The sequence below is a fragment of the Bacillus sp. L75 genome, from assembly GCF_003676355.1.
GTDB lineage: Bacteria > Bacillota > Bacilli > Bacillales > Bacillaceae > Bacillus > Bacillus velezensis.
Map to the genome: position 1 here is coordinate 229,285 of NZ_ML064901.1, position 115,343 is coordinate 344,627.

112 protein-coding genes, 1 tRNA gene and 1 pseudogene (1 of these 114 running past the window's edge) are annotated in these 115,343 nt (G+C 46.1%); 91 read left to right on the plus strand and 23 right to left on the minus strand.

Features of this window, described 5'->3' with window-relative positions; all coding sequences use genetic code 11:
• Positions 1-150: 150 nt before the first annotated feature.
• Positions 151-978 carry an ABC transporter permease gene (locus D5S11_RS01230; RefSeq protein WP_003151365.1) on the plus strand — a complete coding sequence of 276 codons (828 nt, stop codon included), beginning with the start codon at positions 151-153 and terminating at the stop codon, positions 976-978.
• 20 nt (positions 979-998) lie between these two features.
• Positions 999-2,543, plus strand: a complete 1,545-nt coding sequence (tagH, locus tag D5S11_RS01235; RefSeq protein WP_108725272.1) for a teichoic acids export ABC transporter ATP-binding subunit TagH — start codon at positions 999-1,001, stop codon at positions 2,541-2,543.
• Between the two features lie 39 nt (positions 2,544-2,582).
• On the opposite strand, the gene galU is transcribed toward tagH, so the two are convergent.
• Positions 2,583-3,467 (minus strand): UTP--glucose-1-phosphate uridylyltransferase GalU, encoded by an 885-nt coding sequence (gene galU / locus D5S11_RS01240; protein ID WP_020956427.1) that lies wholly within the window; start codon positions 3,465-3,467, stop codon positions 2,583-2,585.
• A 228-nt stretch (positions 3,468-3,695) separates the two neighbouring features.
• Between galU and wecB the strand changes: the two genes are divergently transcribed.
• Complete coding sequence (gene wecB / locus D5S11_RS01245) at positions 3,696-4,835, plus strand: non-hydrolyzing UDP-N-acetylglucosamine 2-epimerase (protein WP_007407497.1); 1,140 nt, start codon at positions 3,696-3,698, stop codon at positions 4,833-4,835.
• A gap of 31 nt (positions 4,836-4,866) precedes the next feature.
• Here the strand turns inward: wecB and tagU are convergent, their stop codons facing one another.
• Positions 4,867-5,784 (minus strand): polyisoprenyl-teichoic acid--peptidoglycan teichoic acid transferase TagU, encoded by a 918-nt coding sequence (tagU, locus tag D5S11_RS01250; RefSeq protein ID WP_003151369.1) that lies wholly within the window; start codon positions 5,782-5,784, stop codon positions 4,867-4,869.
• A gap of 180 nt (positions 5,785-5,964) precedes the next feature.
• Here tagU and D5S11_RS01255 point away from each other — a divergent pair, with 180 nt between their 5' ends.
• The 12 genes from D5S11_RS01255 (at position 5,965) to D5S11_RS01310 (ending at position 20,284) form a co-directional block, all read left to right on the plus strand.
• On the plus strand, positions 5,965-6,282 hold the full coding sequence (locus D5S11_RS01255; RefSeq protein WP_007407496.1) for a hypothetical protein: 318 nt from the start codon (positions 5,965-5,967) through the stop codon (positions 6,280-6,282).
• A gap of 32 nt (positions 6,283-6,314) precedes the next feature.
• Positions 6,315-8,435, plus strand: coding sequence for a SpoIID/LytB domain-containing protein (locus D5S11_RS01260; RefSeq protein WP_047936256.1), 2,121 nt, complete (start codon positions 6,315-6,317; stop codon positions 8,433-8,435).
• Between the two features lie 21 nt (positions 8,436-8,456).
• Positions 8,457-9,947: an N-acetylmuramoyl-L-alanine amidase gene (locus tag D5S11_RS01265; protein WP_012118582.1), complete on the plus strand. Its 1,491-nt coding sequence runs from the start codon at positions 8,457-8,459 to the stop codon at positions 9,945-9,947.
• A gap of 216 nt (positions 9,948-10,163) precedes the next feature.
• A complete protein-coding gene (locus tag D5S11_RS01270) occupies positions 10,164-10,823 on the plus strand; it encodes an exopolysaccharide biosynthesis polyprenyl glycosylphosphotransferase (RefSeq protein ID WP_003151373.1) in 660 nt (219 codons plus the stop codon).
• A 36-nt stretch (positions 10,824-10,859) separates the two neighbouring features.
• A complete protein-coding gene (gene tuaB / locus D5S11_RS01275; protein WP_032867093.1) occupies positions 10,860-12,308 on the plus strand; it encodes a teichuronic acid biosynthesis protein TuaB in 1,449 nt (482 codons plus the stop codon).
• Positions 12,305-13,501: a teichuronic acid biosynthesis protein TuaC gene (gene tuaC / locus D5S11_RS01280; protein ID WP_108725273.1), complete on the plus strand. Its 1,197-nt coding sequence runs from the start codon at positions 12,305-12,307 to the stop codon at positions 13,499-13,501. Before tuaB ends, tuaC begins: the two co-directional genes overlap by 4 nt.
• Positions 13,502-13,505: 4 nt before the next feature.
• Complete coding sequence (gene tuaD / locus D5S11_RS01285) at positions 13,506-14,846, plus strand: UDP-glucose 6-dehydrogenase TuaD (protein ID WP_108725274.1); 1,341 nt, start codon at positions 13,506-13,508, stop codon at positions 14,844-14,846.
• A 66-nt stretch (positions 14,847-14,912) separates the two neighbouring features.
• Positions 14,913-16,400: a teichuronic acid biosynthesis protein TuaE gene (tuaE, locus tag D5S11_RS01290; RefSeq protein WP_108725275.1), complete on the plus strand. Its 1,488-nt coding sequence runs from the start codon at positions 14,913-14,915 to the stop codon at positions 16,398-16,400.
• Positions 16,397-17,077: a teichuronic acid biosynthesis protein TuaF gene (gene tuaF, locus D5S11_RS01295; RefSeq protein ID WP_007407488.1), complete on the plus strand. Its 681-nt coding sequence runs from the start codon at positions 16,397-16,399 to the stop codon at positions 17,075-17,077. The genes tuaE and tuaF overlap by 4 nt, the downstream gene beginning before the upstream one ends.
• 23 nt (positions 17,078-17,100) lie before the next feature.
• Positions 17,101-17,859: a teichuronic acid biosynthesis protein TuaG gene (gene tuaG / locus D5S11_RS01300; RefSeq protein ID WP_003151380.1), complete on the plus strand. Its 759-nt coding sequence runs from the start codon at positions 17,101-17,103 to the stop codon at positions 17,857-17,859.
• A 19-nt stretch (positions 17,860-17,878) separates the two neighbouring features.
• Entirely contained in the window at positions 17,879-19,075 is a 1,197-nt protein-coding gene (gene tuaH, locus D5S11_RS01305) for a teichuronic acid biosynthesis protein TuaH (RefSeq protein ID WP_042635532.1), read from the plus strand.
• Between the two features lie 132 nt (positions 19,076-19,207).
• Complete coding sequence (locus D5S11_RS01310; RefSeq protein ID WP_003151382.1) at positions 19,208-20,284, plus strand: glycosyltransferase family 4 protein; 1,077 nt, start codon at positions 19,208-19,210, stop codon at positions 20,282-20,284.
• Positions 20,285-20,382: 98 nt separating this feature from the next.
• On the opposite strand, the gene D5S11_RS01315 is transcribed toward D5S11_RS01310, so the two are convergent.
• Both D5S11_RS01315 and D5S11_RS01320 read right to left on the minus strand, forming a co-directional pair.
• Positions 20,383-21,603: an LCP family protein gene (locus tag D5S11_RS01315; RefSeq protein ID WP_007407486.1), complete on the minus strand. Its 1,221-nt coding sequence runs from the start codon at positions 21,601-21,603 to the stop codon at positions 20,383-20,385.
• Between the two features lie 4 nt (positions 21,604-21,607).
• The gene (locus D5S11_RS01320; RefSeq protein WP_007614107.1) at positions 21,608-22,255 is read right to left on the minus strand and encodes a YigZ family protein; all 648 of its coding nucleotides are present in this window, start codon (positions 22,253-22,255) and stop codon (positions 21,608-21,610) included.
• Between the two features lie 222 nt (positions 22,256-22,477).
• Between D5S11_RS01320 and degS the strand changes: the two genes are divergently transcribed.
• The 26 genes from degS to ftsX all read left to right on the plus strand — a co-directional run bounded on the left by degS (position 22,478) and on the right by ftsX (position 44,877).
• Positions 22,478-23,641: a two-component sensor histidine kinase DegS gene (degS, locus tag D5S11_RS01325; RefSeq protein WP_007407484.1), complete on the plus strand. Its 1,164-nt coding sequence runs from the start codon at positions 22,478-22,480 to the stop codon at positions 23,639-23,641.
• Between the two features lie 76 nt (positions 23,642-23,717).
• Positions 23,718-24,407, plus strand: coding sequence for a two-component system response regulator DegU (degU, locus tag D5S11_RS01330; RefSeq protein ID WP_003219701.1), 690 nt, complete (start codon positions 23,718-23,720; stop codon positions 24,405-24,407).
• A gap of 97 nt (positions 24,408-24,504) precedes the next feature.
• A complete protein-coding gene (locus D5S11_RS01335) occupies positions 24,505-25,353 on the plus strand; it encodes a DegV family protein (RefSeq protein ID WP_007407483.1) in 849 nt (282 codons plus the stop codon).
• Between the two features lie 108 nt (positions 25,354-25,461).
• A complete protein-coding gene (locus tag D5S11_RS01340; protein ID WP_108725276.1) occupies positions 25,462-26,847 on the plus strand; it encodes an ATP-dependent helicase ComFA in 1,386 nt (461 codons plus the stop codon).
• Positions 26,848-26,904: 57 nt separating this feature from the next.
• On the plus strand, positions 26,905-27,189 hold the full coding sequence (gene comFB / locus D5S11_RS01345; RefSeq protein WP_007407481.1) for a late competence protein ComFB: 285 nt from the start codon (positions 26,905-26,907) through the stop codon (positions 27,187-27,189).
• A gap of 5 nt (positions 27,190-27,194) precedes the next feature.
• Positions 27,195-27,884 (plus strand): phosphoribosyltransferase family protein, encoded by a 690-nt coding sequence (locus D5S11_RS01350; RefSeq protein ID WP_198161198.1) that lies wholly within the window; start codon positions 27,195-27,197, stop codon positions 27,882-27,884.
• Positions 27,885-27,957: 73 nt separating this feature from the next.
• Entirely contained in the window at positions 27,958-28,377 is a 420-nt protein-coding gene (locus tag D5S11_RS01355) for a TIGR03826 family flagellar region protein (RefSeq protein WP_025285352.1), read from the plus strand.
• A 69-nt stretch (positions 28,378-28,446) separates the two neighbouring features.
• Positions 28,447-28,713, plus strand: coding sequence for a flagellar biosynthesis anti-sigma factor FlgM (gene flgM / locus D5S11_RS01360; RefSeq protein ID WP_003151393.1), 267 nt, complete (start codon positions 28,447-28,449; stop codon positions 28,711-28,713).
• Positions 28,714-28,727: 14 nt separating this feature from the next.
• Positions 28,728-29,210, plus strand: coding sequence for a flagellar protein FlgN (locus D5S11_RS01365; RefSeq protein ID WP_003151394.1), 483 nt, complete (start codon positions 28,728-28,730; stop codon positions 29,208-29,210).
• 15 nt (positions 29,211-29,225) lie between these two features.
• Positions 29,226-30,743 carry a flagellar hook-associated protein FlgK gene (flgK, locus tag D5S11_RS01370; RefSeq protein WP_039063717.1) on the plus strand — a complete coding sequence of 506 codons (1,518 nt, stop codon included), beginning with the start codon at positions 29,226-29,228 and terminating at the stop codon, positions 30,741-30,743.
• Positions 30,744-30,754: 11 nt separating this feature from the next.
• Positions 30,755-31,672, plus strand: coding sequence for a flagellar hook-associated protein FlgL (gene flgL, locus D5S11_RS01375; RefSeq protein WP_007407477.1), 918 nt, complete (start codon positions 30,755-30,757; stop codon positions 31,670-31,672).
• Positions 31,673-31,763: 91 nt separating this feature from the next.
• Positions 31,764-32,333, plus strand: coding sequence for a DUF6470 family protein (locus D5S11_RS01380; protein ID WP_007407476.1), 570 nt, complete (start codon positions 31,764-31,766; stop codon positions 32,331-32,333).
• Positions 32,334-32,362: 29 nt separating this feature from the next.
• A complete protein-coding gene (gene fliW, locus D5S11_RS01385; RefSeq protein ID WP_007407475.1) occupies positions 32,363-32,794 on the plus strand; it encodes a flagellar assembly protein FliW in 432 nt (143 codons plus the stop codon).
• The gene (gene csrA / locus D5S11_RS01390; RefSeq protein WP_003151402.1) at positions 32,788-33,012 is read left to right on the plus strand and encodes a carbon storage regulator CsrA; all 225 of its coding nucleotides are present in this window, start codon (positions 32,788-32,790) and stop codon (positions 33,010-33,012) included. The genes fliW and csrA overlap by 7 nt, the downstream gene beginning before the upstream one ends.
• A 143-nt stretch (positions 33,013-33,155) precedes the next feature.
• Entirely contained in the window at positions 33,156-34,142 is a 987-nt protein-coding gene (locus D5S11_RS01395; protein ID WP_015387631.1) for a flagellin N-terminal helical domain-containing protein, read from the plus strand.
• Positions 34,143-34,392: 250 nt separating this feature from the next.
• Positions 34,393-35,913 (plus strand): flagellar hook-associated protein 2, encoded by a 1,521-nt coding sequence (locus D5S11_RS01400; protein WP_007407473.1) that lies wholly within the window; start codon positions 34,393-34,395, stop codon positions 35,911-35,913.
• A 19-nt stretch (positions 35,914-35,932) separates the two neighbouring features.
• Complete coding sequence (gene fliS / locus D5S11_RS01405; protein WP_003151407.1) at positions 35,933-36,334, plus strand: flagellar export chaperone FliS; 402 nt, start codon at positions 35,933-35,935, stop codon at positions 36,332-36,334.
• Positions 36,334-36,678 (plus strand): flagella biosynthesis regulatory protein FliT, encoded by a 345-nt coding sequence (fliT, locus tag D5S11_RS01410; protein ID WP_007407472.1) that lies wholly within the window; start codon positions 36,334-36,336, stop codon positions 36,676-36,678. Before fliS ends, fliT begins: the two co-directional genes overlap by 1 nt.
• A 9-nt stretch (positions 36,679-36,687) precedes the next feature.
• On the plus strand, positions 36,688-37,065 hold the full coding sequence (locus tag D5S11_RS01415) for a DUF8042 domain-containing protein (protein ID WP_003151412.1): 378 nt from the start codon (positions 36,688-36,690) through the stop codon (positions 37,063-37,065).
• A gap of 194 nt (positions 37,066-37,259) precedes the next feature.
• Positions 37,260-37,826 carry a ribosome hibernation-promoting factor, HPF/YfiA family gene (hpf, locus tag D5S11_RS01420; protein WP_003151413.1) on the plus strand — a complete coding sequence of 189 codons (567 nt, stop codon included), beginning with the start codon at positions 37,260-37,262 and terminating at the stop codon, positions 37,824-37,826.
• A 166-nt stretch (positions 37,827-37,992) separates the two neighbouring features.
• Positions 37,993-40,518, plus strand: a complete 2,526-nt coding sequence (gene secA / locus D5S11_RS01425; protein WP_020956414.1) for a preprotein translocase subunit SecA — start codon at positions 37,993-37,995, stop codon at positions 40,516-40,518.
• Positions 40,519-40,592: 74 nt separating this feature from the next.
• Positions 40,593-41,694 (plus strand): peptide chain release factor 2 gene (prfB, locus tag D5S11_RS01430; RefSeq protein ID WP_096034905.1). Its coding sequence is split into 2 segments (ribosomal slippage): positions 40,593-40,664 and positions 40,666-41,694, totalling 1,101 coding nucleotides; the frame shifts between segments, so codons are not numbered across the junction.
• A 169-nt stretch (positions 41,695-41,863) separates the two neighbouring features.
• Positions 41,864-42,712, plus strand: a complete 849-nt coding sequence (locus D5S11_RS01435) for a YitT family protein (RefSeq protein ID WP_012118565.1) — start codon at positions 41,864-41,866, stop codon at positions 42,710-42,712.
• A 35-nt stretch (positions 42,713-42,747) separates the two neighbouring features.
• Positions 42,748-43,089 carry a cytochrome c551 gene (gene cccB / locus D5S11_RS01440; RefSeq protein ID WP_007614074.1) on the plus strand — a complete coding sequence of 114 codons (342 nt, stop codon included), beginning with the start codon at positions 42,748-42,750 and terminating at the stop codon, positions 43,087-43,089.
• A gap of 218 nt (positions 43,090-43,307) precedes the next feature.
• Positions 43,308-43,994, plus strand: coding sequence for a cell division ATP-binding protein FtsE (ftsE, locus tag D5S11_RS01445; RefSeq protein ID WP_007407465.1), 687 nt, complete (start codon positions 43,308-43,310; stop codon positions 43,992-43,994).
• The gene (ftsX, locus tag D5S11_RS01450) at positions 43,987-44,877 is read left to right on the plus strand and encodes a permease-like cell division protein FtsX (protein WP_007407464.1); all 891 of its coding nucleotides are present in this window, start codon (positions 43,987-43,989) and stop codon (positions 44,875-44,877) included. The genes ftsE and ftsX overlap by 8 nt, the downstream gene beginning before the upstream one ends.
• 46 nt (positions 44,878-44,923) lie before the next feature.
• Here the strand turns inward: ftsX and D5S11_RS01455 are convergent, their stop codons facing one another.
• Positions 44,924-46,330, minus strand: coding sequence for a right-handed parallel beta-helix repeat-containing protein (locus D5S11_RS01455; RefSeq protein WP_047936248.1), 1,407 nt, complete (start codon positions 46,328-46,330; stop codon positions 44,924-44,926).
• 209 nt (positions 46,331-46,539) lie between these two features.
• Here D5S11_RS01455 and ctpB point away from each other — a divergent pair, with 209 nt between their 5' ends.
• The 5 genes from ctpB to D5S11_RS01480 all read left to right on the plus strand — a co-directional run bounded on the left by ctpB (position 46,540) and on the right by D5S11_RS01480 (position 52,023).
• Entirely contained in the window at positions 46,540-47,898 is a 1,359-nt protein-coding gene (ctpB, locus tag D5S11_RS01460; protein WP_407707236.1) for a carboxy-terminal processing protease CtpB, read from the plus strand.
• 372 nt (positions 47,899-48,270) lie between these two features.
• Positions 48,271-48,624, plus strand: coding sequence for a swarming motility protein SwrAA (gene swrA / locus D5S11_RS01465; protein ID WP_012118562.1), 354 nt, complete (start codon positions 48,271-48,273; stop codon positions 48,622-48,624).
• Between the two features lie 74 nt (positions 48,625-48,698).
• The gene (gene minJ / locus D5S11_RS01470; RefSeq protein WP_007407459.1) at positions 48,699-49,889 is read left to right on the plus strand and encodes a cell division topological determinant MinJ; all 1,191 of its coding nucleotides are present in this window, start codon (positions 48,699-48,701) and stop codon (positions 49,887-49,889) included.
• Between the two features lie 278 nt (positions 49,890-50,167).
• Complete coding sequence (locus D5S11_RS01475) at positions 50,168-51,235, plus strand: DUF3810 domain-containing protein (RefSeq protein WP_047936435.1); 1,068 nt, start codon at positions 50,168-50,170, stop codon at positions 51,233-51,235.
• A gap of 50 nt (positions 51,236-51,285) precedes the next feature.
• Positions 51,286-52,023 carry a thioesterase II family protein gene (locus tag D5S11_RS01480; RefSeq protein WP_108725278.1) on the plus strand — a complete coding sequence of 246 codons (738 nt, stop codon included), beginning with the start codon at positions 51,286-51,288 and terminating at the stop codon, positions 52,021-52,023.
• A gap of 638 nt (positions 52,024-52,661) precedes the next feature.
• Here the strand turns inward: D5S11_RS01480 and D5S11_RS01485 are convergent.
• From D5S11_RS01485 to D5S11_RS01495, 3 genes are all read right to left on the minus strand, one after another.
• Complete coding sequence (locus D5S11_RS01485) at positions 52,662-53,999, minus strand: MFS transporter (RefSeq protein WP_052827906.1); 1,338 nt, start codon at positions 53,997-53,999, stop codon at positions 52,662-52,664.
• Complete coding sequence (locus D5S11_RS01490; RefSeq protein ID WP_015240677.1) at positions 53,972-54,595, minus strand: TetR/AcrR family transcriptional regulator; 624 nt, start codon at positions 54,593-54,595, stop codon at positions 53,972-53,974. The genes D5S11_RS01485 and D5S11_RS01490 overlap by 28 nt, the downstream gene beginning before the upstream one ends.
• A 71-nt stretch (positions 54,596-54,666) precedes the next feature.
• The gene (locus D5S11_RS01495; protein ID WP_108725279.1) at positions 54,667-57,168 is read right to left on the minus strand and encodes a PEP/pyruvate-binding domain-containing protein; all 2,502 of its coding nucleotides are present in this window, start codon (positions 57,166-57,168) and stop codon (positions 54,667-54,669) included.
• Positions 57,169-57,469: 301 nt separating this feature from the next.
• Between D5S11_RS01495 and D5S11_RS01500 the strand changes: the two genes are divergently transcribed.
• The 3 genes from D5S11_RS01500 to uvrA all read left to right on the plus strand — a co-directional run bounded on the left by D5S11_RS01500 (position 57,470) and on the right by uvrA (position 62,748).
• A complete protein-coding gene (locus D5S11_RS01500; RefSeq protein ID WP_003151438.1) occupies positions 57,470-57,706 on the plus strand; it encodes a CsbA family protein in 237 nt (78 codons plus the stop codon).
• A gap of 175 nt (positions 57,707-57,881) precedes the next feature.
• Positions 57,882-59,867 (plus strand): excinuclease ABC subunit UvrB, encoded by a 1,986-nt coding sequence (gene uvrB / locus D5S11_RS01505; protein WP_003151439.1) that lies wholly within the window; start codon positions 57,882-57,884, stop codon positions 59,865-59,867.
• 7 nt (positions 59,868-59,874) lie between these two features.
• Complete coding sequence (uvrA, locus tag D5S11_RS01510; RefSeq protein WP_108725280.1) at positions 59,875-62,748, plus strand: excinuclease ABC subunit UvrA; 2,874 nt, start codon at positions 59,875-59,877, stop codon at positions 62,746-62,748.
• A 25-nt stretch (positions 62,749-62,773) separates the two neighbouring features.
• Here uvrA and D5S11_RS01515 read toward each other — a convergent pair whose 3' ends face one another.
• Positions 62,774-63,034, minus strand: a complete 261-nt coding sequence (locus D5S11_RS01515) for a hypothetical protein (RefSeq protein ID WP_032867067.1) — start codon at positions 63,032-63,034, stop codon at positions 62,774-62,776.
• A 197-nt stretch (positions 63,035-63,231) separates the two neighbouring features.
• On the opposite strand from D5S11_RS01515, the gene D5S11_RS01520 reads away from it, so the two are divergent.
• From D5S11_RS01520 to D5S11_RS01545, 6 genes are all read left to right on the plus strand, one after another.
• Positions 63,232-63,558: a hypothetical protein gene (locus D5S11_RS01520; protein ID WP_003151444.1), complete on the plus strand. Its 327-nt coding sequence runs from the start codon at positions 63,232-63,234 to the stop codon at positions 63,556-63,558.
• Between the two features lie 24 nt (positions 63,559-63,582).
• Positions 63,583-64,680, plus strand: a complete 1,098-nt coding sequence (locus D5S11_RS01525) for a DUF4097 family beta strand repeat-containing protein (protein ID WP_007614045.1) — start codon at positions 63,583-63,585, stop codon at positions 64,678-64,680.
• A gap of 4 nt (positions 64,681-64,684) precedes the next feature.
• Entirely contained in the window at positions 64,685-64,879 is a 195-nt protein-coding gene (locus D5S11_RS01530) for a PspC domain-containing protein (RefSeq protein ID WP_007407447.1), read from the plus strand.
• Positions 64,880-65,239, plus strand: coding sequence for a phage holin family protein (locus D5S11_RS01535; RefSeq protein WP_007407446.1), 360 nt, complete (start codon positions 64,880-64,882; stop codon positions 65,237-65,239).
• Positions 65,240-65,332: 93 nt separating this feature from the next.
• Positions 65,333-69,202 carry a metallophosphoesterase gene (locus tag D5S11_RS01540; RefSeq protein ID WP_108725281.1) on the plus strand — a complete coding sequence of 1,290 codons (3,870 nt, stop codon included), beginning with the start codon at positions 65,333-65,335 and terminating at the stop codon, positions 69,200-69,202.
• Between the two features lie 167 nt (positions 69,203-69,369).
• Entirely contained in the window at positions 69,370-69,945 is a 576-nt protein-coding gene (locus tag D5S11_RS01545) for a TetR/AcrR family transcriptional regulator (protein ID WP_007614041.1), read from the plus strand.
• Positions 69,946-70,089: 144 nt separating this feature from the next.
• Here D5S11_RS01545 and D5S11_RS01550 read toward each other — a convergent pair whose 3' ends face one another.
• The 3 genes from D5S11_RS01550 to nagA are packed head-to-tail and all read right to left on the minus strand — an operon-like array spanning position 70,090 to position 72,747.
• Positions 70,090-70,821: a GntR family transcriptional regulator gene (locus D5S11_RS01550; RefSeq protein ID WP_039063706.1), complete on the minus strand. Its 732-nt coding sequence runs from the start codon at positions 70,819-70,821 to the stop codon at positions 70,090-70,092.
• 13 nt (positions 70,822-70,834) lie between these two features.
• On the minus strand, positions 70,835-71,560 hold the full coding sequence (gene nagB / locus D5S11_RS01555) for a glucosamine-6-phosphate deaminase (protein WP_108725282.1): 726 nt from the start codon (positions 71,558-71,560) through the stop codon (positions 70,835-70,837).
• Positions 71,557-72,747, minus strand: a complete 1,191-nt coding sequence (gene nagA, locus D5S11_RS01560) for an N-acetylglucosamine-6-phosphate deacetylase (protein ID WP_108725283.1) — start codon at positions 72,745-72,747, stop codon at positions 71,557-71,559. The genes nagB and nagA overlap by 4 nt, the downstream gene beginning before the upstream one ends.
• A 169-nt stretch (positions 72,748-72,916) precedes the next feature.
• On the opposite strand from nagA, the gene hprK reads away from it, so the two are divergent.
• The 4 genes from hprK to D5S11_RS01580 are packed head-to-tail and all read left to right on the plus strand — an operon-like array spanning position 72,917 to position 75,877.
• Complete coding sequence (hprK, locus tag D5S11_RS01565) at positions 72,917-73,849, plus strand: HPr(Ser) kinase/phosphatase (protein ID WP_108725284.1); 933 nt, start codon at positions 72,917-72,919, stop codon at positions 73,847-73,849.
• Between the two features lie 14 nt (positions 73,850-73,863).
• A complete protein-coding gene (gene lgt, locus D5S11_RS01570) occupies positions 73,864-74,679 on the plus strand; it encodes a prolipoprotein diacylglyceryl transferase (RefSeq protein ID WP_007407440.1) in 816 nt (271 codons plus the stop codon).
• A 25-nt stretch (positions 74,680-74,704) separates the two neighbouring features.
• Positions 74,705-75,355, plus strand: coding sequence for a pyrophosphatase PpaX (gene ppaX / locus D5S11_RS01575; RefSeq protein WP_007407439.1), 651 nt, complete (start codon positions 74,705-74,707; stop codon positions 75,353-75,355).
• 3 nt (positions 75,356-75,358) lie between these two features.
• A complete protein-coding gene (locus tag D5S11_RS01580; RefSeq protein WP_007407438.1) occupies positions 75,359-75,877 on the plus strand; it encodes an acyltransferase in 519 nt (172 codons plus the stop codon).
• A gap of 16 nt (positions 75,878-75,893) precedes the next feature.
• Here the strand turns inward: D5S11_RS01580 and D5S11_RS01585 are convergent, their stop codons facing one another.
• Entirely contained in the window at positions 75,894-76,619 is a 726-nt protein-coding gene (locus D5S11_RS01585) for a C39 family peptidase (protein WP_108725285.1), read from the minus strand.
• Positions 76,620-76,856: 237 nt separating this feature from the next.
• On the opposite strand from D5S11_RS01585, the gene D5S11_RS01590 reads away from it, so the two are divergent.
• The 20 genes from D5S11_RS01590 to D5S11_RS01685 all read left to right on the plus strand — a co-directional run bounded on the left by D5S11_RS01590 (position 76,857) and on the right by D5S11_RS01685 (position 96,355).
• Entirely contained in the window at positions 76,857-78,029 is a 1,173-nt protein-coding gene (locus tag D5S11_RS01590) for an ATP phosphoribosyltransferase regulatory subunit (protein ID WP_108725286.1), read from the plus strand.
• Complete coding sequence (hisG, locus tag D5S11_RS01595) at positions 78,022-78,663, plus strand: ATP phosphoribosyltransferase (protein WP_007407435.1); 642 nt, start codon at positions 78,022-78,024, stop codon at positions 78,661-78,663. Before D5S11_RS01590 ends, hisG begins: the two co-directional genes overlap by 8 nt.
• Complete coding sequence (gene hisD, locus D5S11_RS01600) at positions 78,660-79,973, plus strand: histidinol dehydrogenase (RefSeq protein ID WP_042635517.1); 1,314 nt, start codon at positions 78,660-78,662, stop codon at positions 79,971-79,973. The genes hisG and hisD overlap by 4 nt, the downstream gene beginning before the upstream one ends.
• A complete protein-coding gene (gene hisB, locus D5S11_RS01605) occupies positions 79,939-80,523 on the plus strand; it encodes an imidazoleglycerol-phosphate dehydratase HisB (RefSeq protein WP_015240671.1) in 585 nt (194 codons plus the stop codon). The genes hisD and hisB overlap by 35 nt, the downstream gene beginning before the upstream one ends.
• A complete protein-coding gene (gene hisH / locus D5S11_RS01610) occupies positions 80,524-81,162 on the plus strand; it encodes an imidazole glycerol phosphate synthase subunit HisH (protein WP_007407432.1) in 639 nt (212 codons plus the stop codon).
• A complete protein-coding gene (hisA, locus tag D5S11_RS01615; protein ID WP_032869587.1) occupies positions 81,159-81,896 on the plus strand; it encodes a 1-(5-phosphoribosyl)-5-[(5-phosphoribosylamino)methylideneamino]imidazole-4-carboxamide isomerase in 738 nt (245 codons plus the stop codon). Before hisH ends, hisA begins: the two co-directional genes overlap by 4 nt.
• Positions 81,893-82,651 (plus strand): imidazole glycerol phosphate synthase subunit HisF, encoded by a 759-nt coding sequence (hisF, locus tag D5S11_RS01620; protein ID WP_042635516.1) that lies wholly within the window; start codon positions 81,893-81,895, stop codon positions 82,649-82,651. The genes hisA and hisF overlap by 4 nt, the downstream gene beginning before the upstream one ends.
• On the plus strand, positions 82,648-83,268 hold the full coding sequence (gene hisIE / locus D5S11_RS01625) for a bifunctional phosphoribosyl-AMP cyclohydrolase/phosphoribosyl-ATP diphosphatase HisIE (protein ID WP_007407429.1): 621 nt from the start codon (positions 82,648-82,650) through the stop codon (positions 83,266-83,268). Before hisF ends, hisIE begins: the two co-directional genes overlap by 4 nt.
• A gap of 211 nt (positions 83,269-83,479) precedes the next feature.
• The gene (locus D5S11_RS01630; RefSeq protein ID WP_012118541.1) at positions 83,480-85,249 is read left to right on the plus strand and encodes an ABC transporter ATP-binding protein; all 1,770 of its coding nucleotides are present in this window, start codon (positions 83,480-83,482) and stop codon (positions 85,247-85,249) included.
• A gap of 201 nt (positions 85,250-85,450) precedes the next feature.
• Positions 85,451-86,128, plus strand: a complete 678-nt coding sequence (locus D5S11_RS01635) for a response regulator transcription factor (protein WP_012118540.1) — start codon at positions 85,451-85,453, stop codon at positions 86,126-86,128.
• Positions 86,125-87,186: a sensor histidine kinase gene (locus tag D5S11_RS01640; RefSeq protein WP_007614006.1), complete on the plus strand. Its 1,062-nt coding sequence runs from the start codon at positions 86,125-86,127 to the stop codon at positions 87,184-87,186. The genes D5S11_RS01635 and D5S11_RS01640 overlap by 4 nt, the downstream gene beginning before the upstream one ends.
• Before the next feature lie 115 nt (positions 87,187-87,301).
• Positions 87,302-88,756 (plus strand): tetratricopeptide repeat protein, encoded by a 1,455-nt coding sequence (locus tag D5S11_RS01645; RefSeq protein WP_108725287.1) that lies wholly within the window; start codon positions 87,302-87,304, stop codon positions 88,754-88,756.
• Positions 88,757-89,152: 396 nt separating this feature from the next.
• Positions 89,153-90,565: a peptidoglycan DL-endopeptidase CwlO gene (gene cwlO / locus D5S11_RS01650; RefSeq protein WP_108725288.1), complete on the plus strand. Its 1,413-nt coding sequence runs from the start codon at positions 89,153-89,155 to the stop codon at positions 90,563-90,565.
• 206 nt (positions 90,566-90,771) lie between these two features.
• Complete coding sequence (gene trxB / locus D5S11_RS01655; RefSeq protein WP_007407423.1) at positions 90,772-91,722, plus strand: thioredoxin-disulfide reductase; 951 nt, start codon at positions 90,772-90,774, stop codon at positions 91,720-91,722.
• A gap of 273 nt (positions 91,723-91,995) precedes the next feature.
• Entirely contained in the window at positions 91,996-92,463 is a 468-nt protein-coding gene (locus tag D5S11_RS01660) for an 8-oxo-dGTP diphosphatase (protein ID WP_003151491.1), read from the plus strand.
• Positions 92,464-92,488: 25 nt separating this feature from the next.
• Entirely contained in the window at positions 92,489-93,376 is an 888-nt protein-coding gene (gene rapZ / locus D5S11_RS01665; protein ID WP_012118535.1) for an RNase adapter RapZ, read from the plus strand.
• A complete protein-coding gene (locus D5S11_RS01670) occupies positions 93,373-94,326 on the plus strand; it encodes a gluconeogenesis factor YvcK family protein (protein WP_007407422.1) in 954 nt (317 codons plus the stop codon). The genes rapZ and D5S11_RS01670 overlap by 4 nt, the downstream gene beginning before the upstream one ends.
• 26 nt (positions 94,327-94,352) lie before the next feature.
• Entirely contained in the window at positions 94,353-95,303 is a 951-nt protein-coding gene (whiA, locus tag D5S11_RS01675; protein WP_007407421.1) for a DNA-binding protein WhiA, read from the plus strand.
• Between the two features lie 23 nt (positions 95,304-95,326).
• Entirely contained in the window at positions 95,327-95,584 is a 258-nt protein-coding gene (locus D5S11_RS01680) for an HPr family phosphocarrier protein (RefSeq protein WP_003151495.1), read from the plus strand.
• Between the two features lie 24 nt (positions 95,585-95,608).
• A complete protein-coding gene (locus tag D5S11_RS01685) occupies positions 95,609-96,355 on the plus strand; it encodes an arylamine N-acetyltransferase family protein (protein WP_007407420.1) in 747 nt (248 codons plus the stop codon).
• Between the two features lie 61 nt (positions 96,356-96,416).
• Here D5S11_RS01685 and D5S11_RS01690 read toward each other — a convergent pair whose 3' ends face one another.
• Positions 96,417-96,806, minus strand: coding sequence for a ribonuclease (locus D5S11_RS01690; RefSeq protein ID WP_223204413.1), 390 nt, complete (start codon positions 96,804-96,806; stop codon positions 96,417-96,419).
• 204 nt (positions 96,807-97,010) lie between these two features.
• Positions 97,011-97,976, minus strand: a complete 966-nt coding sequence (locus D5S11_RS01695; protein ID WP_038464305.1) for a 2-hydroxyacid dehydrogenase — start codon at positions 97,974-97,976, stop codon at positions 97,011-97,013.
• Positions 97,977-98,376: 400 nt separating this feature from the next.
• Between D5S11_RS01695 and D5S11_RS01705 the strand changes: the two genes are divergently transcribed.
• Together D5S11_RS01705 and D5S11_RS01710 are read left to right on the plus strand one after the other, a co-directional pair.
• Positions 98,377-98,958 (plus strand): beta-class carbonic anhydrase, encoded by a 582-nt coding sequence (locus D5S11_RS01705; protein WP_003151503.1) that lies wholly within the window; start codon positions 98,377-98,379, stop codon positions 98,956-98,958.
• 2 nt (positions 98,959-98,960) lie between these two features.
• Complete coding sequence (locus D5S11_RS01710) at positions 98,961-100,550, plus strand: SulP family inorganic anion transporter (RefSeq protein WP_025285335.1); 1,590 nt, start codon at positions 98,961-98,963, stop codon at positions 100,548-100,550.
• A 44-nt stretch (positions 100,551-100,594) separates the two neighbouring features.
• Here the strand turns inward: D5S11_RS01710 and D5S11_RS01715 are convergent, their stop codons facing one another.
• Entirely contained in the window at positions 100,595-100,915 is a 321-nt protein-coding gene (locus D5S11_RS01715; protein ID WP_003151506.1) for a MazG nucleotide pyrophosphohydrolase domain-containing protein, read from the minus strand.
• A 115-nt stretch (positions 100,916-101,030) separates the two neighbouring features.
• On the opposite strand from D5S11_RS01715, the gene D5S11_RS01720 reads away from it, so the two are divergent.
• A complete protein-coding gene (locus D5S11_RS01720) occupies positions 101,031-101,606 on the plus strand; it encodes an LOG family protein (RefSeq protein WP_007407415.1) in 576 nt (191 codons plus the stop codon).
• 243 nt (positions 101,607-101,849) lie between these two features.
• Here D5S11_RS01720 and D5S11_RS01725 read toward each other — a convergent pair whose 3' ends face one another.
• Together D5S11_RS01725 and D5S11_RS01730 are read right to left on the minus strand one after the other, a co-directional pair.
• Complete coding sequence (locus D5S11_RS01725; RefSeq protein ID WP_047936235.1) at positions 101,850-103,226, minus strand: MFS transporter; 1,377 nt, start codon at positions 103,224-103,226, stop codon at positions 101,850-101,852.
• A 43-nt stretch (positions 103,227-103,269) separates the two neighbouring features.
• The gene (locus tag D5S11_RS01730; protein ID WP_032869597.1) at positions 103,270-104,400 is read right to left on the minus strand and encodes a 2-methylaconitate cis-trans isomerase PrpF family protein; all 1,131 of its coding nucleotides are present in this window, start codon (positions 104,398-104,400) and stop codon (positions 103,270-103,272) included.
• A gap of 173 nt (positions 104,401-104,573) precedes the next feature.
• Between D5S11_RS01730 and D5S11_RS01735 the strand changes: the two genes are divergently transcribed.
• Positions 104,574-105,434, plus strand: a complete 861-nt coding sequence (locus D5S11_RS01735; protein WP_043020617.1) for a LysR family transcriptional regulator — start codon at positions 104,574-104,576, stop codon at positions 105,432-105,434.
• Between the two features lie 43 nt (positions 105,435-105,477).
• On the opposite strand, the gene clpP is transcribed toward D5S11_RS01735, so the two are convergent.
• Together clpP and D5S11_RS01745 are read right to left on the minus strand one after the other, a co-directional pair.
• Positions 105,478-106,074 carry an ATP-dependent Clp endopeptidase proteolytic subunit ClpP gene (gene clpP / locus D5S11_RS01740; RefSeq protein ID WP_003151513.1) on the minus strand — a complete coding sequence of 199 codons (597 nt, stop codon included), beginning with the start codon at positions 106,072-106,074 and terminating at the stop codon, positions 105,478-105,480.
• 247 nt (positions 106,075-106,321) lie between these two features.
• Entirely contained in the window at positions 106,322-107,296 is a 975-nt protein-coding gene (locus tag D5S11_RS01745) for a LacI family DNA-binding transcriptional regulator (protein ID WP_012118527.1), read from the minus strand.
• Positions 107,297-107,686: 390 nt separating this feature from the next.
• On the opposite strand from D5S11_RS01745, the gene D5S11_RS01750 reads away from it, so the two are divergent.
• From D5S11_RS01750 to D5S11_RS01760, 3 genes are all read left to right on the plus strand, one after another.
• Positions 107,687-108,919, plus strand: a complete 1,233-nt coding sequence (locus D5S11_RS01750; protein WP_108724716.1) for an MFS transporter — start codon at positions 107,687-107,689, stop codon at positions 108,917-108,919.
• 14 nt (positions 108,920-108,933) lie between these two features.
• The gene (locus tag D5S11_RS01755) at positions 108,934-110,403 is read left to right on the plus strand and encodes a glycoside hydrolase family 32 protein (RefSeq protein ID WP_108724717.1); all 1,470 of its coding nucleotides are present in this window, start codon (positions 108,934-108,936) and stop codon (positions 110,401-110,403) included.
• A gap of 215 nt (positions 110,404-110,618) precedes the next feature.
• Positions 110,619-110,694: transfer RNA gene (locus D5S11_RS01760), tRNA-Arg, on the plus strand.
• A gap of 58 nt (positions 110,695-110,752) precedes the next feature.
• Here D5S11_RS01760 and D5S11_RS01765 read toward each other — a convergent pair.
• The gene (locus D5S11_RS01765; RefSeq protein ID WP_007407407.1) at positions 110,753-111,064 is read right to left on the minus strand and encodes a hypothetical protein; all 312 of its coding nucleotides are present in this window, start codon (positions 111,062-111,064) and stop codon (positions 110,753-110,755) included.
• A 16-nt stretch (positions 111,065-111,080) separates the two neighbouring features.
• Complete coding sequence (locus tag D5S11_RS01770) at positions 111,081-112,511, minus strand: lipase (RefSeq protein ID WP_164833838.1); 1,431 nt, start codon at positions 112,509-112,511, stop codon at positions 111,081-111,083.
• 56 nt (positions 112,512-112,567) lie between these two features.
• On the opposite strand from D5S11_RS01770, the gene D5S11_RS01775 reads away from it, so the two are divergent.
• From D5S11_RS01775 to D5S11_RS01790, 4 genes and pseudogenes are all read left to right on the plus strand, one after another.
• Complete coding sequence (locus D5S11_RS01775; RefSeq protein ID WP_108724718.1) at positions 112,568-112,882, plus strand: DUF1433 domain-containing protein; 315 nt, start codon at positions 112,568-112,570, stop codon at positions 112,880-112,882.
• A gap of 130 nt (positions 112,883-113,012) precedes the next feature.
• Positions 113,013-113,293, plus strand: a pseudogene (locus D5S11_RS01780) (DUF1433 domain-containing protein).
• 254 nt (positions 113,294-113,547) lie between these two features.
• The gene (locus D5S11_RS01785) at positions 113,548-113,706 is read left to right on the plus strand and encodes a DUF3237 family protein (protein ID WP_007407401.1); all 159 of its coding nucleotides are present in this window, start codon (positions 113,548-113,550) and stop codon (positions 113,704-113,706) included.
• 21 nt (positions 113,707-113,727) lie between these two features.
• Entirely contained in the window at positions 113,728-114,216 is a 489-nt protein-coding gene (locus D5S11_RS01790; RefSeq protein WP_007407400.1) for a phenolic acid decarboxylase, read from the plus strand.
• A 41-nt stretch (positions 114,217-114,257) separates the two neighbouring features.
• On the opposite strand, the gene paiA is transcribed toward D5S11_RS01790, so the two are convergent.
• On the minus strand, positions 114,258-114,776 hold the full coding sequence (gene paiA, locus D5S11_RS01795; RefSeq protein ID WP_108724719.1) for a spermidine/spermine N(1)-acetyltransferase: 519 nt from the start codon (positions 114,774-114,776) through the stop codon (positions 114,258-114,260).
• Between the two features lie 134 nt (positions 114,777-114,910).
• Here paiA and D5S11_RS01800 point away from each other — a divergent pair, with 134 nt between their 5' ends.
• A protein-coding gene (locus D5S11_RS01800; RefSeq protein ID WP_020956380.1) for a YczE/YyaS/YitT family protein crosses the window boundary here: on the plus strand, positions 114,911-115,343 show its 5' portion. It continues 197 nt past the right edge of the window; only the first 433 of its 630 coding nucleotides appear in the window; the start codon lies at positions 114,911-114,913; the stop codon falls past the right edge of the window.

The window sequence follows — 115,343 nt, forward strand, 5'->3', positions numbered from 1 at the left end:
TATGCTTTTTTGCTTAAGTGACGGCATGTTGCGCTCATGGGACTCAGGCTTGTTATGAAGTGAAAAATACATCGTAATCTGTTACAATTATGAGCGGTGCTTTTGTAAGTCAAAGCTATTACCTAAAACTTACGACTAAGGAAGATTAGAATGAATGCATTGGTAAAAATTCTGAAAGAGCAATTCAACTCATTTCCGCTGATTATGCGGCTTGCAGTGTACGAAACGAAATCAAAGTATCAAGTGAACTATTTGGGTATATTGTGGCAGTTTCTCAACCCTATGATTCAAATGCTGGCTTACTGGTTCGTATTTGGTCTCGGGATTCGCGGCGGACATGATATGGTGCTTGGAAATGGAGACAGCGTACCGTTCATCGTCTGGATGCTGGCCGGCTTAATTCCTTGGTTCTTTATCAGTCCGACGATACTGGATGCATCTAACAGCGTTTTTAAACGGATAAATTTAGTGTCGAAAATGAACTTTCCGATCAGTTCACTGCCTTCTGTAGTGATAGCATCGAATTTATTCAGTTACTTTGTGATGATGGCGATTTATATTATTGTGCTGCTGAGCAACGGACTGTTTCCGACGCTTCACTGGCTGCAATATATTTATTACTTGTTTTGCATGATCAGTTTTATGTTTGCTTTCGGCCTGTTTAATTCAACCATCAGCGTTTTAATCAGGGACTATCAGTTTTTGCTTCAAGCCGTCACAAGGCTGCTCTTTTTTCTTCTGCCGATTTTCTGGGACATTGCGGAGAAATTCGGAAACAGACCTGAAGTTTTGACCATCTTGAAGTTAAACCCTCTTTTCTATATTATCGAGGGCTTTAGAGACAGCTTTATGGAAGGGCAGTGGTTTTTCCACGATGTGAAATACACGCTGTATTTCTGGTTCGTCACACTGCTGTTATTAACAGTCGGTTCACTTCTTCATATGAAATTCAGAGATAAGTTTGTTGACTTTCTTTAATATAGTAAGGAGATTATACGATGAAACTAAAAGTTTCGTTCAGAAATGTTTCAAAACAGTATTTTCTATATAAAAAACAGTCTGACAAAATTAAAGGACTGTTTTTCCCAAACAGAAATCAAAAAGGTTTTTTCGCTGTCCGAAATGTTTCTTTTGACGTCTATGAAGGGGAAACGATCGGATTCGTAGGAATCAACGGTTCGGGAAAATCAACGATGTCCAATCTGCTTGCAAAGATCATTCCGCCGACAAGCGGTGAGATTGATATGAACGGGCAGCCGTCTTTAATCGCGATTTCTGCCGGATTAAACAATCAATTAAGCGGTAAAGACAACATTCGTTTAAAATGCTTGATGATGGGTCTCAACAATCGGCAGATAGACGAGCTTTATGAAAAAATCGTTGAATTCGCGGATATCGGCGACTTTATAGATCAGCCTGTTAAAAGCTATTCAAGCGGTATGAAATCCCGTCTCGGTTTTGCCATATCGGCGCATATGGACCCTGACATCCTTATTATTGATGAGGCGCTCTCAGTAGGGGACCAGACTTTCTATCAGAAATGTGTGGACCGCATTACGGAATTTAAAGAACGCGGCAAAACGATCTTTTTCGTCAGTCATTCCATCGGACAGATTGAGAAAATGTGTGATCGGGTGGCTTGGATGCATTACGGCGAAATGCGCATGTTCGACGAAACGAAAGCCGTTGTGAAAGAATATAAAGCTTTTGTGGATTGGTTCAACAAGCTTTCAAAGAAAGAAAAGAAGAAATATCAAAACGAGCAGATTGAAGGCAGAACGCGGGCAGCCGAGGAACAGAAAATCAGTCAGGCGCAGCAAAAGAAAGCGAAGCCTAAATTCATTGCCAATACGATACAGATTACGCTGCTTGCATTGCTGGCTGTCGGCGCGGGTGCTTCGATGTTTTCAGACAAGCCACTGCGTGCGATTACATCTTTCGGTCACGTCAAACAGAGCGATGCCGGCCTTTATGAGTCTGTGAATAAACCTGCTTTGGTAAAAGCTGAAAAGGCGGACCTTTATACTGAAAAAGATATAAAAGGAAAAGCCTCCGCAAGTGTAAATTTCGGCACGAAGGTGCAGGTAGAAGCCGAAAATAACCAGGCGGCCAAAGTGAAATTAAACGATAAAGAGTACTTTATGAAAAAGACTGATCTGTATAAAGTGAACGCTTTAAAAAAGACGGATGTTCAGCTTAATGATTTCAGCGGCAGTTTATCAAGCCAAACAGCAGAAGAGTTTCTCTCATATCTCAATAAAAGCCGGGACGATGTGCAGAGTAAACTGAAAAATCCAGCTGCCGGACAAACGGCTGACGGACGGAACGTATTAAAAACATCCGATGCAAAAACGGATGTAGTGATTGACAAGGATACAGTCTCCGAAGTGATTTTTCATTTATCGCGTCCCGCAGACATCTCAGCTTTAAGTGAAAAAGGCGGCAGCAAAATCAATCAGAATTTGCTCATGCTTAAAAACCAGGAATATACTTTTTCGGTGAACAATGCTGATAAAACACTGACCGTAACGTCTAAAAAGTAAAGATCACATAAAAAAAGCTGCCGGATTCGGCAGCTTTTTCTATTCGTCAGCTTCTTCTTTTTCAAGAAGATCCTTCATGAACGGAATTAATTTATGGCGGATATCCTGATCCTGTAAGGCAAATTCAAGCGTCGTCTCGATAAATCCGAGTTTTTCACCGACATCGTAACGTTTTCCTTCGAAATCATAAGCGAAGACACGCTGAATGTCATTGAGCTTTTGGATGGCGTCCGTTAATTGAATTTCTCCTCCTGCACCGACTTCCTGCTGTTCCAGGTACATGAAAATTTCAGGAGTGAAAACGTATCTTCCTAAAATAGCCAAGTTGGAAGGAGCTGTGCCCGGTTCAGGCTTCTCTACAAAATTTTTGACCTGGTAACGGCGGCCTTCATTTGTTAACGGATCGATAATTCCGTAGCGGTGTGTGTCGTTTTCAGGAACTTGCTGAACACCGATGATTGAAGACAATGTTTTTTCGTATTCATCCATCAGCTGACGAAGTCCCGGTTTTTCAGCCTGGACAATATCATCGCCGAGAAGAACGGCGAAAGGTTCATCGCCGATGAAGTTGCGTGCGCACCAAACGGCATGACCGAGTCCTTTTGGCTCTTTTTGGCGAATATAGTGGATATCCGCAATATTTGACGATTTTTTCACTTTTTGAAGCAGTTCGATTTTCCCTTTTTCTTCTAAATTGCGTTCCAGTTCAGGGGCATTGTCGAAATGGTCTTCTATTGCTCTTTTTCCTTTTCCGGTTACGATAATAATATCTTCGATGCCGGATTCGACAGCTTCTTCGATAATATACTGAATTGTCGGCTTATCAACGATTGGAAGCATTTCTTTAGGCATTGCTTTTGTGGCCGGCAAAAAACGAGTGCCTAAACCTGCTGCCGGAATAATGGCTTTGCGTACTTTCTTCACTGAATAACACCATCCTTGTTTCTGCAAAATCTTTTTTTCAGAACTATAACCTAGTCTTTTTCCACTTTACCACAATTGATTAAAATTCACACCTTTTAATCCGCTTTCAAAGAGTCTTGTAACGGTTTTTGCTTTGTTTGCCATTAAGCTTTACAATATCTAAGAAACGGCATAAATATGTTAACATGAAGGGATATCCGACATATAAAACGAGGTGCAGACAAACCGTTGAAAAAACTAAAAGTAATGACCGTATTCGGTACAAGACCTGAAGCAATTAAAATGGCTCCGCTCGTATTAGAGCTTGAAAAATATCAGGAAATTGATTCGCTGGTGACTGTAACCGCACAGCACAGACAGATGCTGGATCAAGTGCTTGAAGCATTCAGCATTACGCCTGATTTTGATTTGAATATTATGAAAGAGCGTCAAACGCTTTCAGAAATTACATCTCATGCTTTGCTGAAACTGGACAAGCTGTTCCAAGAAGTAAAACCAGATATCGTTTTGGTCCACGGAGATACGACGACAACGTTCGCCGGAAGCCTTGCCGCCTTTTATCATCAAATCGCCGTCGGCCATGTGGAAGCCGGTCTGCGTACGCATAATAAATACTCTCCTTTCCCTGAGGAAATCAATCGGCAGATGACGGGCGTGATGGCTGATGTGAATTTTGCGCCGACAAGCCAGGCCGAGCAGAATCTGCTTTCTGAAAATAAAAAGCCGGATTCTATATTTGTCACGGGAAATACAGCGATAGACGCGCTTCAAACGACAGTGCGGGAAGATTATTTTCATCCGATTTTTGACAAGCTGGAAGGAAGCAGGATGATTCTTTTAACAGCGCACAGACGTGAAAATTTAGGCAGGCCGATGGAACAGATGTTTAAGGCCGTCAGAAGAGTCGTTGAAGAGTTTGAGGACGTACAAGTCGTTTATCCCGTTCATTTGAATCCCGCAGTTCGTGAGGCCGCAGAAGCCCATTTCGCTGATTCGGACAGGGTGCACTTAATAGAACCTCTGGAGGTCGTGGATTTCCATAACTTCGCTGCGAAAGCAAGTTTCATTTTGACCGACTCAGGCGGGGTTCAGGAGGAAGCGCCTTCTCTCGGAAAGCCGGTCTTGGTGCTTAGGGACACAACCGAGCGCCCCGAAGGAGTGAAAGCCGGGACATTAAAGCTGGCGGGTACAGATGAAGAAACGGTGTATCAGCTGACAAAACAGCTCTTAACCGATCAGGCTGAATATGAACGGATGTCAAAGGCGTCAAACCCTTATGGTGACGGATCGGCTTCAAAACGGATTGTGGAAGAACTGCTTTATCGGTACGGCTATAGAAAAACCCGTCCGCAGCCTTTTACAGAATAAAAAAACTCTGCATCATATGCAGAGTTTTTTATTATTTCAGGCTTTCTTTTAATTCTTTTTTGACTGAAGCGAGGCTTGCTTCATCTAATTTGTAATAATAGATATTGTTGATTCTCGTTCCCGTTCCCTTCAGTTCATGCTGAGTGACTTTGCTGCGGGCGTTTTTATAGTCAGTCATAACCGTCCACATATCATCGAATGACATGTTTGTTTTCATATTGTTTTCAATGACCTTAAACATATCTCCGAATTTCGTGACAGACGAGATGTTTGCCCCTTTAGAAATAATCCCTTCAATCACTTGGCGCTGGCGCTGCTGCCTGCCGAAATCCCCCCGGGGATCTTCTTTTCTCATACGCGTGTAGGCAAGTGCTTCTTCGCCGTTCAGGCTGATGTTCCCCGTTCCGAAAGAGTGCCCGTCGTAGTTGAAGGCAAACGTGCTGTTCACCGTAATCCCGCCGAGTGTATCCACGGTATCTTTGAAGCTCTCCATGTTTACTTTCACAAAATAATCTACCGGCACGTCAAGCAGGTCCTCGACGGTATCCGCGGCCATCTGCGTTCCGCCGAAAGCATAGGAGTGGTTGATTTTATCCATCGTACCTTTGCCGGAGATTTTCGTATACGTATCACGCGGAATGCTGACCATTTCTGTTGTATTCGTTTTAGGATTGACGGTCATATAAATCATCGTATCCGCGCGCCCTTTGTCATTTTTCCGCTCATCGACGCCCATGATTAAAACAGAAATCGGATCCTTCTTTCCGAGATCTATATCCGTGTCACGTTTGTCCGATTTTTTCAAGTCTTCCTGAATGCTTGCCACCGTTGAAGCCGCTTTGTGCCACAAGTAGTAGACGTAGCCTCCTGATGATAAAACTAACAGCCCGATGATTGTTACGATTGTCAGAAGAACTTTTTTCTTCTTTCTTTTTCGTTCAGCTCTCATTTGTCATCACCTTTTCTATTAACTTTCCTGATACAATTTACTAATCTTTATAAACCCAGTCATATTTTTACTTATAACCATGTAATAGACGAAATTCTTAAAAAAAGGTTACAAAAAGACCTTAAAATTACCTTAAAAAAAAGTTAGTATAAGACGATACATAAAGATGAGGTGAAAAAAATGAAAAAAACTATTGCAGCTTCGTTCTTAATACTGCTTTTTTCTGTTGTATTGGCAGCGTGCGGAACGGCGGATCAATCAAAGAAGGGAAGCGGTTCTTCGGAGAACCAGGCTCAAAAAGAAACGGCATATTATGTCGGTATGGCGGATACGCACACAATTGAAGTAAAAGTGGATGATCAGCCCGTCAGCTTTGAATTTTCTGATGACTTCTCTGATGTTCTGAATAAATTCAGCGAAAATGACAAAGTCAGCATTACGTATTTCACAAATGATAAAGGCCAAAAAGAGATCAAGGAAATCGAGAAAGCAAAATAATACACCATGATCAGCAAAAGGCGGGATAAAAATTGAAGAAAACAATATGGGCTGTCTGTTTTTCTGTGATATTCAGCCTGGCTTTATTACCGGAAAGCACTTTTGCGTCCAGTTCTGATATCTCAGTAAAACTGACGAATTATATTGGTAATAAATCGACTCTGAATATCGAACCTTCAGGAACTTATAAACTGACGGGAAGCGATGTCTCCTCCGTTGCCAGATTGGGAGGCGCGTCCAAATATGATACGGCTAACGCTGCGACATCCAAGTATTGGAAAAACCCATCCAACGTAGTCGTCGTTAATACGGATGCTTATTTTGCGGACACGCTTTCCGTCATTCCTTTAGCGAATAAACTGAAAGCGCCTGTTCTGCTGACTGAAGCGAAAAAACTGAGCAGCAGCACAGAAGCGCAAATCAAGAAATTCAGTCCGGATAATATTTTAATCATCGGCGGGACGAACAGTATTTCGTCAGCCGCGGAAAAGACATTGAAGAAATACGGCCGTACGAAACGGATCAGCGGAAAAAACAGATATGATCTGTCCAAAAATATTGCGGCCGAAATGGGCAGCTATGACCAGGCGGTCGTAGTAACGGGGGATGTATATACGGATGCGCTGGCAATCGCGCCTTATGCTGCGCAAAACGGCTATCCGATTCTCCTGACGAAAAAAGACTCCCTTCCGAGCTACAATCTGCCTAAAAAAGTGATCATCATGGGAGGCACTTCAAGCGTCAGCAAAGATGTGGAGAATCAAATTAAAAAGAAGGCCTCGGTCACCAAAAGAATTACCGGATCAAACAGATATCAAATATCAGCAAACGCAGTCACTTCGCTCGGCATGGATGCAAGCAAAACGGTGGCTGCCAACGGGACTAAATTAGCGGACATCGTTGTCGGATCAAATATTGCCGCCGCAAATCACATGCCGCTTGTATACATCAAAAAAAGCGAAACACCCGCCGACGAGGCCAGCCTTTTTAAAACGAAAGGCACCTATTCTTATACATTAATAGGCAGCGCAAATTCAATTGCCGATTCAGTTAAGGCTGCTTACGCAAAAGAGTTTTATCTCGTAAACGGAAAGACATACCGTATTGAAACGTCCGGCGGCAAATTAGGCGTTGCAGGCATTAACAGCGGAAAAACGTCTTTCAAGGCGGTTCCTGAAAAATATTCAACAGCAAACACAATCAGCATTGACGGGAAGCCATATCTGGGGAATATGAGTTTCACTGCGGAATCCGGCAAATATGTAAGACCTGTTAATGAAAACATTCCTTTTGAGGATTATCTGAAAGGTGTCCTGCCGAATGAAATGCCGGGAAGCTGGCCGACAGAAGCGCTGAAAGCCCAGGCTGTTGCTGCCCGCACCTACTCTATCGGCAAGATGGGACAAACAGTCGCGGATACAACGGCCTTTCAGGTTTACGGGGGATACAGCTGGTATCCAAACGCCACCGCAGCCGTTAACGGAACAAAAGGGAAAGTGCTCACTTATTCCGGCAGATTGATAGATGCCACTTACTCATCAAGCAATGGCGGTTACATGGAATCCGGCGATGAAGTGTGGGGATCGAAAGTGCCGTATTTAGTAGCCAAAAAGGATACAAAAGATCCGGAAATCAGCTGGTCTTTAACATTGCAGAAGCAGCAGCTGCCAGCGGGTCTGGATATGAAAAACCCCGCATCCTGGTGGTCTAAAACAAACGAAGCAAATGCCGCGCAGCTCAACGGAATAAAAAATTGGCTGATGAAAAATAAAGAAACCAATGCAAGTTCCATAAAAATTGCAAGCATCTCTGATCTCTCGCTCACCGGAAAAACAAAAGGCCAGCGCGCGGAAGACGCCGCGGTGAAGGTCACGTACCATGTGAATGACAAGTCGAAGGGCTATGTCATGAACAAGACTGCATCTGTTGAGGTGAAAGCGTCTGAACTCAGGACGATGATCGGAGCTTCATCTTTTAAAAGCACATACGCCAGTGCGTCCGGTAATTCTTCGCAAATCACGATATCAGGAAAGGGGTACGGTCACGGCGTAGGAATGAGTCAATACGGAGCAAAAGAAAGAGCGGAGGCCGGAGAGCCGTATACTTCTATTCTTGCGTTCTATTATCCTAATACAGCACTTACAAACTACTAAACTTCTGTGGAGGAGATCGGATTGAAATTCATCATAAAATGTCTCCCCGTCTTTATTCTCGGGGTCATTCTATTTGTCCCTTCCGCTTTGGCTGACAACACGGTTAAAAGGATCGGCGGAAGCACCCGGTATGATACGGCTGTACTGGCGGCAAAACAATCATGGGGTGAAGCGAAAACGGTCATTATCACCGGCGGAACTTCATATGCCGATGCAATTGCCGCTGCGCCGCTTTCATATCAAAAAAATGCGCCGCTGCTGTTTACAAATAAAGATCAGCTGTCTGCCGGCACAAAAAAGGGATTAATTGATTTAAAAACGAAAAATGTGATTATCGTAGGCGGCACACCTGCCGTTTCGAAAAATACTGAAAATCAAATTGCTAAATTAGGCATCAGTGTCAAACGATTATCAGGGAGCACGAGATATGCCACAGCCGCAAAAGTGGCGGGTGAAATGACAAGATCTTCTACAGCCCTTGTGGTCAACGGGTTTGTTGATGCAGATGGAATGGCTGCGATTTCTTATGCGTCCGCTAAAAAATATCCGATTTTATTCACTAATGATTCGACATTAAATGGTTCTACGTCCAATGCGATCAAAAGCTTGGGGATTAAAAACACGATTGTCATCGGCGGGACAAGCAGCATCAGCAGCTCACTTTACAATAAACTGCCGAACCCTTCAAGAATCAGCGGCAAAAACCGCTATAACCTGTCTGTGAATCTTGCAAAAAAGACAGGCTTAAGCACAGGCTATACGTTTGTTACCAATGGCTTTAAAGAGGCGGATACCATCGTCGGAGGCGTGCTGAGCGCCAAACAGGGAAGAGTTCACCTGCTGACGAATGGAGACAGTCTGTCAAAAGACGTCCGGACGTATATCGGAAGTAAAAACATCACCAGCTTCACTGTCATAGGAAGTGCTTCATCTTTAAGCAACAATGCCGCGTCGCAGCTTAAAAATCCGGTTGTCGGCAAAACGGTCTTTATTGATCCGGGGCATGGCTATCAGGATTCAGGTGCAACCGGAAACGGCTTGCTTGAGAAAAATGTAAACCTTGATATCGCTACGCGTCTTAACAATCAATTATACGGCGCGGGCGCGCTTACTGTAATGTCGAGGAAGGGCGACACCTTTGACTCGCTTGAGGAGAGAGTGAACAAAGGGGCGAAGGCGAACGCCGATATTTTCATCAGCGTCCATGCGAACGCAAATGATAACAGCAGTGCAAACGGTACGGAGACGTATTATGATAAAACGTACCAATCCGCAAACAGTCTGAGGCTTGCCCAAAATATTCAGCCGAGAATGGTTTCTGCTCTCGGCACGCGTGACCGCAGTGTGAAAACTGCCGGATTTTACGTCATTAAGTATTCTAAAATGCCGAGTGTCTTGTTAGAAACCGGTTTTGTCACAAGCCCGATTGATGCCAATATTTTAAAACAATCAACGAAAAAGGACAGACTCGCGGCGGGGATCACCCAAGGCGTTTCCTCCTATTTCCGATAATTTTTTCATGGAAACAGACCGGTTCATACCGGTCTGTTTTTTTATTTTTCATTATGCTTTGTCTCAAATATGGATATGAATAGATTTACAATAAAAAAACAATAATCGAAACATTCTAATAAACATTAACGCTTCCTTTACTTCCAATTAACATCCATCTGCTAAACTCACGGCATAGGTCATCAAACATCCCAACAAATCGTGAGGTGTGTGTCAGTGGGAGCAGAGAAAAGCATGAATGTAAATAATAACTATGCAGTGCGGCAGGGGACTTCCGCTGCCGTTACGGAAAGAACGGCCCGTTATTTGGCTTTTAAGCGATTCATGGACATTGTGTTTGCGCTTGCGGGGCTCTTGGCGGCGCTCCCGGTGATGGGCCTGTTCTCCATACTGATTCGTTTGGAGTCGCCCGGCCCGGCTTTTTATAAGCAGGAGCGGGTAGGCAAAGACGGGAAGCCGTTTTATTTGTATAAGCTCCGCTCTATGAAAATAGATGCTGAAAAATCGGGGGCGGTCTGGGCGCTGAAAAAGGATCCCCGCGTGACAAAGGTCGGCGCTTTTATCAGAAGGACCCGTATTGATGAGCTGCCGCAGCTGGTAAATGTGCTTCGGGGAGAAATGAGCCTGATCGGCCCGCGTCCCGAGCGTCCCGTGTTTACGGAACAGTTTCAGGCTGAGATTCCGGGGTTTACGGAGCGGCTGGCCGTTAAGCCGGGATTAAGCGGCTGGGCGCAGGTCAACGGGGGATATGACATGACACCGAGGGAAAAACTGATGTTTGACTTATATTATATCCGCAACCTGACCTTTTCATTGGAACTGAAGATTATGCTCAAAACGTGCAAAGTGATCTGGACCGGTGACGGGGCGCGATAAAAATTCTGGTCAGCAGACAAAAAAGTAGGGAAAACGATGCCTAGTATTACAAATCAAATCTTGAGCGGCGCCAAATGGACAAGTATTTCGACAGCGTGTATTACGGTCATTCAAATCGTCCAATTCGCCCTGCTCGGGCGGGTCATGTCACTGGCTGAATTCGGCCTTGTCGGCATGATCACAACGGTAGTGGTGTTTGCCCAAATTGCGCTGGATATGGGTTTTGGCGCCGCGCTCATTCAAAAAGATCATGTGACTGATAAACAGATGTCTTCCTTGTACTGGCTGAATATCATAACGGGGCTTGCGCTGTTTGCGCTGCTGTTTTTCAGCAGTCCGCTCATCGCCGATTTTTATCGGCGGGAGGAGCTTGTCTATTTAATCCGCGTGCTGGCCGTTATGTTTTTAATCGCGCCGATCGGTCAGCAATACCAGTATATGCTGCAAAAAGCGCTGGCATTTAACACGTTAAGCAAGATTGAAATCTTTTCAAATGTGCTGTCCTTCGTGTATTTGGCGGCCGCGGTTTTTTATACGGACCCGATTCTCGCCTATGTGATTTCTCAGGTGCTGCTGCAATCGTCGAAAGGGATTCTGTACTGGATGGCCTGCAGAAAAACATGGAGACCGGCGTTGGTTTTTGATCTGAAAGGAATGAAAGGTTTCTTTTCTTTCGGGGCCTTTCAGCTGTCTTCCCGGCTTGTGAACCGGCTCGGAGCGAATATTGATATGATTCTGATCGGCAGTTTTATCGGCGCTGAGGCGCTCGGCATTTACAATCTGGCCTACCAGATTGTCACGCTTCCGGTATTAAAAATTAATCCGATCATTACGAGAGTTGCGTTTCCCGTCTTTGCGAAAAACAAGCATGAAAACAGCGTTATCAGAGAAGGATTTCTCAATATGACCAAAATACTCGCGCTGATATCCTTTCCACTTTTGCTCGGTTTGGTTTCAGTGTCGGATGCATTCGTGGCTTCGGTATTCGGAGAAAAATGGCTGGCGGCTGTCCCGGTTTTAAACGTTCTCGCCATCGTCGGGATATTAAGGGTTCTGATGAATCCGAACGGATCTGTGCTGCTCGCAAAAGGGCGGGCCGATCTGGCGTTTTATTGGGACGCCGGGGTGATGCTGCTGTATGGTGCATCTTTGTACGCCGCCGTGCTGTCCGGAAATCTCTTGACGGTAGCCTGGACGTACGCTTTCATCAGCATCCTGAATTTCCTGATCGGGCGCTGGCTGTTGGCATATGTCATTAAGCTGCGGCTGTCGGCTTACTTCAAAGCCGTGGCCAAACCGTTTGTGCTTACGGCGGCAATGGGTGTCATCGCCTTTACAGCCAGCTTCGGCACGGAGCGGATCAGCCTTGATGTCAAGCTGCGGCTGGCGATCTCCGTAGCCTGCGGCGCGTTGTGTTATTTATTCCTGTTAGGAAAAGCTTATCCGCATATGAAAAGTAAATTAAGAAAAGGACGTTTGCTATGAAGGTATTGTGGATGACAAGTGTCTATCCGAGCAGTGAGAAGCCGGGAGAAGGCGTTTTTCATGAGACGCAGGCCCAAGAACTGAGAAGGCTTGGCGCGGAGATGACCGTCATTTGTCCGCGGCCGAAACTCGCCGCGCCATTCCGGGTGCTGAAAAAGACGTATCGGCAAAAGGATATCAGGCCGGCGCATGAATGGCGGAAAGGCGTGTCCGTCCACCGGCCGTTTTATCAGGCGGTTCCCGGGCAGCTGAAATGGGCGCAGCCGCATAAAAGAATGGCGGAATCCATTCTTTCCGAAATTAAAAATCATGGCCTGAAGCCCGATCTGATTCACGCGCATTTCGCCATGCCGTCAGGCGGAGCGGCCGCCATTGTGTCAAAGGCTTTAGGCATTCCGTATGTGCTGACCTTGCATGGCAGTGATGTCAATGTCTATCCGCATTACAGCAAAAGCGCTCATCGCGCATTTACATTTGCGGTGCGGGAAGCAGCCGATATTTACGCTGTGAGCGGCAGTCTGCGGGAACAAATGAAAAAGCTTATCGAAGCGGAGTGCACCGTGCTTCCGATCGGCATCACGCTTGACGCCTTCCGAAAAAGGAACGAGACGAAAGAAGCCGTCAGAAAACGGCTCGGCCTTCCTCCGGATAAAAAACTGATCGTGTTCATCGGCAGGCTTGTCAAAGAGAAAGGTGTTTTCGACTTATCAAAAGCCGCTCAGTCATTGGATGAAAGATATGAAGCCGTCTTTGTCGGTGACGGTCCCGCCGCATCTTCATTGCGTGAAGCCGCTCATATCGTCACGGGGCAAGTGCCGAACGACAAGGTACAGGACTATCTGCTGGCTTCGGATGTAATGGCGCTGCCGTCCTACAGCGAAGGCATGCCGACTGTGGTCATTGAGGCGCTCGCTCTGAAGGTGCCGGTGATCTGCACCGATGTCGGAGGATTGGCTTCTTTATTCGGGAAACACCGGGGGTTGCTGATCAAGCCGGGTTCACCTGAGACGCTTGCAGAATCGATTCTGCAATATGACGAAGGAGAGGCTTGGACGCCGCAAACAGCCGAGGAACTTTATCAAACCGTCCGCACGTATTTTGACGCAAGCCAAAACGCGAAAACGCTGAAAGAGAAATACCGATCCGTAATGAACCGGGCCGGGCAAGAGGAGAACCTTTCGAAAGAGGGATGAAGCTGTGAAAAAAATCGCTGTATTAGGAACAGGGTATGTAGGTCTTGTATCTGGAACTTGTTTTGCGGAAATCGGCCATCATGTGACTTGCTGTGACATCAATGAAGCGAAAATCAGAAGCTTGCAAAACGGAGTCATCCCGATATATGAACCGGGGCTTGAGGAATTAGCCGAAAAAAATGTCAGTGCCGGGCGCTTATCCTTTACGGCCGGCACTGAGCCGGCAGTGAAAGCCGCTGATATCATCTATATCGCCGTCGGTACGCCGATGTCAAAGACGGGTGAAGCCGATTTGACCTACATTAAGGCAGCGGCGCAAACAATCGGAGAACAGCTGAACGGATACAAAATCATTGTCACCAAAAGCACTGTTCCGGTCGGGACAGGAAAGCTCGTTTACCAAATCGTCAGCGAAGCGTCAAAGGGAAAATATCCGTTTGATGTCGCGTCAAATCCTGAATTCCTCCGCGAAGGTTCGGCGGTGCGGGATACGATGCAGATGGAGCGGGCGGTCATCGGCGCCACAAGCGAACATGCCGCTTCGGTCATTGAAGAGCTTCATAAGCCGTTCCGTACGAAGATCGTAAAGACCAATCTTGAAAGCGCGGAAATGATTAAGTATGCCGCAAATGCTTTTTTAGCCGCCAAAATATCTTTTATTAACGATATCGCCAATATTTGCGAACGTGTCGGGGCGGACATTTCCCACGTGTCAGAAGGCGTCGGTCTTGACAGCCGGATCGGGAATAAATTTCTCCAGGCGGGCATCGGATTCGGCGGATCCTGCTTTCCGAAGGATACAACGGCTTTATTGCATATCGCAAACGCCGCCGGCTATCCGTTTCAAATGATGGAAGCCGTCATTGAAACCAATCAGAAGCAGCGGGTCCGTATTACGGAAAAATTGAACCGCGCCATCGGTCCCTTAAAAGGGAAAACCGCGGCCGTACTGGGGCTGGCCTTTAAACCGCACACAAATGACGTCCGCTCCGCCCCGGCTCTTGATATCATCACAAGTCTTAAAGAGCAGGGCGCTCACGTGAAAGCGTATGATCCGATCGCGATTCCCGAAGCGTCAGCGATATTAGGAGACGGCGGCATTGAATATCACACAGAGCTGTACAGTGCCATCAAAAACGCGGACGCATGCCTGATTACAACAGATTGGCCGGAAGTCAAGGAGATGGATCTTCAGAGAGTGAAGCAGCTGCTCAAACAGCCGGTCATCATTGACGGCAGAAATATGTTTCCGTTGGAATATATGAGGGTTTCAGGATTCACTTATCATTCCGTCGGACGTCCGGCGGTTCATGCCGATCGGCAAATAAAAGAACTGGCAAGATAGAAAAAGATTGTCTTCAGGCTCTCGGCAGCCCGGCTCGGCTGCCGGTTTTGGAAAGGGGTTTGCCATGTGAGTATCAAACGTTCAGCGGCACATGTTCTTGTGCTGCTTGCCGCTCTCATTACAGGAGGATTCATCATGCTGGAGGCGGTCAGGGCGGATGCCGGCTTCGGAAAAATCACCGTGCTGCTGTTTGCCGCCATGATCGGCTTTGCCGGACTTGCTTTGCTATCCGCCTTTACAACAAACGGTCAGATGTTTATGGGGCTCATTTATATACTGATCGCGTGTACATTTTTAAACCAGGCCTTCTTTACGGTCCATCTCGGATTTTTCAGCTTATTTATATACCGGCTGTTATTAATCGGAGCGGGCGCCCTTCACGTCGCCGGCATCCTGACAAACCGCCATCATATTGACAGATGGAATCGGGTGAATGTAAAAGGGGTTCTGATGTTTTTCGCCTTATGGTTTACATACGGTCTCCTATCGTTATTGTGGGCAAAATCCGTGACGTACGGGATTAAATATTTAGCTTTAATGGGAATGGGCATGTTTTTGATTTATCTTATTGTCATGTTCATTCAGCGCTTTGATCAGCTGATGGTTTTTTACGGCATATGGCTTGTGATGACCATTTTTGTGATGGCGATCGGCTTTTACAACCATTTTACACACCACCATCTGCCGAGCTCCACGCTTTATAACGGCCCGCAGTACAAACAGCATTATCCGACGTCCGTTTTCTTTAATCAAAATGATTTCGCAACGTTTTTGTGCATCAGTTTCTTTCTGTATGCGGCGGCGGTGAAAAATATGAAAAACGGCTATGTGAAGGCCGTCAGCCTGCTCTTTGCAATCTGCGCTTTGTATTTAATCATTTTGACCGGTTCGCGCGCGAGTCTGCTGGGCATATGCGCGGGAGCGGCTGTATACGTCTTCATCCTGCTGCCTTCCCTGTTGAAAAAGCTCGCGCTGTACGCAGCGGGAGCGGGTGCGGCGCTGTTTGCGGTTTTATTTGCGGGCCGTATCACCAACGCCGTCTTGAATCTGTTTTCAGCTCCGCAGGCGATGCCGGGACAGCAACCGCTTCCTTCCAACCTCGCGAGGGCGAATCTTTTAAAAAACGCCTTTCACTATGTGATTGATTCCTGGGGGTTCGGAGTGGGTGCCGGAAACGTCTCTTACTATTTAAAAGCGGAGCCTGTTTATGATACGGGCGGCGTAGTTGAGGTGCACAACTGGCTCGTCGAGATTATGGCGAACTTCGGCGTTCTTACGATGCTCGGTTACCTGACAGTCTATTTGTTCCTTTTTTGGACACTTTATAAATGTCATGAAAGAAAATCGGAAAATCAGTCAAGACTGATCACAGAAGGACTTATCACGGCGATGGCCGGTTTTTTGGTAAGCAGCATCAGCCCAAGCTCCGTATCAAATTTATTTTTCCACTGGGTATTTCTCTCGCTCGTGATCGCGGCGGTCAATATATTGAGGCGTTTACAAAAGGAGCCTGCCGTCACGGCGTACTATGAAAAACAGGGAGATGCGAGATGAAGGATATGTTGACAAGAATAACCCGGCGTATCAAAAAGAATATCATTTGGATCATTGCGCTGCCCGTTGTGTTAGGGGCAGCGGGATATGTATTGCCGTCAAAAATCAGCGGGGGCAGCAGTTTTACATCAGAAGCCGCGATCGCCGCGGGAAATTATGATCATCCGCTTTATAACAATACAAAAGAAATCCCGCTCCTTTTGACGAGCGATGCCTTTTTAAAGCAGGCTTTGCCTGATAAAACAGACGAAGAAAGAGCGGCCGTGAAAAGTAAACTGACTGTCGAAACACAATCAGATTCATTGATCACGGTCAGCTACAGCGGCCAAAACAAACAGGAGACCGAATCGGTGTTTCAAGCCGTCATAAAAACTTTTCTGAAGAATGATCAGGACCTGTTTGAAAAACGGGCAAAAGTAGTGCGGCAGAGTATTGCTGCGCTTGAAGGAGAAACCGTCAGCGCGGACGCCAAAGTGGATAAGGAACGATTTTTATACGAATTGAAAAATACGCAGCTGAACCTGAAAGCGGCCGGCATCATCAATTCAGAGCCGATGAATGAAACGGCGGGACAAGGCATGCCGCCGAAAAAGAAAGCGGTTCTGGGCGTTTTAATCGGCATTGCAGTTGCATTTATGTTCATTGTCATTCCTGAGTTTTTTAGAGAGTCCTTGTAAAAATCTGCGATGGAGATGTGACCATGACTAACTGGAAACCTTTCGTATCTGTCATTACACCGTCTTATAATGCAAGTGAATATATCGAAGACACGATTCAGTCCGTTTTACATCAAAGCCACCCGCATTGGGAAATGATTATCGCGGATGATTGTTCAACGGACGGAACGAGAGATATTTTACGGCAATATGAACAAAAGGATGAGCGGATCCGCGTCGTTTATTTAGATAAAAACGGGGGAGCCGCGGCTGCCAGAAATACAGCCCTTAAACATGCCAAGGGCCGTTATGTCGCATTTCTGGACAGCGATGACAGATGGAAAAAGGAAAAGCTTCAAAAACAGCTTGCGTTTATGGCAGAGCGGTCCTGCGCTTTTTCATTTACGGGCTACAGCGTCATGGAGCAGGACGGAACGCCGACGGACAAAACGATTCAAGCCCCTGAAAGCCTGTCATATGATGAAGCTTTAAAAAACACGATTATCGGATGTTTAACGGTCATGATTGACAGAGAGCAGACGGGACAGATTCAAATGCCTGATATCAGAACGCGGCAGGATTTAGCGACATGGCTTTCCCTGCTGAAAAGGGGATTTACGGCTTACGGCCTGAATGAGTGCCTTTCAGAATACAGGCTTGTGCAGAATTCGATTTCAAGCAACAAGTGGAAAGCCGCAAAAAAAACGTGGTTTGTTTATAGAGAAATTGAGCGCCTGCATTTTATCAAGGCTTCGTGGTGTTTTATGCAATATGCAAAAAACGCGGTCTTGAAAAGACTGTAGGCGTCAGAGGAGCTGGGTGATGAAGGTGGAACCGATTATTCACGTAATCGTCGGAGCGGCGGAATGGGGGCATGACCGGCTGAGATACAGACGGCACCGGCTGGCTGAATTTCTCGCCCGGCAAAAAGAAACGAAAAGCGTCATTTGGGTATGCCCGTCTCCGCGAGCCAATGATGGTCAGATGGCCGGGATCGCCGAGGGAATCCGGCAGTTCACTGTAAAGGATCTCATGCGGCAAAAAGCTTTCCGCTTCGGCAGGTATACAGACATGTGCTACAGGCATAAGCTTTCACCATTGGTGAACATGCTGAAGGAAGAAGGAGAAGGGGCCCGCTGCTGCTTATGGTACACCTTCCCCGGTTTTCCGCTTCTGGCAGATCTGTTTCCTTGGGATGAAGTGATTTACGATTGCAGTGATCTGTGGGCCGCTCCGATCAGCGGCCGGTCCGGGGTGCTGTCAAATGTTAGAAGAAACATCATTAAACAGGCGGAAATGAGAATCATTCAGCGTGCCGATTCCATTACGTGTACATCTGACTGTCTGCACCGGGAGGTCGGAAAAAAGCTGGAGAATCCGCACCAGAAAGTGTTCACCATTGAAAACGGAGTGGAATATGACCTGTTTTCACGGGAAAATAAACAGCCGGATGAAGACATTTTACGGGGACGGAACGGAACGGTTCTCGGTTTTATCGGCGGAATCAAACCGAAGCTCGATTTTGCGCTTATGGCGGAAACGGCAGATGTGAGGCCTGACTGGACGATTTTATTGGTAGGCCCGAACACGGCTCAGGACGATCCGGATTTCAAGTCGCTTCTGGAGCGTCCGAATGTCATCTGGACGGGACCTGCCGCGCCGAATGAAGTGCCGTCCTATATGCAGCTTGTCGACATCGGCATCATGCCGTATAAAAATTCACCTTATAATGACGCGGTATTTCCGCTTAAGCTTTTTGAATTTTTAGCCGCCGGGAAACCGGTTGTCGGCTGCAACCTTTCTTCTACGTCAAAAATCAAAAGGCCTTTCGTCTATGAATACGTTGAAGGCAGTGACCCCGCAGATTTCATTGCGGCCTGCGACGCGCTTCTGGCAGCGGACCGCAGCGGATCATACGAGGCTTTGCGCCGTGAATTGGCCCGGAGACGGGATTGGAATGTTTTATTCGGCCGAATGCTCGAATGCACGGGTATATTGAAAAATGCGCAATCCCATTAAAAGGGAAAGCGCATTTTTTGATTTGCGTGTTTCTTTTTGATGATGCTTGTTATAATAACTAGTAAGAATTATAATGGAAGGAACGGTTCAATATCAGAAAAGACTTCATATAATTCCAAAGGAGACTTCTTTATGCTTGACGAACGCATGTTTCGCATAGTTGTTGCGTTTTTTGTCTCTCTGCTAACGGTTTTAATCCTAACTCCTATCGTAAAAAAAATTGCGATCAAAATAGGTGCAGTTGACCAGCCCAGCAACCGAAAAGTACATGATAAAATAATGCCCCGTATGGGCGGCCTGGCCATCTTTATCGGCGTAGCGGCGGGTGTGCTCGCGGCCGGCATATATAATGAAACGAAAATGACCGCCATTACAGTGGGTGCGTTTATTATTGTTATTTTAGGAATCCTTGATGATAAATACCAATTAAGCGCAAAGGTAAAGTTTTTCGTCCAGCTGGCCGTGGCCATTATGATTGTGAGCACGGGACTGAAAATGGACTTTTTCTCCGTACCGTTTTTAACGGAACGTTTAGAATTGGGATGGGTCGCTTACCCGCTGACTGTGTTATGGATCGTCGGTATTACGAACGCGATGAACCTGATTGACGGTTTGGACGGACTCGCTGCCGGCCTGTCGGTCATCGGACTCTCCACTATCGCCGTTATGGCGTTATCCGGAGGGAAAATCCTTATTCTGTCACTTTCACTTGTTGTGATAGGAAGCACACTCGGATTTTTATTTTATAATTTTCACCCGGCAAAGATATTTATGGGAGATACCGGATCGCTCTTTCTCGGATACGTCATCTCAGTACTCTCATTATTAGGTCTTTATAAAAGTGTTACTTTATTCAGTATCATCATTCCGATCATCATTTTGGGCGTGCCGATTTTTGATACGACATTCGCCGTCATCAGACGGATTTTAAACAAACAGCCGATCTCAGCGCCTGATAAGTCACATATACACCACCGGCTGATGGCCTTCGGGCTGTCACACCGTACGGCTGTCATTATCATTTATTTAATCGGCTTTATTTTCAGCGTCAGTGCCATCCTGCTGAAAAGCGCGACCATATGGCTTTCGCTGTTTATTATTTTTGTATTGATTGTATTTATGCAAATCATAGCAGAGGTCACAGGGTTAGTAAATGAACAATTTAAACCATTTACCAAGTTTTACAAGAGATTGGTGAAGAAAAATTAAAAAGAGCAGATCATGCGAATGGTCTGCTTTTTTGTGGATTCTGCTATTCTCTTATTATATAAAAAAACCCGATCCTTCTCAAAGGATCGGGTTTACTCTTAATAGCCTGTTGTGCCGCCGGACTGTGTGCTGTCCGTACCGTTTGCACCAGCAGTACCGTTGGTTGAATCGGTTGTGCCGCTTGTTCCTGTGCTGCCGGAAGTTGAATCAGCCGTACCGCCTGTTCCTGTGCTGTCGGAAGTCGAATCAGTCGTACTGTCCGTTCCGGTGCTGTCAGAAGCAGGATCGGACGCCGTGCTGCTTCCGGACGGGTAATCCAGGTGTTTCTGCAATTCCTGCCGTACTTTTTCGAGATTGGTCGGATCGGGCTGGAAATAATACGTTCCGCCCGTAGACGCAGTTCCGCCGCCGCCTAAATATAAATCTGATCCTGTTATGGTCAGTGTATCAATCTTTTTGCTGGTAAAGCCGTTGTAAATCTGCTGAAGGGCGAGTCCTTCAGTGATTCGAATATTCGTTTGGACATTATTGCTTGCTGTTTCAGCGATTTTATCGATTTTAGCAATATTTCCAGCCTTAGACATTTGATCGATCAGTGCATTTAGGATTTGCTTTTGGCGGTCATTACGGCCGAAGTCTCCGCGTTTATCCTGCTTTCTCATGCGTGCGTAAGCCAGAGCCTGCTCACCGTTCAAATGCATGTTTCCTTTCTTGAAGTAGATCCGTTTCTTTTTACTGACGTCACTCATCTCGTCGAAGTCAAAAGGCACTTTTACATTGACTCCGCCGACTTCATCAATAACATCCTTAAAGCCGTTAAAATCGACAGTGACATACTTATCAATCGGTATGCCTAATAAGTCTTCGACGGTTGAGACGGTTTCATCCGCCCCGCCTTTAGCAAAAGCCGCATTGATTTTTGATTTTTTACCGGTTGTATCGCCGGCAAGCGTCACCCGCGTATCACGCGGAATACTCAGCATTTTCATTGTTTTATTTCTCGGATCAAGGGTAACGACAATAAGAGAGTCTGATCGTCCGCCTTTTCCGCTTGTGGCATAATTTTCGATCCCCATAAACAAAATGGAGAACGGTTTTTTCTTCATATCGATGACTTTATCCCGAAGTTTTGATTTGTCTCCGCGGGAAAGGGCATCATATGCATTATCTGCCGCATTGATCGTTTTGTATACTTTGTATCCGCCAAACCCGGCAGCGACTAACAAAACGAGGGTAAGCAGCAGCAAAATCCGTTTGAATATGATCTTTCGTTTGCTTTTCTTTTTCTTTCGAACACGCACTCTTACACGTTCAGCCATTACATTAGTCTCCTTTAGGGCTGACGTCTGTTTCTAAATACGTCAGTTCTCCCTCTGTATTCTTACTCTTGCCGTTCGTCAGTTCTGTCATCCATTTTATAAACTCGTCTTTGTCTTTTTCTTCAACGTACGTTTCAAATTCGACATGATCCGCATAATGGATATCTTTCAGTAAAAAAACTGATTCTCTCAGTTCGTTCTCTATCTTGCCGAGCCACGTATAATCCGCTGATGTATGCATAATCCGCATCAGCTTCCGCTCCGTAACTCCTATATGATTTAAGCCTTCAGACACTGACTTCCCATATGCACGAATCAATCCGCCTGCACCGAGCTTTATTCCGCCGAAATACCGGGTAACCACCGCGCAGGTATCTTTCAGACCGCGTTTTTTCAGCACTTCCAGCATGGGGACGCCGGCTGTGCCGCTTGGTTCTCCGTCATCATTCGCCTTTTGTATATGGTCGGTTTCGCCGATCAGATAAGCTGAGCAGTTATGAGTCGCATTCCAGTGCTGTTTTTTTATCTTTTGTATAAATTCCTGCGCTTCCTCTTCAGAAGCAGCACGGCTCAGGTGACAGATAAAACGCGATTTTTCAATCACAATCTCATGTTCACCCGTTTCTTTAACTGTTAAATAGCTGTGCAGCATGATTGCTGGACCCTCCTGACAAGCATTAAAAGACTTGTTTCTACAAATTCGAACAGACTTTAGAATTTTTGCGCATATTTTGGTATCATGAAAGAGTAAGATACTATATAAAAATGTTTTTTTCTAGAATATACGCATTCTTTCATTATAATTCGACATAAATTGCAGTTCAATTACATTTATAATAAAAATACATAACAACACCGTTACGGAGGGAGACAGATGAATAAATCGAAGATGGACTCCAAAGTTTTGGATTCTATACTTATGAAAATGCTGAAAACCGTGGACGGGAGCAAGGACGAGGTTTTTCAAATCGGAGAGCAGTCGCGCCAGCAATATGAGCAGCTGGTTGAAGAACTCAAACAGATCAAACAGCAGGTCTACGAAGTCATTGAGCTGGGCGACAAACTTGAAGTTCATACGCGGCACGCACGAAACCGCTTGTCTGAAGTAAGCAGAAATTTCCATAAGTTCAGCGAAGAAGAAATTCGCAACGCCTATGAAAAGGCGCACAAACTTCAAGTGGAACTGACGATGATCCAACAGCGTGAAAAGCAGCTGCGGGAGCGCAGAGATGATTTAGAACGCCGGCTTTTGGGGCTTCAGGAAATCATTGAACGGTCAGAATCTTTGGTCAGCCAAATAACCGTCGTTCTGAATTACCTGAATCAAGACCTTCGCCAAGTAGGGCTTCTTCTTGCCGATGCGCAGGCTAAACAAGATTTCGGTTTAAGAATCATTGAAGCCCAAGAGGAAGAAAGAAAAAGAGTTTCCAGAGAAATTCATGACGGTCCCGCGCAAATGCTGGCAAATGTCATGATGAGATCGGAATTAATTGAACGGATCTTCCGCGACCGCGGCACGGAGGACGGATTTCAGGAAATCAGAAATCTGCGGCAGAATGTGCGGAATGCCCTTTACGAAGTCAGAAGGATTATATATGATTTAAGACCGATGGCATTGGACGATCTCGGGCTGATTCCGACACTGAGAAAATATCTTTATACAACTGAAGAATACAACGGAAAGGTGAAAATACATTTTCAGTGTATCGGAGACACAGAGAACCAAAGGCTTGCCCCGCAATTTGAAGTGGCGCTTTTCCGTCTCGCTCAGGAAGCCGTCACAAATGCACTCAAGCATTCAGAATCAGAGGAAATTACAGTAAAAGTGGAAGTAACCGCTGATTTTGTCGTTCTCATCATTAAGGACAACGGAAAAGGCTTTGATATTAAGGATGCTAAACAAAAGAAAAACAAATCATTCGGCTTGCTGGGAATGAAAGAAAGAGTAGATCTGCTTGAAGGAACGATAACGATAGACTCTAAAATAGGTCTTGGGACATTTATCATGATTAAGGTTCCGTTATCTCTCGGCCTATAATTTGTTAAATAGAGCCAAAAGACATATTGACCGAACAGCGGCGTATATAGAACAATAGGATAAGGAGGCGTAGCGTGTGACTAAAGTAAATATTGTTATTATCGACGACCATCAACTATTCCGTGAGGGTGTAAAAAGAATATTGGATTTTGAACCTACCTTTGAAGTGGTAGCAGAAGGTGACGATGGAGATGAGGCGGCTCGAATCGTCGAGCATTATCATCCCGATGTTGTCATAATGGACATCAATATGCCGAATGTAAATGGAGTAGAGGCTACTAAACAGCTTGTTGAGCTGTACCCTGAATCTAAGGTGATTATCCTCTCCATCCATGATGATGAAAACTATGTGACTCATGCTTTAAAAACAGGTGCAAGAGGCTATCTCCTGAAAGAGATGGACGCAGATACTTTAATCGAAGCAGTGAAAGTGGTAGCCGAGGGCGGTTCTTACCTTCACCCGAAAGTAACCCACAATCTTGTCAACGAATTCCGCCGTCTTGCGACAAGTGGAGTTTCTGCTCATCCTCAGCATGAGGTTTACCCGGAAATCCGGAGACCATTACATATATTAACGAGACGGGAATGTGAAGTGCTGCAAATGCTTGCAGACGGAAAAAGCAACCGCGGAATCGGTGAATCATTGTTTATCAGTGAGAAAACAGTGAAAAACCACGTGAGTAATATTTTGCAGAAAATGAACGTTAATGACCGGACACAAGCCGTTGTCGTGGCCATTAAAAACGGCTGGGTAGAGATGCGTTAGCCATGTGTGAGAAGACTTGCCTGTTATGGCAAGTCTTTTTTTACAGCTGCATATCTATTAAAATACTTATTAAGTACTTAATAAGGCAGGTAAAGTGATGAAGATTGCAGTTGTAACAGACAGTACAGCATATATTCCGAAAGAGATGAGAGAAGAACATCATATTCATATGATCCCTCTCCAAGTGGTTTTCGGTGAAAAAACATTCCGCGAAGAAACAGAACTCGACTGGAGAAGTTTTTATAAAGAAGTAAAAAATCATGATGAGCTGCCGACTACTTCTCAGCCTTCTTTCGGTGAATTAATCGCATTGTACGAAGAACTGGGCAAAACATATGATGCAGTCATAAGCATACATTTGTCCAGCGGAATCAGCGGAACATATAACAGCGCCGCCTCGGCAAACACTATGGTTGATCATATTAAAGTTTATCCCTTTGATTCAGAGATCAGTTGTTTGGCACAAGGGTTTTATGCGTTAAAGGCAGCACAGCTCATTAAAGACGGTGTTGACTCACCGGAAGAGATTATAAAAGAGCTGGAAGAAATGAAAAAAACAGTCCGTGCGTATTTTATGGTGGACGATTTATCACACCTCCAGCGGGGCGGGCGTCTAAGCAGTGCTCAGGCTTTTATCGGCGGTCTGTTAAAGGTAAAGCCTATTCTTCATTTTGACAATAAGGTAATTGTTCCTTTTGAGAAGATTCGGACACGCAAAAAAGCGATTTCGAGAATTTTTGAGCTGTTTGGGGAGGATGCAAGTAAAGGAATCCCGATGCGGGCCGCTGTCATCCATGCAAACAGGGAAGAAGAAGCGGCGGCTATTATACAGGAGTTAAGCGGTAAATATCCTCATGTCGAATTCTATAACAGCTATTTCGGTGCCGTGATCGGAACCCATTTGGGCGAAGGCGCCATCGGAATCGGCTGGTGCTTTAAAAACTAAGTGAAAATCTCCGTTTTCAAGGGCGGAGATTTTTTTATTTTTTAATTTTCGCAATTCGACAAGTGGGTTCCCGACAAGGCATACTTTGAGCAGAAAGGAGGCAGGGAGATGTCCGAAGGTGCTTCAGAATTTTCAGAGGTGCGGGATTTCTTTTACGGCCGGCATTTATTGAGATCTGAGATACCGTTTTCAGACCAGCGCATCAAGCGTTTTACAGAAAAAGAATATATAACGGACGAGCCGTCAATCATCCGCCGGAAAAACCGTTACGTCTGCCAACGATGCGGTCAGTCTGATCAAGCCAGCTTTGCGGCATTTTGGGCGCCCTCTGCCAAAAGGCAGATTACCTATTGCCGTGCCTGTGTCATGATGGGAAGGGCTGATGAACTGACATCATTATATTATTGGAATCAAGCCCATGAAAACAGCTGGGAACCTGTAAAGCTTTCTTGGGAAGGAACACTGACAGACGGACAGAAGCGGGCGGCCGCCGCGCTTACAGATGCGATAAAAGAGAGACAAGAGCTGTTAGTATGGGCGGTTTGCGGATCGGGGAAAACAGAGATGCTGTTTCCGGGTATCGAGTTTGCGCTGAATCACGGTTTGCGCGTCTGTGTCGCGACTCCGCGTACAGATGTCGTACTTGAACTGCTGCCGAGACTGAAAAAAGCATTTGAGAAAGTCGAAGTTTCTGCTTTGTACGGCGGCAGCGAGGACAAAGGCCGTCTGACCCCGTTAATGATTTCAACCGCTCACCAGCTGATGCGCTACCGAGACATTTTTGATGTCATGATAATAGATGAAGTAGATGCGTTTCCTTTTTCAGCCGATGAGACATTAAGATTCGCTGTTGATAAAGCGAGGAAGAAAAACAGCGCCCTTGTTTATGTAACGGCAACTCCTTCAGACACATTAAAAAAGAAGGCTGAAGCCGGTTTGCTGAAAAGCGTCCGCATACCGGCCAGATATCATCGGAAACCCCTCCCGGAGCCGCGTTTTTTGTGGTGCGGCAATTGGAAGAAGAAGCTTCAGAAAGGAAAACTGCCGCGCTCTGTAACGGATTGGGTCCGCCAAAAACTTCAATCACAGCTGCCGGTTTTCTTATTCGTTCCGTCTGTACATGTATTGAAAAAGACAACGGATTATTTTCAGAAATTAAACATACGGGCAGAAGGCGTACATGCGGAAGACACATTCAGAAAGGATAAAGTGAAACGGTTCAGAAACGGCCGGCTTGACCTGCTGGTAACGACTACGATTTTAGAAAGAGGGGTTACCGTGCCCAAAGTTCAGACATGTGTCCTCGGCGCAGAAGCACCTATCTTTACTGAGAGCGCGCTCGTACAGATCGCAGGCAGAACGGGAAGGCATTATAAACATTTCAGCGGTGATGTCGTCATGTTTCATTTCGGAATGACAAACGGAATGAAAAAAGCAAAAAAACATATAGAACATATGAACAAATTGGCACAAAAAAGTAAATTGTTGGACTAGTTAATTTCAGAAAACATGATACAGTATACTCATACTTTCCTATGAGGAGCTGTCAGCATGCTTGTCAATTCAAAAGAAATCGTATTAAAGGAACTTCTCGACCGCCATATGTCTCAGCTTCATATGAAATGCACATGCCGGGTATGCAAAAATGATGTACTGGCACTTTCACTTAACCGGGCTGAACCGGCATATGTTACAGATAAAAAGAAAGTTGCTTATGCAAAAGCAGAGATAGTTGATAAACAGAAAAATACGGCGCTGCTTGTCATTCTGGCTGAATCAGCGGCGATTGTTTCGGTTAATCCAAGCGAGTTCTGTGAAACTCGGGAAGGAGCGTAATATCTCTGAATTGTTTATTGTGTGACTCACCAATTTCAAGTTCATTGACTTGGAGATCTCTATTTTCTCTGGCGCCCGAGCAAGAGGTATGCAGCATATGCAGCAGCCAATTCGAAAAAATTGAAGGCCCCGTATGCAGTATATGCGGGAGGCCTCAGGAGTCAAATGAAAAATGCGCTGATTGTGCGGCCCGGGAATCAAAAACGGAAAAGCGCTTTTTGCTGCGGCAAAACCGTTCGGTATATTTATATAATGATGCGATGAAGGACTCATTGGCCCGTTTTAAATTCAGGGGTGATGCAAAAATCATTCAAGCATTTGAACGTGACTTTGCTGCCGGCTTTAAAGCGGCATATCCATCAAATACACATACTCTCATCCCTATTCCGCTGAGCGGCGAACGGCTGGCGGAACGCGGATTCAATCAATCCGAGCTGCTGGCCTCTCTGCTCGGAATGCCTGTCATTTCCCCCCTCATCCGACTGAACAACGAAAAACAATCCAAAAAGAGCAAAACAGATAGGCTGTCTGCAGAAAAAAAGTTTTCAGCAGCCGAAAACTCCGCCGAAGGTATGAACGTCATTTTAATAGATGATATTTATACGACGGGCGCCACACTTCACCAAGCCGCCGAAGTCCTGCTGACAGCGGGCAAAGCGTCATCGGTCTCCTCTTTTACTTTAATCAGGAGCTAAATCATTCTTTTTTTCTGCCGATATAATTGATAGAAATATAAGGCAGATTAAAGAAGGAATAGGAGTTAATACGATGGGTGAATTGGCGAATTGTCCAAAATGCAATGCTTTATTTTTTAAAACGAACCTGCAGACCGTGTGCCAGGCATGTATTAAAGAAGAAGAAAAAGCATTTGAAACCGTCTATAAATTTTTGAGAAAGCAGATCAACAGACAGTCGACGATGCAGCAGATCACTGAGGAAACAGGTGTGGATGAAGAGCTGATCCTCAAGTTTATCAAACAAAAAAGGATTCAGATCAGCCAGCTTCCGAATTTGGCATATCCTTGCGAAAGGTGCGGAAATCCAATCAGGACGGGGAAATTTTGCAAGTCCTGTCAGACAGATATTGAGTCGCAATTAGACCATATGAACCAAAAAACAGCCGCTGAATTCGAAGATAAAAACAGTACAAAAGACACATACTATGCCTATAATACCAAAAACACCTGATTCCCTAAACTAACTGATAACGCAGTCGATAAAAGAATTAGACTGCGAACAGAAAGCGAGAGGAATCCTATGAAAATCAATCAGTACGGAACACAATCCGTTAATCCATACCAAAAAAATTACGAAAAGCAAGCCGTACAAAAAGAGGCTGCAAAGCCGAAGGACAAAGTGGAAATTTCTTCTCATGCAAAAGAGCTTCAAAATGCGTCAGATGCGGTCACTAAAACACGACAGGAAAAAATCGCTCAGCTTAAAGCGGATATAGAGAGCGGAACATATAAAATAGATTCAAACAGCATCGCTGAAAATATAGTAAATTTCTATAAAAAGCAATAAAAAGGAGAAAGCCAATGTCAGCAAAGCCAATTATTGATCAACTGAAGCGACTTTGCGCACTGCATGAACATCTGCTCACGCTGTCTGAGGAGAAAACGGAAGCGCTGAAAGCAGGTAAAACAAAAGAGCTCTCCAACATATTGACCAAAGAGCAAAAGTATATTCAGGCAATCGGGCAGACTGAGGAAGAACGAATCAGGTTAACTTCTCAGTTTCTCAGCCGCGGTGAGGACAATACAATTGCTGCATGCATCTCCAGAACTTCAGGCAGTGAAAAACAGGAGCTTGAAGGGTTATTTCACTCTTTGTCTGCGCTTCTTGACCGTCTGAAAGAAGTGAATGAGATGAACAAACAGCTCACGATTCAGGCTTTACAATTCATCTCCGGGGCATTCGATATGATCATGCCGGGTGAAAAAGAGAATATGAATTATAAAGAGCCGCAAGCGGCGCGCAAGCCTGTCAGCCGTTTGACATTATTCGATTCAAAAGCTTAGAACGGAGGATTTTCAATGCCATCGACTTTTATGGGGCTGGAAACAGCAAGGCGTGCATTGAGTGCGCAGCAGACTGCATTGAGCACAGTTTCAAATAACGTTGCAAATGCAAATACAGAAGGATACACGAGGCAGCGCGTCACATTACAATCGACGAGCCCTTATCCCGCAGTATCAAAAAACAGTGATCTGACGGCCGGCCAAATCGGAACAGGAGTAAAAGCCGGTTCAGTTGAGCGCGTCAGAGACAGTTTTTTAGACTATCAGTACAGAACTGAAAATACAAAATTAGGGTACTATACAGCCCGTTCCAATTCATTGTCGCAAATGGAAGGCGTCATGAAAGAGCTTGACGATAACGGATTAAACGGATCGCTCAGTTCGTTTTGGAATGCCCTTCAGGATCTGGCGACGAATCCGGAAAATACGGGAGCGCGCTCAGTTTTGCAGGAGCAGGGGAAATCTCTTGCCGAAAGTTTTAACTATATATCTACCTCTTTGACTAACATTCAGGGTGATATTAAAAAGAACCTGGATAACACAGCGGATCAGGTCAATTCCGTTCTCAATCAGCTGAATGACCTTAACAATCAAATAGCGGCAGTTGAGCCGAGCGGTATGCTCCCTAATGATTTGTATGACCAAAGAGACAGATTGATTGATCAATTATCTTCTATGGCAAACATTAAAGTTTCATATAATAAGTCGGGCGGACATGCCTTGGCGACTGCTGAGGGCACGGTTAACGTCGAATTGCTGAACGGAAACAACAATTCTCTCGGTACGCTGCTCGACGGTAACACAAAAACAGTTTCAGAAATGAAAATCAACTACGATAAGGACAGCGGCCTCGTGTCGAGTGTGTCAGTCGGCAGCAATACGGTCAATGCGGATGCATTTACCGGAAAAGGCTCACTCTTAGGTCTTATTGAATCATACGGCTATATGTCAAATGGAGAAGAAAAAGGTCTTTATCCTGAAATGCTGACGGCTCTTGACAATATGGCGCTGTCCTTTGCTGACGCGTTTAATGCAGTTCATGAAAAAGGGAAGACCTATACAGGCGAACAGGGTGCAGCATTTTTTGATTTCAGCGGTGGTGAAGCGGTGCCGGCAAAAGGTGCGGCAGCGAAAATAAAAGTCAGTGACAAAATCCTTGCGTCTACTGATAATATCGCAGCGTCGTTAAACGGAGAAAAAAGTGACGGCACAAACGCGACAAATCTTGCAGCCGTACAGAACAGCAAGCTGACTATTAACGGTGAAACCACTACAATTAATGACTTTTATGAATCCCTTATCGGAAAGCTGGGCGTTAATTCACAAAAAGCGGCCAATCTTATGAACAACTCTGAAAGCAACACCCTTTCAGCCGATGAACGGAGACAATCTGTCAGTGCAGTGTCTTTAGATGAAGAAATGACAAATATGATTCAGTTTCAGCACGCTTATAATGCGGCTGCGCGGATCATAACGATGCAGGATGAAATATTCGATAAAATTATTAACGGTATGGGCACCGGAGGAAGATAGGAGATAAGTAAATGAGAGTAACTCAAGGGATGATCGCAAAAAATTCTCTTCGATTTATCGGCTCAAGTTATGACAAGCTCGATCGGCTTCAGCAGCAAGTGTCTACGGGGAAAAAAATCACGAAAGCTTCTGATGATCCGGTCGTTGCAATGAAGGGAATGCAGTACCGTACTCAGCTTGCGCAGGTAAACCAGTATCAGCGGAATGTTTCGCAAGGCTTTACATGGCTGGAAAACTCGGAATCAAGCGTAAACTCGGAAACGGATATTATGGGAAAAATCCGGGACTTGATGGTTCAGGCGAAAAGTGATTCGAATGGTGAAACAGAATTGAAAGCAATCGGTACAGAAATCGGCCAGCTGAAAAAGCAGCTCGTTTCTGTCGCGAATACTCAGGTAAACGGACGTTATCTGTTTAACGGAACAAATTCAGACGTCCCGCCGATCACTGAAAATGCCGACGGCACATATACGTACAACTATGAGAATTATACAGGTGCTTCGGATGTTAACATCAACATCTCGAACGGAGCAGTGTTGAAAGTGAATTCTGATCCGAACTCAGCTTTCGGAGGCGTCGCACAAAATGGAGATAATGTTTTTGAATTTCTTAACTCCTTAGAAGCTTCTTTAAGCAAAGGCACGCTGTCCGAAGCAGATTCAGATCAAATTCTGTCAGATATTGACGGTTTTACTGATAAAATGAATGCTGAAAAATCCAATATCGGCGCACGCACAAACCGGTTGGAACTCATTCAGACAAGATTGGAATCACAAGCGGCAACCGCTGAAAAAGTATTGTCCGATAATGAAGATGTAGAAATGGAAGATGTAATTGTTGATTATTTATCTCAACAGACGGTTCATAGAGCAGCGCTGTCAGTGAATGCGAACATCATTCAGCCGTCACTGATTGACTTCCTGAAATAATATAACTGATCGTCTTCAATATATAAAAAAAGCGACTCACAACAGGGAGATCGCTTTTTTTACTAAAATACTATAAACAGGAGGGATCTCTGTGCAGATGCCGAGATTGATTATTGACAGTGTGCCTGCTAAAATCGGTATAACCTTTCAAAAGGAAGAAATCGAGATGGAACAGCCGCCCGCTGACTTGGAAATCGAGCAGCCGCCGGCAGAGCTGAACATTGAAAGCACGCCGGCCAAACTGACGATTGACCAGACGAGGGCGTGGGAGAACTTGAATCTCAAATCATTTGAAAAGCTGAACGCTGAAGCCGCCCAGAAAGGTGCGGAAGCCTGCAGCGAGTTTATCGCAAAAACAGTCAGGGAAGGGAAGGAAATGGCGGCTATCGAAAAGAAAACGGGCAATGTGATGGCCCGGCAGGCAGCAGATGTCAGACCGCCCGATCCATTCGGCGAATTCAGCGACTTTCTGCCTGCGCAGTTTCTCGTCGACATTGACTGCATTCCTTCAAAGCTTACGATTGATATTGAAGCCCGCAAACCTTCAATTGAAGCAGCCGTCAATAAACCTGTATGGAATTATACGCCGGGGAAAGTTCAGATTGATATGATGCAAGACCCTAAGGTGACGATTTCGGTTGACGATGGCAACGCAGAATAAAAGATGAAAGTGGTAAAGGATTGTGAAGCATGATAATTAAAACAAAATATCACGGAGAAATCAGAATAGACGAAGGGCAGATTATCTCATTTGAAAACGGCCTGCCGGGATTTAATGACGAGACTCAATTTGTTGTTCTTCCTTTGTCGGAAGATTCACCGTTTTTGGCGCTGCAGTCTGTCAAACAGGAGCACATCGCCTTTATTGTCGCCAGTCCGTTTATTTTCTTTAAAGGGTACGAATTTGACATTGACCATGCGACGCTTGAACTTTTGCATATTGAAGATATAGAGGACGTCGAAGTGATGGCGATTTTAACGCTGGAAGAGCCTTTTGAAAACACGACCGCCAATTTAAAAGCGCCGATTATCGTCAATAAAAAGGAAATGAAGGCGAAACAAATCATTTTACATGATGCTTCCTATGAAACAAAACATCTGATAGGAGGAGGATCATGCTAGTTCTCTCAAGAAAAGTGAATGAGTCCATTCAGATCGGGCCGGATATTGAAATAAAGGTGATCGCCATCGAAGGAGAACAAGTGAAGCTGGGAATTGAAGCGCCTCAGCACGTAGATATTCACAGGAAAGAAATCTACTTGTCGATCCTGGAAGAGAACAACAGAGCTGTATCTTTTAATACTGATTTATTACTTAACCTATCCTCACAAAAAAAGTGAGGATTTTTTTATTTTCAATATAAACAATAGAAACGGCCATCCGATATATATAGTGTAGCCAATGAGAGGAAAAATTTTCTTCAGAATGACGCTGCGCAAATGCACAAGGACGTGCGAAAAACAATTCAGGGAGGAAATACAAAATGAGAATCAACCACAATATCGCGGCTCTTAACACAAGCCGTCAGCTGAATGCAGGTTCAAACGCTGCTTCTAAAAACATGGAAAAATTATCTTCAGGTCTTCGCATCAACCGCGCTGGTGATGACGCTGCGGGTCTTGCGATCTCTGAAAAAATGCGTTCTCAAATCCGCGGTTTAGACATGGCGTCTAAAAACGCTCAAGACGGAATCTCTCTTATCCAAACATCTGAGGGTGCATTGAACGAAACTCACAGCATTCTTCAGCGTATGAGCGAGCTTGCTACACAAGCGGCGAACGATACAAACACTGATTCTGACCGTTCTGAGCTTCAAAAAGAGATGGACCAATTAGCGTCTGAAGTAACAAGAATCTCTACTGACACTGAGTTCAACACGAAGAAACTTCTTGACGGAACTGCGCAAAACCTTACGTTCCAAATCGGAGCTAACGAAGGCCAAACAATGAGCCTGTCTATCAATAAAATGGACTCTGAAAGCCTGAAAGTCGGTACGACTTACACAGCAAATGATGACGGTTCTAAGCTTGTAACTGCAGATGGAAAAGAAGCAACCCTTGTCACTGACGGTTCTAAAGGGCCGAATGGCTACTATGATGATGCTGATAAATTAGTTTATCAAGCTGACAGTGCATTAGCTAAAGATACAAAAGTAACAAAAGGTATCGACATCTCATCTTCAGCTAAAGCTGCGTCTTCAGCTCTTACAACAATCAAAACAGCTATCGACACAGTTTCAAGCGAGCGCGCTAAACTTGGTGCGGTTCAAAACCGTTTAGAGCACACAATCAACAACCTTGGTACTTCTTCTGAGAACCTGACTTCTGCTGAATCACGTATCCGTGACGTAGACATGGCTTCTGAGATGATGGAGTACACGAAAAACAACATCCTTACTCAGGCTTCTCAAGCTATGCTTGCGCAAGCTAACCAACAGCCTCAGCAAGTTCTTCAATTGCTCAAAGGTTAATGACGGAAAGATCCTGGTTCTCCAGGGTCTTTTTTTTATTTCTTCAGCTATCTCCCCCTTCAGCAAGCCAAAGAACCCTATTGACAAAATGAAACATTATATTTTGCAGTTAAATTATTGAAAACCTTTTAATATGACCGATATAAGAATAAGATCATACATTTATGGAGCTGTGATATGATAAACAGTCGGAAACTCACTGTTGTCATAGAGCCGTCTACGACTAAACGCTGAAAAGGAGAGGGTACATATGGTCACAAGAATCACAGGCCTTAATTCCGGTCTTGATGTAGATTCTCTGGTGAAAAAACTAATGGATGCCGAAAAGCAGCCGCTTAATAAATTAAACCAGCAAAAGCAGACGCTTGAATGGAAGCGCGATGCTTATCGGGAAGTGAATACCCAGATTGCCGACATGTATTCTACGACATTTAATAATATGCTGATGTCCACAAACTGGAATAAAAAAACAGTAACAAGTTCGGATTCCAGTGTCAGCGCGGTGGCTGTCAGTGCTGAACAGAATATTTCAACGAGCATGTCTGTACAGCAGCTGGCCACACCGACGACTTATAAATCATCAGGGGCCATCAATTTCACTTCAGGTCAGAGCCAAACATTGAAATTCAATGTCACAAATCCGGGTGAAACGAAGCCGACTGAGGTAAACGTCACGATCGCCGCAACCGATACGATTGACGATGTCATTTCCAAACTGAACAGCTCAGGCCTTGGGGTGACGGCTTTAAAAGAGAAAATTTCCAACGGCACGGATTATGTGGATACGATTGCGTTCACTTCCAATAAAACGGGGGAAGGATTTACCCTTTCAGCAGGTGATGACGCAACCAAAAGCTTTCTGAAAGATCAGCTCGGTTTTGCCGTTGATGATGCAACAAATGAACTGACGGCCAATGCCGAAGGGAAAAACGCGAAGTTTACGTTCAACGGGCTTGAAATGACAAAAACGTCCAATAACTTTACGATCAACGGCATCAAATACACGCTGAACAGCGTGACGGACAGCAATAAAACGGTTACGATTAACAGCACGACTGATACGGACGGCATTTTTGACAACATTAAAGATTTCGTTGATAAATACAATACGTTAATTAAAAGTGTAAACGAGAAGGCGTCGGAATCAAAATACCGTGATTATAAGCCGCTAACCGATGAACAAAGAGAAGCGATGACCGATAAGCAGATTGAGCAGTGGGAAGCAAAGGCCAAAAGCGGTTTATTACGGAGCGACAGCACGCTGCAGAACGGTTTGGCGGAGATGCGGCTTGATCTGTACTCAACGGTTACGATTGACGGGAAAAAATATCAGCTTGCAGATTTCGGAATTGAGACGTCTGATAGTTATACGGATCAAGGAAAGCTTGTCATTAAAGACGAAGCGAAACTGAAACAGAAAATTACCGAGAATCCTGCTCTCGTGGCTAAACTGTTTAATGCAGACAGCCCTGATACAGCGAAAACCAAAAACCCGGAGGAACAGGGGATTGCCCGGAGATTAAAAGACACATTAAACAAAATGCAGATTCAAATTTCAAAACAGGCGGGTACGGAAAGCTCGGTATCAACCAGCTTTGCCATCGGAAAAAGCCTGGATGAAATAGAAACAAATATTTCCAATATGAAAACGAAGCTGGATGACATCGAGACGAGATATTATAAAAAGTTCAGCGCACTGGATACGGCATTGGAGAAATTGAACAGCCAATCTTCATATCTCACGTCAATGTTAGGATCTTCAACATCATAACCTTGGAGGTTTTATAAAAATGGCAATAAATAATCCTTTTGCTGCTTATCAGCAGACATCCGTCTTTACAGCCGCTCCGGAAGAGCTGACCCTTATGCTTTATAACGGCTGCCTGCGATTCATTAAGCTGGCCAGGCAGGCGATGAAGCAAAACAACCTTGAAGCCAAAAATGAAAATATCGTAAAGGCGCAAAACATCATTCAAGAGCTCAGCATCACGTTAAACCGGGAGATTGAGATTTCTGAACAGATGTCATCCATTTATGATTACATCCGCCGCCGGCTGATCGACGCGAACGTGCAGAATAACGGAGAATTTTTAGATGAAGCGGAAAAACTCGTTACTGAATTTCGCGACACGTGGAAGCAGGCCATGCAAAGTGAACGGAAAAACAGCCATGGCGCGGGCGGCCTTGCCTGATGAACAGCAATGTCTTTTCTTTGTATAACGAAACGAAGAACATGTACGCCGCACTGAAGGACGCCCCGGAGAGCGATGGTCTCATCAGCAGCGTTACGGCATTTACGGAGAAAAGGGAGGAGATGCTTGCGGGCATAAAGCCGCCTTTTTCCGAAGAAGAAAAAACGCTGCTTCAGCAGGTGGCCGCGATGGACCGTCTGATTACCGGCGAAGTGAAACGGATTCAGGATGGTATCCGAAATGAAATAAAAACGCTTAAGAAAAAACGAATCTACCATAATACGTATTTCAATCCGTATCATCAAACGACAAGTGACGGCCGTTATTACGACAAACGCAAATAGGTGAGTGTTTTGAGAAGTTTGAACGATTACCATTTGGTGTCAGCCTATTACCAGCTTCTTTTTACGATTGATGAGGGGCTTTGCTACCTGTTGGACACGCAGGATGATTTTTTTAAGACGGAGGGCGAGCGGATTTACAACGATTTGATTCAGGCTTTTTTTCATCTCGATTCCTCTCATGCGCTTCTGCTGTCTATCATTGAGTGCCGATGCGTGGAGACGGCGATCCGCTCATTTGACGAGATCTTTCAGGATTTCAGCATGTTAAATGATTATGATTTCCCGTCCGCCCCTTTTCAGGAGTTTTTAAAAACCATCTTTCTGCCGCATTATAAGCTATGGATGGAGCAGACGCACGACTGCATCAAACCGTATGTTCTTCACTAGACCTGCTGCAAGCGGCAGGTCTTTTGCCTGCGTCCTCCGCATATACTTATAATCCTGGCGGAAGCTGCCGGATAAAACCGACACCATTCGTCATCGTTCACCGAATTTACACATTATTTTAACGTTTCAGCAGGGATCAGAAGGGGTAAAAGAGAAATAGTTACATATCCTTAGATAAAGGGAGGCGTTCTTTGATGAACTACAATATCAGAGGAGAAAACATTGAGGTTACACCTGCGTTAAAGGATCATGTGGAGAGAAAAATCGGCAAGCTGGAGCGATATTTCGAGCAGAGCGTCAATGCCGATGTGAACGTCAACTTAAAATTCTATAATGATAAGGAATCCAAAGTTGAAGTCACCATTCCGATGACTGATCTGGCGCTTCGTTCTGAAGTGCATAACGAGGATATGTACAATGCAATTGATCTCGCAACAAACAAGCTGGAACGTCAAATCCGAAAGCACAAAACAAAAGTCAACCGAAAATTCCGCGAGCAGGGTCTTCCGAAACATTATTTCGAGAACGGCAGCGCTGCTGATACGGGCGTAGCGGTTCAGGACGAAATTGAAGATGACAGCCCGGAAATTGTCCGTCAAAAGCGTTTTAATTTAAAACCGATGGATAATGAAGAAGCGATTCTCCAAATGAATATGCTCGGACATAATTTCTTCGTATTCACCAACGCGGAGACGAATCTCACAAACGTCGTTTACCGCAGAAATGACGGCAAATACGGATTAATTGAACCGACTGAATAAACCCATCCAGCCTTCCGTGAACGCGCGGAAGGTTTTTCTCTATCTTTATCTGCAAATTCTTTGGAAATAGCAAAAGGTATGTTATGATAATGAGAGGTATACATGGACAGAAAATTATCATTTATTCCATGCAAAATCTGCATGTGAACATAGAGGAGCGTTATAGATGCTTGGGATTTTAAATAAAATGTTTGATCCGACCAAACGTGCGCTGAACAAATACGAAAAAATAGCAAATGACATTGATGCCGTAAGAGGAGATTATGAAAATCTCTCTGACGAGGCGCTTAAACATAAAACGGCAGAATTTAAAGAGCGGCTTGAAAAAGGAGAAACGACGGATGACCTTCTTGTCGAAGCGTTTGCCGTCGTTCGTGAAGCTTCCCGCCGCGTAACCGGCATGTTCCCGTTTAAAGTGCAGCTGATGGGGGGCATCGCCCTTCATGAGGGGAACATTTCCGAAATGAAAACAGGGGAAGGGAAAACGCTGACGTCCACGCTTCCCGTGTATTTAAATGCGTTGACGGGAAAAGGCGTTCACGTCGTAACGGTCAACGAATATCTGGCGAGCCGTGATGCCCAGCAAATGGGAGAGATTTTTGCGTTTCTCGGGCTTACAGTCGGCCTGAACCTGAATTCGATGTCAAAAGACGAAAAACGCGAAGCTTACGCAGCCGATATCACGTATTCAACGAACAATGAACTCGGCTTTGATTATTTGCGTGACAACATGGTGCTCTATAAAGAACAAATGGTGCAGCGCCCGCTTCATTTTGCCGTTATTGATGAAGTCGATTCAATTTTAGTCGATGAAGCGAGAACGCCATTGATTATTTCCGGACAAGCTCAGAAGTCCACAAAACTGTACGTGCAGGCAAATGCGTTTGTCCGCACACTCAAGAAAGATCAGGATTATACGTATGACGTCAAAACGAAGGGCGTTCAGCTGACGGAAGAAGGAATGACGAAGGCTGAAAAAACGTTCGGCATCGACAACCTGTTTGATGTCAAAAACGTGGCCTTGAACCACCATATCAACCAGGCTTTAAAAGCCCATGCGGCGATGCAGAAAGACGTGGATTATGTTGTTGAGGACGGCCAGGTCGTCATCGTTGATTCCTTCACCGGCCGTCTGATGAAAGGACGCCGCTACAGCGAAGGTCTTCACCAGGCAATTGAGGCGAAAGAAGGCCTGGAGATTCAAAATGAAAGCATGACATTGGCGACGATTACGTTCCAAAACTATTTCCGTATGTACGAAAAGCTGGCCGGTATGACCGGTACCGCAAAAACGGAAGAGGAAGAATTCCGCAATATTTATAACATGCAGGTTGTATCCATCCCGACCAACCAGCCGGTCATCCGTGACGACCGTCCGGACTTGATCTACCGCTCAATGGAAGGGAAATTCAAGGCGGTGGCGGAGGATGTCGCCCAGCGCTACATGACCGGACAGCCGGTTCTTGTCGGTACGGTTGCCGTTGAAACGTCTGAATTGATTTCTAAACTTCTGAAAAACAAAGGGATTCCGCATCAGGTGCTGAATGCCAAAAACCATGAGCGCGAAGCTCAGATTATTGAGGAAGCGGGACAAAAAGGCGCTGTCACGATTGCGACCAACATGGCGGGACGCGGAACCGACATTAAACTCGGCGAAGGCGTAAAAGAGCTTGGCGGCCTTGCAGTCGTCGGTACGGAACGCCACGAATCCCGTCGGATTGACAATCAGCTCCGCGGACGTTCAGGACGTCAGGGAGACCCGGGCATCACACAATTTTATCTTTCAATGGAAGATGAATTGATGCGCCGTTTCGGAGCTGAACGGACGATGGCGATGCTTGACCGGTTCGGTATGGATGACTCCACGCCGATTCAGAGCAAAATGGTGTCACGCGCCGTGGAATCATCTCAAAAACGTGTCGAAGGAAACAACTTCGATTCACGTAAACAGCTTCTTCAATATGACGACGTGCTCCGTCAGCAGCGCGAAGTCATTTACAAGCAGCGTTTTGAAGTCATTGACTCTGAAAACCTGCGTGACATTGTGGAAGGCATGATCAAGTCTTCACTGGAGCGTGCAATTGCCGCTTATACGCCGAAAGAGGAGCTTCCGGAAGAATGGAATCTTGACGGCCTCGTGGAGCTTGTGAATACAACGTATCTTGATGAAGGCGCGCTTGAAAAGAGTGATATCTTCGGAAAAGAACCGGATGAAATGCATGAGATGATCATGGATCGCATCATGACAAAATATAATGAAAAAGAAGAGAATTTCGGCACAGAGCAGATGCGTGAATTCGAAAAAGTCATCGTATTGCGTGCCGTCGATTCAAAATGGATGGATCATATTGATGCGATGGATCAGCTGCGTCAAGGGATTCACCTTCGCGCCTATGCGCAGACAAATCCGCTGCGTGAATACCAAATGGAAGGTTTCGCTATGTTTGAGCACATGATTGAGTCCATTGAGGACGAGGTTGCGAAATTCGTCATGAAGGCCGAGATTGAAAGCAATCTGGAACGCGAAGAAGTTGTTCAGGGCCAAACGACGGCTCATCAGCCTCAGGACGGCGATGAGGCCAAACAAGCGAAAAAAGCGCCGGTCCGCAAAGTTGTGGATATCGGACGTAACGCGCCTTGCCATTGCGGAAGCGGAAAAAAATATAAAAATTGCTGCGGCCGGACAGAATAGTCTCGACTGTATGAAGCGAACATGACCGGGTCTGCGTCTTATGGCGCCCCGGATCTTTTAATGAGGTGAATGGAATGGAATTATCAGAAATCAGGGCAGAGCTCGAAAATATGGCTTCTCGTTTAGCGGACTTCAGGGGGTCTCTTTGACCTCGAATCAAAGGAAGCCCGCATTGCAGAATTAGATGAAAAGATGGCGGAACCGGAATTCTGGAATGACCAGCAGAAGGCCCAAACCGTCATCAATGAAGCGAACGGTCTGAAAGAATACGTGAACTCCTATCATCAGCTGAGCGAGTCTCACGAAGAGCTGCAAATGACACATGATCTTTTAAAAGAAGAACCTGACCAGGACCTTCAGCAAGAGCTTGAAAAAGAGCTGAAGTCATTAACGAAGGAATTGAATGAATTTGAGCTTCAGCTGCTGCTCAGTGAACCATATGACAAAAACAACGCGATTTTAGAACTTCATCCGGGGGCCGGCGGTACGGAATCTCAGGATTGGGGTTCCATGCTGCTCAGAATGTATACCCGCTGGGCGGAAAGACGCGGTTTCAAAGTTGAAACGCTTGATTATCTCCCGGGAGATGAAGCAGGTATTAAGTCTGTCACACTGCTCATTAAAGGCCACAATGCATACGGCTATTTAAAAGCGGAAAAAGGCGTACACCGCCTCGTGCGGATTTCTCCATTTGATTCATCAGGCCGCCGCCACACGTCATTCGTGTCATGTGAAGTCATGCCTGAATTCAATGAAGAAATCGACATTGATATTCGTACCGAAGATATTAAAGTTGATACGTACCGGGCGAGCGGTGCCGGCGGACAGCACGTCAATACGACTGATTCAGCCGTTCGGATCACCCACCTGCCGACAAATGTAGTCGTCACGTGCCAGACGGAACGTTCACAAATCAAAAACCGCGACCGGGCGATGAAAATGCTCAAAGCGAAGCTGTATCAGCGCAGAATTGAAGAACAGCAGGCGGAGCTTGACGAAATCCGCGGCGAACAGAAAGAAATCGGCTGGGGCAGCCAAATCCGCTCGTACGTCTTCCATCCGTACTCCATGGTGAAAGATCACCGCACCAATACGGAAATGGGGAACGTGCAGGCGGTTATGGACGGAGATATCGATATTTTCATTGACGCCTATTTACGTTCTAAACTGTCGTAATCCGGGAACACACCTGCCTTTGGCAAGGTGTGTTTTTTTATCCGTTCTCTTTTTCCATTTTTCACAACAGCGCTTTAGCAAATTAATACGGTATTTGGCTGTTATTTACTTCTAAGCCGGGAAGACTTAAAATGCTATCGAGAGAAAATCGGAGAACGGAGGATTTTGCATGGATGTGAATCACAATAAGCCGCTCCGTCTGATCAAAGATTATATATACATCATGATCGGCGCGGCGATTACGGGGATCGTGTTTAACGTATTTTTGCTGCCGAACCGTATAGCAGCGGGGGGAGTAAGCGGGATCAGCACCATTTTAGAAACGTTTGGTTTTGAACCGGCTTACGTGCAGTGGATTATTAACATCCCTTTGTTTATCGCCGGAGTGATCATTCTCGGCGGGAAGTTCGGAATGAAGACACTGGTCGGTTCCATCGTTCTGCCGCTCGCCGTCTATTTAACAAGAGATCTGCCTGCCGCGACGACCCATGAACTGCTGGCGGCGATTTTCGGAGGCGTCGGGATCGGAACGGGAATCGGCATCGTGTATCTCGGCAAAGGCTCCACGGGGGGAACGGCTCTGGCGGGCCAGATCATTCACAAATACACGGGGCTGTCGCTGGGAACGTGCCTCGCCATCATGGACGGATTAATTGTGCTGAGCGCGATGCTCGTTTTCGGAGTGGAGCAGGGACTGTATGCGATGCTCGGGGTATTTATTTCAAGCAAAACGATTGATGTCGTGCAGGTCGGGTTCAACCGCTCCAAAATGGCTTTAATCATTACGCAGCATGAAGAAGCCGTCAGATCGGCTGTGTTTAAAGAAATCGACAGGGGTGTGACGAAGATTTCCGCAGTCGGCGGGTATACGGAACATGACCGTCCGATCTTAATGTGTGTCGTTGGCCAGACCGAATTCACAAAACTGAAACAAATCGTCAAACAGATTGATGAGTCAGCCTTTGTCATTGTCGCAGACGCAAGCGAGGTGCTCGGCGAGGGTTTCAAACGCGCGTAAACGGGGTTATAATAGCGAAGGGGTGCATCTTACATATGAAATCAAAATGGGCGCTGCTGGCGCTGGTTCTGACCATGTCCGTCCTGCTGGCGGCATGCGGCGGTTCCAATGAATCGAAAAAAGAAAGCTCTGACAGTTCAGGCGGGTCAAAAGCATCTGCGTCAGCAGGAGAAGAGCTTTATCAGCAAAGCTGTATCGGCTGCCACGGAAAAGACTTAGAAGGCGGCGGAGGTCCGAATTTACAGGAAGTCGGCGGGAAGTATGATGAAGCTAAAATTGAAAGCATCATTAAAAACGGACGCGGCAATATGCCGAGCCATCTTGTAAATGATAAGGAAGCCGCTGAGATCGCAAAATGGCTGTCACAGAAAAAATAACAGAAAAACCTTGCCTGTTATAGGGGCAAGGTTTTTTCACGGTCTGGGAATGAAAAGAAACTGTAATAGTAATATGTCTAAATTTGACGTATAATGAAGTGTACTGAGGAAAAGGAACTTTCAGATTTTTCATCTGTTTCCTGGTAAACCGGCCATAAACCGCAGTATTTTTACGAACTCTATGGCTGCAAGACATAATTAAAAGATTAGGTGATTTCATGATAGAGATGAAAGAAGTATATAAATCCTATCCGAACGGTGTAAAAGCGATTAACGGGCTGTCAGTCATGATTCATCCCGGAGAATTTGTATATGTCGTGGGACCGAGCGGAGCCGGTAAATCTACTTTTATTAAAATGATTTACAGAGAAGAAAAGCCGACAAAAGGACAAATATTGATTAATCATAAAGATCTCGCGTCTGTAAAAGAAAAAGAGATTCCTTTCGTGCGGCGTAAAATAGGTGTTGTTTTCCAAGATTTTAAACTTCTTCCGAAACTGACGGTATTTGAAAACGTCGCGTTCGCGCTTGAGGTGATCGGAGAGCAGCAGTCCGTTATTAAAAAACGCGTGCTCGAAGTGCTCGATCTTGTGCAGCTGAAGCATAAAGCGCGGCAGTTTCCCGACCAGCTTTCCGGAGGAGAACAGCAGCGTGTTTCCATCGCAAGATCCATCGTCAACAATCCTGACGTCGTGATAGCTGACGAACCGACGGGCAACCTTGATCCGGTAACATCATGGGAAGTCATGAAGACGCTGGAAGAGATTAATAACCGCGGAACGACCGTCGTGATGGCGACACACAATAAAGAAATAGTAAACACCATGAAGAAACGGGTCATCGCGATCGAAGACGGAATTATTGTGCGTGATGAGTCAAGAGGGGAGTATGGTTCTTATGATTAAAATTCTCGGGCGCCATTTGCGTGAGAGTTTTAAATCTCTCGGAAGAAACACATGGATGACATTTGCATCCATCAGTGCCGTTACCGTTACATTGATTTTGGTCGGCGTGTTTTTAGTCATTATGCTGAATTTAAACAACATGGCTAAAAATGCTGAAAAAGAAGTGGAAATTAAAGTATTAATCGATCTGACGTCCAATAAGAAAACGCAGGATACGCTGCAGAATGAGATTAAAGACATCTCGGGAATCCAAAGCGTAGAGTTTTCATCTAAAGATAAAGAGCTTGATCAATTGGTCAAAAGCTTCGGCGACAGCGGAAAGGCCATGAAAATGCAAGATCAGGAAAACCCGCTGAACAACGCGTTTATCGTCAAAACGACAGATCCGCATGATACGCCGAAAGTCGCGAAAAAAATTGAGAAGCTGGATCATGTGTATAAAGTGACATACGGGAAAGAAGAAGTCAGCCGTCTGTTTAAGATCGTCGGGGTGTCACGCAACATCGGGATTGCGTTAATCATCGGCCTTCTGTTCACGGCGATGTTCTTAATTTCAAATACGATTAAAATCACGATTTTCGCCAGAAGAAAAGAGATTGAAATCATGAAGCTTGTCGGCGCGACAAACTGGTTTATCCGCTGGCCGTTCTTCCTGGAAGGGCTGCTGCTGGGGGTATTCGGTTCTATCATACCGATCGCTCTCGTGCTGAGTACGTACCAGTCGATGGTCGCTTGGGTGGCCCCGAAAGTTCAGGGATCATTTGTTTCACTTCTGCCGTACAGTCCGTTTGTGTTCCAAGTATCACTTGTGCTCATTCTGATCGGCGCGGTTATCGGAGTATGGGGAAGTCTGACTTCCATCCGGAAATTCCTTCGTGTATAAATACAAAAGCCAGTCTGATATAGACTGGCTTTTTTTAATGGTTTCGTTACTGAATGACGGGAAGGGCCGGTGATCCGGGCTTTAATGTAAAGTCATAAGACGATTCGTCACGGTACAGCGGGTCCGCATAAATGGAATCCGAATCGTTTGCCGTTCCTTTTTGGTACGCTGTGAATGAATCATATTCTCTGTTCTTCCAATTCCAAATGCCGTCTTTTCCGGCTTCTTTGTGATAGACGTTATGATTAACGGTATTGCCTTCGTTTTTTGTATAATCATTTGCGATAAAAATCCGTGAACCGCTTGCCGTCATGATGTTTTTTTCGATCGTGTTCCCTTTTGTGCCGTACTGCAGCAGCAGCTGGCCGCCGTCAAGGTCCTTCGTGTCATTTCGATACATAATGTTATGAGCGATCACCGAATTGATGGTGCCGCCGCGTTTCGTGTCATAGCCTCCGATTGAAATACCGGTGTAAGCATTGCCGTACACCTTGTTATCCGTAATCCGGATATCTCGTGCGTATTTCCCTCTATGTTCGGAAGTGGCTTCAATGCCGAGGTCATTGTTGTAAACGGTGTTCTTCTTAATGTCCACATGTTCTGCGCCGTCAACGTAAATACCGCCCGCTGAATATTCATCTCCGTAAGCGGGATTTCCGTAAGAAGAGTTATGGCTCACCGTATTGTTTTCAATGACGCCGTTTCGCGCATAGTCGTTTTGCTTGGACGTTCCTTCGTATCCGATCACGTCAATCCCGATATTGTTATTGTCCCGAATGGTATTGCCGGCAATCTTAAATCCGTCAACATTCCCGTTCAGCACGACCGCTTCGCTTGCGCCGAGCGTCAGTTTTTCAACCGTATTATTTGTGATGCTGACATCCTTCATGGCGTCTGTGCCGTAAAACGCGATGCCGTGTGCATTTCCCTCATCAGCCGTGGTTTTAATGTTTCGGATATGGTTGCCGTCAATGTTGATATGACTGCTTGATCCGGTGACGCAAATTCCCATGGCAGTCGCATCTTCTGATGATACGGAGAGGTTCTCAAGCGTAACGCCGTGAATGGTAATGTACTGTTTATTGCGGATTTGAATTAACGGAGTTTCAGAATCGCTTTTTGGCGCAGATTTGCCGCTGATTGAGACATGCTCATTCTGATAGTTCCGAAATGTAATCGGCTTTTCGGCCGTGCCGCTGTGCTTTACTTCAAACGTTTCATCGTACGTCCCTTCCCGAATCAATACGGTTGTTCCGGCCTCTGCCTTTTCAGCCGCATGTTTTAATGTGCGGAACGGCTTTTCTTTCGTTCCTTCATTTTGGTCGCTGCCTGCGGGAGAAACATACAAGGCGTCCGTCTGCGTTTTTTCATTGGCCTCTGTTTTTGGCCAGACAAAGGCGGTAATGCCTGCGGCCAGAACCGCCGCGGATAAAATCGATAATTTTATTTTCATATCGCATTCTCCTGTATATTTAATGAATTGCATACAAAATATTATACGTTACCCATATATATGTAACAATCTCGCGTTTTCATTTTTTTGTTGCCGTTACATGAATTCTTTGCAATTTACACATACTATCTCCAGGTTTTCGTAAAAGGACTAAGAGGAGGTAAACGATGAAGCAGAAAATGATCGCAGTGATGGCGGCCGTCAGCATCATGTGCGGCGGAGCTCATATTGCCGGGGCGGCACAGCCGAATTCAACAGACGCAGAAAGAAGCCGGGCAATGGAAAAAATCGAAAAAGCTTATGAGCTGATCTCGAACGAATACGTGGAAAATGTAGATAAAGAAAAGCTTCTTGAAGGAGCGATCCAGGGGATGCTGTCTACATTAAACGACCCTTATTCCGTTTATATGGACAAGCAGACAGCTAAGCAGTTTTCCGATTCTCTTGATTCTTCTTTCGAAGGGATCGGCGCTGAAGTCGGTATGAAAGACAATAAAATCATTATCGTATCACCGTTTAAGCAATCTCCGGCGGAAAAAGCGGGACTCAAGCCGAATGATGAAATCATCAGCATAAACGGCGAGTCAATGAACGGGAAAGGTTTAAACGAAGCCGTGCTGAAAATCAGAGGAAAAAAAGGATCGAAGGTTTCTATTAAAATACAGCGTCCGGGAACTGATAAACAGCTGTCATTCCGGATTAAAAGAGCGGAAATCCCGCTTGAAACCGTATTTGCTTCCCGCAAAGAATCAGGCGGTCATCATGTCGGCTACATCGGAATATCGACATTTTCCGAGCATACCGCCCAGGACTTCGCCGCGGCGCTGAAAAAGCTTGAAAAACAAGGGATTGACGGTCTCGTCCTTGATGTAAGAGGGAATCCCGGCGGCTACCTTCAAAGCGTCGAACAAATTTTAAAGCATTTCATCACAAAAGACATGCCGTATATCCAAATTGCGGAGCGTAACGGCGATAAAAAACAATATTTCTCAACCTTAAAACATAAGAAGCCGTATCCCGTCAATGTCATCACGGATAAAGGAAGCGCCTCCGCTTCAGAAATTCTTGCGGGTGCGTTAAAAGAAGCGGGACATTATGACGTTGTCGGTGACACTTCTTTCGGTAAAGGAACGGTTCAGCAGGCCGTGCCTATGGGAGACGGGAGCAACATTAAATTGACGCTTTACAAATGGCTGACACCGAAAGGCAATTGGATTCACAAAAAAGGCATTGCTCCGACAATCGCTGTGAGCCAGCCGGATTATTTTGCGGCGGGACCGCTTCAGCTGAAACAGCCGCTTCAGCCTGATATGAACAGCGCGGATGTCAAGCACGCTCAAATCCTGCTGAAAGGCCTAGGCTTCGACCCGGGCAGAGCAGACGGCTATTTCAGCAAAACAATGAAAAAAGCCGTTCTGGCGTTTCAAGACCGGTACAGGCTTGATAAAACAGCGGTCATTGATAAAAAGACAGCGGAAAAAATGAATCAGCTGATGAATGAAAAGAAATCTGACGAAAAAAATGATTTACAGCTGCAAATGGCGTTAAAATCATTATTTGTAAAATAAATGAAAAGGAGGCGTTTTTTTCGTCTCCTGTTTCTTTTGTCATGCCCTAAAAATGAACTAAAAGACATATAATTATGTCGGTTTTGACAAGATATTAAAAAAATTTTCACATTTAAACATTTATAAAGGACAAACATTACCCGATATTTATAGAGAAGAGAGACTTTATGCCGAGTTAATATGTATTCAAAATGAAACTTTTGAAAGTTGCCTCAGTCAGTTTTAGTTCTTACAATAAAAGAAGGTTCTAATAGAGAACAGTTTTAGTTTGGCAGCTGCATTTCAGTATCGAAAGCAGAAGTGTTTGCGGCGCTTCAGCACGGCAGCTGTAATCACCCGTGCTTATCTGGATAAAAAAATGGGGGTTCACAATTGAAGAGGGCAAGTATTGTGCGTGAAAAAAAATATTATGAATTAGTGGAACAACTAAAAGACAGAACAAAAGACGTCACATTTTCATCAACAAAAGCACTAAGTCTTCTTATGCTGTTCAGCAGATACCTGGTCAATTATACAAATGTTGAATGTGTTCACGATATCAATGAGGAGTGTGCAAAGCATTATTTCACCTACTTAATGAAAAACCATAAACGTTTAGGAATCAATCTGACGGATATTAAACGGTCCATGCTTTTGATCAGCGGTGTAATCGAGGTGGAAGTCGACCACTATCTGAAAGATTTCTCTCTCTCAAATGTGACGTTGTGGATGACGGAAGAGAGATAGACGTTTGAGATATTCAAGCCAATGATTATTTGGTAGAATAGAATTAAAATGTTTGGCTTGAGGCGGTGAAAGCAATGTCTGTTCAATGGGGAATTGAACTTCTGAAAAGTATCGGTCTGTTTTTTTTGCACCCGATGTTTTGGTTTTTTATCATCATAAGTCTCGCCTGCGGATATTTGCGGATTAAACGTGAACGCCATACGTTTCATACAAAAATCGCGGATATGTATGACGAGCTTATCTTTACATACATAAAAGGACTTATACCGGGTATACTTCTCTCCATATTATTTTTTGGACTGGGAATTTCGATTCCATTCGGTCTTCTCGGCATAATCGCGGCCGTGACGGCTTTGGCTTCGCTGACGTTCCGTATGAATTGGCTGTCATCAGCTTATATTGTCAGCGCCGGCATGTTCATTGCGTTTCTCCTTCAGTATACCCACACAGTGCCGTTTGCGGATCGGTTTCCGCAGGCATTCGGCGTGAATTGGGCATCGGCGGCCGTGTTTATGGGCCTTTTGATTATCACGGAGGGAGCGGCTGCCTGCCGTTCAGCGCATCTGAAAACATCTCCGGCGCTTGTCGTCAGCAGCAGAGGCCTGCCCATTGGCCGACAATTGGCGAATCGCGCATGGCTGCTTCCGCTTTTCTTATTGGTGCCGGGCAGCGGGCTTGAGTCACACCTTTCTTGGTGGCCTGTCTTTACCGTGCCGGGCGGCTCTTTCCATTTGATCTGGATTCCTTATATCGCCGGCTTCGGACAGCGTGTGCAGGGGTCACTTCCGGAAGTCAGCATACGGATAACAGCGAAACGTGTCATGATTCTCGGGGTTATCGTGACCGCATTCGGGGCAGCGGCCCTTTGGTGGACTCCGCTTGCCGGAGCTGCCGCTTGTATTGCGGTGCTCGGACGCCTGTTTTTATCATTAAGACAGCGGCTGAACGATAACGCGGCTCCGTTTTATTTCTCTAAGCGGGATCAGGGTTTAATGGTGCTCGGCATCATTCCGAATACACCCGCGGACGATCTTGAGCTGAAGATCGGTGAGATTATTACGAAAGTAAACGGCATCCCCGTGAAGCATGTATCGGATTTTTATGAAGCACTTCAAAAAAACCGCGCATTTGTAAAAATGGAGATCATCGGCCTGAACGGTGAGATCCGGTTTGATCAGCGCGCGTCCTATGAAGGCGAACATCATGAATTAGGTATTTTATTCGTGCAGGATGAACACGAGCACGAAGAAATGACAGCATTATAATGTGATTTTTCATAATTATTCGGAATAGTTTCAAGAACTCCTAAACTAGATTTCAAAATAAAACAGCTAAGAAAATTATATTTTCTTAGCTGTTTTATTTTGAAATAATAAAAAAATAAATGAAGGAGAGGTATGGCTTATTGGAAAGGTTATTGCTAACTCCAAAACCTTTAGAAGATGAATCTTTAGCAGGATATATATTAAGAATAACTGATTATAATGGTTATGTTGGATAGGGGGAGTACATTATAAAAAAGCTTTTACTTAAGAGATTACCGTTGATCTCACTTGGAGTTATAGCTTATATACTGACAAAATACGCGCAGAACCATCAGGATTGGGCGGAGAAATACAGTAGGTCTGTATATCCGTTATTGTCAAAAACAGTAGGACTTGTACCTTCTTGGGTCACATTTTCTGTTAGTGAATGGCTCGTCGTGTTGGTTGTGTTACTATTTCTATTTTATATCGTTTATTATGTGCGCAAGGTCATCATGAGTAAAGGTGCACGTAGGATGGTAGTTTATCGTGGTGCTCTAGGAATCGTTACGATCTGTAGCGTGATATATTTTTGTTATACTATTTTGGGTGGAATAAACTATCACAGATATTCTTTTTTGTCTCATACCGAATATAAAGAAGAGAACTACAGCAAGGAAGAACTGGTTAAATTGAGTAAGTCACTTGCCGTTGAAATGGAATTGGCAAGGGAAAAGTTAGCGGATACTGATCTTTTGGCTCATGTACCAGAGGTTTTTGATTATTATGCACAACACGCAGTGTTCTCGATGCAAATGTTATCAAAGAAATATCCTGTTTTGGAGCATTCATATTCAACACCAAAACCAGTGGTGATGTCAAAACTAATGTCGCATGCAGGGATACATGGTATTTTTGTCCCTTTTACTTATGAATCCAATATCAATGTTAATGTGCCCGTTTTCTTGGTGCCTGCTACTATGGCACATGAATTGGCACATCAGAGTGGTTTCATGCATGAGGATGAGGCAAATTTTATAGCATATCTGGCATGTAAGCAGCAGGATGATCCAATGATACTTTACAGTGGTTTTTTTCTAGCATTTGATTATTCTATATCTGAGCTAAAGAAAGTGGATCCAGATCAGGCGTCTGATATAATGTCCAGTCTGTCCAAGGCGGTGCAGCATGATATAGAACAAAATGAGCAGTACCGGGATAAGTATGAGGGTGTTATTCCAAGTATTTCAAGAAATGTAAATGATGTATATCTGAAGGCAAATAATCAGACAGACGGTTTGAATAGCTATAGTGATATGGTGAATTTGTTGCTGGCAGAGCAGCGAGAGATAGAGAAGTACAATTAAATGTATCTTGAATACTTATAGGTTTATATAGTAATGATAGTGGGCTCAAGTTGAACATAGGAGTGAGTGAAATAAATAAAATAAAAGTATTTCCTATTCCATATGCTGGAGCGTCGGTAAATGCATATTATGAATGGAAAAAACTACTGCCGGATAGATATGAATTGTGTATATGTGAATTGGCTGGAAGAGGAACTCGATTCACAGAGCCTTGTTACCAGTCTGTTGGTGAAGCAAGTGAAGATATCGCCAAAAGAATAAGTGAACAATTAGAATATGACGATGAATATGTTATATTTGGACACAGCATGGGAGCCTTATTGACTTATGAGATATATTATAAACTTAAGCAAATGGGAACTAAGGAACCAAGGCATCTGTTTTTTTCTGGGCGAAATGCTCCACATATTTTTGAAAAGAGAGAAGACATTGAAAATATGACTAATGAAACTTTCTTGACAAAGGTGGAACAATATGGGGGATTACCAGAGGAGTTTTATACAAAAGAGATTATGGATATGTTTCTTCCGATTTTGCGAGCAGATTTTATAATTTTGGACAATTATAAGTTTCAGCCCAAAGCAGAAAAAATAAGCTGTGGAACAAGCGTTTTTTATGCGGATCATGATTTTTCGACTCATATCAAAGAAATTCATAAATGGAGCGAAGTTGTTGAAGGGAACGTGAAATTTCATAAGTTTAAAGGAGAACATTTTTTTTTGAATCGGTATCCTAATGATATTGTAAATACTATTGTTAAAGATACAGAGACTTATTCTTGTTCATGAGAGATTCCTCGTTTCGTCAATGTTGGTGTGGTAACTTACATTGTACAAGAGGAATCTCTCTTTTGCATTCATTTTTTGGTAGAATTTAGATAATCGACAGACGTGTTATTATATAAATCTAAAAAGATTTTGGTTTAGACTTTCTTGTCCCAATCAAGTTCCAAAAATAAAAATTTAGACTTTCTTTTCTTTGTACAGTTTGAATGTGTTTTGAAATATTATATTTAAAATAAATTTTATCAGTCTGAGAATCCTTCAATGATTGTTACTTAATTTTGCTTAATTATAAAAGTAATATTCAATAATTGTTTTAGGTAGGTTTTAGTAAGGAGAATTATGAAAAAAATTAAGAAAAAACATTGGAAATAATAAGCTTTCAGTTTTATTAATTATGAAAAATCACATATAAAGAGCCCGGTGCCGCTAACAACACGGCGGCCGGGCTTTTTTTACGGCCGGATTACGATGTCAGCGCCGAACTTGATCGGAACTCTCAGCCATTTACATTCACCTTTTCTCTTGTAAATCAAAAGATTCTCATAGAGCAAACGGCATTGCGGTGACACTTTGAGAGAGAAAATGAAGAAGGAAAACTAGAAAAGGTTCCGGAAAGCAGATGCTTACGGAACCTTTTTCGTTTACGCCGAATGGCTTTTTTTCGTCTGAACGGTTTCCCCGGACTTGATACCAAGCGATACGAACAAGCCGATCACAGAAACTCCGATCAATATGATAAACAGAATATGAAACCCGGAGATTAAACCGATCAGTGCTGAAGAAATAATGCTTCCGAAATAACGGAAGGTGGAGAAAATCCCGGATGCGATGCCGGACATGCCCGGTTCTACCGTCGCAAGAGAAGATACCTGCATGCTCGTCAGCCCCGCACCTGACGCGATGCCTCCGACTATAAGCGATGCCATAAGAAACGGAACGGAATGGGAATAAACCAAAAGCAAAAATAAGAGATTGGCTACGGCCATCAGCCCGAAGGACAGAAAAATCATTCTTCGCGCGCCCCATTTCTGATGCAGCTGAGCTCCGCCCCAGTTGCTGGCGGACATGAAAACAGAAAAGACTGACAGCGCCATGCCGCTGTGTGACGTATTCATGCTGAAGTGGCCGGTCATAAAGAGCGGCATAATCAATAACACGGCGTACATCATTAAATTGCTTAACAGAACCGACAGATTGGCGCTCGTAAAGGTCGTGTTTTTAAACAGGTCAAAATCAATAATCGGATGTTTCGTGCGCAGCTCCCGCCTGAAAAATAGCGGAACAAATACGAGAATGAGCAGTGCGTACACCCAATAGCCCAAAGAGCTTTCACTTTTCGTCAGAAGAATAATAGATACAATGCTTCCGGCAAGCAAAACGGACCCGATGATATCAAGCGGAGCGTCAGACGTTTCTTCTTTATATTTAGGAAACATCACTAATGCCGTCACCAGTGCGATTGCAAGAAACGGAATGTTGACCCAAAAGATCGAATGCCAGCTGAAGCTCTCAATTAAAAGAGAGCCGATAAACGGACCGAGAGCCGCTCCCAGCCCGGCACCGAGGCCGAAAAAGCCGAATACTTTCGGAAGCCGTTTTTCAGACACGACATGGCGGATGATGGCGATGCTGTTTGGCGTAAGCAAAGCGCCGCCGGCAGCCTGAAGCGCCCGGAAGAAAATCAATAAGAAAAGACTTGGCGAGAGGGCGCACCCCAATGATGCGATGAGAAAAAGGCCGACGCCCCATAAATACATTTTTTTGTTTCCGTACATATCACCGAGTTTGCCGGCAATGGGCTGTGTCACGGCCATCACGATTAAATACACGGTCACTACCCATGTGATGCTGGCAATTGATTCGCTGAATGAGCGGGAAATGGATGAAAGGGCGACTGCGATCATCGTAGAATTGATGGGAACGAGTATGGCTCCCAGCAAAAGCGAAACGATCAGCGCCCATTCTTTCTTTGAACCCATCCTTCATCCTCCTTGGAGCCGGAAAATGACCGGCCGGTAATGCCTTTCATGAAAATCTCAGTGCTGTGTTTCAGCATCGTTTCCTCAGAGAGAGTGATGACTCTTTTCCCCAGCTGCAGCCGGTGTATAAAATAACCGAAAATCATCGTCATAAAGACGTCTGCATTAGCTTCTTCACTGCCGGGGCTTATCATATTTTTCTTTGTCAGCTCCTTAAAGTAAACGATTAAATGCTTTTTCACGGATTGCGGATATACGACAATATCCTGCAGGACGTCTTCGAATAGTTCCGGTTCGCGCAGGCAGATGCGGAACACTTCTTTTTTTTGTTCCAATTGCTGAAGAAGGGTCGCGGCGAAATGAAGAAGATCCTCATACAGATCGCCTTCCGCCTTAGTGATCATGCTTTCCGGAACCGGCGTCTGCTGTTCAATCATGGCTTTCATTAATCCTTGTTTGTTTTTAAAATTACGGAAAATCGTTGCTTCGCTTACTTTTGCTTTTTCTGCGATTTCTTTTGTTGTCGCTGCGCGGTATCCTTTTTGGATGATCAGATTCATCGCGGCGTCAATAATTCTCTTGTTCGTCGTTCTCAACATGTTTCACCTCGCGTAAATACTGGCAGGACAAGTATACACCCGCCCTGCCCGTCAATAAAGAGGGAAACCTAGCATGAAGCGCGTTTGACAATCGTAATCTTGCCGTTTGTCCCGTCCACCGTGACGATATCTCCGTCGTTGAGCCTGTCAGTCGCGGCACGTGTGCCGAGAACGGCCGGGAGCCCGTATTCCCTCGCGATGATCGCCGCATGTGACAGGATGCCGCCCGTGTCCGTAATGACGGCCTTTGCATCCTGGAACAGACTGGTCCACAGCGGTGTCGTCATTTTGCAGACAAGCACGTCTCCTGTTGAAAAACGGGAAAATTCACTTGCGTCACGAATGACTTTCACAGGGCCGCTTGCGATTCCGCTTGACGCCGCAAGTCCGTAAATTTGATGTTCAGTGTTTTTTTCATCTTCTGTGATGGAGCCGGTAATCTGTTCAGCCATTTTCAGCTGTTCCGAAGTCGGAGTCCCGAGATAAGCGGGGGCTTCAAGCAATTGATATTGCTGGAAGAGCTGTTTTCGTTCAGCGGCTTTTTCCTGCATCGGAACCGGCGACGCCAGCGCTTTCTCGACTTCATCGCTGTATAAGTACCACATATCCTCCCGATCATCGATTACGCCTTGTTTTTGAAGCAGCCCGCCGATTTTCAGAAGGCAAAGGCGCGCTTTGGCGTCCAGCATCGCATCAATATAAAAATGGTGATCATCTTTGATGACGGATGAAGACAATGTCCACTGATAATAGCGGTCAAACGTCTCCCGGAAGCCGTCATCTTCAATTCTATCCATAAAGTCGGCGTAGAGCTGTTTTCGTTTTTCTATCGTTTTATGAAACTCACTGTCAAAATCGTATCCGTTCCGGACATAGTTCTGAATGTTGGCCAAAGCGAAATAAGGGTTTTCCGCCCAAGTTTCTTCAATGAGATCATGACTTTTCACGGATCTCCAGCCGTATTCCTGTAAAAATTCACCGACTTGTTCGAGAAAGCGTTTTCCCTCATTTGATTGCAGAAGCGTCTGATGCAGCTCATCGGCATGAGAAACCGTAAAGACGCGCCGCAGCTCAGGGCTGTCTTTTACTTGTCCGGAAAGCAGCCACAGCTGTCTGTCGGTCTCCAATGACTTATTCATGACGCCAGCCAGCATTTCGTACAGAAGGGAGGTGTTTTCTTTCTCAACCTGTCCGTACATGGATTCCAGTATCATGTTTAACGCAACCTGCGGAAAGACAATATTGAAATGTTCTGCGTATCCTTTTAAATAGAAGTCTTGCAGGTTTCGGAACGCATCAAGGGCAGTCTCCGGCGTATGGTCTGTATGCGCCAGTTCGTCCAGCTTTTGATAAAAAGGCAGAAAGGTTTCCTGAATAATATTGTACATGCGGTCAGCCAAGACGGGGAAAAGCGCTTCTAACTGTTCTGCGGGCAGCTTGTCGTCCGTCTTATGCTGTCTGGAAAAAACACGTCCCTGATGAAGTTTGACACGCTCGATTTCGATGCCCATTACAGGGAATGCCTTCGTGCTCTCTTTGAGGCCGTATTCCAAAGCCGGCACAATGAGTGAGGCGAATAACGGGCTGACGGGGCCTTCTATATTGGCCTCCATATTGAGCCAAAAATCTTTCTGATCCTGGGGCGTCATAATAAATTCCCGTTCTTCGTCTGCCGCTTTCTGATCCTGCACGATCGTTGTAATCGGCCTGGCCTGAAGCAGATACAGCTTATTTTCGGCAAATCCGAATTCGAGATCCACGGGATAACCGTACAGTTCTTCCGTCTTTATCGTCAGCATGGCAAGCTCCTTGATGCTCTCGTCATCAAGGCAGAAGCGGTTTCTCATGTCAGCGGTCGTCTCTTTTTCCGTCACGCCTTCGTCTTTAGAAACGATATACATTTCTTTTAAGCCGATTTCTTTTTCAATCTGAAATGTGTCTTTATTGACGATAAATGTGTCGGGCGTCACGCTGCCGGAGACGATTGCTTCTCCGAGACCGTAGCTCGCGCTGATCATCAGTTCTCCGTCATCGTGTGTGACGGGGTTTCGGCTGAAAATGACTCCTGAAACCTCGGAATTGATAAGCCCTTGCACGACAACGCCCATTAATGGTTCTGCGGTGTCATTGTTCATTTTCTCTTTATAACCGCTGACCCGCGCCGAGAAGAAGGAAGCCCAGCATTCTTTCACTTTTCCGAGAAACTCTTCTTCTGTTTTGATATTTAAATAGGTTTCGTACTGGCCCGCGAAAGAAGCCCCTTCAAGATCTTCGGACGCGGAGGAGGAACGTACGGCGACAGAGGCGTATGATTCTCTCAATTCATAAAACGACGCGGTCAGTTCCTCCCGAAGCTCTTTTGAAAACGTGCCGTTCATAATGGCGCGCTCCATCTGTTCCTGATCTGCTTGAAGCCCGTTGTCTTCCATAAAACGTGTCAGGGCATTCGTCTGAATGATGAAACCGCCGGGAACGGGCAGCCCGTTTTTTGTCAGTTTAATCAGGTTCATTCCTTTTGCTCCTGCAGAGCGGCTCGATTCTCCCGCTTTTTGAAATCGCACTGAATACATGCGGTATGACCCCCTTTTTTTCTTCATCCAAGAAAAATGATAGTAAACACTATCATTACATTGTAAAGAGGGAGGAAGAAACTGTCAAAGATACAAAGACCTAAACCTTCTCATCCTTTCGGCTGAAGAAAGGTAATTCGATTCATCTGGTTAATGGTTCAATGGATTTATATTCACAATTTTTTTGACAGATGATTGAAGACTGCTGAAAAAGGGTATTGTGATAGCAGGGGAACGATTGTCCGATTCTTCATTTTTTACTATAATCAGATGAGATGAAGAATTCCCGAGGAGGGTTTTTGTGATTACAAAAGCCGTTTTTGCATTATGTTTCCCTTTTATGCTGGTCGTCCTTTTTACGCGCGTCACGTTTAACCACTATGTGGCGATCGCTCTCACAGCCGCACTGCTTTTCGCATCCTATTTAAAGGGTTACACCGAAACGTATTTTATCGTTGGATTGGATGTCGTATCGCTGGTGGCCGGAGGGCTGTACATGGCCAAAAAAGAAGCAGACAAAAAGAAAGACAATGCCTGACATGGTGAATATGAAATAGAATGCCTGCTTTTACGCCATAAAAGCAGGTTTTTTATACAAAAATTGACTTGGTAAAAATAAACCATCGAACTTTAGTTCGTATTTTTAGTGATTTTGCCCGTCATTGTGTTACTATATCAATAGGAAGATTTCGTAAAGAAACGGAGGCTTTTTTGTGAAAGATCGTTTTGAGTTAGTCTCGAAATATCAGCCCCAGGGAGATCAGCCGCAAGCGATTGAGAAGCTTGTCAAAGGCATACAGGAAGGCAGAAAACACCAGACTCTCCTGGGTGCGACAGGGACGGGCAAAACCTTTACCGTGTCCAATCTGATTAAAGAAGTGAATAAACCGACACTGGTCATTGCCCATAACAAAACCCTTGCCGGACAGCTGTACAGCGAGTTTAAGGAGTTTTTCCCGAACAACGCTGTCGAATATTTTGTCAGCTATTACGATTACTATCAGCCGGAGGCGTACGTGCCTCAAACGGATACTTTTATAGAGAAAGACGCAAGCATTAATGATGAAATTGATAAACTGAGACACTCCGCGACATCCTCTCTGTTTGAACGGAGAGATGTCATTATTATCGCGAGTGTGTCATGCATATACGGTCTCGGTTCGCCTGAAGAATATCGGGAAATGGTTGTGTCGCTCAGACCGGAAATGGAGATTGAGCGAAATGAGCTGCTGAGAAAGCTTGTGGATATCCAGTATGCCCGCAATGATATCGACTTTCAGCGCGGGACGTTCCGCGTGCGCGGAGACGTTGTGGAAATCTTTCCGGCTTCCCGTGACGAACATTGTATCAGAGTGGAATTTTTCGGAGATGAAATTGAGCGGATCAGAGAGGTCGACGCTTTGACCGGAGAAATTCTCGGCGACCGTGATCATGTCGCGATTTTCCCGGCTTCCCACTTCGTCACCCGGGCGGAAAAGATGGAAAAAGCGATTCTGAATATTGAACAGGAGCTTGAGGAGCGCTTGAAAGTGATGCACGAAAACGGCAAGCTCCTTGAAGCGCAGCGGCTTGAGCAGCGGACGAGATATGATCTTGAAATGATGCGGGAAATGGGTTTTTGCTCAGGGATCGAGAACTATTCAAGACATTTGACACTCCGACCGCCGGGCTCTACGCCGTATACGCTGCTTGATTATTTTCCGGACGATTTTATGATTGTCGTTGATGAATCACATGTGACGATTCCGCAGGTGCGCGGCATGTTCAACGGTGACCAGGCGAGAAAACAGGTGCTTGTCGATCACGGGTTCCGCCTGCCGTCAGCGCTTGACAACCGTCCGCTCCGATTCGAGGAATTTGAGAAACACATGCACAATATCGTGTACGTGTCGGCGACTCCGGGACCGTATGAAATTGAGCATACGCCGGAAATGATCGAGCAGATCATCAGACCGACGGGACTCCTCGATCCCCTCATTGACGTCCGGCCGATCGAAGGACAGATTGATGATCTGATCGGCGAGATTCAGGCGAGGATTGAACGGAATGAACGCGTTCTCGTGACGACTTTAACGAAAAAAATGTCAGAGGATCTGACCGATTATCTCAAGGAAATCGGCATCAAGGTCAATTATCTGCATTCCGAGATTAAGACGCTTGAACGGATTGAAATCATCCGTGACCTCCGCCTCGGAAAACATGATGTGTTAATCGGCATCAACCTGCTGAGGGAAGGGCTTGATATTCCGGAAGTGTCACTTGTCGCCATTCTCGATGCGGATAAAGAAGGCTTCCTCCGTTCTGAACGTTCGCTGATTCAGACGATCGGACGGGCGGCGCGAAACGCGGAAGGCCGCGTCATCATGTATGCCGATAAAATCACGAATTCGATGGAAATCGCGATTAATGAAACGAAGCGCCGCCGGGAACAGCAGGAGCGCTTTAACGAAATTCACGGCATTACGCCGCAAACGATCAATAAGGAAATCCGCGATGTGATCCGCGCGACGCAGGCCGCTGAGGATAAAGAAGAATATAAAACAAAAGCCGCGCCTAAACTGGCGAAGATGACGAAGAAAGAACGCCAGAAAGTCGTTGAGCAAATGGAGCACGAAATGAAAGAAGCGGCCAGAGCGCTTGATTTCGAGCGGGCGGCAGAGCTTCGTGATTTACTGTTAGAGCTTAAAGCGGAAGGATGATGAACACATGGCAATTGACCGGATCGAGGTGAAAGGCGCAAGGGCGCACAATTTAAAAAACATTGATGTAACGATTCCGCGGGATCAGCTCGTCGTCGTGACGGGGCTGTCCGGATCGGGAAAATCATCCCTTGCCTTTGACACCATTTACGCGGAAGGACAGAGGCGGTATGTTGAATCGCTTTCTGCCTATGCGCGCCAATTTTTAGGGCAGATGGATAAGCCGGACGTTGATGCGATCGAAGGGCTTTCTCCGGCGATCAGCATTGACCAGAAAACGACAAGCCGCAATCCGCGGTCAACCGTCGGAACGGTAACGGAGATCTATGATTATCTCCGGCTGCTGTACGCGAGAGTCGGGAAACCGCACTGCCCGGAGCACGGCATTGAAATTACGTCGCAAACGATTGAACAGATGGTTGACCGGATTCTTGAATATTCGGAGCGGACGAAGCTTCAAGTGCTTGCGCCGATCATCTCAGGCAGAAAAGGCGCCCATGTCAAAGTGCTTGACCAAATCAGAAAGCAAGGTTACGTAAGGGTGCGGATTGACGGAGAAATGGCCGAGCTTTCCGACGATATTGAACTTGAAAAAAACAAAAAGCATTCCATTGAAGTAGTCATTGACCGGATCGTTGTCAAGGAAGGCGTTGCCGCCCGGCTTTCCGACTCGCTGGAAACCGCGCTCCGTTTAGGGGAAGGCCGTGTCATGATAGATGTCATCGGTCAGGAGGAGCTGATGTTCAGCGAGCATCACGCCTGTCCGCTGTGCGGTTTTTCTATCGGGGAGCTTGAACCCCGGCTGTTTTCATTTAACAGTCCGTTCGGCGCCTGTCCGACTTGCGACGGTCTCGGCTTGAAGCTGGAAGTGGACCCTGAGCTCGTCATCCCCAATCCCGAGCTGTCATTAAAGGAACACGCCATCGCGCCGTGGACGCCGATCAGTTCACAATATTATCCGCAGTTGCTTCAGGCGGTCTGCCGCCATTACGGCATTGATATGGAGACTCCGGTCAAAGACCTGCCGAAGCATCAGCTTGATAAAGTGCTGTACGGCAGCGGCAATGAACGGATCTACTTTAAATACGAGAATGATTTCGGACAAGTGCGCGAAAATGAAATTGAATTTGAAGGTGTGCTGCGCAATATTGAGAGACGGTATAAAGAGACAAGCTCCGATTATATCCGTGAACAGATGGAGCAGTACATGTCACAGAAATCGTGCCCGACGTGCAAAGGCTACCGGCTGAAGAAAGAAGCGCTTGCCGTTTTGGTCAACGGGCGTCATATCGGAACCATTACCGAACTTTCTGTCGGCGACGCGCTTGAATTTTTCAAAAACCTGACGCTGTCTGAGAAAGATATGCAGATTGCCGATTTAATTTTAAGAGAGATTGTGGAGCGGCTCAGCTTCTTAGATAAAGTCGGTCTTGATTACCTGACGCTGAGCCGGGCGGCGGGCACGCTGTCAGGCGGAGAAGCCCAGCGCATCAGGCTTGCGACGCAGATCGGCTCCCGTTTGTCAGGCGTCCTGTATATTCTTGATGAGCCGTCCATCGGCCTTCACCAGCGTGACAATGACCGTCTGATCAGCGCGCTGAAAAACATGAGGGATCTCGGCAACACACTGATTGTCGTTGAGCATGATGAGGATACGATGATGGCTGCCGATTATTTGATAGATATCGGTCCGGGCGCCGGCATTCACGGCGGCCGCGTCATATCGGCGGGGACGCCAGAAGAAGTGATGAATGATGCGGACTCTCTGACCGGACGCTATTTGTCAGGGGCTCAATTCATCCCGATGCCTCCGGAGAGAAGAAAGCCTGACGGCCGGTTCATTGAAATCAAAGGCGCTTCAGAAAACAACCTGAAAAAAGCGAACGCCAAATTCCCGCTCGGCACTTTTACGGCGGTGACAGGTGTGTCCGGTTCCGGAAAAAGCACGCTTGTGAATGAAATTCTGCATAAGGCGCTTGCGCAAAAGCTTCATAAAGCCAAAGCGAAACCGGGAAGCCATAAAGAAATCAAAGGCCTTGACCACCTTGATAAGGTGATCGACATCGACCAGGCGCCGATCGGCCGGACACCGAGATCAAATCCGGCAACTTATACGGGCGTGTTTGATGATATCCGCGATGTATTCGCGCAGACAAATGAAGCAAAGGTGCGCGGCTATAAAAAAGGCCGGTTCAGTTTTAATGTAAAAGGCGGGCGCTGTGAGGCCTGCCGCGGCGACGGCATCATCAAAATTGAGATGCATTTCCTTCCTGACGTGTACGTCCCGTGTGAAGTGTGCCACGGCAAACGTTACAACCGGGAGACGCTGGAGGTCACATACAAAGGAAAAAGCATTTCTGACGTTCTGGATATGACGGTGGAAGATGCTCTGTCTTTCTTTGAAAATATCCCGAAAATCAAACGCAAGCTTCAAACGCTTGCCGATGTCGGACTCGGGTATGTGACGCTCGGCCAGCCGGCGACGACGCTGTCAGGCGGAGAAGCGCAGCGCGTCAAGCTTGCTTCCGAATTGCATAAGCGTTCCACAGGCCGGACGCTGTATATTCTGGACGAACCGACGACAGGACTCCACGTTGATGATATCGCAAGGCTTTTGGTTGTGCTTCAAAGACTCGTCGATAACGGTGATACCGTTTTGGTCATTGAACACAATCTCGACATCATTAAAACGGCGGACTACATCGTAGACCTGGGACCTGAAGGCGGAGCGGGCGGCGGCACGATCGTAGCCTCCGGGACGCCTGAAGAAGTTGTCGAAGTGAAAGAATCATATACGGGCCGCTATCTGAAACCGGTAATGGAACGTGATAAAAAACGGATGAAAACATTGCTGGCTGAAAAAGAAACGGCAGCCACATAATAGATCAATAAAAACAGCCCAAAACTCACCGGTTTTGGGCTGTTGTGTTACAGGCTTTTTTCTGTTGGGGAAGCTGTCTGCTTAAATGCATTAAGTCCTGCAGAATATGGGTGCTGCTGCTGTCCAGCAGCACTTTTATATATTGGATATCATGGGAAATGGGAAGAGGGGCTGCTTTGATCTGTTCCAATTCAGCCAGCATTTCGCTGTTCATTCTTTTCTGTTCGCGAATTAAATTTAGAAGACTCTCTTCCGTTACTTGGGCGTTTTCGGGATCTTTCTCCATTTGTATGTCCTCCTTGCATACGGTCAGGCTTTGTTACATATTGTAATCGGTTCGGGGAAAAGATTCTATAGTGAAATCTCTGAAATCAAAAATTACGTATAACGAAGCATGTCCTTAGCATGAAAATGAAACCCGCCCATTCGTCATACGTATGTATAAGGAAGGGTTTTTACATCACGGCACAGGGAGTGTTTTTATTGAACCGAAATCAAGCGATTATCGCATCAATCTGTTATTTCAGCGTGTTTCTCGCGCCGCTCATTCTTCCGATTGTGGCTTACTTTGTCGTCGATGAAAAAGAGACGAAGCGGCATGCCATGCGCGCTCTGATTTCCCATATCATTCCGTTTGCGGGATTGCTGATTGTGACCGCGGGTGTTGTCGGCGGATTGATTACGGCTCAGGGGGAGAGTATGGTGCCCGTTTTTGTTATGATAACAGGAGCAGCTGTTTATTTTCTGATCCTCATCGGAATGGTCATTTGGAATATCGTGCAGGGAATTAAGGTGTTACGCCAGGTGTAAGAAAAGTCGGGGGAGGCGTTTTGTATGAAACAGGAGAAAGAACGGATTTTAAAGCTTGTGGAAGACGGCATGCTGACGGCGCAGGAAGCACTGACGCTCATTGAAAAACTGGATCATGAATATAAAGAAAAAGAAGAGCAGATCACCGCATTATCTGCGGAGGTCCAGGAACCTGCGGAAGATTTCGAAAGCGGGGCAAAAGGAAGCCAAAAGCCGTCGCTCGGGGCGAAGCTGTTCGACTGGATTGATTCTGCCGTCAAAAAAGTGAAGGAAGCGGATCTTGATCTGAATTTCGGCCACGCACACGAAGTGCAGCATATTTTTCAATTTAAAGACAGTGAATTCTCGGCCATTGATATGCAGATTGCAAACGGCAGCGTCAATATCGTGCCGTGGGCGGATGAAGATATCAGAGCGGAGTGCCAGGCGAAAGTGTACCGGGCGGACAGTCAGGAGGCGGCGCGCACCGCATTTCTTCAGCACATTGAGTGTGAAGTGAAGGGCAATAAGTTTTTTGTCCGCACGGAAAAGAAAACGATGAAAACCAATGTCACGCTTTATGTTCCCCAGAAAGAGTACGATAAGATAAGAGTGAAGCTGTTTAACGGACCGATCAGAGGGGAACATTTACATGTAAAAGAATTCTCGGCGAAAACCACAAACGGCGTTCTGTCATTCTCTCATTTGACGGCTGATAAAGCGTCGGCGGAAACAGCTAACGGACAAATCAAGCTGGCCGGACATCAATGCGGCGCGATTGAAGCGGAAACGATCAACGGCTTGATTGATTTGCGCGGATCGAGTGAATCCATTGACGTTCAAAGCTTTAACGGCAATATCATGCTTACCGTGACAGCGCCGCACTGCCGCTCCATCTACACGAAAACGACGACGGGAAACGTGGATATCGCTCTACCTGATGATTCGGCGGTGAAAGCGGAGCTGAAAAGCAATCTCGGCTCTCTCAGCCATGAGCTGATTGATGCGGAAATTTTAAAGGAAAAGAATGATACCATTCAAAAAGAACTGATGCTGGCATCAAATCAAGGCCATGATCAGCATCTCTCGATTTTCTCAGAATCGTTAACAGGAGCCATTAAGCTCAAGCATACTCAGAGGTGATTGGATGAAAAGACTTTACCGTTCAGAAAAAAACCGTAAAATCGCCGGCGTCGTCGGCGGTTTGGCGGAGTACGTCAATATGGATGCGTCGCTTTTGCGCATTATCACCGTTGTATTAGCGCTTGTCACGAGCGGAATCGTGCCGATTGTATATATTATCTGGTGTTTTGTTGTACCTTTAGAAGGAGATTTGAAATAAATGATCAAATGGGCAGTCAGCATTTTAGTAAATGCTTTATTATTAATCGTTATCGCGGGATATTTTGATTCCGTCCATATCAGCAGTATCGGAGCGGCTGTCATCGCCAGTGTGATTCTTTCTGTGTTAAATGTGCTGATCAAACCGATCATCGTCATATTGACATTGCCTGTCACGGTTGTGACCCTCGGCCTCTTTCTGTTTGTCATCAACGCCATAACGTTAATGATGACCGCAGCCTTGATGGGAGACAGCTTTCAGATTGATGGGTTCGGCACCGCCATTTGGGCGTCTGTCGTGCTGTCCGTTTTCCACTTGCTGATCCAAAAAGGCATATTGGAGCCGCTTAGAAAAAGGTAAAAAACGAGCTGTCCCGAGAGGGCAGCTTTTTTATGTGTGATTTACATAAGCGGCAGCCTCCTGACGCAACATAATGTATAGGGAGGTAATGAGATGAAACTTGTGATGACGCTCTTTTTTCTGATTGGTTTGCTTTGTGTGAGTCCTTCTGCGGATGCGGCGCGCAAAGAATCGGCAATCCCCGTGAATCAGCAGGAATTCGGACAGCCGCCTCATTACATACCGCTTCTGGAGAATCCTCCCCAAATCGAAGTAAAGGCGGAAATGAAAAGAAACCTGTTCATACAGGCTCATGTACGGAATGCTGACTATCAAGCGTTTTCGGCGTTTCTTTTTTATAAACAAAGCAATGAGCTTGGGTTTAAAATGGTGCCGATGGAGCCCGCGCCAGGCGCAATCCGGCTGTTTACGGCCCAGGTTTCAAAGCGGGATATCTGGAATGGAGAATTGGAATATTACCTCGTTTTCACCAACGGCAGACAGCGGGCGGAATCGGAGAAAAAGCGGCTGAAGCTGGACGGCTATCAAGCCGATTTGAATCATATTCCCGAGCTGATGATTACGGAGCTTGCGGTTGATACGAAAAATGAAGACGGCGCTGATGCCTATGAATTTATCGAGGTGTATAACACGACGGACAGACCCATTCATTTTAAAGACTATCACATCCGCTACCGCTATCCGAAGGAAGGGCCGGAATCAGACATGATATGGAGGCCGAAAGAAGATACCGTCATTCCGTCAGGCGGGACTTACGTGTTTTGGCTGAGACGCGCCGCATCAGAACTGACGATAGATGATTTCAACCGCTATTACGGGACACGCCTGAAGGAGGGAAAACATCTCGCCGTCATCGAAGGGACGGACGGAATGTCCAACGGCCGCCCGCGTACGGTGGTGCTGTCGGCAAATACCGGCAAGGATATCGCCTCGGCGCAATACCGGAAACACGCTTTCCGCCGGCTGACTTCTTTGCTGTACAAATATCCGCTGAACGGAACGGGAGAATTGCTGAAGATCTCCACGAGCGAGCATAAGCCGTCACCGGGCTCCGTTTTTCAGGCGCAGATCCCGCAGCAGAAAAGGGTGATAAAACCCGACAAGGAAAAACCGGTCATCGAAGACCTTACAGACAGAAAGCCAGTCCGGCCCGCTGAAAGCATTGAATTAAAGGCTGACATAAAAGACAAAAACCTTGTCAAAACAGCCGCGTTTTATTACCGGACCAATGAGAAAAAACCATTCAAACGAATTCTGGCCGAAAAAGACCGCAACGACAGCTTATACCATCACATTCTTTATTCCCCGGAACTGCTCGGCCAGGATCAGCTTGAGTATTATATCGCAGCCAGTGATGGAGAAAATGAAGCAAAAACGCCCGTCAAGATGATTGACATTGAACAGACGAGCAAATCACACGGACTCAGAATGAATGTTGAACCCGAAGATACGATATCCGGCACCTATCTGCTCAAAGCGACTTCCGACGTCAGCGCCGATAAGATCAAGCTGTGGATTGACGGCAAGCGGCAGGAGACCCGGCCGGCGCTGGAAAAAGAGGTCTATTTCGCCTTCGATGCCCGGAAAACGAATCTTTATTTTCAAAACACCGTCATAATGGAAAATGAGGTGCTGCACATTTTTGACGATCCGTCTCATCGCTACAGAACGCACTCGGTTCTCCTTCCGGAACGTCTGCTGCAAAAAGGGGGCAAAACGCAGAAAGTATCCATCCGTTCGGGCTCAAAGGTTTCTCCGTATGACACGGGAGAGAATCGGGATGATTTTGTCGTGAAACATGCCCGTCTGGTGCTTTCGGACGGAACGGTGATCAAAGACGGGAAGACGGATCCGGCTGAGCAGCTGTTTATCGGTGACGGCAGGCGGGCGAATCAGCAGAAGACCTTCTCATTCAGCCTGCCGGATCATTTGTTTACGTCACGGCTGCTGCCGTGGAACACGGCGAAGCTTTCTGAAGGCTATCACCATATTTTTGTTAGCGACGGGGAGGAGCAGCTGAGCCAATCTGTGCGGGTGGACAATACGGGGCCGAAGATTATCCCGGGTATCAAAGAAGGCGCGGCGCTGAAAGGTAATGTTGAGCTGAATGCGGACATCCGTGACAAATGGAGCAAAGTGGAAGAGGTCAAAGCGTTTTTGGACGGAGAAAGCATTACGCTCCCGCATCACACGTCATCAGCCGATCTCAAGCCCGGAAAACATACCCTTACCATCATTGCGGCAGACCTTGCCGGAAATGAAACAACGTCCGTCCGCACCTTCCATATCAAACGGGAGGAGCCGAACCAGCCGGAGCTTGCCGATCAAAAAATCGGCGCCCACAAAGCAAAGCTGTCCGTCCGGGTAAAAGACCCGACGAAGGATGACATGAATGTATCATTTTATCGCGGCTTCCGTTATACCGCGCGGAATCCGGGCAGCGTGAAAGTGTATAAACACGCCTCATTGACGGAACCGCCGAGGGGCATAAAAGAAAATGAAATGCCGTTTACCCTGCCGGAAATGAACCGCATCTCGGCAAATGACGGAAAAACCGTATCGGCGGAAAGTATGGAGCGTTTTCCTTATCACCGGTTCGAAGTCTCCGTTGACCCGTCTATCGACGAAACGGATCTGGCCGAGGCGGTCTGGAAAGGAAGCTCTCTGCCCAGCCGAAAGGTAACCATGTATATTTGGAATTACCGGACAAGCCGCTGGCAGGAGGCGGACAGCGTTCTTGCCAAAGATAAAAAGCCGTTTACATTAAAAGCCGCCGTTTCCGCAGCGGATGTGGTGAAGAACTCAAAAATGAATGTCATCGTGCAGGATCAAATACCGGCGAAAGGCAATTACACGTTTGTCTGGATGTCGGATACACAGTATTACGCACAAGGGCACCCGCACATTTTTGACAAAATGACGGAGTGGATCAAAGAAAATAAGGAAAAGCACAATATTAAATATGTCTTTCATACCGGCGATATCGTCGATGATTCAATGGTGATGAAACAGTGGAAAAACGCCGATCACTCCATGCGGACGCTTGACAAGGCGGGGATTCCGTACGGAGTGCTTGCCGGCAATCACGACGTCGGCCATAAAGACGGCACATACCGAACCTTCGGGGATTTCTTCGGGAGCCGCCGGTTTGAACAGAACATGCATTACGGCGGATCATATAAAAATAACCGCGGGCATTATGACCTGCTGTCGGCAAGCGGGAACGATTTTATTATGATTTATATGGGCTGGGGCATTGCGGAACAAGAGATTGACTGGATCAATCAAGTGCTGAAACGGTATCCGGACCGAACCGCCATCTTATGCTTTCATGAGTACTTGCTTGTGAGCGGAAATCGAAGCCCGATCGGGGAAACGATCTATCGAAAAGTCGTCAAGCCGAATCGCAATGTGGCGATGGTATTAAGCGGCCATTACCATAACGCCATGAAAAAAACCGATGCGCTTGACGATGACGGAGACGGAAAACCGGACCGCCTCGTTCACCAAATTCTGACCGACTACCAGGACGGTCCGGAAGGGGGGCAGGGCTTTATGCGCATGATGCAATTCGATCAGGCCGCCAATCAGGTTCACATGTTCTCCTACTCGCCGTACACGGATGACATCAATTACTATGACACCGATCTGTTCGCTGATAAAGACGAATTCTCAGCAGAAATGGATTTACAGCCGAAGAGGAAAAGGGTAGCGACCGATTATTTTGAATGCAACGTCTATACGAACGAACTGCTCGGTCATAAAAAACACGTAAAAAGCGGAAAAACCGCAAATTGGGTCTGGGACGGCCTGCAGCCTGATTCCGTTTATTACTGGTACACCGTTGTTAAGGACCCGTACAACGGCAAAACAATATCACCGTTGTGGATGTTCAAAACGGGAAATACGCCGTATCGCCCGGCTCCGGATCAGTTTGATTTCAGGCATGCCTCAAACCCATAACGAAAAAAATACAGCCTGCTGATCGCTCAGAAGAAAATCTGACGGTCAGCAGGATTTTTTCTGTGCGTAAATGGCGGCGTCCTGCTGTGATAAGTGCTTTTGACTTTTTTAGGTCCCTTTTCTATACTAAAATCGATTGGTTTTCGTAATATGCAGGAGGAAACATAATGAACAGTAAAACCGGGACAAAAGAAAGAATTATTCAAACCTCTGCATATCTTTTTCAGATTCAGGGATACCATGCGACTGGTTTGAATCAAATTATAAAAGAGAGCGGAGCACCCAGAGGGTCTGTGTATCATCACTTTCCAAACGGAAAAGCAGAACTCGCCATTGCGGCGATCAAATATACGGGAAGATGCGTAGAAAAGCAAATACAGAATAGTATGTCTCAATTCGCGGACCCTATAGAAGCGATTCAGCACTTTATTCATGTAACGGCTGAACAGTTTAATGATCCGCAGAATATTGAGGGCGTGCCGGTTGGATTGCTGGCGGGTGAGACCGCTCTGATCAATGAAACGTTAAGATGCACATGTGTTGAGGTGTTCAAGAAGTGGACGGATGTGTTTGCGGCAAAATTTCTTGAGCATGGGTTTGAACAAGAGGAAGCGGAGAAGCTCGGGGTGACAATCAACTCGATGATTGAAGGCGCAATCATGTTTTCACTGGCTCATAAAAACAAAGAACCGCTGCTGCTGATTTCAAAGCAGGTTCCGTATATTGTCCAAAACAGAGGGTAGCATTTTATTACTCTTTTCTTTATAAAAATAGATACCAGAACCCCAGCCTCTCCGTTTTGACAGAGTCATAGAGAACATTCACCGGCTTGATTTGAAAATGGCAGATCAAAAAAACATCTCCAACCCGTAACGGTTGGAGATGTTTCATTTCACCCTGTCCATATAGTGCACGAATGTGTAGCGGTCGCCTCTGTAGGCGGATTTGACGTGCTCAAAGGCAGTGCCGTCCTGCAGATAAGTGGTCCGCTTGATATAGAGGACGGGGGCGCCGGGCTGGATACCGAGCAGCTCAGCTTCTTCCTCGGTAGCGGCTCCCGGTTCAAGCTCTTGTTTTGCCCGTGAGATCGGCATCTGATTGTACGCTTCAATATGCTCATACATGGATGATTGAAAATGGGAGGCGTCCAGTTTTCCCGCCTTGTCAAACGGGATGTACGAGGCCTCAATCGCCATCGGGATATCATTTGCCAGCCGGACGCGGATGATTTTATGAAGCGTTGCCGGATAGCCGCATCCCAGGATAGAAGATAATTCTTCCGTCGCCTGAATCAGCTGGTATTCGGCAAGTCTGCTCCCCGGCTTCATGCCCCGGCTTCTCATATCTTCCGTAAAACTTGTCAGCCCTTGAAGCGGCTGTTCCATCTTCAGTTTGCTGACGAACGTTCCCCGGCCTTTCTGCCTGTATAAAAATCCTTCATTCACCAGATTGGAAAGCGCCTGGCGCACCGTCATTCGGCTGATGCCGAATTGTTCGGCGTATTCCCGCTCCGACGGAAGCAGCGCATCCGCTTTCAGCTCGCCGTTTTTGATTTGTGTTTTTAATTGTTCCATAATCTGAAAGTAAATCGGAATCGGAGATTGTTTATCAATCTGCATAGGTCAAATCCTTTCAATCGCCGCCCGCAGCCTTTTCATCAATCAAGACCGTCACATCCGGATGCGCGTGCAGGGCGGAGGCGGGGAATGCTTCGCTGATGCGCCCGTCCAGAAGCTGCTTCACCGCTTGGGCCTTGCTTTTTCCGGATGCCATGATCAAAATCCGTTTGCCGGACAAAATCGTCCCGATCCCCATTGTCAGGGCTTTTACAGGGACTTGATCAATTGACGGAAAGTACCGCGCATTCGCCTGTCTTGTCTCTTCATTCAGCTCAACGACATGGGTTCGGGATTCAAATGGCGTCCCGGGTTCATTAAAGCCGATATGGCCGTTGTGTCCGATGCCTAAAAGCTGTATATCCGCTCCGCCGAGTGTTTGAATCAATCGGTCATATCGTCCGCATTCGGCATCAAGATCGTCTGCCCGTCCGTCAGGGAGAAAGCGGCGGTCCTTTCGGCTGTCGATATGTGCAAAAAAATGTGTATTCATATAATAATGATAGCTGTTTTTGTCCTCGGGAGAAAGCCCGGCGTATTCATCAAGGTTGATCGTCGTGACATTCCGGAATGACAAGTCTTCTGAGCGGTGCATCCGCACAAGTTCTTTGTATACGCCTTCAGGGGTGCCTCCCGTCGCAAGGCCGAGAACGGCATCCGGCTTTTGTTTCACTGTTTCAGCGATAATCGCTGCGGTTTTTTCACTTAATTCTTCATAATGTCTGCATGTGATAACGTTCATGTCCAATCAGCCTCCCTTGAGATATATGCGGTGTTTCCGCGGCAAATCGTGGCCAGCACGCCGCACTGTCCGTCCGTCAGAACAATGTCGGCGTCTTTTCCTTCGGCGATGCTTCCTTTACGGTCGAATATGCCGAGGCGGCGGGCCGCATTTGCCGATGTCATATTTGCTATATCCGGCCATGAGCAGTTTGTAAACCTGCGCATGAGCGCCGCGCCTTCATTCATTTTTAAAATGGAACCGGCCAGCGTCCCGTCAGAGAGAAGCGCCGTGTCCCCGCGAACGGTGACTTTTTGTCCGCCGAATTCGTATTCTCCGTCCTTAAGCCCTTTTGCCCGCATGGAGTCTGTTATCATGATCAGGTTTTTGCTTCCTTTCGCCAAATAGGCAAGCTTAACGGCCAAAGGATGGGAATGAATGCCGTCAGTGATCAGCTCCGCCGTGATGCGGCCGCAGGCGAGAGCCGTACCGATGCCCCCCGGCTCACGATGATGAAAGGAGCTCATGGCATTGAAGAGGTGCGTCATATGCACCGCCCCGGCATCCGCCGCTTTTTGTAAAAGCTCGGCTCCCGCGTCTGTGTGTCCCATTGACGGGATGATGTTTTGGTCTTTTAAATAACGGATCAGGCTGAAATCAGGATCTTCTTCCGGCGCAAGCGTCACGATTTTGATCAGCCCTCCCGAGAGCCGCTCCCATTTCTGAAAGAGCCCGGCATCAGCAGGAGTAATCCATTGTTTCGGCTGTGCTCCCGCCTTTCTCGGAGAGACAAACGGTCCTTCTAAATGAATGCCGATCAACTCAGCGCCTTTTTGGGCCTGCGGTGAGGAAGACGCCCATTTTTTGGCGTTGACGAGCGCTTTTTCAATGTTTTCGTGCTGCTGTGTGATCGTTGTCGCTAAAAAAGAGGTTGTTCCTTCTTCGGGCAGCCGGGCGGACATTGTATCAAGAGCTGCAACATCAGCATCCATCGTATCCGCGCCGTATCCGCCGTGAATATGAATATCAATCATTCCGGGAAGCGCATACGAACCCGCGGGCGCCTTCCATTCCTTCTCATACGTTTCTTGCGGTCTTGTTTTCCCCGCGTAAGAAATGATGCCGTCCTTTATACCGAGAAAACCGTTTCGGATGATTTCTTCTTCTGTTACGATGTCCGCACCGCTGATTAACAAGCTTTCAGCCACTTTAAAACACGCCTTTCTTGTTAGTTGTTAGTTTTATTTTACTCCTTTTCAGACTAGTTATCTAGACCAGTTATGCCGGAATTGTATAAATCTGTTTTGGTTCAGACAGTAAAGTGATAAAATATAACTGTTCAAAGCTCGGAACATCCCAGAACAGGAGGAACATATCTTGGCAAAGGTTCGGACCAAAGACGTAATGGAGCAGTTCCATTTAGAATTGATCAGCGGAGAAGAAGGGATTAACCGCCCGATTACGATGAGTGATTTATCACGGCCCGGTATTGAAATCGCCGGTTATTTTACATATTACCCGAGAGAACGGGTGCAGCTTTTAGGAAAAACGGAGCTGTCATTTTTCGATCAGCTTCCCGAGGAAGATAAGAAACAGCGGATGAAATCGCTGTGCACCGATGTGACGCCGGCTATCATACTTTCCAGAGATATGCCGATCCCGCCGGAGCTTGTAGAAGCATCCGAGAAAAACGGCGTGCCTGTGCTCAGATCCCCTCTGAAAACAACCAGACTGTCAAGCCGGCTGACGAATTTTCTTGAGAGCCGTCTCGCGCCGACAACCGCCATTCACGGCGTGCTTGTGGATATATACGGCGTCGGTGTGCTCATAACGGGAAAAAGCGGCGTCGGTAAAAGTGAAACGGCCCTGGAGCTCGTCAAACGCGGCCATCGTCTTGTCGCGGATGACTGCGTCGAAATCCGGCAGGAGGATCAGGATACGCTCGTCGGGAATGCGCCTGATCTGATTGAGCATCTGCTTGAAATCAGGGGTCTCGGCATTATAAATGTCATGACGCTGTTCGGAGCGGGCGCCGTCAGAAGCAATAAAAGAATTACAATCGTCATGGACCTTGAGCTTTGGGAGCAAGGGAAGCAATACGACCGTCTCGGACTTGAAGAAGAAAAAATGAAAATCATTGATACGGAAATTACAAAACTGACCATTCCAGTCCGCCCTGGGCGAAATCTCGCCGTTATTATCGAAGTTGCGGCGATGAACTTCAGATTGAAGCGGATGGGCTTAAATGCTGCCGAGCAATTTACGAATAAGCTGGCGGATGTCATTGAAGACGGCGAACAAGACGAATAGGAGTTGGCAATAATATGAACGAAGCAGGAACACCAATCAATCCGATTGCCTTGCAGCTCGGGCCTTTATCCGTGCACTGGTACGGGATCATTATCGGCGCGGGTGCGTTATTAGGGCTTTGGATGGCCATGAGGGAGAGTGAAAAGCGGGGGCTGAAAAAGGACATTTTTATTGATCTTGTTCTTTTCGCCATCCCGATCGCAATCATTTGCGCACGGGCATACTATGTGCTTTTCGAGTGGAGCTATTACTCGGAACACCCCGGGGAAATCATTAAAACCTGGAAAGGCGGCATCGCGATTCACGGCGGATTGATCGGCGCGATCGCGACGGGAATCGTCTTTTCAAAAGTAAGAGGCATCTCATTCTGGAAGCTGGCGGATATTGCCGCGCCGAGTATTCTGCTCGGCCAGGCCATCGGGCGCTGGGGGAACTTTATCAACCAGGAGGCTCACGGTGAAGCGGTCAGCCGGTCATTTTTGGAAAGTCTGCATCTTCCGGATTTCATCATTAATCAGATGTACATAGACGGACAATATTATCACCCGACGTTTTTGTATGAATCGCTGTGGAGTTTTGCGGGCGTCGTGATTCTGCTTCTGCTCCGCCGCGTGAACCTGCGCAGGGGCAATCTGTTTTTGACGTATGTGATCTGGTATTCGATCGGCAGATACTTTATTGAGGGAATGCGGACGGACAGCCTGATGCTTACGAGCCAGCTTCGGATCGCGCAGGTCATTTCCATTGTGCTGATTGTACTTGCGATTATTTTAATGATTTTCAGACGCATGAAGGGGTATGCCGATAAGCGGTATGCTGATACGGACTGACGCCTGAAATCGGAAAGGACATAAGATGACTGATAAACGTGTAACCGCCATTTTATTTGATCTCGACGGCACGCTGATTGACACGAATGAACTGATTATCGCTTCTTACCTTCATACGCTTGATCATTATTGCCCGGGGCAGTTTAAAAGGGAAGATGTGCTTCCATTTATCGGCCCGCCTCTGTATGAAACGTTTTCAGGCATTAATGCTGAAAAGTGCGATGAGATGATCTGCATGTACAGAGCATTCAACCATGAAAAGCACGATGAACTCGTCACGGAGTACGAAACGGTTTATGAAACGCTGGATGAATTGAAAAAAGCGGGCTATCAGCTTGGTATTGTCACCACAAAGCTGAGGGATACAGTCAATATGGGATTGAAGCTGACAGGCATCGGGGCGTTTTTCGATACTGTCGTCACGCTTGATGATGTTAAGCACCCGAAGCCTGACCCCGAACCTGTGCGGCTTGCTCTCAGCCGGCTTGGGTGCGATCCGTCGGAAGCCATAATGGTCGGTGACAATTATCACGATGTCATGGCGGGAAAAAACGCCGGCACGAAAACAGCCGGCGTCGCGTGGACGATTAAAGGCGCACAGACGCTTTCCGCCTATGAACCCGATTATATGCTCGAGAAAATGAGTGATTTATTGCACATCACCGGAGTGAAGTAATCCGTGAGAAAAACAGACCGCCATCCGGTTTCAGGTGCAAATTCATTGTGGCATGTTTATCAGACGGTTCCCTTTCTGAAGGTGATGAAAAATTTCATCATCATTCAGATCGCAAGGTATACGCCGTTTTTAAGCGTGAAAAACTGGCTGTACCGAACCTTTTTGAAAATGAATGTCGGAAAACAGACGTCATTCGCGCTGATGGTGATGCCGGATATCATGTTTCCCGAAAAAATCACTGTCGGAAAAAACAGCATCATCGGCTACAATACGACGATTTTGGCTCATGAATATTTAATACATGAGTACCGGACCGGTTTTGTCACAATCGGTGACGAGGTGATGATCGGGGCAAACACAACTATTCTGCCCGGCGTCACCATCGGGAGCGGAGCCGTTGTATCAGCCGGCACGCTGGTGCACAAAGATGTCCCGGCCGGGGCGTTTGTCGGAGGAAATCCGATGCAGGTGATCTATACGGACGAAGAAATGAAAAAACGAATGGAAAACCCCGCTGATTAACGTCAGCGGGGTTTTTTTATGACTTGATCACAATGGCCTGGCTGCCCATCTGCTTCCAGGCTTTTTCAAAGTCAGATCGGTTTGTTTTTCTGTTTTTATAGCCGTAAGGATCATTAACGTATACATAATCGTGATCATAACCGGTAACGGCTACGCTATGCATGCTGAACGTAATGTCGATTTTTCCGTTCGGCGTATTCCAAGTCTGCATATTATCAACCGGCTTAAAGGATGTGGTGGTAATCACCCAGACCGGCCGCCCTTTTTCAAGCTGGCGGTACACTGAAGAAATGTCTTTTCCCGTCAGATCGTATACTTTGTTTCCCGCATATTCTTTGGCGAGTTTATCAATCGGCTCATGATAAACGCCTAAACCCGGGCCGTTTTCCATATCTCCGGCAAATCCTTCATTCGGATCTCCCTTCAGCCCGCTGCTGTATGTGAGCGGAACTTTATTGATTTTATCCGCCAATGTATTTTTTGATACATGATATCCGGCATTGTTCAAAATCATAGCAAGGCTTGTCACCTCACAGCCATTGTACAGTCTGGGAGAATCCATCTGTCTGTACAGAACGACATTCAGCGGTGACGCGCTCCCTTTTAACGGTGTTTTCTCATCAGGCTCGTCGGACTGCTGATTAAAAAAATTCAAATGAATATCGTTTGTATAGATGTTATACCCGAGATAGACAAGGATGGCTGTCAGAATCACCACACATAATGTTCCAAGCGTCTTCATTATTACTCTCCCTTGTTTCTGATGAAGCTATTCTATGTATTATAGCACTTCTGCTCAATATGATTCGATCGTTCCGATATGTTTACAGGTTTGTTCATTCTTTAGCCATGTTTATGGAAAAGAATAGGCGGACATTGGGCGTTGCAATTCATTCTTTTATCTGCTAACATATTATCATATTAGCGAACTAAAGGATTCGGAATTTTCCTTCAGACAAAGCGGAGGTGTAAAAGGCAAATGTTTATGTTTGAGAAACCGCATGGCATGAGAGATACGCTGCCCGGTTTATACGAAGCCAAGAAAAAAGTCCGTTCCACACTGACGGATTTAATTGATAAATGGGGTTATCAGTTTATGGAGACGCCGACCCTTGAATTTTATGAAACAGTAGGCGTCCAGTCAGCCATTGAAGAACAGCAGCTGTTTAAGCTTCTCGATCAGGACGGGAAAACGCTTGTGCTTCGGCCTGATATGACCGGACCGATTGCCAGGGTGGCGGCGTCTAAGCTGCACAAACACAATCATCCGCTCAGAGCGGGGTACGCGGCAAGCGTCTATCGCGCTCAAGAGCGGGAAGGCGGACGTCCGGCCGAATTCGAACAGGTCGGCGCGGAGCTGATCGGCGACGGATCAACAAGCGCGGACGCCGAGGTGATTGCGCTGGCGGTCGGCGCTTTGAAAAACGCGGGATTGCACCGGTTTAAAATCGCGATCGGCCATGCCGGACTCGCTGATGAGCTGTTTGTCGAGGTTCTGGGCAATGCTGAGCGGGCGGATGTTCTGCGACGCTTTCTCTTTGAGAAGAATTACGTGGGATACAGGGAACATGTCAAATCGCTTCCGCTTTCTTCAATAGATAAAAGCCGGCTGCTCACACTTCTGGAATTGCGAGGCGGGAAAGAGATCTGCGCCAAAGCGGAGGAGATCATCGGCATCTCCGGACAAAGCTTGATTCAGGAGCTGGAAGACCTGTGGGACATTCTTGAGGATTACGGATGTGCCGAGCATATTCGCCTTGATCTGAATATGGTAAGCCATATGAGTTATTACACGGGAATTTTATTCGAAGTGTATGCGGCAAATGTCGGTTTTGTCATCGGAAGCGGCGGACGCTATAACAATCTTCTCGGCCATTTCGGCAGTCCCGCTCCCGCCACGGGTTTCGGGCTCCGTATCGACAGGCTGATTGAAGCGCTCGGCATCCAGGAAGAAACTAGTGAAGCGGACGCCGTGATTTTCAGCAAGGAGCAGCGGGCGCAGGCCATTTTATTCGCGGAGGAAGAAAGGGCGAGAGGCAGAAAAGTCGTCCTGCAGGATCTGGCGGGCATTGAAAATATCGATCATATGACAAAATCATTTGCAAACGTCACATACTTTATCGGTGCCAGAAAGGAAGAGCAGAATGGATAAGGTACTCACAATGGCAATGCCAAAAGGACGGATATTCGAAGAAGCGGCCGGGTTGCTGCGGCAGGCCGGGTACAGGCTGCCCGAGGAGTTTGAAGAATCGAGAAAGCTGATCATTGACGTTCCTGAAGAAAATCTCCGCTTTATTCTGGCAAAGCCGATGGATGTGACGACTTATGTCGAGCATGGCGTCGCTGATGCCGGTATTGCCGGAAAGGATGTCATGCTTGAGGAAGAGCGTGACGTGTATGAGGTGCTCGATCTGAAAATCAGCAAATGCCATCTCGCCGTTGCGGGGCTTCCAGGAGCGGATTGGAACGGAGTCGCCCCGAGGATTGCGACGAAATATCCGAATGTTGCGTCAAGTTATTTCAGAGAGCAGGGCGAGCAGGTGGAAATCATTAAGCTGAACGGTTCGATTGAATTGGCGCCTTTAATCGGGCTTGCTGACAGAATCGTAGATATCGTATCAACCGGGCGGACATTAAAAGAAAACGGTCTCGTTGAATCAGAACATATTTGTGACATCACATCGCGTTTTATCGTCAATCCGGTCAGCTACCGCATGAAGGATGATGTAATCGACGAAATGGCGGCCAGGCTGGCCAGGGTTGTGGAAGGAGAAACGGCACAATGAAAATAACGGCAGTAAAAAGAAGCGAGCGGTTCTCACTGAAGCGTTCCATCGACAGCGGAACCGAAGAGCAGCGGAAAACCGTCAGGGGGATTATTGAAGACGTCAGACAAAACGGTGACAAAGCCGTTTTGGCCTATACAAAAACATTTGACGGCATCAGCCTGAACCAAATGGCCGTGAGTGCAGAGGAAGTCACCGAGGCGTACCGTCTGCTTGATGATCAGCTGCTGGAAGTGATCAGACAGGCGATTGCCAATATTAAAGAATATCACGAACGCCAGCTGCAATCCTCGTGGTTTTACCATCGCAAAGACGGCTCGATGCTCGGGCAGAAAATAACGGCGCTCGATTCCGCGGGCGTATACGTGCCGGGCGGGACGGCGGCTTATCCGTCTTCCGTTTTAATGAATGTCATCCCCGCTCTCGCTGCGGGAGTGGAACGGATCGTTCTCGTCAGTCCTCCGGGAAAAGACGGCCGCCTTTCGCCGGGCGTTCTGGCGGCGGCGTCTGAGCTCGGCATAAAGGAAATTTACAAAGCGGGAGGCGCGCAGGCGATTGCCGCGCTCGCTTACGGAACCGAAACGATACAGCCTGTTGATAAGATCACGGGCCCCGGCAATATATTTGTAGCACTCGCGAAGCGCGAAGTCTTCGGCGTTGTGGATATTGACATGATTGCCGGGCCCAGTGAAATCGTGGTCCTTGCAGACGATACGGCGGTGCCCAAAGAAGTCGCCGCTGACCTGCTTTCACAGGCCGAACACGATACGCTCAGCTCAAGCGTGCTTGTCACCGACTCACGGAAGCTTGCCGAAGCCGTATCAGATGAGGTGAATAAACAGCTTCAGACGCTGCCGCGTAAAGAAATCGCCGAAGCGTCGATCAAGGATCACGGCCGCATTTATATCGCGGAATCGATGGAAGATGCAGTGGACACGGTGAATGCGCTGGCGCCCGAGCATTTAGAAATCATGACGCATTCGCCGGAGGCTTTGCTTGGAAGCATCAGACACGCGGGGGCGATTTTCTTAGGGCGATACAGCGCTGAACCGGTCGGCGATTATTTTGCCGGACCGAATCACGTTTTGCCGACAAACGGAACGGCGCGGTTTTCAAGCCCGTTGAATGTAACAGATTTTCAAAAGAAATCGAGCATCATCTCATACAGCCGGAAGGCATTTGAAACGCACGCGGACAGCATTTCCGCCTTCGCGAGACTGGAAGGGCTTGAAGCGCACGCAAGATCGATTGAAGCGAGAAACGGAGGAATGACCGATGAGAAAAGCGGAACGCGCCAGAACAACAAATGAGACCGATATTAAGCTGGCTTTCGAAATAGACGGAGAAGGAAAAGCCGACATCAGCACGGATGTGCCGTTTATGACTCATATGCTTGATTTGTTCACAAAGCACGGGCAATTCAATTTAACTGTTGACGCAAAAGGCGATACGGAGATAGATGATCACCACACGACTGAAGATATCGGCATCTGCTTAGGGCAGGCTTTTTTGGAGGCGCTCGGTGATAAAAAAGGGATCAAACGGTACGGATCAGCGCTAGTACCGATGGACGAAGCGCTCGCCCAAGTCGCCGTAGACCTGAGCAACCGGCCGCACCTTGAGATGCGCGGTGCATTTCCGCAAGCGAAAGTCGGAACGTTTGATACCGAGCTGGTACACGAATTCCTATGGAAACTGGCGCTGGAAGCGAGAATGAATCTGCACGTCATCGTTCATTACGGAACGAATACCCATCATATGATAGAAGCCGTGTTTAAGGCGCTTGGCAGAGCGCTTGATGAAGCGTCATCCATTGATCCGCGCGTCAAGGGTGTGCCGTCTACGAAAGGAATGCTGTAAATGATCGGTGTAATTGATTACGGTATGGGCAATTTATTCAGCGTGTCGAAGGCGCTGGAACGCGTCGGTGTCCCGTATGTCGTATCAGACCGGCCGGAAGAGCTTGAAAAAGCGGATGCTTTTATTCTCCCCGGTGTCGGATCATTCAGTGACGCCATGGACAATTTACGCAGCGCGAAGCTTGATCAATTCATACACCGTATGGTTGACGAGGGTAAGCTGCTCCTCGGCATCTGCCTCGGCATGCAGCTCATTTTCGAAGAAAGCACCGAAAACGGCTCTGCAAAAGGACTCGGTTTATTAGCCGGAAAAGCTGTGAGACTCAAAGACAGAGATGCCGAAGGAAACAAGCTGAAGGTGCCGCATATGGGCTGGAACCGGCTGACGTTTCACCAAACGTCTCCTTTGCTTTCGGAAGCGGAAGAAGGCTTCGTTTACTTTGTCCATTCCTATTATATAGACGGGATGGAAGACGGCGATCTTCTGGCAAGCGCTGAGTACGGCGTTCGTGTTCCGGCGGTCGTCGGGAAACGCAATGTCTTCGGTGCACAGTTTCACCCGGAAAAAAGCGGTACGGCCGGAATGGCGATCTTAACGCAATTTACAAAAATGGCAGCGGAACAGAAGGTGAAGAAATGAACGCTTTTACATTATATCCGGCAATCGATATGAGAAACGGCAAATGCGTCCGCCTCATCCAAGGCGATTACGGCAAGGAAACGATATACGGTGACTCTCCTTTAGACATGGCGGCGCAATTTGCACAAGAAGGCGCCGAATGGATTCATCTCGTGGATCTTGACGGCGCGAAAGCAGGCAGGAAAGTAAACGACAGGCATGTTCTTGACATTGCGCGGCAGCTTGATGTCAAAGTCGAGATCGGCGGCGGGATCCGTTCTGAAGCGGATGTGTACGGTTATTTATCACAAGATGTTGATCGCGTTATTCTCGGCAGCTCGGCTGTTTCCGATCCGGCATTTGTGAAGAGCATGCTGAAACAATACGGCGGCAAAATCGCGATCGGTCTTGATGCAAGGAACGGATATGTCTCGACGGAAGGCTGGCTGGAAACATCCTCGGTAAGGGCGGCCGATCTGGGCCGTGAATTGGCGAAGGAAGGAGCGGAAACCTTCATTTTCACGGATATTGCAACTGACGGCATGCTGTCAGGACCGAACATCGAAAGCACCGTTCAGCTCGCAAAAGCAACGGGAAAAACCGTCATCGCTTCAGGCGGAGTCAGCTCAGTCGCCGACCTCAAAGCACTGGCCCGCTTCAAAGACGCCGGCGTATCGGGAGCGATTATCGGAAAAGCGCTGTATACAAAACAATTTACATTGGCTGAAGCGCTCAGCGGGGTGAAGGACGCATGATCACGAAACGAATCATTCCGTGTCTCGATGTGAAAGAAGGCCGCGTCGTTAAAGGCATTCAATTTCTCGGGCTGAAAGATGCGGGCGATCCTGTCGAGCTGGCCGAAGCTTACGACAGGGAGGGCGCTGACGAACTTGTTTTTCTCGACATTTCCGCCTCTCACGAAGGCCGCAAGACGATGACAGACGTCGTAGAACAAGTTGCGGCAAAACTGGCGATTCCGTTTACAGTCGGCGGCGGAATCAATCAATTAAGCGATATGAAACGAATGCTTCGCGCCGGCGCTGATAAAGTATCCGTTAATACAGCGGCCGTCCTCCGCCCCGAGCTGATTACGGAAGGAGCGGATTTTTTCGGCTCGCAATGCATCGTCGCGGCGATTGACGCAAAGTATGATGAAGATTCGGATTGCTATAAAGTGTACACACACGGCGGCAGAAAGAAAACCGAGTGGGAAGTCACGGCCTGGGCAAAAGAAGCCGTCAGCCGGGGAGCGGGTGAAATCCTGCTGACAAGCATGGACGCAGACGGTGAGAAAACAGGCTTTAATCATACGCTCACACAGCTTGTCTCACGTGCAGTCCCGGTGCCCGTCATTGCGTCAGGGGGAGCCGGCAGCGCGCGCCATATGCTTGAAGCCTTCACGATCGGTGAAGCGGACGCCGCGCTTGCAGCTTCCATTTTCCATTACAAAGAGACATCTATAAAAGAAGTGAAAGATTATATGAAGAAACACGGGGTGAATGTGAGATGAAACGGGCAGATGAACTGCGGTTTGACGAGGCCGGACTGATTCCCGCCATCGTGCAGGATGCGGCAAGCAAAGAAGTACTGACACTGGCTTATATGAATCGTGAATCCTACGAAAAAACGATAGAAACGAAAGAAACCTGGTTTTACAGCCGTTCACGCGGGGAGCTGTGGCATAAAGGAGCGACGTCGGGGAATACCCAAAAGGTGAAAGCCATCCGCTATGATTGCGATCAAGATGCTCTTGTCGTGCTTGCGGAGCCTTCAGGACCCGCATGCCATAAGGGAAGCTACAGCTGCTTTTCTCCGGAAAAAGCGGATGCGCAGGATCGTTTCGGCATCTTAAATGAACTGGAAAGCGTAATCGCCAAACGGCAGGCGGAGATGCCTGACGGAGCCTACACAACGTATCTGTTTCGGGAAGGCGTCGATAAAATCCTCAAAAAAGTCGGCGAAGAAGCCGCAGAGGTTATTATCGCCGCGAAAAACCGGGACCATGAAGAATTAAAATGGGAAGCGGCGGATTTGCTGTATCATTTGCTCGTTCTTCTGCGTGAGCAGTCGCTTCCTTTGGACGACGTGCTTGACGTCCTTGCGAAACGCCATTCAGCATCTGAGTAAAACAAACCTCACGGAGAGATCCGTGAGGTTTTTAATCTGTCAAACTTAAACATTCAATTAAATATTCCTTATTTCCGCAACCGGAGGCAGATGAATTTGATAATATTGACTAATAGAGTTTATTTTGGTTTTTATCAAAAATATACTTTTTGTTCATATTCCGTTCATGCACATCCGTTATAGTATAAACAGTGATATAGGAGGAAAACTTATGCCGAATAAACAACCAAAACCTAAAGGGAAATTCAGCTCATTCTTTTCATTAGTCAAAAAAACAAAACCATCATACGGTATGCTGGCCTTCGCGCTGTCTCTCAGTATTGTGACAACGCTCGTCAGCCTGCTGATTCCGCTGTTGACAAAGCAGCTCGTTGACGGCTTTTCCATGTCGTCGCTGTCAGGCGTGCAAATCGGAATCATCGCAGCCGTGTTTATCGTACAGGCCGCATTAAGCGCCTACGCCACCTACGCCCTGAACTACAGCGGCCAGAAAATCATCTCGGGCCTGCGTGATTTGTTGTGGCAGAAATTAATTAAACTGCCCGTCTCTTATTTTGACAAAAACGCCACGGGAGAAACGATCAGCCGTGTCACCAATGACACAATGGTGGTAAAAGAGCTGATCACAAACAATATCAGCGGATTTATTACCGGAATCATCTCCGTTATCGGGTCACTGACGATCTTATTTTTCATGAACTGGAAGCTCACATTGCTCGTGCTGATCGTCGTGCCGCTGGCTGCGGTGATTTTAGTGCCGATCGGCCGGAAAATGTTTAAAATTTCTCGGGAAACACAGGATGAAACGGCGAGATTCACCGGATTATTAAACCACATCCTCCCGGAAATCAGGCTTGTAAAAGCGTCAAACGCTGAAGAAGCGGAATACGGACGCGGAAAAGCAGGCATCATGGCACTCTTTAAACTCGGGCTGCGTGAAGCGAAGGTGCAGTCGCTCGTAGGTCCGCTTATTACACTTGTATTAATGGCGGCGCTGGTCGCTGTCATCGGGTACGGCGGGATGCAGGTGTCATCCGGTGAATTGACAGCCGGCGCACTCGTTGCCTTTATCCTGTATTTGTTTCAGATCATTATGCCGATGGGCCAGATCACTTCATTTTTCACACAGCTTCAAAAATCCGTCGGCGCAACGGAACGGATGATTCATATTCTTGCAGAAAAAGAAGAAGATATCCAAACCGGAAAAGCCATTGAAAACGCAGATCAGCCGATTAAGCTTGAACAAGTCTCATTCGGCTACAAAACAGATCAAACCATCTTAAAAGACATTACGGCTACGATTGAAGCCGGCAAAGTCACCGCGATCGTCGGACCGAGCGGCGGCGGAAAAACAACGTTATTTAAGCTGCTTGAACGATTCTACAATCCGACTGCGGGCAGCATCCTGCTCGGAAATGAACCGATTGATGCGTATTCCCTTGAGTCATGGCGGGAGCATATCGGCTACGTGTCGCAAGAAAGCCCGTTAATGTCAGGCACCATCCGCGACAATATCTGCTACGGATTAAAACGCGAGGTGACCGATGAGGAACTGAGGCAAGCGGCTGACATGGCCTACGCTCTGCAATTTATTGAAGACTTACCGAAGAAATTTGAAACAGAGGTCGGTGAGCGGGGAATTATGCTGTCAGGCGGACAGCGCCAGCGCATCGCCATTGCCAGAGCGCTCCTTCGCAACCCGAGCATTCTGATGCTTGATGAAGCGACATCAAGTCTGGACAGCCAATCTGAAAAATGGGTGCAGCAGGCGCTGGAAGTTCTAATGAAAGGCCGCACCACCATCGTGATTGCCCACCGTTTATCCACGGTTGTGGATGCAGATCAGCTTCTCTTTGTCGAACAGGGTGAAATCACCGGACGGGGCACACACCATGAATTAATGGCATCCCATTCGCTGTACCGCGATTTTGCGGAGCAGCAGCTGAAGCTGAATGCCGACTTAGAAAACAAAGCTGTGTAAAGCAAGACTTTATGAATCAAAAGCAGCTGAAAAAGCTGCTTTTTATTTTGCAGCCGGAGTCCTGTTCTTACGGGTGTACGGTCGGTAACGATGAAGAGCCAAGCCATAAGCGTGTATGCCGGTACAGGAGACAATGAAAAAATTCGGTTTATAGACATCATGTCGATTCATGAAAAGAAAAAAGCAGAAGGAGGGATTTTCATGGCTGTCATATTGGTTGCGGATGATGACCGCCATATCCGTGAGCTTGTCCGCCTTATGATGGAGCAGAGCGGTTTTGACGTCGCAGAAGCGGAAGACGGGGAAGCGGCGGTGCGGCTGATCGAATCAGCACCTATAGATCTCATCATACTGGATGTGATGATGCCGAAAATGGACGGGTTTGAAGTCAGTGAAGCCGTCCGCAGCTTTACGGACATTCCGATTTTGATGCTGACGGCAAAAGGCGAAACGCTGGACAAAGTTCAAGGTTTTACTTCCGGAGCGGATGATTATCTCGTCAAACCGTTTGAGCCGCTTGAGCTGGAAGCAAGGGTCAAAGCATTGCTGAAACGGTACCGGATCACCGCTGAAAAACTGCTGACCATCGGAACGGTCACATTAGATAAGCAATCCCGCACTGTAACGCGCGGCGGCGGAGCGGGATTGACATTGCCCCGGCGGGAATTTGAGCTTTTATTTAAGCTCGCCGGTTATCCGAATAAGACGTTTTCAAGAGAACAATTAATAGAAGATATTTGGGGCTTTGATTATGAAGGTGACGAGCGTACCGTTGATGTGCATATTAAAAGGCTGAGAGAACGGTTTCCGGAAAAAGACTATCCGTTTGCCATCCATACGGTGCGGGGGCTCGGGTATCGGTTTGTGGTGACAGGATGAAACGGATCTTCAGAACGGCTGGAAAAATCATCATCCTTCTCACCGTCACCGCATTCTTATGGCTGGCGGCTCACCTGATTGTTCAGGGATTCGGTCTCATATGGCCGATTTTGCTTGTGCCGTACGCCGAGCAGATTCTGACGCTTTGGCTTGTTTTCGGCCTGCTGTTCGTAACAATGTTTATTTTTTCAAAGTCAGCACGTGAAAGGCATCATGCGATCTGGGATTCGCTGACCGCCACGATCAAGCAAATGTCGAGCGGCAACTTCACAGCGGCCGCTTCCCGGAAAATGGAGAAGATTGAGCGGAACCATCCCGTGACGAAATTGGCTGATGAACTGTCGACACTCGCCGCGGAACTGAGTGAAATGGAAAAACTGAAACAAGAATTTATTTCGAACGTTTCCCATGAAATCCAAACCCCGCTCACTTCATTAAAGGGCTACGCGCATCTTCTGAAAAAACCGGATTTATCATATGAGGAGCGGGGGCGCTACTTACACATCATCGAAACAGAAACAGAACGATTATCAAAAATCAGTGAAAATCTGCTGAAGCTCACTGCGCTCGAACGCCAAACCGAACCGATACAAAAAAAACCGTTCCGCATTGACAAACAGCTGCGGCGCACCATATTGACCTGTGAGCCTGAATGGTCCGCCAAACAGATTGAGTTTCTCATTGATTTACAGGAGTCGTATGTGTACGGAGATGAAGCGCTGCTCAGCCAAGTATGGATGAATCTGATTCACAATGCCGTAAAATTTACCGGTGAAGGCGGCCGCATTTCCGTTAAAATTGCAGATCTGCCGGGAGCGGCGGCTGTCGAAATCGCCGACGACGGAATCGGAATGGAGCCTGAACAGGCGGAGCGTGTATTTGAACGGTTTTATAAAGCGGACAAGGCGAGAAACGAAGGAGGAAGCGGGCTCGGCCTGTCCATCGCCCAAAAAATCGCAGAGCTGCACGGCGGTTCGATAGAGGTTGAGAGCAAGCGGGGCGAAGGAACCCTTTTCCGCGTCATTCTTCCAGCCGAGCCTCGTGAAAAAAACAGCTAAAATCTGGTCGAACCAGCCAGTAAAAAACGAAGTCGATCCTGTCTTTTGAACTATTGAGGTGAAACCGTTTTATGGTATACTACTGACGGTAATACGTATAAAACGGAGGATATTTGTGGGAAAACACACTTCTGAACAGAAAAAGCACGCGCAAATTGTCCAGCTGCTTCAGGATGGACAATATTTTTTTCATAAAGGCTTAAAAGCATATAAAGAGCGGAATTTAAAGCGGGCCAGCAAACTGATTCAGCGGGCCGTCCACCTCGAGCCGAATGATTCCGAAATGCTGTCCCGGCTGGCCGTCATTTATTCTGAAATGGGCCACTACCAGCAGTCAAATGAGCTGTTCGACTTTATTTTGGTGAACCTGAAAGAAGAAATGCCCGAGTGTCATTACTTTAAAGCGAATAATTTCGCGCATTTGGGGCTCTTTCAGGAAGCATACAAAGAAGCGGCGGCTTATTCAGATGCCGATCCGGACGGTGAATTCAGCGAAGAAATTGAAAATCTGATGGAGCTATTGGATTTCGGCGAAGCGGGTGAAAACGAATCGCTCTATGACCAGGATGAACTGCTGATCAGGCAGGATCGGGCAAAAACGCTTCTTGAGAGCGGCCAGCTTCATGAAGCGGTTGTCATGCTTGAAGAGATTACGGCCGATTACCCCGAGCTTTGGTCTGCATACAACAACCTGGCGCTCGCTTACTTTTACTCAGGCAATGTCACAAAAGCGAAACAAACGGTATTCGAAGTGCTTGAGAAAAATGAAGGCAATCTCCATGCCCTGTGCAACCTCCTTGTATTCTGCTATTACGAGAGGGAAGATGAAAAAGTCGGAGAATTGAGCGGAAAACTCGCCAATGTGTATCCGATTTTATTCGAACAGCGCTATAAGCTGGGGGCGACGCTTGCGCTTGTCGGCAGACATGATCTCGGTTATAAATGGCTCCGTTCTCTTTACAAAAGCGGGTTTGAAGGCGACGAAACGTTTTATTACTGGCTTGCCGCTTCAGCCTACGGGACAGGCCGCACAGAATTTGCGGAAACCATTTGGAAAAAGGCCGAAGCCGAATTTCCCGAATCAGATCGGCCCGCGCCTTGGGCGGAGCGGCAGGAACCGCTGCCTGCTTCACTTGAACAGCGGCTTGCCGCCTATTATATCAGCAGCGCTGAAGGAGAGCGGAACCAGCTTGAAAAAGTTCTGACGGCAAAACGCGCCGTTTCACCGTTTGAACAAGATTTCGTCAGACTGCTGCTTTCCGGTGAAAAAGGCGTTTCAGGCGTCTCCGGTGATGCGCTGTTCACGTATCGGACGGTCAAGCTTCTGGAGAAAGCGGAAGCCGACAGTTTAAAAACTGACGTCATGAGCTGCTGGGTTTTTCACGTCATTCAGCACATCCGCGCCGCCGCTGCCGTACAGAATGAGCGGGCATGGGCCGCAGCCATCGCATATGTATGGAAAGAAGCAAACGGCGAAAAAACGACGAAAAAAGAAACGGCCGCCGTTTACGGTATAACCCCGGCAACACTTTCGAAATACATCAGACAAATAGATGATATATTAGAATAAAACCGATTCTTTCTATATAAAGAGTCGGTTCTTTTTTTATCAGAAAGGGGCAAAACAGAACTTTACCGCCGAAAAAAGAGGTATTCATACGTATTTTTTTGCTTTTCGAATCGAAACCAGGCCGTAATCACCGTTTATTTTGCAAAATATGAGATTTGCAATCACATTGAAATATAACTGTAATAAAAATTGTCGAAACATGATGGTATAATGAGTCTCGTACATAAGAGATTAGTTTATTTTACATGTGCTGTATAATCTATACCAATTTAAAAGATTTAAAGATTCATACATAAAAATCATCAGCCTCACGGGTATGTGAGGGAGCGTAACTTTGATGTTCATAATAGAATTCCAAATGAGAACAGGTTTAAAGTAAAAGGGAGGAAAGAAAAAGTGAAAAAGAGTTTATTAACACTTGGTTTGGCTTCCGTCATCGGGACAAGCAGTTTTTTGATCCCGTTTACAAAAACTGCATCGGCGGAAACATTAGACAGCAAAAAAGCAAAAATTGAAAGCAAGCAATCTGAGGTGGCTTCAAGCCTTGAAGCAAAAGAAAGAGAATTGTCTAAGCTTCAGGACAAGCAGGCTAAGATTGAAAAAGAACTGAAAGACATTAACGCTAAAGCGTTGGATACAAGCAATAAAATCGAAGATAAAAAAGCTGAAAACGAAAAAACGAAAAAGCAGATCGCTGATTTGAAAAAAGAAATCAAAGAAACAGAAGCGCGTATTGAAAAACGCAATGAAATCCTGAAAAAACGCGTTCGTTCTTTACAGGAAAACGGCGGTTCTCAAGGATACATAGATGTACTTTTAGGGGCGACAAGCTTCGGAGACTTCATTTCCCGTGCGACTGCGGTATCTTCTATCGTTGATGCGGATAAAGAGCTGATCAAACAGCAGGAGCAGGATAAAGCGAAACTCGAAGACGCAGAAGCTGAACTTAACGTGAAGCTGAAAAAAGTTCAAGACGATCTTGCGAAACTCGAGTCTATGCAAAAAGACCTGAACAAACAGCTTGATCAGAAAGACAAGCTTTTCGACGAAGCGAAAAGCGGTCAGAAAAAAGCGGCTTCCGCTATCTCTGATCTGAAAAAAGAAGCATCAAAGCTTGCAAACGAAAAAGCTGACACTGAAAAAGAACAGAAGCGCATTAAAGCTGAGCAGGCTGCAGCGGCTGCCCTGATCAAAAAACAGGAAGAAGCGCAAAAAGCTTCTGAAGACCAAAACCAAAAAGATGACAGCCAGCCGGCACCGGCGGTTAAAACTGTGAAAAAAGCGGCTGTTTCAACATCATCTGATTCATCTGACAGCTCAAGCAAACCGAAGAGCACTTCAGGCGGATCATCTCATAACAGCGGCGGTTCAGATGATTCTGACGGCGGATCTGTTATTTCAAATTCAGGCGGTATTGAAGGCGCGATCAGCGTAGGATCAAGCCTTGTGGGTCAATCCCCGTACAAATTCGGCGGCGGACGCACTCAATCTGATATTAACAACCGTATTTTTGACTGCTCTTCATTCGTACGCTGGGCTTATGCTAACGCAGGCGTTAACCTCGGACCTGCAAGCGGCACAAACACAGATACATTAATCGGAAGAGGTAAAGCAGTAAGCGCGTCTGACATGAAACGCGGAGACTTAGTATTCTTCAATACGTATAAAACAAATGGCCACGTCGGCATCTACTTAGGTAACGGAACGTTCCTGAACGATAATACATCACACGGTGTATCCATTGATTCTATGAGCAACCCTTACTGGAAGAAAGCATTCAACGGCAATGTAAGACGTGTCGTGCAATAATGAATAAGACAAGGGCCTTCTATCCCGGAAGGCTCTTTCTTTATTTGTATACCCGCTCAGGAGCTGCCTAATCACGGTTTTTCAGAAAAATGAGCAAAAAAATAGCGAATTGCCTTCAGATTTAATAGGATATGGGTAAGGAATACGATTGATGGGGATTCTTAGTCATATAGGGTGCGCCCCATTTCGAAAAGGAGTGAATCATGGTGTCAGAAGAAAAAATTTATGATGTGATCATTATCGGCGCGGGTCCGGCGGGGATGACCGCTGCTGTTTACACATCACGAGCGAACTTATCCACATTAATGATCGAAAGAGGAATTCCGGGCGGCCAGATGGCCAACACGGAGGATGTTGAAAACTATCCGGGTTTTGAAAGCATTCTCGGCCCTGAACTTTCTAATAAAATGTTTGAACATGCGAAAAAATTCGGTGCGGAATATGCGTACGGCGATATTAAAGAAATCGTTGACGGCAAAGAATATAAAACGGTCAAAGCCGGTTCAAAAGAATATAAAGCGCGTGCCATCGTCATTTCTGCCGGAGCGGAATACAAAAAGATCGGTGTTCCCGGCGAAAAAGAACTGGGCGGCCGCGGCGTATCGTACTGCGCGGTTTGTGACGGCGCGTTCTTTAAAAATAAAGAGCTTGTCGTTGTCGGCGGCGGAGACTCCGCCGTTGAAGAAGGCGTCTATCTGACACGCTTCGCTTCAAAAGTCACCATCGTTCACAGACGTGACAAATTGCGGGCGCAAAGCATTCTTCAGGCGCGTGCCTTTGACAATGAGAAAATTGACTTCAAATGGAACAAAACCGTAAAAGAAATCCATGAGGAAAACGGAAAAGTCGGCAGACTTACTCTTGTGGATACCGTAACGGGAGAAGAGGAAGAATTCAAAGCTGACGGCGTCTTTATTTATATCGGTATGCTTCCGCTTTCTAAACCGTTCGAAAACTTGGGCATCACAAATGAAGAAGGCTACATTGAAACAAACGCTCAAATGGAAACAAAAGTTCCAGGCATTTTCGCCGCGGGAGACATCCGTGAAAAAACGCTCCGCCAGATCGTAACGGCGACAGGCGACGGAAGTATTGCGGCTCAAAGCGTTCAGCATTATGTGGAAGAGCTTGAGGAAACGCTCAAAACCGTTAAATAATCACTGTAATGTTCAGTTTTTGAATCGTTACTGTGTTTTAATTACGCTGTAACACGGGTGAAATACTGATGTTTTAAGATGAATGTAGTAATTGACCCCCTTTTTAATGAATACACTTTGGCACGGATTCCAGTATCCGTGCCCTTTTTTTGCGATTTTCTGTTTTCTGTCAAATAAAAGAAAAGGATGTCGGTGTCTCTGCATTGTGAGAGACATGCCGAAACGGTATAATGAAGAGACGATGATTTGTTGAGAAGGTTAGGTGACGTACTTGTGCAAAGAGTGACAAATTGTGTGCTGCAGACAGATGATCAGGTTCTCCTTCTCCAAAAGCCGAGACGGGGCTGGTGGGTCGCGCCCGGCGGGAAGATGGAAAGCGGCGAATCTGTCAGAGATTCCGTCATCAGAGAGTACAGAGAAGAGACGGGCATTTATATACTAAATCCGCAGTTAAAAGGCGTGTTTACCTTTATTATTAAGGAACAGGAACAAATCGTGTCAGAGTGGATGATGTTTACTTTCGTCGCCGACTCGTACACGGGGCGAAATGTCGCTGAATCAGAGGAAGGCGTTCTGAAGTGGCATGACGTAAAAGATATCCACAGCCTTCCGATGGCCCCCGGAGACGGGCATATCCTTGATTTTATGATCAAGGGCCAAGGGCTTTTGCACGGCACCTTTACGTATACGCCGGACTTCGAGCTGCTCAGCTATCGTTTAGATCCGCAGCTTATCAAATAAAAGAAAGACCGCAGGGGGGAGAAAGATGAGTATGAATGAAAACCATGATATTCAGCTCGTCATCATTACGGGAATGTCTGGAGCGGGGAAAACCGTCGCCATTCAAAGCTTTGAGGATCTCGGCTATTTTTGCGTCGACAATCTGCCGCCTTCCTTGCTGCCGAAATTTTTGGAGCTGATGAAAGAATCAAGTTCAAAAATGAGCAAGGTCGCGCTTGTCATGGATCTGCGGGGACGTGAATTTTTTGACAGGCTGATTGAGGCGCTGGATGAAATGGCGGAAAATCCGTGGATTACACCGCGCATTCTCTTTTTAGACGCTAAGGATTCCATCCTTGTGACGAGATACAAAGAAACGAGGCGTTCTCACCCGCTGGCCGCTACCGGGCTTCCTCTCGAAGGAATCGCGCTGGAACGCCAGCTGCTTGAAGAATTGAAAGGGCGCTCTCAGCTGATCTATGACACATCGGATATGAAACCGCGTGATCTGCGTGAAAAAATCGTGGCGCATTTCGCCACGAACCAAGGTGAAACATTTACAGTGAACGTAATGTCATTCGGGTTCAAATACGGGCTTCCGATAGATGCCGACCTCGTGTTTGATGTAAGGTTTCTGCCGAATCCGTTCTACATTGAAAGCATGAGGCCGCTTACGGGGAAAGATGAGGAAGTGTCATCCTATGTGATGAAGTGGAACGAAACACAAAAGTTTATTGAAAAGCTTGTTGATCTGCTCGGCTTTATGCTTCCGTCTTATAAGCGGGAAGGTAAAAGCCAGCTTGTCATCGCGATCGGCTGTACGGGCGGCCAGCACCGCTCCGTCACGCTCGCTGAATATTTGGCTGACTATTTTAAAAAAGATTTCTATACTCATGTCACTCACCGGGACATTGAAAAGAGAAGCCGGAAATGAATAAGAAGCCGAAAATCGCAATCTTCGGCGGCGGAACGGGTCTGTCCGTGCTGCTTCGGGGGTTAAAGCATAAGCCCGTTGATATTACGGCGATTGTGACAGTTGCTGATGACGGCGGAAGTTCAGGCCGTCTGCGGGATGAACTTCAAATTCCGCCGCCGGGTGACATCCGTAACGTACTGGCTGCTTTGTCAGATGTTGAGCCGCTCGTTGAAAATCTGTTTCAGCACCGTTTCAACAAAGGAAGCGACTTAACCGGACATTCGCTCGGCAATTTGATTTTGGCAGCGATGACAAATATAACCGGTGATTTCTTTCACGCTGTCACCGAAATGAGCAAGGTGCTGAATGTCCGCGGCAGAGTGCTGCCGGCTGCCAACACCAGTGTCGTTCTTCACGCTGAAATGGAGGACGGGCAGGTCGTCTCCGGAGAATCGACAATCCCTTCTTACGGCCAGCGGATTAAACGGGTGTTTCTTACGCCTGAAAAAATTGATCCGCTCCCGGAAACGATTGACGTCATCCGTCAGGCCGATTTAATCATTATCGGTCCGGGAAGCCTGTACACAAGCATTCTTCCGAATCTGCTCGTACCGAAAATCGGAGAGGAAGTCGTCAAGGCTGCGGCCAAAAAAGTATATATATGCAACGTCATGACGCAGCCCGGAGAGACGCTGCAATACAGTGCGGCCGACCATGTCAAGGCGCTGAACGATCATATGGAGCAGCCGTTTATCGACACGATCTTAATCAACAATGAGGAGATCCCTGACGAAATCAAAAGCAAATATGCGAAAGAGCTGGCCCGGCCCGTCGACTTCAATGTTGAAAAGCTGAAATCCATGGGGCTTGAGGTCATCAGGGATCAGATTATCACGTATAAAAATGGCGTAATCCGTCACGATACACATAAAGTGGCTTCTCTTCTTGTCGATTTATTAAGGGACTAGAGGCCTTTTGAAATGAGGTGGCTAATATGTCATTTGCATCGGAAACAAAAAAAGAACTGACGAATCTGGAAGTGAAGGACTGCTGCGCCAAGGCTGAGCTGTCCGCGCTGATTCGGATGAACGGTTCCCTGTCATTTTCAAACCGCCATCTCGTGCTTGACGTTCAAACCGAAAATGCGGCGATTGCCCGCCGCATTTATACATTGCTGAAGAAACAATATGATGTATCGGTCGAACTGTTAGTCAGAAAAAAAATGCGGCTGAAAAAAAACAATGTTTATATTGTGCGCTTTTCTGAAAATGCAAAGCTGATTTTAGAGGAATTGAAAATCCTCGGAGAGAACTTTGTATTTGAACGGAATATTTCTGAGGAACTGGTGGCGAAACGCTGCTGCAAACGTTCTTATATGAGAGGGGCGTTTTTGGCGGGGGGATCTGTGAATAATCCCGAAACATCGTCGTACCACTTGGAAATCTTCTCGCTTTATAAGGAACATAACGATTCATTATGCGCGCTGCTGAATGAATTTCATCTGAACAGCAAAACGCTTGAACGGAAAAAAGGCTATATTACGTATTTAAAAGAGGCGGAAAAAATCACTGAATTTCTGAATGTCATCGGCGCTCACAATTCACTGCTGCGTTTTGAAGATGTGCGGATTGTCAGAGACATGAGAAACTCAGTGAACCGCCTCGTCAATTGTGAAACAGCAAACTTAAACAAAACCATCGGTGCTTCTCTCAGACAGGTGGAAAATATTAAATACATTGATGAACGGATCGGTCTTGAAGCGCTGCCGGAAAAGCTTCGCGAAATTGCGCAGCTGCGGATTGATTATCAGGAGGTCACGCTGAAAGAACTGGGGGAAATGGTTGCAAGCGGGAAAATCAGCAAATCCGGCATCAATCACAGGCTGAGAAAGCTCGATGAAATCGCAGAACAGCTGCGTACAGGACAAAGCATCACTTTGAAATAACCGTACAGAAAAGGGGAGATCTTATGGTTCAGGGGAAAGTGGAAGTGCGTTTAAAGACGGGATTGCAGGCGCGTCCCGCTGCATTGTTTGTACAGGAGGCAAATCGTTTTGCATCAGATGTGTTTCTTGAGAAAAACGGCAAGAAAGTGAATGCCAAAAGCATTATGGGATTAATGAGTCTGGCGGTCAGCACGGGGACGGAAGTCACTCTGATCGCTGAAGGCGACGATGAAAAGGAAGCGCTGGAAAAGTTGTCCGCTTATGTGCAGGAAGAAGTGTAAACACTTTGTAAGGGGGACGGAACGATGAATGAGTTTCTGAAAGATTGTTATCAAACGATAGGCTGGGAAAAGGATTCCCTCGATTTCAGCAACCTGCCGGAGTTTTTAAAGGCGCTCGCATATCGGTTTCCGTTTGAAAATCGCGCGGTTTTGTCCAAAAAAGAATATGACGTCACGAAAGAAGGACTGTGGCGGCACATGGTGAAGGAACCTCATGGCGGCCTTTGTTATGACTTGAACGGACTGCTTTATTTCATCCTGAAAGATGCCGGATTTGATGTCAAATTGATCCGCGGAACGGTCTGGAAAAACGGCTGGGCGCTGCCCGGCACACATGCGGCCGTACTTCTTTCCGCCGGGGGGAATGAGTACATCGCTGATGCAGGCTTCGGCCTCAATCTCGCCATGCAGCCTGTGCCGATGTCGGGAGACGAGACGGTATCAGCGGCCGGAGCGTTCCGCGTGAGGATAGAAGAGACGGAATTCGGAACATACCTGCTTGAAATGAACAAAGGGGACGGCTGGCAGACAGGTTACGCATTTTCGCTTGAAGAAATCGATGAAAAGGACCTCAAGTCTATGAAACAAACAATCTTTGAACATGAACGCTCTCCTTTCAACAAACGCCTGCTTGCTTCTAAGCGGACACCGGAAGGGCACATGGTTCTGTCTGAACGCAATATAACAATAAAAAAACACGATGGCACGGCGGAAAACAGCAGAATAGACCGGTCAGAGTTTGAAGAAAAATTTACTGCTCATTTTATATGAAGCTCGCAGGTTCTCTGCAAAAAAAAACGGCCTCCGCAGGGAAGCCGTTTTTTGTATGTGTTTATCTCATTTTTGTAAAGGTTTTATAATGATCTGTCGTCTTATAAATCAGCCAGTCGCTTGAGTAAAGAATCCGGTCTGAATTTCTGAAGCCTGATGTATAGTTAATATCCGCTTCACGCCACGTCCGTCCGCTTTTGGCAGGGAGTTTGCCTTCCCTGTTTGAGAAGATGTCTCCGCCGATGCTTTTCCCCGGAGCGACGTCTGCAAGATTCCCCTTTGATGCAACCCAGCCGAGGGCCTGCGCTTCTGACTTTGTAATGTAATTATCAGGAAGCTTATGATAGGTCTGAAGATAATCCGCAACCCCGTCAAACGTGTTGATAACCTGTGCTTCAGTGTGCGCCTTGTGAGAAGATGTATCCGTCTTGGCAGCCGTGGAAAACAGCATCCCCGCCGCGGAGAACAGCACCAGCAAACAAACGGAAATCCACGATAATCGTTTTTTCAAAGCAATACCTCCCATTTTTATCATGTGAAGCTGATTCCTTTTCATTGTATCAGCATCGAGAGAAAGGAATAGAAAGAATTTAAAAATAGTTCTTTTGATCTAGCAAAAAATAAACCCCGGCTGAAACGGCCGGGATTTTTCATCTCATTGAAATTCCTTCGTGAGGTTTTTCGGCGTTTTTCCGTATACGGCGTCAATCATGTTTTGTGCGGCTTGCTTGAACATATTCAAACGGATTTTTGCCGTTGCTGACCCGATATGCGGAAGCAATGTGACGTTTTCCAGCTGCAGGAGCGGATTGTCTTCGGCGATCGGCTCTTTTTCAAACACATCTAAACCGGCGCCTTTTATCCAGCCCTCCTGCAATGCGCGAATGAGCGCTTTCTCATCAACCGTCTTTCCCCGGGAAATATTGACGAAACATGCCGTATCTTTCATCAATTTAAATTCCCGCTCTCCCATCATATGATACGTTTCGTCAGTAAGCGGCGTAATTAACAGCACAAAGTCTGATGTTTTCAGCAGTGTATCTAAGTCGGCATATGTAACCCCGAGTTCCTTCTCAGCGTCCGGTTTTCTGCTGCGATTATAATACAGCACGTCCATATCGAAGCCGAATTTTGCCCGTTTGGCAGCTTGTTCACCGATTCTGCCCATGCCGATAATTCCTAATGTCTGATGGTGGACATCCATACCGAAAAGAGATTCTTCCTCAACGGTTCCCCATTTGCCGGCGCGGACGAATCGATCCAATTCGGCAACCCGTCTGGCGGAAGACAGGATTAATGAAAAAGCCAGATCAGCGACAGTGTCATCTAAGGTGTACGGCGTATGCGTGCCGACAACCCCGCGTCTTTTCATTTCTTCAATATTAAAATTATCATAGCCGACAGAATTATTGCTGACGACCTTCAGCTTCGGCGCGTGATCCAGTAAATCACTGTCAATCGCCGTTCCGGATGTCAGCAGCCCTTCAGCATCTTTCATTTTTTCGTACAGTTCTTCTTTTGGAATGGTATCTTCTTTCCAGATGTCATACCGGCAATGCTCGCCTATCATTTGTTCGACTTCCGGCGGTATCGATTTCGCGATGAATACATAGGGTTTCAACGGGCTTCTCCTCCTTTGTCTTTCTTCTCTATTTTATTATATAAGAGAAGCGGTAACGTGAGAAATATTCAAACGCATCACGATAAATTTCTGGTTCTTTTGAACTTAAAATGAAAGAAAAAGAAATGTACATACTTGGTTTCTCCAAACAATAACAGAATCCGCCTATATTTCTGAAGGCAAAATGAGCGGAACCGCTGTTTTCAAAAGCTTTATAGGTTGGTGTAAAGATAAATTTTATTATTTTTGAAAGATATAAATGAACATAATCTGAATTTACAGTCAAATTATCGTGTCTTTTTTTGAAAGCGCTTTTGAGGCCTTTTTCTGTGCTATAATTCCTTACTGTAAGCTGGGTAAGAAGGCTTGCAATACAATCGGATGGGAGATGAATAGAAAAATGGTTTCTTTATCAAGCATTTTGGAGCACAACCAGCAGTTTGTCCAAGAAAGGAAATATGAACCTTACCAAACGACAAAATTCCCGAAAAAAAAGCTTGTCATCGTATCCTGCATGGATACAAGGCTGACGGAGCTTCTGCCGCAGGCGATGGGACTCAGAAACGGCGATGCCAAAATCATAAAAAACGCGGGAGCCATTGTTTCTCACCCATTTGGAAGTGTCATGCGGAGCATTTTGGTTGCCGTTTATGAACTGCAGGCAGAGGAAGTCTGCATCATAGGTCACCGCGAGTGCGGAATGTCGGGATTAAATGCGGCTTCCATATTAAATAAAGCAAAAGAGCGCGGCGTGGAAGACAAATGTCTCAGCCTTCTGCAGCATGCGGGAGTCGATTTGGAAACATGGCTGACCGGCTTTCACAGCGTCGAAGAAAGCGTGGCCCACAGCGTGAATATGGTCAGGCATCATCCGCTCTTGCCTGAAGAAGTGCCGGTGCACGGGCTGGTGATTGATCCGGGGACGGGGACGTTGGATGTTGTCGTTGACGGTTATGAAACAGTCAAAGGAGGATGCAGCTGACGATGCAATTTACCGGCAGATATCAGGGATACAATTTGCAGAAATTTCAGAAAGACCTAGTCGCGGGAATTGTGGTCGGAATTGTAGCGATTCCACTGGGAATGGCCTTTGCCATCGCCTCGGGGGTCGGTCCGGAATACGGGCTTTACACCGTTATTGTGGCCGGAATTCTGATTTCGCTGTTGGGCGGCTCTAAATATCAGATCGGCGGGCCTACGGGGGCGTTTGTTCCCATTTTGTTTGCCATTGTGATGCAGTATGGTTTTGAGAATTTACTTGTAGCCGGTTTTATGGCAGGCGTCATGCTCGTCCTGTTTGGCGTATTTAAGCTCGGAAAGATTATGAAATTCGTGCCGAAGCCGGTGATCGTCGGATTTACGGCCGGAATCGCGGTGCTGATTTTCTCGGAGCAGATTGCCCATTTTCTCGGTCTGCGCGATATCCAAAAGCATGAAAGCTTTATCCTCAACATTGCGGAAATAGGCAAGAAGCTCGGAACCTTTAATTTGTACAGCATCCTCATCGCGGGAATTGCTTTGGCCATTTTGCTGTTATCAGCCAGGCTGATGCCGAAGATTCCGGGCGCGCTTGTGGCGCTGCTTGTCTCTACAGCCGCGGCGGTCGTGTTTTTTCCTGACAAAATGGCGACAATCGGTTCTGCTTACGGGGAAATCCCGCGGCAGCTTCCGGCTTTCCAGCTTCCTGATTTCTCAATCGATAACATGATCATGATGTTTCCGTCGGCTCTGATCATTGCGCTTCTCGGCGGACTTGAGTCCATATTATCGGCGATGGTCGCGGACAATATGAAAGGATCACGGCATGACAGCAATAGGGAGCTTGTCGGGCAGGGCATCGCCAATATGGCAGCGCCGCTTTTCGGCGGTATACCGGCAACGGGAGCGATTGCGCGGACCGCAACAAATATTAAAAACGGCGCAGTTTCTCCGATTTCCGGTGTTGTCCACGGAGTCACCGTCCTCCTCGTCCTGCTCGTCTTCGCCCCGCTTGCCGTTCACGTACCGCTGGCAAGCATGGCGCCGGTATTGATGGTTGTGGCTTGGAACATGAGTGAGCGGAGGGAAGTCGCCAATATGATGCGGCTGAAAAACACTGATTCATTCGTACTGGCGGCAACCTTTTTGCTGACGGTTCTGTTTGATTTAATCATCGGCGTTTCTGCCGGTCTCGTGCTCGCTTTTGTTTTCTTTATCAGAAAAATGAGCGAATCAACACGTATCAAAACACCGCATGCCGCTGTCAAATCGGTTAAAAATGATTCGTCCGTCAGCACATATTCCATTGAAGGGCCGCTGTTTTTCGGTTCAATTGATTCACTGGAAACATCGCTGCTGGAGAGGCTTCAGGAAAAGCCGAAGACGCTTATTCTGCTGATGAATAATGTACATTACATGGATACCTCCGCAGAAGCGGTGCTGGGGAATGTGATGAACCGGATCAAACGGCATAACGGGAGATTGATGATCGTCGGATTGCAATCACAGCCGAGAGAGCTGATCCGGAAGACGGGGCTGTTTCATAAAATCGGGAAACAGCATTTCTTTGAGCATCAGGACGAGATAACGGGATAAATTCAGATACGGCCTGTCCATGAAAAAGCGGACAGGCCGTGTTTTTATTCGGTTTCAAAGCGCTTGATCAGTTTTTCCTGATGGGCTTTCATCGCATCTTCTAACGTGATGCCGTACTTATCAGCAAGGATAGCCAGATTTCCGAGGACGTCACCCATTTCTTCAATCAGCTCCTGCCTGCGTTCAGCCTGGGTCGCGTCTTTTTCATCCGGCCGGTCTCTGCCGATTTCATATGCTCTTACCGCCCGGGCGAGCTCACCCGCCTCTTCCATTAAAAAACCGATTCTGATAAATGGCCCGTACGCCGTCCATCCTCGTTTTTCATAAAAATCTTTCGTCCATTGTTCTGCTTCAGCCATCTGCATGTGAAACACTCCTTATGTCCTGTATGATTCTTATTGATATTATCATATAGAGATGGGACAATATATAGTGTATTTTGATTTATTGATGTACATATATAGATATGGAGATGAAAAAATGAAAACCATTTGTGTATTTGCGGGGTCAAACCCGGGGGTAAATGAAGAGTACAAACGCAAAGCGGCCGAACTGGGTGAATATATGGCGGAGCAGGGAATCGGCCTTGTTTACGGCGGTTCACGGATCGGTCTGATGGGAACCGTCGCCGACGCGTTAATGGCAGGCGGCGGAAAAGCTGTCGGCGTCATGCCGAGCGGGCTGTTCAGCGGAGAGGTTGTTCATCAGAATCTGACGGAGCTGATTGAAGTCAGCGGCATGCATGAGCGGAAAGCGAAAATGAGTGAACTTGCCGATGGGTACATTGCCATGCCCGGCGGCTTCGGAACATATGAAGAGTTATTTGAAGTGCTATGCTGGGCGCAAATCGGCATTCATCAAAAACCGATCGGACTGTACAATGTGAACGGGTATTTTGAGCCGATGATGAAGATGGTCAAGTACAGCATTCAGGAAGGATTTTCGAATGAGTCTCATTTGAAGCTGATACACAGTTCCTCCCGGCCGGATGAGCTGATTGAGCAGATGAATCGGTATACATACCCGATTTTAGATAAGAAATGGCGGGAATTGTAAGTCAGAGGTCTGAAATATGTTTCGGCGGTTGCATCTAATCTATTCTGATGGAAAATTCTCCGCCTATAGAATACCTTTTCTTTCTGGAAATCGTTTTCTCTTTCTCATGCGTATCACACCTTTCTTCAGGATAAGACATATGTATGAGAATAAGATGAGAAAGAGAATGCTGTTGGGGTTGAAAGAAGAACATCCATTTCCTCAGAGGAGATGGATGTTTTGCGGTTTGCAGACTGTATGCGTTTACAACTTTTGTTGCACGAATGTTTCCTCCGATATGAAATCATCCTGCTGCATCTTTTGTTTTTTTGAACTGATTCCAAATATACCGACTGTCAGTGCACAAAGAAACCAGCAGCCTGTAAAAAACAAGAAAACACTTAAAAATCCGTAGCCTGAATACAGGAAACTGACGACAAAGGGGCCGGCTACATTTGCAAGACGTCCTACGCCGTAAGTGAGGCCATTTCCAGATGCCCTGGCTTCAACCGGATATAATTCCGGCGTATAGGCATATGCGATCGAACTGAAAGTACGCTCAAACATATGCATGAGAAATCCGCATATGACAATGACCATCGGCAAAGGATTGATGCCATAAAAGAATCCAAGCGCCATAATAATTAACGATAAAACAGAAATGGCCCACTTTCGATCCACACGGTCAGAGATTTGCGACGCAATGAGAGCGCCCAGCGGGGCACCGATCGTTCCCAGAGTGACGTATACGATAGACTCATCCATTGATACGCCTTCTTTTACCAAAAGGGTGGGAACCCACGTGCCAAAGCCTTGAATTGCAATCGTGGAAGCTGCCCACATCGTCATTAAAACAAAAGTTCTTCCTGCCAAAGGCTTTTGAAATAACGTCCGATATGGAACGGATTTTACAGCGGTTTGTCTGCTTCGCAGAGCCGGAGCTGGTTCAGGCAGTTCACCCTTTTCTTTTTCTGCTTTTGCCTCCAGTTCAAGCAGAATGCGGTGTGCTTGTTCGCTTTTTCCTTTCGTGTCCAGCCATTTCGGTGATTCTTCCAGTTTTCTGGCGATCAGCGGAAAAAAAATACCGACCGCGCCGAATAGAAAGATAAACCGCCAGCCGTAAGAGGCGGACGGCACGACCAATTTAGCCACCCAGCCGGCTGCAGGAATTCCGCATATGCCGATTGTAATACAGATTGCCTGGTATCTACCCTTAGTTGCGGATGGGAAAAATTCGCTGATATACGTACTTGCCACAATCGTTGTGGCGCCGATACCTAAACTCGTAAGAAATCTAAAAACACCGAGTATTTCTGGGTTCCAAGCCAGAGAAGAGAGGAGGGAGAAGAAAGAGAAAAAGGTGACAACCAGAATTAAACCTTTTTTCCTTCCGAAACGGTCTGAAAACCATCCTCCGGCAGAGGCGCCGATAAACATTCCGAAATAGGAGACAGACGTAATAAAAGCGATGGTATGAGTAGAAATGTTCCATTCCTTTAAAAGTGAAGGCGCCGCATATGAAAACGTATTTAAATCGATAAAATCAAAAAAGTAAGCGAATGAAAGGATAACGAGCACTGCTTGATGGGCCCTTGAAAAAGGCAGTCTGTTTAATCGATTAGACGCATTTACATTGATCATCTCGTATTCCTCCGTTTATCTTTGACTTGTCTGAAGACTGGTATTAACCAATGTGATTCAGCGTATTCAGGTTGTAACTTTGCTTTGTAAACACATAGCCTTCAGAGATTTTTCTTGCTGTGCGTACTACTTTAATCGTTGTTCCATCCGGATCAACATCTGCCTCGGTTTCTAAAATGCCGCTTGGATGTCCCAATCGAATCGTTCTGCCATAGAATGAAAATTCAGATAATATTGTATCCTGCAATAGCATACCGGCAGTCGTACAAACCGCCCCTGTAATGGCTAAAGCTTGATGCGGTTTTTGCATGGACATCATACGAATGACAAGATCCATCTCTTCTGCGTGTCTCTTTATCCCTTTTGTATCGATATAATCCGCTGGAGATGAGATTAATGTTAGTTTTGGTACGGCCGGTGATTTTGCAGCAGCCTCATGTCTCGGAGCGAATCTGCATTTCTCGGCTGCAATCGATCGGATCATTTCGAGCTTTTCCAATATATCCGGAGTATATTCATCCGGAAGTTCTAAGCCGGTAAGCCCCGTGTCCTCTGCTTTTACAAAGACAAGCGGATTAGCGTAATCAATAATCGAGACCGAGATATTTCCATACGGTGTATCGAGAACATCAATAGGCTGACCAGTGGGAAACAGCTTACCGGTCACCGCTCCTTCAGCCTGGTGAAATGAAAGATAAATAGGAGAAGCTGTACCTGGAACCCCGGGGATAGAGCAGTCCCCCTGGTAATGAAATGTTCCATTTCTGACTTCAACTTCTGCTACGATCACTTTTTGAGTGTTTGTATTTAACATTCTGACTTTTGTAACCGGCTCTTCAGCTTGAACGAGCCCTTTCTCAATAGCATAAGGGCCTACGGCAGCAGAGATATTTCCGCAATTGCCTTTGAAGTCGGTAAAATGGTCAGTCAAACTGACCTGAGCAAACGTATACTCAACATCTGCATCCTTTCTGGCGGATTTCTTAATAATGGCTGCCTTGCTTGTGAGAGAATGGCCGCCGCCGAGACCGTCAATTTGTCTCTCGTCAGGGCTCCCCATAATGTCTAAAAGAAAATCGCTCCATAGGTTTGTATCGTCTGGCATGTCTTTTTGATGAATAAAAACGCCTTTGCTGGTGCCGCCTCTCATGACGGTTACAGGAACTTTTTCCATGCTGTCTCATCCTTACATCATTTTGTGTGGATAAAAAGGTACCGGTCCCTTTGGAAAATATCGTATGATAAATTAGGATTATAAGTAAAACATATAATTTTTATAAAGTTGAATAAAAAACTTTTATAATAGGAGGAAATTTTATAGCAGAAAAATATTTTGGGGGATTTCATATGGATGAAAAGGATTGGATTGTGCTCATTACATTATTCGAAGAAAAAAATATGACGAAGGCGGCAGAGCGATTATATATGACACAGCCGGCGTTAAGTTATCGGCTCAAAAACCTGGAAGCACAATTCGGAGTGCGCCTTTTTTATAAAAGAAAAAAAGGGATGGAGTTCACTTCAGAAGGTGAACATCTGGTTGATTATTCGAAAGAGATGCTGCAGGAATTCAGAAGAGTGAAGGATGATATGCTCAATATGAGCCATGAAGTCAGCGGGGTTCTCAGATTAGGAGTCTCAAGCAATTTTGCTCAGTATAAGCTCCCGGCGATTCTAAAACGGTTTTCTGATCAGTATCCGTCTGTTCAATTCCACGTCAATACGGGATGGAGTGCGAAGGTGATGGATTTGCTTCATCATTCGGGGGTACACCTTGGGATTATGAGGGGAAATTATGATTGGCAAGGGGAAAAACAACTGCTAAATGAAGAGCGGCTGTACCTTATTTCAAAAACTGAAATCAACAGTGAGGACCTTCCCAAATTGCCGATGATTTATTATCAAACTGATGCTTCTTTGAAAAGTTTGATTCAAAAATGGTGGAATAACCAATTTACTGAACCGCCTTTCATTGCGATGGAGGTAGACAGGCAGGAAACCTGTAAAGAGATGGTGAAAAACGGTCTCGGTTATTCTGTTGTGCCGGAAATCTGTCTTCAGCCTTCTGATGAATTATACACATTGGCGCTATCCTATAAAAATAACGAGCCTGTGATACGCGATACTTGGCTTATGTATAATTCTTCAGCGTTAGAATTATCTGTCGTCAAAGCATTCATTACTTTTTTGAATGGGAATAAAGCATAAAAAAACCTGCAAGAGACATCAGCTCTTGCAGGTTTTTTTGGCATTACTTCTGGTCTTCTGTATTGCGTGTCAGCACTTTATCGATTAAGCCGTATTCTAAGGCTTCATCAGCTGATTTGAAGTTGTCGCGGTCTGTATCGCGCTCAATGACTTCAAGCGGCTGGCCGGTACGTTCAGCAAGCACTTTGTTTAATTTGTCGCGAAGCAAGAGAATGCGTTTTGCCGCGATTTCAATTTCTGTCGCCTGTCCTTGCGCTCCGCCAAGCGGCTGGTGAATCATAACTTCACTGTTAGGAAGCGCGTAACGTTTGCCTTTTTCTCCGGCTGCAAGTAAAAATGCTCCCATAGAAGCGGCCATACCGATGCAGATCGTGGATACTTTCGGTTTAATGAACTGCATTGTATCATAGATTGCCATACCGGCAGTGATTGATCCGCCAGGGCTGTTAATGTAAATGGAAATATCTTTTTCAGGGTCTTCCGCTTCAAGGAATAAAAGCTGTGACACGATGGAGTTCGCAACGTTGTCATCAATCGCAGATCCAAGCATGATAATACGGTCCTTCAAAAGACGGGAGTAAATGTCATAAGCTCTTTCTCCGCGGTTCGTTTGTTCAATGACTGTAGGTATTAAATTCATAATGCTCCTCCTTCACCTTTTAGGTAAGTATGTATTTACATGATACATTTTTGGTCAATAAAGGTCAAACAAAACGCTGACCAAAATGCCAACCTTTTCTTCTAACACCATTTTTCCCATAAAACAAAAAGTTCAAACAGCAAAGTGGAAATGAGGATGATCAGCGCCGGAGCCTTGAGAAAATGATATGGCCGGAGCGCTCAAAATAGACCGCAATCGCGTCGCTACGTACGGCTGAAGGGTCTGACTACGTTGTCCGCCCTTCCAAAAGCCGTACCGGCAAATACGTTTCCAGCGGCAAATCATCAAATTCGCCTTCAATTTCTTTTGCTAAAATCTCGATGGCTGTTTTGGAAATCAATTCAATCGGCTGCTGGATGGTTGCCAAGTCCGGCAGAACCGATTGAACGGTTTCAGTGCCGTCATAACCGATCACTTTTAATTGATTCGGGATGTCTATTCCCCGTTTTTTGGCCTCGGTCATCACTGCAGCCGCCATGATATCATCGCTGGCAAAAATTCCGTCGGTGTCGGGCTGTTCATCGAATAATGTTGAAATAATGTCATGGTAATGCTGATAAAAGGGTACTTCATATGTAATAGGCTTCCGTCCGTGTTCATGCATGACGTCTTCGTATGCTTTTCTTCTGAGGTTTGCCGGTGTTTCGAGTTCAATCGGGCCGTTGATATGGACGATGTGCCGGCACCCTTTTTCAATCAGCAGTTCTGCCGCCTTTTTTCCGCCGTCATAGTTGTCTGAGCCGACGACGGGAATCGTGTCCGATAAGTAATGATCAATGGCGACAATCGGCAGATTTTGCTTGTGATAATTGAGAATTCCCCGGTTGTAAGTCACGGCGATCACGCCGTCCACTTGGTTTCTTATCAGCATCTCCAAATATTTTTCTTCCTTATCCTTTCGATGTAAACTGTTGCAAAGCAGCAGTTTGTAGCCCATGGACGTACAAATGCTTTCAATATGAAAGGCGAGTTCGCCGAAAAACGGATTGCTGGAGTTTGGGATGATAAGCCCTATTAAATTGGTTCGTTTTCGGAATAAAGAGCGGGCCAGATCGTTTGGAAAGTAATTGATTTCTTCCATCGCCTTGTACACTTTTTCTTTTGTTTTTTCGCTGATATAGCCGCGGTTATTTAATACCCGCGAAACGGTTGTAGATGAAACTCCCGCTATTTTCGCAACATCATGAATGTTAGGCTTCATTCCCGTGCCCTCCTGCTTACTGAAATGGCTTACAATTTCCGTCACGCACTTATTTTAGAGAATCAGGCTGACATGTGCAAGGACATTCCGTGTTTCTGTTTTCATATAAAGAGGGTGCGTTTTGTTTGATTAAAATAATCAGAAAATTGTATGTCAACCGATTGACATATGGAACCGGTTGACATACAATTCTTTTTGAAAGCGCTTTATTCTCAGAGTGAAGGGAAGTGACGGGTATGGAGAGATGGCTGGCGGCAATAAAGTGAAAGAATCGAGCAGCGATGGAAAGTAAGCGCTTACTCAGAGATCGCATGTATATGATGAAAATGAAGAAGGAAGTATGCGGCTCTAAAACGGCTATTAAAAGGTCCTATTAAAGGAGCGGTGCAAATGAAAAGCTCAAAAAGTCTGTATTGGAAACTGAGTGCTTATTTCTTCTTTTTCTTTTTTACTTGGTCTTCCAGCTATTCTTTATTTGCGATTTGGTTAGGGCAGGAAATCAATTTAAACGGATCAGCGACAGGCATTATCTTTTCTGTAAACGCCGTATTTGGCCTCTGCATGCAGCCTCTTTACGGTTTTATCTCTGACAAATTGGGGCTGAAGAAAAAGATATTGTTTATGATCAGCTGTCTTCTCATATTCACGGGTCCGTTTTATATCTTCGTCTATGGGCCGCTTTTACAATACAACGTCTTTCTTGGCGCCGTTGTCGGAGGCTTATATTTGGGAGCCGCTTTTTTGGCGGGGATAGGCGCGATTGAAACGTACATTGAAAAGGTCAGCCGAAAATATGATTTCGAGTATGGTAAATCAAGAATGTGGGGCTCGCTGGGCTGGGCGGCGGCTGCATTTTTTGCAGGGCAGCTTTTCAATATCAATCCCAATATCAACTTCTGGATCGCGTCTGTTTCAGCCGTCATATTAACGGCCATTATCATGTCTGTGAAAATAGAAATGACTGATCATGAGAAAAACAGAGCGGATTCGGTCCGGTTAAAAGACGTGGGGCGGCTCTTTTTACTAAGAGATTTCTGGTTTTTTATGCTGTACATTATCGGGGTGACTTGCATTTACGGCGTATATGATCAGCAGTTCCCGATCTACTATGCGTCTTTGTTTCCTTCAGTGTCGACGGGTAACCAAGTATTCGGCTATCTGAATTCATTCCAGGTGTTTTTGGAGGCCGGCATGATGTTTCTTGCGCCTTTTATCGTCAATAAGTTCGGGGCGAAAAACAGTTTGATTTTAGCGGGGTTTTTAATGGCTTTCCGCATCGTCGGGTCCGGAATTGCAGTTGAGCCTGTAGGCATTTCATCAATGAAACTCATCCACGCACTGGAATTGCCGATTATGCTGATCGCCGTTTTTAAATATTTGGCTGCCAATTTTGATACGCGTCTGTCGTCCGTCCTTTATCTCATCGGTTTTCAATTCGCATCTCAGGCAGGCGCGTCGATTCTGTCGCCGCTTGCGGGAGGATTATATGACAGTGCGGGGTTCCGTCAAACCTATCTCATCATGGGAATCGTCGTCTTCGGTTTTACCGTCATCTCCATATTTACTTTATTGGGCCCGAAACAAAACAGCAGGCGTGTCCAGCGTCTGCAAAAAATCGGATAGAGAGGATGTTACAAATGGATAGAATTCAGCAGGCGGAAGAAGCTCTGAAGGAAGCCGAGGGTAAAGTGAAACAAAGATATCGATTGGGGTACCATATTATGCCCCGGGCGAATTGGATCAATGATCCGAACGGGCTTATTCAGTTTAAAGGAGAATACCACGTCTTTTTTCAGCATCATCCGTATGATGAGCATTGGGGGCCGATGCATTGGGGACATGTAAAAAGTAAAGATCTCATTCATTGGGAGCACCTGCCGGTTGCCTTAGCTCCGGGCGATGCATTCGACCAAAGCGGCTGTTTTTCGGGAAGCGCGGTCGATGATCATGGAAGATTAGCCCTCATCTATACAGGACATAATATAATTGATCAAAAGAAAGACCTATTCTATCAAACTCAAAATATCGCTGTCAGCCAAGATGGAATCGTGTTTGAAAAGCTTCAGGAAAACCCTGTTATTGCGGAACCGCCGGAAGACAGCGCCCGTCATTTCCGCGATCCGAAAGTATGGAAGCATCGCGATGTTTGGTATATGGTCATCGGCAACTCTTCAAAAGAAAACGTCGGACGGGTCGTTTTATACCGTTCACCTGATTTGAGTGATTGGGAATACGCGGGGGTTCTCGCCCAAAGTGACGGTAATCTCGGCTATATGTGGGAATGTCCTGATTTCTTTGAATTAGGCGGCAAGCATGTCCTGCTGATTTCACCCCAGGGGATCGAGGCGGACGGTGATTCATATCAAAATTTACATCAAACCGGTTATTTAATCGGTGACTATCATAATGAAACAAACAAATTTACACACGGTGCTTTTAAAGAACTGGATCACGGCCATGACTTTTACGCCGTGCAAACATTATTAGATGATAAAGGACGCAGAATTGCTATCGGGTGGATGGATATGTGGGAATCTGAGATGCCGACAAAAGCGGACGGATGGTGCGGTGCATTGACTTTGCCGCGAGAACTGACTTTGCGTGATGATCATAAACTTTTGATGAATCCCGTGGAAGAAACCAAGCAGCTGCGGAAAATGGAATACCGGGAATGTGCCGGACGATCGCTTTCAGGGAGTTACTTGGCAAAGACGTCCGAAGACCTGCTTGAAGTCCGGGCCGTGTTTGATGTGAACGATTCTGATGCCGAAACGGCAGGTTTTAAGATTCGCGGCCTTGATGAAGAAGAACTTGTGCTGACATACAATCTAACGGATAAAAAGCTGACGCTTGATTGCACCAAGATGGGGAAAGCGAAAGACGGTGTGAGAAGGGTGCAGACGGATACAAACGGCAAGCTGGCGCTGCGTATCTTTATTGACAGATCCTCGATTGAAGTATTCGCCAATCATGGAGAAACAACGATGACAAGCCGTATCTATCCGAATGAAGGCAGATTGGGGATTGAGCTGTTTTCTGAGAAAGGCGCCGTAAAGGTTGAGGAATTCACCTATTGGACGTTAAAGGACATTTGGAAAAAAAGCTAAAACGGGTGATTACTGCTTTTTCTGCAGTGATTGAAAATGAACCGAGCCGGGGGCAGTCCGCCTGAAATGGGTTTTTTGTGAAAATCAATGCCGGTAAACGATGCAGGATTATGCTGCATGAGGACGCTGCATAATCCTGTTGTGCATTATCAAAAAAGAGTTGCTTTCTGCGCGTTCCTTTATTATAATATAAAGGTATCTGATTGAAAAAACGTGCGCTCGTAGCTCAGTTGGATAGAGCGGTGGTTTCCGGTACCACGTCTGTCGGGGGTTCGAATCCCTCCGAGCGCGTCTCAGTTAAGAGGATAGGAAAAACCTCGCAGATGATAAATCTGCGAGGTTTTTTATTTTATCTTGTTTTGAAACTGTTAACGAATGTGTCTCTGTTATGTTCGGTTCCGGCAATCAGCCGCGCACTTTCACTGATCCGCTGCGCGAGAGCTTTTTGCGCCTTGCCTTCAAAGCTGTTCAATAGTGCTGAATACACTTCATATAATTCATCTTTCAACGTATCCATTTCGAATGTCGGTTTCAGCGTTCGGCGGACTGTTTCAAGTTTTGTCCCCGCTGCCTGCGTCATCCCTGTTTTCAGCATCTGCCGCTGCAGCATTTTCTTCATCGGGTCGTCCTTGTGTTCTAAAAGTTCGTCTAATGTCGGCATTATGTATACACCTCTATCATCTTAACCAGTTTGCGAGCATCTGGTCTTTTTTCTGAAATTCGTCTGCTATTTTATGTAAGAATCCGCCGATCTCTTCTAGGTCCGTGATCGCCGCCTGCAAAGAATCAATAAACGCCTGCTCAGCCTGAGTGTCGTAAAAAATCGGGCCTTTATCGTAGGATTGCGCAATATCTTCAATGGTATTGGTCACGTCCTGTGCTTGAAGCTGATCAAACAAGCCGTGTCCGACTTGGCCGTAAATTTCCGTTTTTAGCTCGGCGATTTTTTCATCGTGCTCCTGATAGGCGTTCTGCGCTTCTTTTTTCATCGTCCGTAAATCCTCAGTCATGGCCTGCACCTTTTCAGCCAGCTTCTTTGCGTTTTTCGGCGTTACTTTTATTGTATCTGCGCTTCCGATCGCACCGGCCGGCAGAAGAGCGCCGAGGTTTTTGTCAAAGACTAATTCATCTCCGTTCGGATTTGTGATGCTTCCGTTTCGGTCAAATATGAAATTCGCTTCATTTAAGCCGTGTGTATCCGGATTTCTCAGAATGACGGTAGTGAAGAAATAAGCGAGATTCTTGCCGATCTGCTCGTTCAAGTTCCCGCCAAGCCGCTGCTTTCGGCTGAACTGTGAGAGCGAAGGGTTTTTCGTATAAATCGTTGTCCCGTTGTGGCGGTCATATTCGTTCCAATAACCCGCCCCGGCCATGTCGTCCGGATTGATAATTGACCGGATGTATGGATCGTATATGCCGCTGTTGATTTCTTTCTGTGTTTCTTCATCGTGCAGTTTTACGACGGAAGGGCTGTTAAACGCGACGGCGTACACATCATTATTCACTGCGCTGTATTCGGCCTCAGCGCCGCCGAGTGAATGGCCGGTTGTTGAAATAATCGTTGACGTTCCGGCATACTTTTTCTTTACGCTGCGTACCAGCTGATCGGCTTGATCGATTTGCGAAGTTTTCGTCATCAGCTTATACTTTCCGGTTGTGAGCATGGCGTCTTGAGAGGGCGTTCCGTGATAGGCTCCGAGCGTTTTCGAGGTATCCTTTGCGTCTTTTTTTACAATATAATGTACTTCTTTTTTCGGATCATTTCCGAAAACAATATTGCCGCCGTCCGCTTTTACGCCGTCATTGATCGGGTCTTTTCCGATATCGGTTCCCGCAAAGGCGACGACCACGTTTTCGGGGTTTTTTGATTTTGTCCATTTTCCGTTATTCTTCACTGCTTGTGCTAATACAACCGCATCAAGTCCTGTATTATCGTCTGATTTTATTTGATCGACGCACCAGTAAGTAGGTTTTGAAATGGAAGAATTAAAGCGTATATAATCGTTCTTCTCTAATTTCCTTTTAAGATAGTCATAGTTATAAGCACGTTGACTCATCCTGTAATATGTTTCATCTGTCAGGTTTGAAGTCCTGATTTTCTTGCTCAAGATATACAGCACCTTTCTTGTCATGTAAAATAGGGTAGGGAAAGGGATGATTTTTTTTGAAAAAATACCTTATTATTGTTCTAGTGTTAATTATAACCGTTGGAGGGTTGATTATGAAGCATCAATATGATGGGAAAAAGGAAGAAAATGCTCTTTTCGAAAAAGCCAAAAGTAAAATGACCGAGTACTTGCGTAGTGAGTATAAGGATATAGAGAAAATTTCTTATGATGATTATTTTATTGATCCAACCGGCGGAATTACAGTTGAGGGGTACCTAAACGGCGATAAAACTAAAGAATTTGACGGCTTATATGATCCTGTAGGAGACAAAATAGGGAGCTCCTCTGTGGATGCGGAAGAAAAATCTTAAGACGCCTAAATGCACCTGTCACCGACCATTTTTTCCAGTCCGCGAGCTTCATCATCACTCATGGAACGGATGTTTCTGTGAAAAATATATTATTATGTTCATTATCTTAATAGCAGCCGGAAGTTTTATAATGAAGAATAGTAATGATAAAAATGCTCAGGCTGAAGAGATAAAGATTGCTCAAGAACGAATGGAGAAATTTATCAAATCGAATTATGAAGGCATACATAACGTTACATTTAAAGATAAATACGAAATAGATCCAATGGGCGGGATAGAGGTATTTGGCTATTACAACGGTGATACATCGAATAAATTCGATGGTATTTACGATAAGGCAAATGACAAGATCATGGGGCACTCAATAGACGCTGTAAGAAAGAATGCAGAGATAAAGATTGCGATTACTAAGAAGACGCTCGTCTGGCGTTTTTTGATATATGAGTATACAGCAAATGAAAAAGACAAGGGTTTCGGCATGTGCCGCCCTTGTCTTTTTTTATTGAACACTGAAAAACATAACCGGAACAGCTCATTATTTGACAGTCCATTTTAACAGCGTTACAATTAAACATGTAAATAGTTACATGTTTAAATAAACATAATATCTCGGGAGGTGATACGTCCTTGAATGAACCTTCTTTAAAAAAGTCATTTATGAGTCAGTGAACCGCATCATTGATCCCGAGCACGTGTATTTCCGCACTGTGCCTGTGTTTGAAACAAGCAGCGAGGCATATCAGCATCTGCAGGACCGGCTGTTTATCGGGGCTGCGGTCAGATTGCCGGATGACATTCGGTTAGATATTTATGAAGTTCAATAATAAGATGGAGAGTGAGTCAACATGGAAAACTTTATCGGAAGCCATATGATTTACACGTATGAAAACGGCTGGGAGTATGAAATCTATATTAAAAATGATCATACCATCGACTATCGGATTCATAGCGGAATGGTGGGCGGCCGCTGGGTGCGCGACCAGGAAGTGAATATCGTCAAACTGACAGAAGGCGTATACAAAGTGTCATGGACTGAACCGACAGGCACAGACGTTTCCTTAAACTTTATGCCGAATGAAAAACGGATGCACGGAATTATTTTCTTCCCGAAATGGGTGCATGAGCATCCGGAAATCACGGTGTGCTACCAAAATGATTACATTGACGTGATGAAAGAGTCACGTGAGAAATATGAAACGTATCCGAAATATGTCGTTCCCGAGTTTGCGGATATTACGTATCTCAACAATGCGGGAATCAATAACGAAGCACTGATTTCAGAAGCGCCGTACGAAGGAATGACCGATGATATCCGTGCGGGAAAATTAAAATAAGAGAAAAAACCCGGCAGCTTGGCCGGGTTTTTTGTATCCTTTTACGACAGGGTTTTGGTCATGATAAAGTCGACTTGCTTATTATCCCCCATATAAAAAGAGTGTTCTCCAGTTTGGACAAACCCCATTTTTTGATAAAAGGCGATTGCATTTTCGTTTTTTTCCCATACGCCCAGCCAGATTTTCTTTTTATTGTGTGCTGTTGCGATTTTCACAGCTTCATTCAGCAGATATTTGCCAAGCCCGTGTTTCTGGTGGTTTTTTCTTATATAAATTCTCTCAATCTCAAGAGAATCTTCACCCATTTTTTCTGATTGTGCTTCGTTCATGTTGACTTTTACATACCCCGCAAGGTCATCATGATAATAAACAAAATAGAATTTAGAAGACAGATTGGATAATTCCTTTTTCAGCTGTTCAGAGCGGAATGAATTTTCCAAATAAGCTTTCATATTTTCTGGTGAATTTTGATCCTTAAATGTATCATTGAATGTTTCAATGCTTATCTCCCGGAGCTCTGTTATATCGTTAAGGCTGCACTTTTTTAATTGAATACTCATGGTCATACAGCTCCTTTCTTCATTTATCATATCAGCTGATTTTTTTGTTGTATTTGCAATGAAAATACCGTATAGTAAACATACCGTATTTTTGTTGTATTTGCAACATAAAATAAGAAAATGAGGACGATAAAGTGAAATATGTTTTTTATGTTTTAGGAATCATGATCTTGACCTTTGGTATTTCTGTCACGATTCAATCAGATCTTGGAACGTCTCCTTTTGATGCGCTTATTGTGGGATTATCCGTCCATGCAGGGCTTACCGTGGGAAGCTGGGAAATCATCATCGCTTTCCTGTTAATTTGCTGTAATTCAATGTTAAAAAGACAAAGACCGGAATTTACAGGGATGATTACGGCGTTTATAACGGGAATCGGGATTGATATGTGGCTTTTTTTCCTGCACCGAATCATAACGCCTGAACCATGGTACGGAAAAGCGGGCTGTTTTGCAATCGGTTTAGTTGTGATAGGGATAGGAACCGCAACCTATCTGCACACAAATTTCGCACCGATCCCGGTTGATCGGTTAACGTTAATTGTCCGCGAATTAACCGGGAGAAGCA

Excerpts from the sequence above, each read along its gene's own strand:
- flgM (WP_003151393.1), top strand. The coding sequence starts at position 28,447 with ATGAAAATCAATCAGTACGGAACACAATCCGTTAATCCATACCAAAAA.
- D5S11_RS01635 (WP_012118540.1), top strand. The coding sequence starts at position 85,451 with ATGGCTGTCATATTGGTTGCGGATGATGACCGCCATATCCGTGAGCTT.
- tuaH (WP_042635532.1), top strand. The coding sequence starts at position 17,879 with ATGAAGGTGGAACCGATTATTCACGTAATCGTCGGAGCGGCGGAATGG.
- D5S11_RS01255 (WP_007407496.1), top strand. The coding sequence starts at position 5,965 with ATGAAAAAAACTATTGCAGCTTCGTTCTTAATACTGCTTTTTTCTGTT.
- D5S11_RS01630 (WP_012118541.1), top strand. The coding sequence starts at position 83,480 with ATGCCGAATAAACAACCAAAACCTAAAGGGAAATTCAGCTCATTCTTT.
- D5S11_RS01585 (WP_108725285.1), bottom strand. The coding sequence starts at position 76,619 with ATGAAGACGCTTGGAACATTATGTGTGGTGATTCTGACAGCCATCCTT.
- D5S11_RS01715 (WP_003151506.1), bottom strand. The coding sequence starts at position 100,915 with ATGCAGATGGCTGAAGCAGAACAATGGACGAAAGATTTTTATGAAAAA.
- fliW (WP_007407475.1), top strand. The coding sequence starts at position 32,363 with ATGATAATTAAAACAAAATATCACGGAGAAATCAGAATAGACGAAGGG.
- uvrA (WP_108725280.1), top strand. The coding sequence starts at position 59,875 with ATGGCAATTGACCGGATCGAGGTGAAAGGCGCAAGGGCGCACAATTTA.
- degS (WP_007407484.1), top strand. The coding sequence starts at position 22,478 with ATGAATAAATCGAAGATGGACTCCAAAGTTTTGGATTCTATACTTATG.
- D5S11_RS01710 (WP_025285335.1), top strand. The coding sequence starts at position 98,961 with ATGCAATTTACCGGCAGATATCAGGGATACAATTTGCAGAAATTTCAG.
- D5S11_RS01790 (WP_007407400.1), top strand. The coding sequence starts at position 113,728 with ATGGAAAACTTTATCGGAAGCCATATGATTTACACGTATGAAAACGGC.
- D5S11_RS01725 (WP_047936235.1), bottom strand. The coding sequence starts at position 103,226 with ATGATCAATGTAAATGCGTCTAATCGATTAAACAGACTGCCTTTTTCA.
- D5S11_RS01755 (WP_108724717.1), top strand. The coding sequence starts at position 108,934 with ATGGATAGAATTCAGCAGGCGGAAGAAGCTCTGAAGGAAGCCGAGGGT.
- D5S11_RS01365 (WP_003151394.1), top strand. The coding sequence starts at position 28,728 with ATGTCAGCAAAGCCAATTATTGATCAACTGAAGCGACTTTGCGCACTG.
- D5S11_RS01400 (WP_007407473.1), top strand. The coding sequence starts at position 34,393 with ATGGTCACAAGAATCACAGGCCTTAATTCCGGTCTTGATGTAGATTCT.
- hisD (WP_042635517.1), top strand. The coding sequence starts at position 78,660 with ATGAAAATAACGGCAGTAAAAAGAAGCGAGCGGTTCTCACTGAAGCGT.
- csrA (WP_003151402.1), top strand. The coding sequence starts at position 32,788 with ATGCTAGTTCTCTCAAGAAAAGTGAATGAGTCCATTCAGATCGGGCCG.
- rapZ (WP_012118535.1), top strand. The coding sequence starts at position 92,489 with ATGAGTATGAATGAAAACCATGATATTCAGCTCGTCATCATTACGGGA.
- D5S11_RS01540 (WP_108725281.1), top strand. The coding sequence starts at position 65,333 with ATGAAACTTGTGATGACGCTCTTTTTTCTGATTGGTTTGCTTTGTGTG.
- secA (WP_020956414.1), top strand. The coding sequence starts at position 37,993 with ATGCTTGGGATTTTAAATAAAATGTTTGATCCGACCAAACGTGCGCTG.
- D5S11_RS01335 (WP_007407483.1), top strand. The coding sequence starts at position 24,505 with ATGAAGATTGCAGTTGTAACAGACAGTACAGCATATATTCCGAAAGAG.
- fliT (WP_007407472.1), top strand. The coding sequence starts at position 36,334 with ATGAACAGCAATGTCTTTTCTTTGTATAACGAAACGAAGAACATGTAC.
- D5S11_RS01670 (WP_007407422.1), top strand. The coding sequence starts at position 93,373 with ATGAATAAGAAGCCGAAAATCGCAATCTTCGGCGGCGGAACGGGTCTG.
- ftsX (WP_007407464.1), top strand. The coding sequence starts at position 43,987 with ATGATTAAAATTCTCGGGCGCCATTTGCGTGAGAGTTTTAAATCTCTC.
- tuaF (WP_007407488.1), top strand. The coding sequence starts at position 16,397 with ATGAAGGATATGTTGACAAGAATAACCCGGCGTATCAAAAAGAATATC.
- D5S11_RS01720 (WP_007407415.1), top strand. The coding sequence starts at position 101,031 with ATGAAAACCATTTGTGTATTTGCGGGGTCAAACCCGGGGGTAAATGAA.
- D5S11_RS01515 (WP_032867067.1), bottom strand. The coding sequence starts at position 63,034 with ATGGAGAAAGATCCCGAAAACGCCCAAGTAACGGAAGAGAGTCTTCTA.
- D5S11_RS01545 (WP_007614041.1), top strand. The coding sequence starts at position 69,370 with ATGAACAGTAAAACCGGGACAAAAGAAAGAATTATTCAAACCTCTGCA.
- D5S11_RS01320 (WP_007614107.1), bottom strand. The coding sequence starts at position 22,255 with ATGCTGCACAGCTATTTAACAGTTAAAGAAACGGGTGAACATGAGATT.
- whiA (WP_007407421.1), top strand. The coding sequence starts at position 94,353 with ATGTCATTTGCATCGGAAACAAAAAAAGAACTGACGAATCTGGAAGTG.
- tuaB (WP_032867093.1), top strand. The coding sequence starts at position 10,860 with ATGCCTAGTATTACAAATCAAATCTTGAGCGGCGCCAAATGGACAAGT.
- fliS (WP_003151407.1), top strand. The coding sequence starts at position 35,933 with ATGGCAATAAATAATCCTTTTGCTGCTTATCAGCAGACATCCGTCTTT.
- D5S11_RS01530 (WP_007407447.1), top strand. The coding sequence starts at position 64,685 with ATGAAAAGACTTTACCGTTCAGAAAAAAACCGTAAAATCGCCGGCGTC.
- D5S11_RS01495 (WP_108725279.1), bottom strand. The coding sequence starts at position 57,168 with ATGTATTCAGTGCGATTTCAAAAAGCGGGAGAATCGAGCCGCTCTGCA.
- ppaX (WP_007407439.1), top strand. The coding sequence starts at position 74,705 with ATGACTGATAAACGTGTAACCGCCATTTTATTTGATCTCGACGGCACG.
- D5S11_RS01340 (WP_108725276.1), top strand. The coding sequence starts at position 25,462 with ATGTCCGAAGGTGCTTCAGAATTTTCAGAGGTGCGGGATTTCTTTTAC.
- D5S11_RS01525 (WP_007614045.1), top strand. The coding sequence starts at position 63,583 with ATGAAACAGGAGAAAGAACGGATTTTAAAGCTTGTGGAAGACGGCATG.
- hisH (WP_007407432.1), top strand. The coding sequence starts at position 80,524 with ATGATCGGTGTAATTGATTACGGTATGGGCAATTTATTCAGCGTGTCG.
- D5S11_RS01435 (WP_012118565.1), top strand. The coding sequence starts at position 41,864 with ATGGATGTGAATCACAATAAGCCGCTCCGTCTGATCAAAGATTATATA.
- D5S11_RS01395 (WP_015387631.1), top strand. The coding sequence starts at position 33,156 with ATGAGAATCAACCACAATATCGCGGCTCTTAACACAAGCCGTCAGCTG.
- lgt (WP_007407440.1), top strand. The coding sequence starts at position 73,864 with ATGAACGAAGCAGGAACACCAATCAATCCGATTGCCTTGCAGCTCGGG.
- D5S11_RS01730 (WP_032869597.1), bottom strand. The coding sequence starts at position 104,400 with ATGGAAAAAGTTCCTGTAACCGTCATGAGAGGCGGCACCAGCAAAGGC.
- ftsE (WP_007407465.1), top strand. The coding sequence starts at position 43,308 with ATGATAGAGATGAAAGAAGTATATAAATCCTATCCGAACGGTGTAAAA.
- D5S11_RS01590 (WP_108725286.1), top strand. The coding sequence starts at position 76,857 with ATGTTTATGTTTGAGAAACCGCATGGCATGAGAGATACGCTGCCCGGT.
- hisB (WP_015240671.1), top strand. The coding sequence starts at position 79,939 with ATGAGAAAAGCGGAACGCGCCAGAACAACAAATGAGACCGATATTAAG.
- D5S11_RS01315 (WP_007407486.1), bottom strand. The coding sequence starts at position 21,603 with ATGGCTGAACGTGTAAGAGTGCGTGTTCGAAAGAAAAAGAAAAGCAAA.
- ctpB (WP_407707236.1), top strand. The coding sequence starts at position 46,540 with ATGTGCGGCGGAGCTCATATTGCCGGGGCGGCACAGCCGAATTCAACA.
- tagU (WP_003151369.1), bottom strand. The coding sequence starts at position 5,784 with ATGAGAGCTGAACGAAAAAGAAAGAAGAAAAAAGTTCTTCTGACAATC.
- D5S11_RS01685 (WP_007407420.1), top strand. The coding sequence starts at position 95,609 with ATGAATGAGTTTCTGAAAGATTGTTATCAAACGATAGGCTGGGAAAAG.
- hisF (WP_042635516.1), top strand. The coding sequence starts at position 81,893 with ATGATCACGAAACGAATCATTCCGTGTCTCGATGTGAAAGAAGGCCGC.
- nagB (WP_108725282.1), bottom strand. The coding sequence starts at position 71,560 with ATGAACGTTATCACATGCAGACATTATGAAGAATTAAGTGAAAAAACC.
- D5S11_RS01705 (WP_003151503.1), top strand. The coding sequence starts at position 98,377 with ATGGTTTCTTTATCAAGCATTTTGGAGCACAACCAGCAGTTTGTCCAA.
- D5S11_RS01680 (WP_003151495.1), top strand. The coding sequence starts at position 95,327 with ATGGTTCAGGGGAAAGTGGAAGTGCGTTTAAAGACGGGATTGCAGGCG.
- tagH (WP_108725272.1), top strand. The coding sequence starts at position 999 with ATGAAACTAAAAGTTTCGTTCAGAAATGTTTCAAAACAGTATTTTCTA.
- D5S11_RS01640 (WP_007614006.1), top strand. The coding sequence starts at position 86,125 with ATGAAACGGATCTTCAGAACGGCTGGAAAAATCATCATCCTTCTCACC.
- cccB (WP_007614074.1), top strand. The coding sequence starts at position 42,748 with ATGAAATCAAAATGGGCGCTGCTGGCGCTGGTTCTGACCATGTCCGTC.
- hpf (WP_003151413.1), top strand. The coding sequence starts at position 37,260 with ATGAACTACAATATCAGAGGAGAAAACATTGAGGTTACACCTGCGTTA.
- D5S11_RS01550 (WP_039063706.1), bottom strand. The coding sequence starts at position 70,821 with ATGCAGATTGATAAACAATCTCCGATTCCGATTTACTTTCAGATTATG.
- minJ (WP_007407459.1), top strand. The coding sequence starts at position 48,699 with ATGTCTGTTCAATGGGGAATTGAACTTCTGAAAAGTATCGGTCTGTTT.
- flgL (WP_007407477.1), top strand. The coding sequence starts at position 30,755 with ATGAGAGTAACTCAAGGGATGATCGCAAAAAATTCTCTTCGATTTATC.
- D5S11_RS01355 (WP_025285352.1), top strand. The coding sequence starts at position 27,958 with ATGGGTGAATTGGCGAATTGTCCAAAATGCAATGCTTTATTTTTTAAA.
- D5S11_RS01750 (WP_108724716.1), top strand. The coding sequence starts at position 107,687 with ATGAAAAGCTCAAAAAGTCTGTATTGGAAACTGAGTGCTTATTTCTTC.
- clpP (WP_003151513.1), bottom strand. The coding sequence starts at position 106,074 with ATGAATTTAATACCTACAGTCATTGAACAAACGAACCGCGGAGAAAGA.
- D5S11_RS01690 (WP_223204413.1), bottom strand. The coding sequence starts at position 96,806 with ATGCTGTTTTCCACGGCTGCCAAGACGGATACATCTTCTCACAAGGCG.
- hisA (WP_032869587.1), top strand. The coding sequence starts at position 81,159 with ATGAACGCTTTTACATTATATCCGGCAATCGATATGAGAAACGGCAAA.
- D5S11_RS01485 (WP_052827906.1), bottom strand. The coding sequence starts at position 53,999 with ATGGGTTCAAAGAAAGAATGGGCGCTGATCGTTTCGCTTTTGCTGGGA.
- paiA (WP_108724719.1), bottom strand. The coding sequence starts at position 114,776 with ATGAGTATTCAATTAAAAAAGTGCAGCCTTAACGATATAACAGAGCTC.
- flgK (WP_039063717.1), top strand. The coding sequence starts at position 29,226 with ATGCCATCGACTTTTATGGGGCTGGAAACAGCAAGGCGTGCATTGAGT.
- tuaG (WP_003151380.1), top strand. The coding sequence starts at position 17,101 with ATGACTAACTGGAAACCTTTCGTATCTGTCATTACACCGTCTTATAAT.
- D5S11_RS01765 (WP_007407407.1), bottom strand. The coding sequence starts at position 111,064 with ATGCCGACATTAGACGAACTTTTAGAACACAAGGACGACCCGATGAAG.
- D5S11_RS01735 (WP_043020617.1), top strand. The coding sequence starts at position 104,574 with ATGGATGAAAAGGATTGGATTGTGCTCATTACATTATTCGAAGAAAAA.
- hisIE (WP_007407429.1), top strand. The coding sequence starts at position 82,648 with ATGAAACGGGCAGATGAACTGCGGTTTGACGAGGCCGGACTGATTCCC.
- D5S11_RS01745 (WP_012118527.1), bottom strand. The coding sequence starts at position 107,296 with ATGAAGCCTAACATTCATGATGTTGCGAAAATAGCGGGAGTTTCATCT.
- tuaC (WP_108725273.1), top strand. The coding sequence starts at position 12,305 with ATGAAGGTATTGTGGATGACAAGTGTCTATCCGAGCAGTGAGAAGCCG.
- comFB (WP_007407481.1), top strand. The coding sequence starts at position 26,905 with ATGCTTGTCAATTCAAAAGAAATCGTATTAAAGGAACTTCTCGACCGC.
- hisG (WP_007407435.1), top strand. The coding sequence starts at position 78,022 with ATGGATAAGGTACTCACAATGGCAATGCCAAAAGGACGGATATTCGAA.
- D5S11_RS01535 (WP_007407446.1), top strand. The coding sequence starts at position 64,880 with ATGATCAAATGGGCAGTCAGCATTTTAGTAAATGCTTTATTATTAATC.
- D5S11_RS01310 (WP_003151382.1), top strand. The coding sequence starts at position 19,208 with ATGCTTGACGAACGCATGTTTCGCATAGTTGTTGCGTTTTTTGTCTCT.
- D5S11_RS01230 (WP_003151365.1), top strand. The coding sequence starts at position 151 with ATGAATGCATTGGTAAAAATTCTGAAAGAGCAATTCAACTCATTTCCG.
- D5S11_RS01455 (WP_047936248.1), bottom strand. The coding sequence starts at position 46,330 with ATGAAAATAAAATTATCGATTTTATCCGCGGCGGTTCTGGCCGCAGGC.